Origin of the sequence: Streptomyces sp. CAU 1734 (genome assembly GCF_039888735.1) — a bacterium.
Lineage (GTDB): Bacteria > Actinomycetota > Actinomycetes > Streptomycetales > Streptomycetaceae > Streptomyces.
Genome location: NZ_JBDQQP010000001.1, coordinates 687,248 through 802,590, shown reverse-complemented (window position 1 = coordinate 802,590; position 115,343 = coordinate 687,248). Strand labels below are relative to the sequence as shown.

Genomic DNA, 115,343 nt, shown 5'->3' with positions numbered 1-115,343 from the left:
CTTGACCCGCTCGGTCTCGTCGAAGATCTGCATGATGACGGCGAGGATCGTGGTCATCAGCAGCGCACCGCCGACACCCATGCCGGCCCGGGCGGCGATCAGCTGCCCGGAGGTCTCGGCGAGCGCGGCGGCCAGCGAGCCGATGCCGAACAGCGCCAGACCGGCGACGAGCAGCTTCTTGCGGCCATAGCGGTCCGCGGCGTTGCCCGCGGTGAGCAGCAGCCCGGACTGGACCAGCGAGTAGGCGTTGATCATCCACTGGATGTCGGTGGCCGAGGCGCCCAGTTCCCGGTTGAGGGAGGGGATGGCCACGCTGAGGATCGTGTTGTCGAGCAGCACGGTGAGCTGGGCGAGACAGATGACCCCGAGGATCAGCCAGCGCTGCGGATGGCGGCCCACGGGGGCTTGCAGGGATTCGGCCGCGGCCGTCATACGGCACTCCTTGTACGGTGTACGGGAAATTCCTCGTACACCGTACAGGGCTTTCTTCTACGCCGTATAGGGAGTTGTTCGGGGGCCCGGTGATATCACGCGGGGGTACCCGGGGACGGGGGCTCTCGCGGCTGCGGCGACGGGTCAGATACCGGGCTCGCCCGGCTTGATCAGATACCCGGCACCCCGCCGGGTGTGGATCATCGGCGGCCGGCCGGCGTCGATCTTCTTCCGCAGATAGGACACATACAGCTCGACCACATTGGCCTGGCCGCCGAAGTCGTACGACCAGACACGGTCCAGGATCTGCGCCTTGCTGAGCACCCGCCGGGGGTTGCGCATCAGATAGCGCAGCAGCTCGAACTCGGTGGCCGTCAGATGGATCGACTGCCCGCCCCGGCTCACCTCGCGGCTGTCCTCGTCGAGCAGCAGATCACCGACCGAGAGCAGCGACTCGCCGCGCGCGGCGGCGGTCCCGGCGCGGCGGATCAGACCGCGCAGCCGGGCCACCACGTCCTCCAGCGAGAACGGTTTGGTGACGCACTCGTCGCCGCCGGCGGTGAGCCCGGCGATCCGGTCCCCGGCGCTGTCCCGGCCGCCGTCCCGGCCACCGGTGAGGAAGAGCACCGGCAGCTCCGGCACCTCCCGCCGCAGCCGTCCGAGCAGGGCGAGTCCGTCCATCCCCGGCACCATCACATCGAGGACGACGGCATCGGGCCGGAACTCCCGCACCGCGCGGACCGCAGCCGCGCAGTCGCCGGCACCGCGCACTTCCCACCCCTCGTAGCGCAGCGCCATCGACAGCAGTTCGCTCAGCGCCGCCTCGTCGTCCACGACGAGCACCCGGACGGGGCTCCCGTCCGGCCTGAGCATCTCGGTGCGCGCGTGGCGCGAGGTGACGGTCATGACCCCACTCTCACCGGCAACCGTGAAAGCGGGCTTGACCGTTGCTGTGAATTCCCTGAGAAAGGTCAGGATCCGGCCGGCGGGCCGAAGAGACGCAGCGCGTTCCCGTGACAGACCGCGCGCAGCCAGTCGTCCCCCAGCCCGAGCGCTTCGAGGGAGTGGAGCTGATGGGCGTACGGGTAGGGGATGTTGGGGAAGTCGCTGCCGAGCAGGATCCGGTCCCCGAGGGCGGCGAGCCGGCTCAGCTCGGCCCGGGGGAAGGGCGCGAGGCGCTCGCCGAAGCCGGTGAAGGCCATGGTGGTGTCGAGGCGGAGCTCCGGGTACCGCTCGGCCAGATCCAGGAACGGGGTGTACTCGGGCATGCCCATGTGCGCCACGACGACCCGCAGCCGGGGGTGGCGGGCGAGCACCCGGCCGATGGGTCCGGGGCCGGTGTGGCGGCCGGGGACGGGGCCGGAACCGCAGTGGGTGACCACGGGGACGCCGCTCTCGGCCAGCAGTCCCCAGACGGGTTCGAGCAGGGGATCGCCGGGGTCGTAACCGCCCACCTGGAGATGCGCCTTGAAGACCCGCGCACCGCGCTCGACGGCCTCGCGCACATAGCGGTGGACGCCCTCCTCGGGGAAGAAGGTGGCGGTGTGCAGGCAGTCGGGGGTGCGGGCGGCGAAGCCGGCGGACCAGTCGTTCAGCCACTCCGCCATGCCGGGTCTGTGCGGGTAGAGCATGGCGGTGAAGCGGACCACCCCGAGGGCGCGGAGGAGCGCGAGGCGCTTCTCCTCCTCGTATCGGTAGGTGATGGGCCACTCCAGCCCGGTGAGCGGTCTGGCGGAGTCGAAGTGGGCCCATACCTTGTCGAGGACGCGCCGGGGCATGAAGTGCGTGTGGATGTCCTGGAGTCCGGGCAGCCCGAGCCTCCGGACGAACTCCCTCACATCGCGGGTCTCCGGCTCGCCGGCGCGCGTTCCCGACTCCGGTCCGGGTCCGGGTCCGGGTGCGGGTGCGGGTGCAGGTGGGGGTCCCGGTGGGGGCTCCGCCATCCGTTCACTCCCGCCGCTCGAAGGAGTAGCCGCGCTCGACCCGCCCGATGTGCACGGAGTAGTACTGATACCACTCGGCCCGGCCGCGCCGCTGGGCCTCTTGGTGCTCCGGATCGCGCTGCCAGCCGGCGATGGCCTCCAGGTCGCGGAAGTATCCGACGGTGATGCCGAGCCCGCCCGGCACATGGGCCGACTCCATCCCGAGGAATCCGGGCACCTGGCGCACGAGCTCGGCCATGCGGCGGGCGGCCTCCTCGTACCCGTCGGGATTCGCGGTCCGCTTACTGGTGAAGACGACGGTGTAGTAGGGCGGTTCGGGGGCGGATACGGGTCTGGAATTTTCCTCGGTCATGATGCCTGCCTGGTGATCGCCGGTTCGGGTGTCGTGTGGTGTCGCGTCGTATCGTCCGTGCATGCGCGTGGCCGGGCGAGGGCGGGGTGGCGAAAGCGCCCGCCCCGCGAACCGGAACAGGGCCGTCCGCCGATCGGGGGCCCGCGGTCCGGAACAGTCCGGGAACAGCCGGCGCAGTCCGGCCCGCGCACCCGCGGACCGGCCGTCCATCCCCCTCGGATCAGAACAGACCGTCCTGCACACCCGCCCCGGCCCCGCCCGCGCCACCCGCCCCGACACCGGCCTCGGCGAGCGGCACGGAGACCCCGGCGGCCGGATCGGCGCCGATGAGCGACCAGCCGGTGATCAGCCGGGTGTCGAGGACGACGAGCCCGTCGCGCGGGGTGAGCAGATGCAGATCGGGCCCGGCGACGGCGACCAGGGTGCCGCCCACGGCCCCGCCGGTCACCAGTTCGCGCACGACGGCCGTGCCGCCGGCCGCGGCGGTCACCTCCGCCAGCCCGGCCAGCCCGAACCGGTCGGAGTGATCGACCGGCTCGTACTCCAGCGGCTGGAGCGTCTCGGCCCAGCTGCCGACGGCGAGGGCGCTCCGGTGCAGCTCCGCCATCTCCAGGGCACGCTCGTCCGGGCCGGGCAGGGCCGCCCGGACGGCGCGCTTGTCGGCGTAGGGGATCCGGTCGGGGATGCCGAGGGCGGAACGGAGCACTTCCTCGGTCCGTCTGGCCGCCATCAGCGGCCCGCGCCCGAGCCAGCTGAAGACCACCGCCCCCTGCTCCAGCAGCCGGGCCGCCCCGCGCTCCTCGCCCGTGATCCCGACCTTCACCATGCCCGGCCCGAACCAGGCCAGATAGACCCGGTAGGTGCGCGAATCGTCGGCGATGGTGTCGGCGGCCACCGAGTGCGCCCGGTCCAGCCGCGCGCACTCGGGACACCGCGCCCGCCCGGAACGGCCGGACACCGGGGCGCGCAGTGGGCAGGCATTGCCCCTGGCCCCGACGCACAGCCGGATGCCCTCGGCGCGGAACCCGAGCGTCCTGCCGGGAAGGAGCGGACTGATCCGCCCGCCCTCCCAGCGCAGGACGGCCATCCGCGCCTCTTGCGGCCACCCGAGCCCGGAGCACCGCCACGTCATACGCACCTCCGGGCGCACAGTTGTGACCGAAAACCGGGACAGTACCGGAGCGGAGTGACTGTGCCGGGATCGATACGCCGACTTCAAGCCGTATCGGGCGCCCATCCCCGTCCCCTCAGCCGCACGCCAGAGCCCAGATCCGCATGTGGCAGCCGTGTCCGAATCCATTCGCCCGCGGCCAGTCATGGCCCGGGGAGTGCCAGGTAGCGCGCCAGTACCTCCAGTGAATCGCCGACAAACGGCCACCGCCGGACGGCGGCGGACAGCTCCTCCTCGGTGAGCCGGCCGCACCAGGCGATTTCGTCCGGATCGGGCCGGATCTCCTCGCCGAGCACCGCCTCGTGCACCCCGATCCAGTACGGCCCGAGCTCCCCCCGGCACAGAAACGAGAAGCGGAACCGCGCCTCGATCCGTACCCCCAGCTCCTCCCCGGCCTCCCGCTCCGCCGCCTGCCGATAGCTCTCGCCCACCTCCACGGCACCGCCCACGAGCCAGTTGTACCGACCCGGGAACCGGGAGACGCCGCCCGGCCGCCGGTGCACCAGAATCCGCCCCTCCGTATCCCGGCAGACCACCACGGCCACCCGGTGCGGCCACCCCCGCCGGATGGCCTCCCCCCGCTCCACCACCCCGATCACCCGGTCCCGCTCGTCCACCCGCTCCACCAGCTCGGCCGGTCCGCCCCGGCCGTCCCCCTCCGGCATCCCCATGCCCTCCACCATGCCACCCGGGTCCGACAACGCCCCTCGCGCACACCACCGGGCCCGGCCGCGCGAGTGCGCGCGACCGGGCCCGGATGGCTGCGGAGGGAGGGTGTCAGCGGGACTTGACGAGTCCGTGCTGGGGGACGGTGACCGTACGGGCCCCCGGCTTGCCGCCGAGAACGACCTTGCGGAGCGAGGTGTTGTTCTTCAGATCCGTCTCGTGCAGCTTCTTGGACGGGTTGGCGACCACCTGGATCCAGTAGGTTCCGTTCGGCACGGTCGTGATGTCGAAGGACTGACCGGGCAGCGAGCCCCCGTAGGTGTCGCCGTTGCCGACCCCGAGCGCCTGCCGCACGGAGAGCGCGCTGCGCTGGCCGCACTCGCCGGTCGGGCTGGTCTTCTGGGTGAGCCAGTTGGCGTTCTTCACCGTGAAGTCGACATCATCGGTGTTGACCAGGCAGAACGCCTCCTTGTCGCTGCGCACGACCTCCTTCTTGTCCGCCTTGAGCAGGCGGTACGCGGCGAAGTCGGTGAAGTGCCAGTGCAGATGCCCCTCACGCGGGTCCCACTCCATGGTGCCGGCCGGCGCGGAGCCGACCTGCTTGCCCTTGGTGTCGTAGAAGTACTGGTACGCCTTCATCAGCTCGTCACCGGGCTTGCGGAAACCGTCCACGATCAGTTCCGCAGGGCCCGCGTTCCAGGTGGTGCTGCTGAAGGCCAGGTGATCCCCGGCCCTGCCCTCGCCGGCCGGGTCGGTGTCGGTGTAGATGTCCCAGGCGGGCAGCGTGCGCAGATCGGGCTTGGGCACCCCCTTCGGCACGACGGCCCGGCCGGCCGGACGCTTCGCGGCGGGCTTGAGCGCGGACATGTTCCGCGACCCGTCCGTACGCCCCGGCCCGTCACCGGTCAGGGCGGCCGCCGCCGTGCGGCCCTTCGTCTTCGTGAGCGCATGCGGCACCGCCGGCGACTGGAGCGTCATGACCTCGTGCCCCTTGAGGTGAGCCAGCCCCAGACCGACGGGACTCTCCTCTCCCGCGGCCCGCCCATGCGCCCCGTGCCCGGAGTGCCCCGCCCCGTGGCCGGCATGCGCGCCCTTGGCGGATGCCCGCTCGCCCCCCTCCGCCGGCGGCTTCAGGGTGCGTACGATCACCTTGACCGTCTGCGGCTTGTCGGCCATCCCGAAGGCGTCGCGGTACTTCTTGGCCACGGAGATCTTCGCCGTGTACGTACCGTCCCCGACCGTGGCCGGGACGTTCTCCTGATAGTCCGGATGGGTCGTGTTCGTGCCCCAGCCGTTCTGGATCCCCCACACCGAACCGAGGGTGAACGGGTTGGTGGGGCAGCCTTCCGGATACTTGGCGTGGACGGGCGAGCCGGGGCTGATCCGCGCGGACGCGTTGTTCGGACAGAAGGACTCCGACCTGGACAGCGCCGTCCTCCCCGCCGAGTCGGTGAGGGTGACCTGGACAAAGCCCGGCAGCCCGGAGAAGTCCTTCACCATCCCCTGGGGCAGGGTCTTGGTGACGGTCTTCTTGCCGTCCTTGATGATCTGCTGTGCGACCAGCGGGTCGTTGTACGACTTGCGCGTGGTCCTGATCTCGAAGGGCGCGCCCTCCACACCGACATACGTCCCGAGGTCGAGCTCAAAGGATTTCGGCACCCCGTTCTCATCCGTGTCGCGCTCGACCACCACGCTCTTGGAGGCGGCGATGAGGCTGAGCTTCGACTTCGGCGCCGGGGCGGGCGCCGCCTCGGAGGCCGGCGCGGCGGCGACGACCCCCGCGACCACGGCGATCGCGGAAGCGGTGGCGATGCCGGGCAGCCATAGACGCTGAACAGGCTTTTTGATCATTTTTCCCCCACAGATGAATGTCGCTGAGCACGGAATCAAACGTCCGGTACGCGGCCGGTCGCCCCGGGCCGAGAGCCCCAGCCCGGGAACCGCTTCCCATGGTTGAGAGCGCTCGCGATCGTCTGTGGGTTGTCTGTGAGCGCGTCAATGCCCTCATCGTTGTCCGGAAACGGGTCACAAGAAACGAATCCGGTCGTAATGCCGCCCATTCGCGCCCATGGAGCAACCAGGGGCGTCCCGCGGACATGAGGACTGCCCGCCGGGACCTCACCGACCCCGCCGGGTTCCCGCCCGCCCCCCTTCGACCAGCAGTTTTATCGCGATCGTTCCATCGCGGTCATACCGTAGGCTCCCCCTGATCGATCAAGGACTCCATGGGGGACATACATGCGCGCAACCACGCGCCTCGCCCTGCTCGGCACCGGCATGGCACTGCTCACCACGGCCGTGAGCGCCGGCACCGCCCAGGCGGCTGACGGCGGCAGTGGCGACATCAGGATCGACAAGGTCGTCGTCAACGGCGGCAAGCCGGTCGTGCTCGGTACCACCAAGATGGTCTCCGCCAAGGTCTCCGTGACCGCGTCGGACGACTCGGGCATCGCGGAGACGACGTACATCAGCGGCGACGGCCCCGGTTCGAGCTACGGCCAGATCTGGGACGACGAGATCAGGTGCGTCGCGGCGAGCGCCACGAGGTCGACCTGCACGGGCACGCTGGTCTTCGACCCGGAGGGATTCGGCGGCTCCGGCATCCTCCTCGGCAACAGCGGGGCAGGCACCTGGAAGCTCGCCACCCTGGTCTCCGCCCATGACCACGACTACATCCACCGGAACGCGGCCACCACCTTCAAGGTCCAGCGCCACTCCCGCCTCACCGCGAACGCCGCGCCCGAGCCCGTGAAGAAGGGCAGGACCATCACGGTCACCGGTCTGCTCTCACGGGCCGACTGGAACATCCAGAAGTACACGGGCCACGGCAAGCAGAAGGTGACCCTTCAGTTCCGCAAGAAGAACTCCACGACGTACACCAACGTCAAGACGGTCACGTCATCCTCGTCGGGCGCCCTGAAGACAACGGTCAAGGCCGCCTCGGACGGCTACTTCCGCTTCACCTTCGCCGGCACCCCGACCACCGCGGCCGTGTCGTCGCCCGGCGACCTCGTGGACGTCCGCTAGCCCCACCCCGAAGGCCGTCCGCCGACACCCCGCGCGGGCGGTTGTACGGGTACGGGCGCCATCCCTGTGCGGATGGCGCCCGTACCCGTACACCGGTGTTTTCCCGAAGGCGCGGCCCGGCTCAGCGCCGACAACGCGAAAGACCCCCGGATGATCTCCGGGGGTCTTTCGTGAATGTGCACTCGGCAGGATTCGAACCTGCAACCTTCTGATCCGTAGCTCTAGCCGGATCGGTCAGCGATAGCCATCCCGGGCACTTCAAAGCCTCGGAGGAACTCTACCGGGCGGGGCCGGTTGCTGTGGTTGCGGTACTTCGCTGCTGTACCGCCAGCCCTACGGCCCCGACCCGCGCCGGGTCCCGGGAGCAGTCAGCCCGCGCGGCTCCTGCTGTAGGAGGCTTGGTTGCACTAGGCGCATGTGTCGTGCTGAAAGCGACTTGCCCTTGCATCGCGCGCTGACACGACCAGAGGTCTGGGCGCGTGAGTCCGTCGCCGGGGGCTCAGCCTGCCTCAGCTCGCGAAGGTGAGAACCACCTCTTCCTTCATACGCTTATCGAGCGAGTTGGTGCCGCCGCGAGGCGGCGGGAGGTAGCGTCGGCTCTCTGGCAATTCTCGGGCATGCCGATCGCGAAGCTCGAACTCATGGCGCCGACCGAGGCCTTGCAGTATTCGGTCGATGGAGACATCGAAGCCGTTGATCTTGGCGTCGGCAATTACGAATGCCGCCGTGCCCCCCGGTTTAAGAACCCTCGAGATCTCTGAGAACACGGAGTCCATGTCTGAGACATATTTGTAGACGATTCCGGCAGCTCGAGAAGAGATGCCTGGGGGCGTGGAAGATTTGGCGATTTCCTCGATCTCCGAGGCCGCCCTCATACCCACCTCAGATCCCACGTTTGTGGAGCGCAGGCCACGCAAATAGGAAATCGAATAACCCATCCATACAAGGCTCATTCGATGACCCCTGAGATAGTCAATCGCCACCAGGTATGGCGGACTGGTCATAACTGCATCAACACTGCTACTACACAGAGGCAAGGAGCGGGCGTCTGCCCGCAGCATTGTCAGCTTTGCTTTACTTGACGCGGCCGAGTAACTGTCTCGGAGCGTTCGAACGCGAGTAGCAACAGTCTCTGCCGATACACAGAATCTATCAATCGGATCAAAAGAGGCTGCATCTCGTACACGGTGAGGACGAGAATGGGAGACATCGCGAGCTTTCGAGGCGCCAGAATCCTTTGTGATGATGAGCCGGGAAAAGGCACACCAAAGCGGAGCTTTGAGTTTCTCTGGCGCAAGCGTAATCTCTGCCGCAAGCGCAGACAGGCGTGATCGCGTCTCCGAGTCAAACCAAAAGTCGATGAATTTGGAAGTTTCCGAATCCACCTGAATGTTCGCGTTCTTTAGCTTGCTTGCTCGGACCGCTATTTCCCTGGCGTGTTCAGTAAAAGAAGAGAGATCGTAATCCGTGCCCACTGTCTGCGTGATCATAAGGGCTAGGGGGTCGGTATCACAGCCAAAAGCGGTGTGACCTGACAGGTTCGCCGCGAGCGGGAATGTTCCTGAACCCATCATTGGGTCTAGCACGACTGCATTAGAAGAAAGGGTGGCGATTTTCCGCTCGACCAATTCTGGCGCCATGCGCGCAGGGAACGGATGCACCGCCGCTCGGGTCTGAATTTTCACGGCGCTGCCGGCCCTTCCGTTTGTAGATCAGTTGGCACCGCAGCCTTGTAGGCATCGGCGAGGCTCGCAGGGTAGTCCCTCAGGGTACTGTTGAGTTCCTGTAAGAGGGCTTTTGGCGTCGCATTAAGCGCGATCAATTGCCCATCAAAGAAGATACTCGAGGGTGCCAATGCTGCTAGGCCTCGGATAATGGCCGTCAATTCCTCAGGAGTCAGATCAACGGCTCCATCGGTGCGTTCGTAGATGGCAGTCATGATCGTGTCGACTCTTACGGGCGTTTTCCGCTCAGAGTAGCGAACCAGAAGGTTGATTACCTCGGTTACCGGCGGCGCCTGAGGGGCGGGTTGCGCCTCAATAGCGTCCACGAATGCACGTGAGCCCTCGGGAGTGTGATGTTGGAACAGGCCTCGGAGGATTAGGGGCGAGAGTCGCCTCAATGGGAACAGCTCGACGAGTCGAGCAAGATCAGTGATTGTGATCGGTGTTACCCCGTCGTTTTTACAGATGGCACCGATCAACGCGTCCTCGTTACCGTCACCCTGGAATCCCGGTGCGACAACCAGAGTGTAGGAAGGCTTGACATCCAGATTGAAAGTCTCGGTGGCCTTCTCGCGATGAACACGAAGGATGGAAGTGCGGGCTGTTCCGGCTTGGATCTTGGGTGGCTTCGGCGAGGCCCCACCCATGACCTGCCTTGCCTCTTTTCCGCTGGACTTTGCATCGTAGGTCAGCGCGTAGCTCTCACTGCCGTTCCCGCGCCTTCCTAGCCGTACTGTAGCAATCCCGTCAGGGCGCCCATTTCCTCCGATCCTTTGCACGCTATATCCCATGATTTCCAGGGAGTCGGCGACAGCGTCTTCGAGCTCCGTCTCACTGCTACTTGAATCGCGAAGTTGACGAGCAACGACCGGGGCTGAGTTCGGGTGTCGCTTTACCAGGTCCCGAAGAAATGCATCCCTCCGCCTCATGATGCGATTCACCACCTCCGCATCAACATTTTCATCGATCATGTACGCCTGCGTGAGAAGCTCTGTCAACCCAAGGAGTTGCAGCGCCTCTTGCATACCAGGTTGATCGATATAGTTACTCACAAAGGGGTGCGTCTGATTGAGAATTGCGGCCCGACGGTTAACGTCGTACTTGACGAGACGCCGATCATCACCAACGGGTTCTACGATCAGCTTTTCCAGTAGGTCATCGTTGTCGGCGATGAGCGTCTGCGCCTCTGGCTCATCCGAGAGATCCATGCCGAGGACTTCTCGAACTGCTGCGTCACCTTGTGATGCTCGCCGGACCATGCGCCTCAGCGGGCCTTGGGTGAGTCCGGGAGGTGGGTTAGAGATCCTCCCTTGCTTCGTCAGGACCGGCATGGTATCGGCGTCATCCGACGTCTTGGTGACTGATCTTGCCTTGTTGAAGACCGCAAGCATGTACTGTCGGAGTTCTAAAACTTCCGGGGAATCCTGCAAGCTCTCGCGTGGGCTCGCCACCAATCCATCAAGGTCATCGGCATTAATAACCATATGGAAGCGGGTAAGGGTTCCGTGATGGAGTTCCGGACCGACATTGAAAGAGGCGTCGTCCAGATTGATAAGCCGCTGCCGGACTCGCACAAAGAATCCGTGACTGCGGGCAATCAGCTCACTCTTGCCCTTCTGTAGTCCGTCTTCAAATAGCTGGGCATATCCCCAAACCGCTCCGGCCGTCGGCAGTTGGTACGCTGGAACCATTTCTCCGTCGATCTCCACCTGGGTGGGTTTTCCTACTTGGCGATCGCGAGGGAGTTGAGATTCAGACTCACCTATGGTGAAACGCCACCGCTCTTTCCCTTGCGCCTTCGATGCTTCAATTTCGTCGCCGTTGTAGTACAGCTTGAATGAAGGGTTGAGGGGAATCGAAGTCGACAAAACCCAGCGAAGTCGGCCCTGCCGGATATTGTGAGCAGACTTCTTGAGACGTGTCATCACGGCGGCGGTCCAGTGCTCCGGACCTTCCTCGGATGCAGGGAATAGAGCTTCAATGACCGGGCGCATATTAGCCCCGTAGTCGCGTAGGTTCGCCAAGAGAGCTTCCTTGGCTTCCTCCTTCGTGAGCTCCATGACTAGCAGACTGAGATTATGCGGGTCGCTCATGTCGCCCTGGACTTTCTTGTAGTCCATGGTGACAGCCCTGTAAGCGCCGTCCTTGAGCGTGATGTAAGTTAGCTCTTCGGCGAGAACGTATGTTGCAAGTTTCCCAATACCAAACTTACCAATAGGGACGCGGGGTGATGTTTTGTCTGTCTCCCTCTTGCGCGACTTGCCGATGCGCCAGAGATCTTTGAGCCCCGAGATATCCATGGAAAGGCCATCGTCGATGACTAGAATGGACGCGTGGGGCGCTTCGAGGTCGGCGGGCATGTGGACCCACACCCTATTCGCACCGGCATCGTAGGAGTTTGAAACCAACTCCTCGAATGTCTTATTTGGCGAGCTGTAGAGACCCTCGGAGAAGCGCTCAATGATTTCGAGGGATATGCGAACTGGCACGACGGCAGAAGCGTCGCGCCTTACTCCTACGAAATCGGCCACGGCAACGTGAGGCCCCGACTCTACGGTGTCCGTGCTGCCGAGGGTCAGTTGCTCGGCGCCCTCGTCGCTAGCTGCTTCGAATCCCACTACGTCCCCCTATGGACTCGACGGTACCCAGGCCGTCAGACGTGACGCTCCGTCACTAATTACTGCGCATTTTATGGGGTGTCGAGTCTCTAGCGATAGATGGACTGTCTGAACGTGTGTCGCATCGAGTCACAGGCGGGTGGCCGCTGGTCCGGTCGAGTCTCCGTGAGGAGTCAAGCGGCCGCGCGACCGTCAGGCACCGGTCCGGAGATCCTGGATATGCTCTCTGGCTGATCTGGACATGCGACGTGCTTTGGTGAATGAGACCCGGGCTGAGTGCGACGGCATACCCGCACCCACCACTCACTCCAACTCCCATCCCGTCTGCCGTCGACCCACACGTACGTGGAGCGGGCGCGGTGCCGGGCGTCCAGGTGGAGCGCCCAACTGGACGAACGACCTGGACGCCCGGTGCCGTGTCTGCTCGGCTTGTCCTGGGTCGAGGGTAGATGGGATGGGAGTTCCCCGCCCCAGGCACATACAGCCAGCACCCACGTACGGCGCCCTCGCCATCCCAGAGCCAGAGCGCCCCCGCCGGAGGCATCGTCTTAACGTGGGCTGAGCAGCAGTCCCAAACCCCCGAGGCCCTTCCCCCATTAACCCGTGCCGTAGGCGTGCGGCCGGCGGCCGGGCTGGAGCGGGGCGAAGACAGGAGCGCAGGCCCGGGCGACGGGCCGCACGCGCCGCGCGTGCGCGGCAGGTGCCTTGAAACAGTAGAGAAAGTTGTAACTCACCTCTGGGTGTCTGGGTTGGGGCTGGTCCGGCACTTGGTGATGCTGGTGGTTCGGTGGGTTGCCTGGGGGAGGTAGAGGACCGGGTGGATGGTCCAGGTGATGCGGGTTGTCGCGTGGGTGATCGTGACGAGGTAGGGATCGCCTCGCTGGAGTGTCAGCCGGCACGCGTCGCGGCCTTCGTGGAGCCAAGCTGAGGCTGCCTCGGTGGCGGGCTGGTCCAGGGCGCCCCGGATGGTGTGGAGGGTGACCGCTATCCAGTTCAGTGCCTGGGTGGCGTCGTGGGCGTCGAAGGTTGCCAGCAGGGCCGGCGGTTCCGGCGGGTTGGTCAAGTGCTCGGTCCGGCATTCGCACCAGTACCCGGGTAAGGGCTGGTCGTTCAGCATGGGTGGCTTCTGCCGCTGATGTCCGGGGCGGCAAGAAGTTCGGCCGTGACCGTGTGGCCGCCGTACGTACCGTGGACGACCACGCGGTGGGCCAGCTCGCTGACCATCCCGAGGCCCCGGCCGTGTTCGGACTCGTCGTCCGGGGGCTCCAGGCGGGGTGCGCTTCCCGTGCCGCCCTCGTCCGTGACGGATAGAGCTACCACCTGGGGCGATACCGCGAGGGCCAGATGGAAGCTGCCCGTCCCGCTGCCGCTGGCGGTGTGCAGGATCGCGTTCGTGCCCAGCTCGGCGACGATCACCGCCGCGTCATCCGCGAAGGGGGAATCCCTCAGGATGTCCTGCGCCCATCGGCGGGCCCTGCTGACCTCTTCCGGAAATCCTGGGCAAGTGAGGCCCCAGACTCGCGCAGTGCTCGTATACTCGTGCATACAAGTTCCTTTATGCAGGTAGGCCGCATGTGCAGCGGGTTCGGACTAGACGAGTTTCACGCCGTCGTGAGCGCGGATGGCCGGCGGGGATGTTGCGTCGAGCGCGTCCAGGACGCGAATCGCGTACGCCTCGTCGGCGAGTTCGATCACTTCTTCGCGGGTGGCCCACCGCAGTGCGAAGGTCTCGCTTCCGGTGGTGGGCGTGCCGTCGGCGGCCTCGCAGCGGAAGACCATGGAAACGATCAGGCCGTTCATATTCTTGTAGATGCCGGTGAGGGTCGCAGATGGCGCGATCTTGATGCCGGTTTCTTCGAGAACCTCGCGCTGAAGCGCTTCGGGAATGGTTTCCTCAGGTTCGAGAACGCCACCCGGGGGCTCCCAGTGGCCGTTGTCACGGCGCTGGATCAAGAGGGCCCGGCTGTGATCGTCGACGATCACTCCGGCGACGCTCACGGAGTGCGGGCGTTCAATGCTCACGTTCCCGGGACCTCTCGGATGGCTAGGCTCTCCACGGTAGCAACAGAAGTCACCCACTCGTCTAGACACCTAAAGGAGTAAGACGTGCCTTCACTCTCCTCCGGCCTGCTCGGAGACCTCGATCCGACAAGTGATCGAGCTGTGTTCCGGCAGATCGCCGATCAATTGCGTGAGGCCATCGACCGGGGCCGGTTCAAGGAAGGGGCGAAACTGCCCTCGGAGGCTGAGCTGGTCGAGCACTACGGGGTGTCCCGGATGACCGTCCGGAACTCCTTCTCCGTACTCCAGGGTGAGGGCTTGGTCCATGCCGAACACGGCAAGGGTGTCTTCGTCCGGCCCCGGCCGCCCGTGCGGCGGCTCGCCTCGGACCGGTTCGCCCGGCGCCACCGCGATCAGGGGAAGTCGGCCTTCATCGTGGAAGCCGACGCGGCCGGCAGCCATCCACAGGTCGACGGCCTGGAGGTGAAAGAGGAGAAGGCGAGCCAAGACATTTCCGCCCGGCTCGGCTCGGTACGCCGAGTGTTGGCCCGGCGGCGCCGGTATCTGCTGGATGGCCGGCCGGTGGAGTTCGCCACCTCGTATCTTCCGCTCGACATCGCCCGGGGTACCCGGATCGCCGAACCCAACCCCGGCCCCGGCGGCATCTACGCCCGGCTGGAAGAGCTCGGCCACCGCCTGGACCACTTCGAGGAGGAGATCCGGGCCCGGATGCCCTCGCCCACCGAAGTGAAGACGCTCCGCCTGGCGTCCGGCGTGCCGGTGATCCATCTGATCCGTACCGCGTTCGACACCGATGGCCGGGCCGTGGAGGTCTGCGACACCGTGATGGCGGCGGACGCGTACGTCCTCAACTACCAGCTTCCGGCTACCTGATGGGATGAAGCCGTGGTCAACGGTGGTGCGCGGGGCCGTCTTTCCCCACTCGTACACCCCAACAGACGTACTCGTATAGACGAGTGGGCAAGTTGTGTGGCAGGGTGATCGTCACGACCTCGGGAGATCCCTCCCGTAGGGCACATCTTGTCTAGACGAGTAGATAGGGATACCGCTGTGCGCACCATCCGTGTTGAGACCTCGGCCGCCACGATCCTGCTCACCGAAGCGCCTGAACCGAAGATCCGGGACCGGCAGACCGGAGAGATCGCCAAGGACGCCATCAGCGGCGAGTCCTTGATGACCATCGGCGTCGTCTACATCGAGGACGGCGAATCCTCGCTGTTCAAGGTCACGGTCCCGGAGAGCGGGGTGGGGGAGGGGCTGGCGCTCGGCTCGCCCGTCGCGCTGCCGGGGCTGCTGGCCCGCCCGTGGGAGAGCGTGTTCAACGGGCAGCAGCGGCACGGCATCGCCTACCGTGCCGCCGCCGTCACCCCGGCCGCGTTCCCCTCCGCTCTCGGGGCCATCGCCTGATGACCGACCCGACCACCCTGCTGATGGTGGGTGGCCCCCTCGCCGTGCTGGCCGGCGGGGCCGCCTACACCCGGGCCCGGCATCCCGCCGTCCACTGGGCGGTGTTCGGCCTGCTGATATCCGTGGTCCGGCTGATCGGTTCGTACGCCTCGGTCATGGAGGCGTGCGGGCTGACCGTGCCGCCGTCCCGGCTGCGGATCCTGATCACCCGGGCCACCAGTCGCCGTGAGATACGGCCGGTTCCGCCCCGCCGGGGAATCCTGCGGCCCACAGCGACCGGGTTACGGCTCCGGCTCCGCCTCGCACCCGGCCAGGAACCCGCCGACGTCGCCGCCTCGGCGGAACGGCTGAGGCACGCCTGGGGAGTCCACGCCGTCTACGTCTCGACGGTCAAGCCGGGCGTGGTCGAACTCCGGCTCGTCGGCTTCGACGTACTGCGGCGCGTACGGATGCCCGGCAAGCTCGACGCCGCTCTCCTCAAGGTCCCCGTGGCGCTGCGGGAGGACGCCACCCCATACGTACGGGACTATCGCGCCGTGCCGCACGGGCTCATCCTCGGCGCCACCCTGTCCGGCAAGTCCATGTTCCTGCGGCATCTGATCAGTGGCTTGGCCCGCCAGCCGGTCGCCCTGGTGGGCATCGACTGCAAGCGCGGCGTGGAACTGGCGCCCTTCGCGCCCCGGCTCTCCGCGCTGGCGACCGATCCGGACCAGGCTGCCGCGCTGCTACCCGTACTCGTTCAGGAAATGGAGCACCGATACGACCTGATCAAGGCCCGTCAGGGCATCGACCCGGACACCCCGGACGAGGAGATCACCTCCGACATCTGGGGACTCCCGGAACCCGAACGCCCCGTACCGCTCGTGCTCTTCGTGGACGAGGTGGCGGAGCTCTTCTTCGTCGCCACCCGCAAGGACGAGGAACGGCGGGACGAGATGGTCACCCAGCTCATCCGGCTCGCCCAGCTCGGCCGCGCCGCCGGCATCCACCTGGAGGTGTGCGGGCAGCGCTTCGGCGCCGAACTCGGCAAGGGCGCGACCATGCTCCGGGCCCAGCTCACCGGCCGGATCTGCCATCGGGTGAACGACGAGGGCTCCGCCAAGATGGCGGTCGGCGACATCGCGCCCGACGCGGTCATGGCTGCCTGCACCATCGCCCCCGAACGGCCCGGCCTCGCCGTCGCTGGTGACACCTCCGGCGGCTGGTCCCGCATCCGCACCCCGTATCTCTCCCTCGGCGACGCTGCCCGCACCTGCCGGGAGTACGCGCACCTGGTGCCAGACCTGCCCGCGCTGAAACCGTTCCGCCCCACCGCCTGATCACGGAAGGAGCCGCGCCATGCGCGCTCATCTCGCCCGGGTCGACGCGGTACTCGTCCAAGCCGTCATCGCCGCCGCGCTCTCCTTCGCCCACATCCACGATGTCGCCCTCGCGGCCGGACAGGACGGATGGAAAGCATGGGCCTACCCGATCAGCGTCGATCTGCTGCTCGTCGCGGCCTGGCGGCGGCTGCGGACCGGGCCGTCCAAGGCAACGGGCTGGTGCTGGTTCGTCATCGCGCTCGCCGCCTCCCTCGGGGCGAACATCGCCACCGCCGGACTCCTCGACCTGGACGACGTACCCGCCTGGCTTCGGATCCTCGTCGCGGGCTGGCCCGCCGTCGCCTTCCTCGGCGGAACCCTCCTCGTCCACTCCGCACCACAGCCAGAAGAAGAGGACCCCGTGGTCCTGGAGGACGAACCCGAACCGCCCGCGCCGGTCCCGCCCGCTCTGATCGAACATGCCCGCAAGATCGCCACCGAACACCGCACCCGCACCGGACGGCCCATCGAAACGGCGACACTCCGCGCCCGCCTCGGCGTACCCACACCCATGGCCGAAGCCATCGCCGGCCACCTCTGAGAAGGAGATCCCCCGATGACCCGCCGGCGCTTCCGCGACCTCGTCCGCCTCGGCCCCGTACAGGTCGGCACCTCGTACGACCAGCGGGGACGCGAACAGCACACTGCCGCCTGCACCGCCCCACGCTGCGGCTTCTCGGCCGACTACACCAGCCGCGCCGCCGCCGAACTCGCCGCCCGTACCCACCGCTGCCCAGTCCGCTGAAAGGACCCGTCCCGTGAACGTGAACCTGCCGCTCGTCGTCGTCCTCGGAGTCTTCGCCTGGGGAGCGGTCAAGTTCCTCGGCGTCCGCACCTGGGTCGTCGTCCTCATCGCCCTCTTCGGCTTCTGGCTCTCGGACACCTTCCTCGCCCCCGCCATTCATTCCGGTACGGAGTCCGGAGTCTCCGTCATCAACGGCACACATGACTAGACGAGTAGACAGCTAGAGACCCGGGGCGGCTCGATCCCGCCAAGAATCCACCGCCCCGGGCCCTCCCTCCCGACCAAACAGTCAGAAGGAGAACGCCATCTTCACCCGCACCACACCGCCCCCGCTCTCCGAACTCCTCGATCTGGCCAACACCGGCACCCTGCCCGGCATCCTCCGTCAGCTCTCCGGACTCGGCGGCTGCACCCACCCGATCCGCCTCGACGGCCACCGCACCGAGTACGCCGTCGACACCCGCACTGGCGAGATCGGCTCCGTCCTTCACCACCTCGAATCGTCCGCGCTCCCGGCGGGGCATCTGCTCGTCCGCTGCAACAACCGCCGCACGACCCGTTGCCCGGCCTGCGCGGAGCTCTACCGCCGCGACACCTTCCAGCTCATCGCCACCGGCCTGCGCGGCGGCAAGGGCACCCCGGACACCGTCACGACCCACCCCCGCGTCTTCGCCACCTTCACCGCCCCCGGCTTCGGCCCGGTCCACAACCGGCCCACCGGCACGAACCGCCCCTGCCGCTGCGGCACCCGCCACGACCAGGACGACGCCGTCCTCGGTACCCCGCTCGACCCCGACCGGTACGACTATGAATCGGCCGTCCTCTGGAACGCCCATGCCGGACTCCTGTGGCGGCGCTTCTCCATCCACCTGCGCCGGGAGATCGCCAAGCTCGCCGGACTCTCCCAGCGGGAACTCCCCGCGCACATACGCGTGGCCTTCGCCAAAGTCGCCGAATACCAGCGGCGCGGCGCTGTCCACTTCCATGCCGTCATCCGCCTCGACGGCCCCGATGGCGGCCACACCCCGCCTCCGGCCTGGGCCACCGCCGGACTCCTCACCGACGCCATCCGCACCGCCACCACCAAAGCGCGCATCGACGGCCTCACCCTCGACGGCCGGGCCCACTCCTTCGCCTTCGGCCGGCAACTCGACGTCCGCACCATCCGCAGTACCGACTTCACCGACCGCGCCGCGCTGACCGACCGGGCCGTCGCCGCCTACATCGCCAAGTACGCCACCAAGGGCGCCGAAACCGCGACCGGAGCGCTCGACCGCCCGTTGAAGTTCGCCGCCGAACTCGCCCAGCTCGACATCTCCGACCACGCCCGCCGCCTCATCCGCACCGCCTGGACCCTCGGCGCCTGCAAAGACCTCGAACACCTCCGCCTCCGCGCCTGGGCCCACATGCTCGGCTTCCGGGGCCACTTCTCCACCAAATCCCGTACGTACTCGACCACCCTCGGCGCCCTCCGCACCGCCCGCGCCGACTGGCGCCGCGCCCAGACCCCCACCGAACACCCGACCGGCACGACACACGTCCTCGCGCACTGGGTCTTCGCCGGAACCGGCCTCACCGCCACAGAGGAATGGCTCGCCGCATCCATCACCCCCGCCCCCGGCACGGAAGGAGAACCGGCCCGATGACAACGACCGTGATCACCCGCAAGTGGCACACGACCGCCGAGGTCGCCGTAATGCTCGGCTTCGGACTGTCCAAGACCAAGATGCTCGTGCTGACCGGGGAGATCCGCTCCGTCAAGGTGGGCCGCAACCGGCGCATCCTGCCCGCCTGGGTGGATGAGTACGTCCAGCGGGTCGCTGCCGACGCCGAGGGGTGGGCGGCATGAGCGGGAAGCGCGGCAACGGCGAAGGCTCCATCTACCCGTACAAGAACGGCTGCGCCGCATACGTCTGGGTCACCAAACCGGACGGCAAGCGTGCCCGGAAGTACGTCTACGGCAAGACCCGCGACGAAGTCCACGACAAGTGGATCAAGCTCCACACTGAAGCGAAGAAAGGACCGGTCGCCACCGCGCACCGGACACTCTCCGCCTTCCTCGCGTACTGGCTCGACTCGATCGTCAAGCCCCATCTCGCCCCGCTGTCATACGTCTCGTACGAGGGCTATGTGCGGCTCTACATCGCTCCTCACCTCGGTACGAAGCGACTGGACAAGCTCACCGTGCGGGACGTGCGGGAGTGGCTGACCAAGCTGGCCGGCATCTGCCAGTGCTGTGCTCAGGGGAAGGACTCCACAAGGGCCCGTCAGCGGTGCTGCGCGGTCGGGGAGTGCTGCGAGGCGTACCCGTCGCGGCGGGTGATCCAGGGGGCTCGCGACGCACTCCGGGCGGCACTCACCCACGCGGTCACGGAAGAGGAGATCGGCAAGAACGTCGCTTCGCTGGTGAAGGTGCCCAAGCCTCGCCGTCGCCGGATCAAGCCCTGGTCCGTCGCGGAGGCGGGCCGCTTCCTCGCGGACGGGGCCGCACGTGATGATCACCTTCTCGCGGCCTGGGTCCTGGTGCTCTGCCTCGGGCTCCGGCGCGGAGAGGTACTGGGCCTGACGTGGAAGTCCGTCGACTTCGACACGGGAGAGCTGTATGTGGATCACCAGATCCAGCGGGCCGGACGGCAACTGCTCCACCGGGAGACCAAGACGGAGGAGTCGGACGACTTCCTGCCGCTGCCGGCGCTCTGTCTCAAGGCGCTCCGGATGCGCCGCGCTCAGCAGCAGGGCGACCGGAAAGCGGTGGGTGATCTCTGGCAGGACCGGCACGATCTGATCTTCACGACCAAGTACGGGACCCCGATCGAGCCGGGAAACCTGACGCGGATGTTCGCCCTCCGGGCCCGCCGGGCCGGCCTTCGGGTGATCCCGCTGCGGAACACCCGGCACACCTGTAGCTCGCTCCTGGTCGCGCTCAAGGTCCATCCGAAAGTGGCGCAGCGCATCCTTCGCCATTCACAGATCGCCATGACGATGGAGGTCTACGCGGAGGCGAGCGAAGAAGAGGTGCGGAAGGCGATCGGCAAGCTGTCCGACGCCATGGGCGGCGCCACCGGCTGAGGCGGTTGCTGTACTTCGCTGCTGTACGGCAACGAAAAAGCCCCGCTGGAATAATCCAGCGGGGCTCTCACCTGTGTGCACTCGGCAGGATTCGAACCTGCAACCTTCTGATCCGTAGTCAGATGCTCTATCCGTTAAGCTACGAGTGCCTGGCTTCCCGGGCTTTTCTTCCCGGTCGGCGTTGCGAGAACAACATTACATGACCTGCGCCGCCTGGCGAAATCCATTGCTGAGACCCGGCCCGACCTGCGGAAACGTGGTGGAGACGAGGCGGGATCCAGGGGTGGTCCGGCGCGCGTCCGGTGGTGATCACGGGGCCCCGGAGGCTCGGCCGCGGGCGGTGAGGCGGGCGGGTCGGGGATGCACGAAAGCCCCGGCCGCAGGGCCGGGGCTTTCGTGATTCAGCTGGCGGAGGCGGAGGGATTTGAACCCTCGATGGGCTTTAAGACCCAAACCGCATTAGCAGTGCGGCGCCATAGACCGGACTAGGCGACGCCTCCAGCACACCCGCGCGGGCGCGTGGTGTGTGCAGATGATGACACAGACGAGCACCGCGCCACCAATCGCTGACCACGGTACTAGGCCCGGCGGCCCCAGGGCAAAGCACTTGGACCGGTCCGCACCGGGGCCCGGGGAAGCCGGGCGGCGGGTGGGAGCGCAACGCGGACGCGTGCGGAGCGTTAGACGCGGTGGGGACGGCGGCCGGAGCGGCCGTTCCCGCCGTTCGGCCGGGCGCCGGGACGGGGCCGGATCACGATTCGGGGCCCGTACCGCGCCGGACCGCGACGCCGGACGCGCAGAGAAGACAGAAGAAGACGCACAGAAGAAACAAGACGCAAGGAGCACTCCATGCTGCGCCGCATCGCTCTCACCGCGACCGCCTCCGTCGCCGTACTCGCCGCCGCCGCGCCCACGGCCGCGGCCGGCGGCGGGCTGGCCGGGCTGCCCCTTCCGTTGCCGCTGCCCCTGCTCGGCGGGCCGGCGCAGGTGTCGGAGCAGGACCGGCTGACCATCGACGTGTCCGAGACAGGGAACACCCGGACCGACGGCCGGTACGAACTTCAGTGCGACCCGGCCGGCGGGACACACCCGGCCGCGGAACGAGCCTGCGCCCGGCTGGAGGAGCTCGCGCGGGGGAATCGCGACCCCTTCGCGCCGGTTCCCGAGGGACAGATCTGCACCCAGCAGTACGGCGGCGACGCCACCGCCCGAGTCACCGGAACCTGGCACGGACAGCGGGTCGACGCGGTTTTCTCCCGTACCGACGGGTGCGAGATCTCCCGGTGGCGGAATCTGGAACCGGTGCTTCCCAGCAACCGGTCCTGACCCTTCCGGTCACCTCACGGGCACACAACCTCGGTATGAGCTCCCCCTCATCTGCCGCACCAGGCGGAGCGGGTGCCCTTAGACTCCCTCCAGAGACAGGGTGAATCCCCGCGGGCAGGATGGGGATCAGCTGTCGGCACTTGCAGTAGGTCAGGGAGGAACCGACGTTGTGAGCAGCAGGCCATCCCGAGGCGCTGCTCGCCTCGCAGCAATACTGGACGCACTCCCCGACGGCCTCGTGCTCGTCAATTGCAACGGCACGGTCGTCAACGCCAACACCATCGCCCTCGAACTCTTCGAGACGCCCGGCACCGCACTGGTCGGACGGGGACTGCTCGATCTGCTCCCCGGCTTCGACTCCCGGCTGATCCCGGGTTCCATGCGGCGTCCCGAGGCGGCCGACGAGCGGGGCCGTACGAAGCCGACGCGGATGGTCGCGCGGCGCACGGACGGCACCGAGTTCCCGGTGGAGGTCACCAGCGCCGGGCTGGAGGACGGGCGCGAGGCGTACGACTCCCACAACGCCTTCACCGGCGACGAACTGCTGATGCTCGTGGTGCGGGATCTGTCGGGGACGATGGACACCGAGGCCGAGCTGGCGCGTTCGCGGCGGCAGACCGAGATGATTCTGCGGGCCGCCGCCGAGGGTGTCGTCGGTACGGACACCGAGGGGCGGGTGGTGCTGGTCAATCCGGCCGCCGCGCAGATCCTCGGCTTCCGGGCCAGTGACCTCGGCGGGCAGGAGCTGCACCCGCTGATCCTGCACTCGCGGGCGGACGGTGAGCCGTTCCCGTACGCCGAGTCGCCGCTCGCGGACACCCTGCGGTCCGGACGGAAGCACCGGGTCCGGGGGCAGGTGCTGTGGGCGAAGGACGGTTCCCGGGTGCCGGTGGATCTGACCACCGCGCCGGTACGGGACGGGGATCAGCTGGTCGGCGCGGTGATGACCTTCACCGACCGGCGGCCTTTCGAGGCGGTGGCCGAGAGGCACGAGGCCGAGCTGGCCCAGACCTCGGAGCGGCTGCGCACCGAACTGGCCGAGACCACCGAACGGCTGACCGCGGAGCTCGCCGACGCCGAGGAGCGGTTCGCGGCCGAGCTCGCCGACCGGTCGGAGCGGCACAGTCTGGAGATCGAGCACCGGGACGAGGACCTCCTCGAACTCTCCGGGCGCCATGAGCAGCTGACGGCCGTGCTCGGGGAATCCCTGCGCGGACCGCTGGAGGAGCTGCGCACCGAGCTGAGCACCCTCGCCGCCGATCCGGCCGGGCAGCTCTGGCCCGAGGCCAATCAGATCCTGCACCATCTGGCCGCCGGTTATGCCCGGATGACGACCCTTATCGACAATGTTCTCGGCTTCCAGCGGCTCAACTCCGGGCAGGAACGGCTCACCAAGTCGAACTCCCTGCTGGACGCGGTGGTGGCGACCGGGATCGAGGGCGCGATCGAGCTCATCGGCCCGGGACGGGTGCAGTTCGCGGTGCACGCGCCGTCGATCGAGGCCGAGGTGGACGCGGGCAGGCTGGCGACGGCGCTGGCCCATCTGGCCGCCGATGTCGCCGGGGTGGACTCCACCGGCAAGACCCGGCTGCTGCCGGACGGCGGATATGTGGACTCGACGGTCGTGGTCGCCGCCGCGCAGCGCGGTGAGGTGGTGCGCATCGAGGTGCGCGGGCCCTTCGCCGGGGGCGACCCGGTGCACGAGCCGATTGTGCGCGGGATCGTGGAGGCGCACGGCGGGGTCCTCCAGACACATGAAGTGCCCGGGATGAGCGGAAGCGCGTACGTCCTGGAGGTGCCGATCGGGGAAGGCGCGGGGGCTTCCGGGCCCGCTCCGGCCGGTGCGGGCCCGGAGGTTTCCGGTGTCGCGGCCGGCCCGGCGGGGCAGCCGGAGGTTCCGGTTCAGGCTGGGGGCGTCGGGGTTCCGGCCGGGGACATCGCGGTCTCGGCCGGGGGCGTCGCGCTTCCGGCGGGGCAGCAGCCGGTGGCCCCGGTTCCGGTCCCGCCGGCGGCCCCTGTGGCGGCGGTGGACGGCGGGACGCTCGGGGACGGGATTCCCTCGGGTGCGACCCTTCCCGGCGAGGCCCCCGGCAGCGGCCGGCGTCGGGCCCGGCGCGGGTCCACGGACGCCTTCCTGGAGAGCGCCGTACCGATGGAGAGCGCGGCGCCGGCGGAGGGCACGGGCGGCGACGCGGGCGGTACGGGTGACTCCGGCGCGGAGGCCGAGCGGCCGACCGGACGGCGCCGGGCGGCCCATTCCGGGCCTGCCGCCGCCGAGCCGGGTGCCGAACGCGCCGAGCGCGCCGACGGTGTCCCGGGTGAGGACGAGTGGGCGGGCGCGGCGGAGGCGGAAGCCGGCGCCGTACCGCTGATTCCCGGGCAGGACACGGGCAGGGACACCGGCAGCGGCGGAACCGGACGGCGGCGCGGGCGGCCGAGCCCCGCCGAGGAATCCGTGCCGGACGCCGCGGGCACGCTCCGCCCGAGCGGGGGTTCCGTGGTGACGGCGGCGGAGGGCGCGGCCGGGCGGCCGGCGTTCGGTCAGGCCGTGCCGCCGCAGGGCGTACCCGTACCGGCTCAGCACCAGCACGGCGCGGGCGCACCGCACGGCGGACGGCCCGAGCTGGCCGCCGCGACCTCTCCGGCACCGGCGTCGGCATCCGCACCGGGTGCGCAGGCCGCGCTGCCGGAAGGAAAGAACCAGAGCGGGCGGCGGGCCCGCCGGGCGCTGGCGCCCGCGCCCACCGAGACGGCGGCGGAGGCAGGCACTCCGCGTTCCGCTTTCGCGCTGCCGCCGGCCGAAGCCGATCGGCCGGCACCGGCCGGTGCCACGGCCGGCGGCGCGCTGCCCGGCGGGCACGACCAGGCGGCGGACGCCCGGACCGGGACCGACCGCACCCCGCCGCAGCCGCATCCGGTGCCGACCGGCCGCAGGCGGGCCGGGCCCGGGCCGGACGAGACCGGCGGGTACGCGGGACAGCGGTACGAGACGGCCGGTGCCGAGGGTCCGGGCGCCGTGCCCGGACAGGGTGCAGTGCCCGGGGGTCCGGGAGCCGTGCCCCATGGGCCCGGAGCCGTTCCCGAGACGCCGGGCGGCGTGCCCGGGATGCCGGGCGCCGTTGCCGAGGGGCCGGGCGCCGTACCCGCTCCCATGCCCGCGCCCGTGCCGGGTGAGGGCGGTCCGGCCACCGGTTCCCTCTCGCTGCCGCTGCCCGAGCTCCAGCCGATGGACGAGGCACCGGCGGACGGGGGCACCGGTTCCGTATCGCTGCCGCTACCCGCCGAGACGCCCGTACCGGCGCCGCTGCCGGCCGACGCGTCGCACGGGCGGGCCTTCAGCGTCCGTACGCTCGGACAGGGCGCGCCCTTCGCCCAGCAGATCGCCGACAAGCAGTCCCAGCAGGTTCAGCAGATTCAGGGTCAGAGCGGTCAGGGCGGTCAGAGCGGTCAGAGCGGTCAGGGGCAGGCGTCGCTCGGCTCCGGGCGGCGGCGCAAGCTGGCCACCCCGCCGGAGGCCGAGCGGACCGAGCCCTCGTCGTCATCGTCGTCCTCGTCCTCCCCCGCCTCGGCTTCGGCCTCGCCCTCCGCCCGGCCTCAGCCGCAGGGGGCGCCGGTGCCGTCGCAGGGTGTTCCCCGGCTGCCCGTCGACCGTGCCGAGGGGCGTTCGTACGCCATCGGCGCACCCGAGCGGGGCGCGGCGGAGGGCCCGGAGCCGCTGGACGGTCCCGGCGGGGCGGTCGAGGTGGCCAACCGGCCGCAGCCGCACCCCGTCGACGACGAGCTGCCCCCCGAGCCGCTGGACAATCCGCGCCGGCTGCTGGTCTGGCCCGCGCCCGACGTCTCGACCCAGCAGGCGCTGAGCGAGCGGGGTTACCGCCCGGTCGTCGTGCACTCCCGTGAGGAGGTCGACGCGCAGATCGCGGCCTTCCCGGCGGCACTCTTCGTCGACCCGCTGACCGGCCCGATCACCCGTACCGCGCTCCAGTCGCTGCGCCAGGCCGCGGTGGCGGCGGAGGTTCCGGTTCTGGTGACGGCCGGGCTGGGGCAGGCGACCCGGGAGGCGGCGTACGGCGCGGATCCGGCCGTACTGCTCAAGGCGCTGGCGCCGCGCGACAGTGAGCAGCATCCGCCCCGGGTGCTGCTGATCGAGGAGCACGAGGAGATCGCCCTGGCGCTCACCGCGACGCTGGAGCGGCGCGGAATGCAGGTCGCCCGGGCGACCGCGGACGCCGACGCGGTGACGCTCGCCTCGCAGATGCGGCCGAATCTCGTCGTCATGGATCTGATGCAGGTACGCCGCCGCCGGGCCGGGATCATCGACTGGCTGCGGGCCAACGGGCAGCTGAACCGCACCCCGCTGGTCGTCTACACCTCGGCCGGGCTCAACCGGGCCGAGCTGCCCCGGCTGGCCTCGGGCGAGACCGTGCTCTTCCTCGCGGAACGCTCCACCAGTGGTGAGGTGCAGGCCCGGATCGTGGATCTGCTGGCGAAGATCGGGACGAACTGACCCGGGCGGCGGCACCTCGGGCCGGGGCGGTGCCGCCCCGGCCCGAGGTGCCGCCGCGGGGTGGTCCTACAGCAGGGTGACGTCGAGCTCGCCGTCCGCGTACTGCTTCCGGATCACCTTCTTGTCGAACTTCCCGACGCTCGTTTTCGGCACCGCCGGTATCACCGTCCACCGCTCCGGGAGCTGCCAGCGGGCGATCCGTTCGGCGAGGAAGGCGCGGAGGGCCGCGTAGTCGGCGGTCGCGCCCTCCCTGAGCACCACGGTCGCCAGCGGGCGCTCGCCCCACTTCTCGTCGGGGACCGCCACCACGGCGGCCTCGGCCACTTCCGGGTGTGCCATCAGGGCGTTCTCCAGCTCCACACTGCTGATCCACTCGCCGCCGGACTTGATGACGTCCTTGGCGCGGTCGGTGAGGGTGAGGAAACCGTCCGGGCTGATGACGCCGACATCGCCGGTGCGCAGCCAGCCGTCCGGGCTGAACCTGTCCTCCGGGCGGAAGTTCTCGCCGTCCGTGCCGCCGTAGTACGCGCTCGCGATCCAGGGGCCGCGCACCTCCAGCTCACCGGCGGACTCGCCGTCCCAGGCCAGGAATTGTCCGGACGGGCCCACCAGCCTGGCCTCCACCCCGGCCGGGAAACGGCCCTGGGTGATCCGGTACGGCCACTCCTCCTCGGGGCTCAGGCCGGCCGGGGGGTGGGCCATCGTGCCGAGCGGCGAGGTCTCCGTCATGCCCCAGGCGTGACAGAGCCGTACGCCGAGCCGGTCGTACGCCTCCATCAGCGCGGGCGGACAGGCGGAACCGCCGATGGTGACCTGCCGCATGGAGGAGAGGTCACGGGGGTTGGCGGTGACCTCGGCCAGCAGGCCCTGCCAGATGGTCGGCACGGCCGCCGCGTGGCTGGGCTTCTCGCGCTCTATCATCTCGGCGAGCGGGCCGGGCTGGAGGAAACGATCCGGCATGAGCAGATTCACGCCGGTCATGAAGGTGCCGTGCGGCAGGCCCCACGCGTTCACATGGAACTGGGGCACGACGAGGAGTGAGGTGTCCTTGTCGGTGAGGCCCATCGACTCGGCCATGTTCACCTGCATGGAGTGCAGATAGATCGAACGGTGGGAGAAGACCACGCCCTTGGGGTCGCCGGTGGTGCCCGAGGTGTAGCACATGGCGGCGGCGGAGCGTTCGTCCGGCTCGGGCCAGTCGAAGACCGCGGGACGGTCCGCGATCAGCTCCTCGTACTCGTGCACCCGCGGGCGGACTCCGTCGAGCGGGGCGCGGTCGCCGGGGCCGGTGACGACGATGTGCTCGACGGCCGGCAGGTGCGGGAGCAGCGGTGCGAGCAGGGGTATCAGGGTGCCGTTGACGATGACGACACGGTCGTCGGCGTGGTTGGCGATCCACACCAGCTGCCGCGGCGGGAGACGGAGGTTGAGCGTGTGCAGCACGGCCCCCATGGAGGGGATCGCGAGATACGCCTCCAGGTGCTCGGCGTTGTTCCACATCAGGGTCGCCACCCGCTGATCGCCGTCGATGCCCAGCTCATCGCGGAGGGCGGCGGCGAGGCGGGTCGCCCGCTCGCCGATCTCGGCGAAGGTGCGGCGGCGCGGCTCGGGCTCTCCGGTCCAGGTGGTGACCGTGGAGCCGCTGTGGATCGTCATCCCGTGCCTCAGGATGCGGGTCACGGTCAGCGGTACATCCTGCATGGTGCTCAGCACGGCGTCCTCCCGGTGGGCGCTGGCGCTACATGGCGGTAGAGGTGTGCAGATTCTGCGCACATACCGAGCGGTATGTCACTAGCCGCGGGTAGAGCGATTCGGTGCGCCGGGGCGGGGCACTCGCGGGCGGGGCTCGGGGAGCCGGGGCCGGGTGCGGGGAGGCTGGAGCAGCAGGCGCGGGAGGGCCGGGTGCAGGAGTGCCGGACCGGGAGCGGCCGGTGCGGACGGGGCGTGGAGCGCGCGTGCGGAGTCCTGGGGTGACGGAGCACGGGCGTCGCGGGGTCATGGCATGACGCGGGCCGGTCCATGGGGGGTGCGGGTCCACGGAATGATGCCCACGAGTACGAGGCGGGAGTACGGTACGGGCGCCACGAGGCGGGAGTACGGATACGAGTACAGGTACAGGTACGGGTACGGGCGCTGGTACCGGCGGGTCAGCGGACCGGGGCCAGCTCCGGGTCCTCGCGGAGCTTGCCGAGCGCGCGGGAGACCGCGCTCTTGACCGTGCCCACCGACACTCCGAGCACCTCGGCGGTCTGGGCCTCGCTGAGATCCTCGTAGTAGCGGAGGACGACCATGGCCCGCTGCCGGTCCGGAAGCTTCATGACCGCCCGCCACATCGCGTCGTGCAGCACCTGCTGCTCGGCCGGGTCGGGCGCCGGCACGGTCTCCGGCTCGGGCAGCTCGTCGCAGGCGAACTCGTCCACCTTGCGCTTGCGCCACTGCGAGGTCCGGGTGTTGAGCAGAGCCCGGCGGACATAGCCGTCGAGAGCCCGGTGGTCCTCTATCCGCTCCCAGGCGACATAGGTCTTGGTGAGCGCGGTCTGGAGCAGATCCTCCGCGTCACACGGATTCGCGGTGAGCGACCGGGCGGTGCGCAGCAGCACGGGCCCCCGCGCCCGTACATACGACGAGAAGGACGCATAGGGGGCGTAAGCCCCGTACCGTGATTCGATCCCGTGGGACGGAGACGACAGCAGGGCGGCCTTCGAAGCGTTTGTGCAGACAGGCGTGGTCATGGCTCCCACGCTAGGAGCGAGTGCCGCATGAGCGGATCGGCCACAGGTCCTGAAGCCATGTCCGCCTCAGGTTGTACGGGTGGTGGTGCCCCCACCTCCTGAAGGTGGAGGAGACCCTCAGAGACTCCACCCGGCGGTCAGGGGCGGACGGTGGCGGTGGAGCGGCTTGCCGGCGGCGGAAACGGCCCGCGCCGAGGACGGTTCAGGGGCGGAAACGCGCCACCGGGGCATCCACCAGATTCCGCCCGACGGTCAGGGCGTGGCCCCCGTACTCCTCGCGCGCCTCGCCCTCGTACTGATGGATCCGGCGCTTCACCCGCCAGGCGTAGGGGTGCACCGCCTCCTCGTCCAGCAGCGATGGCCTGCCGTTCCAGCGGGCGAACCAGAGGGCGGACGGCAGATCGCCCGTACCCTCCCGGCGGGCCCGCTCCATGTGGAGCACCCCCGCGTCGGCGTCGCTGCGGAGGCCGGGAACATATCCGAGGCGCCGGACCTCGCGGTTCCAGGCACGGATGAAGTCGAGGGTGGTCCGGGCGCAGGAAGGGTCGCTCAGGGCATACGACTTCAGGCTGACATAGAGCGCGCTGCCCCTGATCATCCCGAGGGCCCGCGCCCGCGCGACCGCCTCGCTTCCCTCACGCTCCCCCTGCGCACCGGGGAAACGTCCCATGGGCACCTCGCGCTTGTTCTTCTCCTCCTCGTTTCCCTCCCGCTCCCCGGACGGATTCTCCGCCCGGCCGGCGGGCAGGCTCGCGGACGGCTCCGCTGTGCGGTCCGTGCGGTCCGTGCCGTTCGTGCGGTCCGTGCCGGCGGGCGCCTCCGGGGCCGCGGCCCTCGGCTGTTCGTCCCTGGCGCACGGTGGCTGGGAACCGACGAAGACGGGCAGCACCCGCCAGCCCATCCGGTGCACCTTCTCCACCCAGGCCCGGGTGAGGTGCTGCTGCCCGGGGCAGTCCCTGCCCCGGCCCCCGTAGGGGATGCCCACGGCGCCGTAGGGGGACGACGTCCGCCAGGCACGCATCACGGCGAGGGGCGGCACCCGGCAGATGTCGAACGCCAGGCCCTGGTAGGTCACCGCGGTGTCGGCGGTGGTGTCCGGGGTGATGGCGGTGCCGGCGGCGTATCCGGTGCGGTCGCGGGCGGGGTCGGGGTCGGCGGCCGGTGCCAGCAGCAGCTCGGGCAGCCCGAACAGCGCGGTGACGACCAGTGCCGCCACGGCGGGTGCCCAGGACCCCCTCCTCTTCCCCTTCCTTTGCCACGGGGCGGTGGCGGGCACCGTCCCCGGCCGCGTACGGCCGCCCGCCGCCGCGTTCCTCCGGGCGCGCGTCTCCCGGGCCGGGGGCCGCAGACCCGCGCGTCCTCCCCTGGACCGGCCGGCCGCTCCGCCGGCCCGCGCGGCCCCTCGCCGTACTCCGGCGGCCCACTGCCGCACGCCCCGGACCGGCCGGGGGACTCCCGGGGGCCGCGGCCGTCTCCTCATGCGCATGCACCCGAGTCAACGGCGGCCGGGGCCGGGAGGCCACTCCCGGAGCCGTTCGCTCAGCCGTCCGTGCCGAGGATCAACCCGGATGTGGGAACGCCCGTACCCGCGGTGACCAGCACTCGGACCGCGCCCGCCGGCTGCTTCACCGAGGCGCCCCGGATCCGGCGCGCGACCTCGGTGACGGCGGCCCGTCCGCCGGGCGTCTCCCCGCGGCGCATGCTCACCGTTCGCCTCGTTCCATCGGGTCGTTGAGACCTTTCTCCCCCGGTCCGGGGGCGGTGGCGGCGGAGTGGGGCGCCTTCACTCAGCGCCGCGCCCCGGCGCGATGTCGGCCGATCTCCCACCCTTCCTCTAATCGAACAAATGTACGAGAATGGTGCCCATGGCCATCACCGACCGGCAGACCGCCTCCCTGGCCCTCACCCACGCCCTGGCCGCCGCCAGGCGCGGGCTTCCCGTCATCCCGCTGTCCGCGAGCAAGCTCCCCGCCCTGCGCTCACCCCACCGAAGCGGCCCCGAACCGGTTCACTGCCAGGGCGAATGCGGGCTGGTGGGGCACGGCATCCACGACGCCACCACCGACCCGGCCGGGGTACGCGCCCTCTTCGCCGCCGCGCCCTGGGCCACCGCGTACGGCATCGCCTGCGGCCGTCCTCCGCACCATCTGATCGGTATCGATCTCGACATCGGGAAGCCGCACCCTCCCGGGCCGGGCGGGGGCGCAGGCCCCGGCTCGGGCACAGACCCCGGGCCCGGCGCGGGCCACGCCGGCGACTCGCTCTCCGCGCTCCGGCATCTGGCGCTGCGGCATCTCTTCACCATCCCGGAGACGGCCACCGTCCTCACCCCGAGCGGCGGCCGGCATCTGTGGCTGACCGGCCCGCCCGGTGTCGTCGTACCGAACTCCGCGAGCCGGCTCGCCCCCGGCATCGACATCCGGGGTGCCGGGGGATATCTGATCGGGCCCGGCTCGGTCACCGCCCACGGCCGCTACCGCCCGGCACCCGACACCGGCGGGCTGCCGCCCGCGCCCTGCCCGCGCGCCCTGCTGCGCCTGATCACACCCCCCGCGCGCCCGCACCACCCCTCCCCTTCCGGATCCCGGCCCGCTCATGGGCAGGGCCTGGTCCAGTTCGTTCTGGCGGCACGCGAGGGCGAGCGCAACACCCGCCTCTTCTGGGCGGCCTGCCGGGCCCATGAGAACGGCATCGGCGCGAGCCTCGCCGACGCCCTCACCAGAGCGGCGGTCCATGCCGGACTGACCGAACGGGAAGCGCGCGCGACCATCGCGTCGGCGGGCCGGGTCGCATCCGTACGCATCCGCTGACCCCGGCCCCCGGCCGTACCCCTCCCCTCCCCTCCCCTCCTTTGTCACGCCGAAGAGGAGGGCCGTTCAGCGGGGAGCCGCATCCCGGCGAGCGCGGCGGACCGGACCGCCCCGGGTCCGAAGCGGTCGCGGGCCCGGTCCGCCGAGTGTTCGATACGGCGGTCCCGCTCATCGGCGGGATCGAGGCTGAGCTGGGTGGTGGCGTGTTCCGCGGGCTGAAGCTCCTCGGCCCGCAGCGCGATCCCCCGGACCCGGGCGCGCTGGAGTCCCAGGCTGTCGTACAGCTCATGGGCGGTACGGATCAGGGCGCCACCGTGATGGGACGGCTCGGGCAGCGCGCGCGCCCGGGTGGTGGTCGTGCGATCGGCGTAGCGGATGGTCAGCTGGAGCCGGCGGGTGATCCGCCGCTCCGACCGCAGCCGTACACCGAGCTGTTCGGCGAGGGCGAGCACCGCCCGCCGGTGGCGGGACGGGTCGAGTTCATCGTGGCCGAACGCGTGGTCGGCACCGCACGAACGGGCGGGTTCCCGCGGGGTGACCGGGCGTTCGTCCAGGCCGTGGGCGCGCTCGTGGAGCAGACGGCCCTGTGCCCTGCCGAGCAGGCGCTGGAGGGTGCCGAGCGGGGTGTCGGCGAGGGCGCCGATGGTGTGCAGACCGTGCCGGACCAGGAGTCCGGCCGTCGAGGGGCCGACACCGGGAAGCGCACCGACGGGCCGAGGGCGCAGAAAGGCCGGGACCGCGTCCGGGGCGAGATGGGTGATCCCGGCCGGCGGGGTGGCGTCGGCCGCCATGGCCGCCAGCAGCCGGTTGTCCGCGGACCCGATGCTGGTGTCCACTCCGTACAGCGCGAGCGCGCGCATGCTGATCACCCGGGCCAGTTCCCGGGGTTCCCGGCGGAAGTAGCGGAGCGCTCCGGTGACATCGCAGTCGGCCGCCATGGGCGGAAGGGCCTGGACGCGGGGGCTGAAGGTGTGGAGCTGCTCGATCAGACGCTCGTACAGGTCGGGGTCGTATCCCTCCCCCGGGTAATGGCCCAGGTGGTAGTGGATGTGCAGGATGTGCCTGCGGCGCCCTGACGCACCCCCGCCGCGGATCCCGGGGGAGGTCTCCGAGGCCGGAAACCTCCCCGGGTCAGGGGGAGTTGAAGAGGGCGCAGGCGGAAGAGCGACCGAAGCGACCGTGTACGGAAAGGACATCGCGGGTCACCCGGCGCTTCCGGGGCTGGTGTATCCCAAGGACTTCAGATCCACGGCCTTCGGGTCGGCGAATCCCGCTCTTCCCGGCCCCAGTTCCTGTCCCGAATGCGAATGCGGATACGGATCGGGATACCGGTGCCCGGTCCGGGCCGCCGGGCCCGCGCCGCCCGGCTCCCTCCCGGCGCCCGGCTCCCTCCCGCCGCCCGGCTCCCTCCCGCCGCCCGGCTCAACGGAGACAGCGCCCAGCGCCCTCGGATCAGCCGCCCGGTCACCGGCGGGCTGAAGATCCGCCCAGGGATGCAGACTCGCCCCGGTCTCCCGGGGAATCACCCGGCGCGGGCGGGCCGGGCCCGCCGCCGGACCGCGCCGGCCGGCCGCCGGACCGGAGCGCTGGTGCGCCGTCGCCGGCCCCAGCAGCCGGTGCACGGCCTCGGGCCCGCCGTCGCGGCGGGCCACCGCCAGCGCCTCCAGATCCCACACCATCGTCCCCACGACCGTGGCCCGCTCCCCGCGCCGCTGCACGGTTCCGCGCACCAGCAGCAGTCCGGAGTGGAAGACGGTGTGCGCACAGGCGTCGTGACTGTCCTCGAAGAAGGCGAGATCGACCAGGCCCGAGCCGTCGTCGAGGGTGACGAAGATGATCCGCCGCCCCGAGGCGATGGGCGGGGTCTGCGTGGCGGCGCGCACCCCGGCGACCAGTACGGTGCGCCCTGCCCGTACCCCGTTCAGATGTCCGGCGTCGGTGGCCCCGAGTTCGCGCAGCAGCTGATGGTGGTGGTCCATCAGATGCCGGCTCACATCGATGCCGAGCACCTGGAGTTCCGCGCTGAGCGCTTCCCGGCCGGTCATTTCCGGCAGCCCGGTACGGGACATTCCGGCGAGTTCGCCGGTGTGCAGCGGAAGCTGCCCGTCGCCGAGCGGGCGGCCCCGGTACTGCCGGTGGAGTTCGGCGATCCGGAGCAGCAGATCCCGGCGGGTGAGATCGCCGCGCACCGGATCCAGGGCACCGATATCGGCGAGGCGTTCGGCGGTCGGCCGGTGGGGCCGGGCCCGCTGCCAGAAATCGGGAAGGGAGCTGTAGGGCCGGCCGGCCGCGATACGGGTGACCTCGTCCTCGCCGATACCGCGCACCCCGGAGAGCGCCAGCCGCACCCCCCAGATGCCGTCCGGGGTCCGCTCGATGGTGTGCGTGGGGCGGGAGCGGTTGATGTCGACGGGGAGTACGGGGATGCCATGGCGCCGCGCGTCGGCCACGATGACCCGTTTCGGCCACATTCCGGGGTCGTGCTCCAGCAGCCCCGCGTACAGGGCGGCCGGATGGTGCGCCTTCAGCCAGGCGGACTGGAGGGCGGGGACGGCGAAGGCGACGGCGTGGGCGCGGCAGAATCCGTACGCGCCGAACGCCTCGACGGTCTTCCAGACCTCGGCCACCACGGCGGGCGGGTAGCCCCGGGCGGCGGCCAGCTGGCGGAACCAGGAGCGGACGCGCGGCAGCCGTTCCCGGTCGCTGAGCGCGCGGCGGGCGTAATCGCCCATCTCCGGGTCGCAGCCGGTCATGGTGGCGATGATCTGGATGATCTGCTCGTGCCAGATCACCACCCCGTAGGTGTCGGAGAGCACGGGTTCGAGGTCGGGGTGCGGGTGGACGGGGGCGCCGCCGTGCCGGGCGGCGATGTACTGCTCCGGCATCCCGCCGGCCACCGGACCCGGCCGGAAGAGGCTGATGTCGGCGATGACATCCTGCGGATCGCGGGGCTGGAGCCGGCTGAGCAGATCCATCTGGCCGGGCGACTCCAGCTGGAACATGCCCAGGGTGTCCGACGCCTGGATGAGCTTGAAGGCGAAGTGGTCGTCCAGAGGCACCTGCCGCGCGTCGTCGAGATCGATCCGGCGGCCGGTGGCCCGTTCGATCTCGGCGGTGGCATGGGCCATCGCCGACTGCATCCGGACCCCGAGGATGTCCAGCTTGATCATTCCGAGGTGCTCGACGTCCTCCTTGTCCGCCTGGACCATCGGATAGCCGCCGGTCGGCGTCGGCTGGACCGGAAGCCGGCCCAGCAGGGAGGCGTCGGTCAGGATCACTCCGCAGGGGTGCATGGCGATGCCCCGGGGCAGTGCGTCCAGCCCTTCGGCGAGTTCGAACAGCAGCCGGTAGGGGGCGGCGCCGGCGGCCAGCCGCTTCAGCTCGGGCAGTTCGGCGAGAGCGGCGGTGATGTCCGACGCGCGGATATGAGGAAACGATTTTGCAATCCGGTCGACCTCGGCTGGGGCGATCCCGAGGGCGAGACCGGTGTCGCGGAGCGCATGCCGGGCGCGGTAGGTCTCGGGCATCCCGGTGATGGCCACCCGGTCCCGTCCGAAGCGTTCGATGACCCGGTCATAGACATCCAGCCGGCGGGCGGACTCCACATCCAGGTCGATATCGGGCAGACCGCCACGGCGCCGGGAGATGAAACGCTCAAACAGCAGCCGGTGGTCCAGCGGGTTCGCGGTGGCGATGTGGAGGACGTGATTGACCATGCTCCCGGCACCGGAGCCGCGCGCGGCGACCCGTACGCCCATGTCCCGTACATCGGCGACCACCTGAGCGACGGTCAGGAAATATGTATCGAACTCCAGTTCGGTTATAAGGGCGAGTTCCTGCTCAAGACGGGCCCGGGCGGCGGGGTCCCGGTCGAGACCCCGGCGGACCAGACCCGCCTCGCAGCGCTCGCGCAGCACCCGGGCGGCGTCCGAGGCGTCCGCCGCCCCGACGGTGTGCGGCTCGGGGAAGTGGTGCCGCCCCATTCCGAGATCGATGTCCGGATCGACCCGGCAGGACTCGCCGGTCTCCACCGTCTCGGCGAGAAGCCGCAGCGCCCGGCGGCTGCCGGATCCGGCGGCAGCCGCGATCCGCTCGGCGGCCTCCCGCATGGCGGCGGGGCCCTTGAGCCAGCGCTGGCCCGAGTCGAGACGGCGGCGGTCGATGGGCCGGAGCAGCCGGGCCGCGTCCAGGACATCGGCGAGGCGGTGCCGGCCGGGGTCGGCGTACCGGACGGCATTGGTGAGGACGGCGGGCACCCCGGCCCGGTCGGCGAAGGCGAGCGTCCGCGCGGCGAGCCACAGCGAGCCGGGGCCGGTGGGGGGAGCGGCCCGGAACCCTGTCCGGGACACGGGGCCCGCCCCCTCGGCACCGGGGGCGGAGCGGTCGTGCCACACCGTCTCCAGCCGCAGCGAGCTCCCGAAGATCTCCCGCCAGGGCGCGAGCAGCCGTCCGGCGATGTCGGGGCGCCCGGCGGCCAGGGCGCGGACGGGCTCGGAGAGCGGCCCGAGCAGCGCGACCAGCCCCACGGATCCGGCCGAACCGGCGGTGCCGGCCGGGCGCTGTCCGGCGAAGCGCCGCAGGGCGTCCCAGGACAGCACCGGGTATCCGCCGACGGGCCGGGCATGCGCGGCCGAGGTCAGCCGGCACAGCGCGGCCCACCCCTGCCCGTCCCGGGCGAGCAGGGTGACCCGCAGCGGCGGCTCCACCACATGGGCGCCGCCGCGCACGGGGGTACGCCGCCGGGGCGCGCCGGCCCCTTCCCGTACGGGAGAGACCGGGTCGACGGCGAGATCCACACCGAACACCGGCCGCACTCCCTGCGCCCGGGCGGCCCTGGCGAACCGCACAACGCCGGTGACCGCGTCCCGGTCGGTCACCGCGAGCGCGCTCATGCCGCGCTCGGCCGCCCGCCGGACCAGGTCATGGGGGTGGGAGGCGCCATAGCGGGTCGAGTAGCCGGACGAGACATGCAGATGCGTAAAACCCTCCATGCCGCACCTCCAGCCAGGACCCCCTCTGTCCGTCTCGTACGAATCACCCCGAAAAGCTCTTCGAATCTCTGTTCGATAAGCGTAACGCGCGGGACCAAAGGAGGCGAACGGGATCACTGGGGCGATCACGACGCCGGGCCGGCGCCGTGATCGCGGCTCGTGCTTCTCCCGGCTCGGAGGGGCTCGCGGCTCGTACTTCTCCGGGGGGGGGCGGCCGGGGTCTTGTGGAGTTCAGCCCCGCCCGGCGGTCCGCCGGAGGACCAGCTCCCGCTCCTCCTCCGGCAGCGCGTCGGCCGCCAGCAGCCTCGGCAACAGATCCGGCTCCAGGGTCATCGCCCGGAAGGCCAGCGCGACCGTCACGTCATGGCCGGGCCGGTGCACGATGCCGACCGGATCGCCGGCCCGGATCTCACCGGGCTCCACCACCCGCAGATACGCACCCGGCCGCGCCGCCCGGGTGAATCTCTTGATCCAGCCGGCCTGGTCCAGCCAGCCCTGGAAGGTGCCGCACGGAACCCGCGGACACGACACCTCCAGGATGACGTCCGGCCCGACCAGCCAGCGCTCACCGATCAGCGCGCCATTGACATCGATCCCCAGGGTCGTGAGGTTCTCGCCGAAGGCGCCGTTCGTGAGGGAAGTGCCCAACTCGGCGTCCCAGAGATCGAGACCCTCCCGGGCGTAGGCGTAAACAGCCTGGTCGGAGCCGCCGTGGTTCTTGATGTCATAGACCCGGTCACCGGCCAGGCCGACCTCTCCGGTGCCTCTGGGACCGGGAGCGGTGACGGCCACCGGGCCCTCCACGGGCCGCTTGTCGATGCCCGTCAGGCCGAGGTTCTTCCATGGATTGGGGCGCGGTCTGCCGATATTGACGGAGAGCAGCTTCATACCGGCGACGGTACGGACCACGGCCCGCGGCGGCGAGCAGATTTCCGCACCGCTTCCGGCCGCTCGGCAGCGCCGGGGGCGGTGCCGGGGCTCATCTCCTCAGTACTGCCCGAAACCACCAGTACCCGCATAAGTACCCGTACTCATGTCCGAACGCATCCCCCGGTCCACTGTGGAAACACCCACCCCACGGACCGACCCGATTGGATCCGCGATGCCGGACGCCTCCCGCCCCCGCCGTCTGCCGCGCCTGCGCCGGCTCCTCGCGCTCGCCACGGACAACTGGCTCTCCCGGGGTTATCTGGCTCTCTTCGCCGTCTCCCTCCCGGTCGCGTTCCTCGCCCCGGAGAGCAGCTACGCCCTGGTCCATCTGCTGCTCACGGCCCCTCTGTCCACCATGGCGATGGCCTTCCCCTTCGGCGCCGGGGGCGGCACGCTCACCGGGGCGCTCACCCTCGCCCTCTCCACCGGCTGGCTCCTGCTGGGCGCCCTCGTCAACGCCGCTGTCCTCGGCGCCCTGACCGACCACGTCCGCCGCACCGCCCGGCCGGCCTGACCCCTCTCCCCCGCACGCCGCACAGAAAGACCACAGACATGACGCGTTCCGCGACCCCCCGCCGGGGAAGGATCCGTGCCCTGCCGGCACCCGCAGTGGACAACTGGCTCTCCCGCGCATACCTGGCGGTGGTGGCGGCCTCCCTGGTGTTCCTCCTGTACGCCGTGTACGTGGCACCGGACCCGGGATTCGCCGCGATCTGGCCGGCCATGACCACGGCACCGCTCAGCGCCCTCGTCCTCATGGTGCCGACACCCGATGCGGACTCCTCGCTCGCCTGGCTGAGCCCCGTGATCCTCTCCACCGGCATGGCCCTGGCCGGCCTGCTCAACGCCACCCTCCTCGGCCTCCTGGCCCGCAGCCTGCGGACACGGAGCCCCCGCCCTTCGGTCTGACGGTGACGGCGCTCGGGGCCAGGACGGTTCAGCGCTCCAGGGCCCGGTACCTCTTGAGCAGAGCCGTGACCCTCGCGTGGCCGGCCCCGCCGTTCAGCGCCGCGAGCAGTTCATCGGGACAGACCTCGCAGTGATCGCCCCACCACCGGCGCCTCTTGTTGTCCCGCACGCGATACCCGCCGGAAACCCCTCTGGCCGCATACCGCCTCCGGTTCATCCCGTGTCCCCCAGACCGCCGCCTTGCGGGCACCGCACGCGAGCGGGTAGGCGGAGGGCATGGTCCCGAAACAGGGCCGCGCCGGTCTTGCGAGTGCGGGGTGTGAACCCACGGTGGCATCGCCGCCGCCACGGCGGTTTCCAAGAGGGTGCTACGAGAAGCGCCTTCACCATGGCTGACCTGCTGATCCCCGTCCCCGGGGTCCCTCGCCGCCGACGGCGGTCCACAGCTGGTCCGCTGGGCCCGAATGTGGCCCCTTTCTACCGGCCCGGTCCCTGGCAGACGAGTATGCCGCCCAGGCAGGCGACCCGGAAGGCGCCCTCTGCCCGGATGATCTCGTTGACCCGCTCCCGCGCGCGCTCGATCGTCTCCCGGAACGGGACGCCCATCTTGTCCGCCCAGGCTTCGTACGAGGCCAAGTGCGCGACGACTGGTTCAGCGTCGGTCACCTTGATCACTCCTGGCAGAGGGATCGTACGGATCTCGCTGAAGACCGTACCGAGGATCGCGGGCGCGTCCTCCAGGGTGAAGCGAGCAGAGAGCTGCACTCGTGCCGGGCCCTCCTGGATGCCCAGGACATCGCCCGCGGCCTGGCGCCAAAGGTGCTCCAGTTCCCGCTTGTCGGTCCTGCTGTTGGTGGAGACGATCGCGATTCCGCCGGGCGCCAGTACACGGCCCAGCTCCCGCACGGCCTGGGCCTGGTCCTCGACGTGGTACAGCATGTGGAGCGCAAGAACCGCACCAAGGACTCCATCGATGATGGGGAGCTGTTGGACGTCCGCCACAAGAGCCCCCGGAATGGCACCGAGGATGCCGTGCGACACGTCCATGGGAAGCACCACCAAGTCGGGACGGTCCTCCCGCACCCGGGCGACGAACTTCCCGTTTCCGCACCCCACGTCCGCGACCGCACCGCGTACGCCTGCCAGTTCGTTCACAACGATGCCCGGCAGGTCGTGGCTGGGGGTCTGCCACTGGTAGAGGGATTGGCGGGCGGCCAGGTGCTGACCCGTGCCGTACGCCTTGGTGGAAAGGAGGCTGCGGTCGGTGACCAACTGATCAGGCGTGGGTTGGACGGTCATCGGGGCTCCGTGGGGTTGCCGGCGAGAGCGGGCCGGACGGTCACCTCGTGGATGTGCGCGCGGAGATCGACTGCCGACTGTGCGCCACGGTACGGCTCGCTTCCGAGGAGCGCGGCCAGATTGCGGAGCCTGATGGTGATGCTCGCCGTGAACACCTCGGCGGTGAACACCTCCGAGAGCGTCGCACCGGCTCTCTCAACCTGGCCGCTCGCAAGGTAGGCCGTGGCCAGGTCCAGGTGGGCGGCTTGCAGATCGCCGGGGGAGCGGTCGCCCTCCGGCCCGGCGTGGTACTGCTCCACGGCACGATTGGAAGCGCCTATGGCTTGCCGCGTGTGCTCGTCGCCCCCGACGGCCAACAGGGTGGTACCGGCGTAGGCCCACTGCTTGGCCTCGGGAAACGAGAAGACCCCGGGCAACTCGTCGGGTCCCGCAGCGCTCCGTGCCTCATGTGCCAACGCGAGTACCCGCAGCGCGCTGCGATTGTCCCCCTCGGCCGCACGGGCTCGGGCCTCCAAGCTCAGCAGCCGGGCCTTGATCGTGCCCGTGCCGGGGCCTCGCCCCTCGCTGTGTCCGGCCTGTGCAAGGTCTCCCGCTCGCCGGTAGTCCCCCGCCCAGTAAGCGGCCAGGGACTGGAAGGACCGTGCCCATGCGCGTAGCGGTGAGTGCTCCGAGATCTCCGCGCACTGCACCACGGTGCGGGCATGAGTAGCCGCGGCGGAGCGGTCCCCCAGGTCCAGCGACACATGCGCCGCGAGACCGGATAACCACCCGGCGACCACGTAGAGATGACGGGTCTGGCTGGGGTGCTGGCGCCCCTCCAGCAACCGGAACACCGCACCCCGAGCCGTGCGAATCTCGGGGATCAGGCGAGGCAGAGGGCGGCTGACGAAGTCCCGGGCGAGTCGTTCGACATCAGCGTCGAACTGCTCCAGTACGAGCGCGTTGACGTTGGTCTCCGCCACGTGGCGAGCCAGCAGGGCTGACAGCTCCGTGTCGGCCGCCAGGGATCGGACATCATCGGACGGAGCCTCTTCGGCCGGCCTTTCATCCGATGCGGCGGACCCCTTCGGGTACAGGCCCAGCTCCTCTTCGCCGGCGACTTGGAACACCGCGCACAAGGCGGCCCTGTAGTCACCGGAAGGCCACGTGATGGCTCCTCGCTCAAGGCGGGAGACCCAGTTCGCGTCAAGCTCCGGATCGCGGCCGGTGGCTGCCCGGACCTGAACGCACACGCGCTCCGCGACCTGGGTCTGAGTCCATCGCTGGGATTTTCTGTGTCTGCGAAGAGCGTCGTTCGCCATCATCCCGCCGTCCGCTGGTCGAGCCGGGCGCCGAAATCGTAGCCGGAATCTGCCTTCCGAGTGCCTACAACGTGCCTAGTGGAATGCCCTGTTGAGGGCTTGGCCAGCGGAGTTGACTGGTCTCAGCCGCCCGGAGAGACGGCCTCCCCTTCGCAGCGGGTCTCAGGACCGTCCTCAACGTCACACCTTCGGCCCGCTGCGTCCCCGGAGTGCAGTTCCCGACACCTGGACCGAGGAGAGGCGCAGTGTCCACCAGAGCCGTTTTCGTCAGCGTCAGACCGCGCCCGGTTGGGTCAGCGAGGGCACCCGCATCCGCGACCCGCTGAACGGCCGCACCGGCATCGTCCAGTTCATCGGCGAATTCGAGGACCCCACATCCCGCGTCGTCATGCAGAACGCCGTCTTCGTCCGGCCGGAGGGCGGTCGGGTGGAGTGGGTCGCCGAGGCCCCTTCCACCCTGGAACACGGCTGACCGCACGCGTCCCCTGGGGCTGGCGTCAGCAGTTCGCCGTCCTCCCGTACGTCGTCGCCGTCAGCGTCCTGGTGGTCACCAGGGCCGTAGCCGGAAGCCCCGGGAGCCGGCTCACAGATTTCCCTCCGGGACCCCGGCGGGATCCATCGAGATCAGAAAGGAGTACGGAATGGACGAGAACGCTCCCGCCGAGCAGAACAGTGGCCTGCTGATCGGTGTTCGCCGCATCGCGGCGGCCCGCTCGCGTGCCGAGGAAGCCTCGGACAACACCGGCGGCAAGTCGGACATGAACGACACCTGATCGACAGAGGAGACCCACGGTGATTGATTCCGCATCGTGGGCCGAGCGTCTGGGCGGGGACGTGTTCCTCGCCCAGACGTGCTTCCGGGCCCACAAAGTGATCCGCTCCGACGGCACCACATCCCCCTCACCACTGACCTGGGGCGACCTCAACGAGATCGTGGCCGCTCACCGGCTCGAACCGCCCCGGATGCGGCTCTCGCGTGCCGGGGAGGCTGTCCCGGCCACCGCGTATTCCATCCTCCGCACGAACCGGCGCGGGGTGTCCTGGTACCAGCCCCGGCCTGCCGACTTCCACGCCCGGCTCGCCGAGGGCGCGTCCCTCGTCATCGACGCGATCGACCAGATCCACCCGCCCGTCCGCGAAGCCGCGGCCGGCCTCGAACGGTTCTTCCGCACCCCCGTGCAGGTCAACGCGTACGCCTCGTGGACCGCCGAGGAAGGCTTCGGCACCCACTGGGACGACCACGACGTAGTGGTGCTCCAACTCGAAGGCTCCAAGCGGTGGAAGATCTACGGCCCCACCCGGCAGGCCCCCGCCTGGCGCGACGTGGAGGTCCCGGAGGCCCCGACGGGCGATCCGATCGCGGACATCGTGCTGACGCCCGGCGACGTGCTCTATCTGCCGCGCGGTTGGTGGCACGCCGTGAGCGCCGACCAGGGCACCACCTCACTGCACCTCACCTTCGGACTCGCCACGCAGACCGGCGCCGAATTCCTGGGCTGGTTGTGCGACGGCCTGCGGGCCAGCCTGACCGTACGGGCGGACGTACCGCGTTTCGGCACCCCGGAGGAGCGGGCGGACTACCTGGCTGCCGTGCGGAAGGACGTACTGGCCGCCTTGGACGACCCTGCGGTTCTCGATCGCTGGGAAGGGAACCTGGACGCGACGCACCCCGGGCGCCCGCGCTTGTCGCTGCCCCACCTGACCTCCATTCCTCCCGAACCGGGCATCACCGTGCAGGCCACGGTGCCCCGCGCCCGGATCGATCAGGACGACGAGGCCGTAACCTTCGCCGGGGCAGGGAACGAGTGGACCTTCGCCCTCCCCGTCGCCCCGGTCCTCCACCTCCTCGCTGGTGGGCCGCCGGCCACCCTGGCGGAGCTGGCCGCCGCCTCCGATCTCACCCTCGTACAGGTGGCGGAAGTCGTCTCCGCGCTGATTGCCGGTCAAGCCGCCGCCGTGGTCGGGGCCCCCTTGTGACCGCTTCCCTGGGACTGGGGACGTACCGGGTGCGCGCCGTCGAACAGGCGGCCCGCACCGCGTGCGCCGACGGGCTCGTGTGGATCGACACCGCCCCCAGCTACGGTCGTGCCCACCAGGTGCTCGGCCCCGTCATCGCCGAACACCCACGCGCCATGGTGGCGACGAAGACGGGCTTCTTCACCCCCGATGAGGGCTCGGCTGCTCTTCGGGCCGGGCTCCTCACTGCCGCCCATGTCCGGGACGGGCACAGCCTCGACCCCGGATTCGTCCGCTGGCAGACGGAAAGGTCCCTGGCCGCTCTCGGCCGGATCGACCTCGTGTTCGTCCACAACCCGGAGCACACCGGCCTCAGTCCGACGGAGCTGCATCCGGCACTGCGTGACGTGTTCGCGGTGCTGGAGGAGTTCGCTGCCGCAGGAAGGATTGGCGGGTACGGCGTGGCCACCTGGTCAGGCTTCCAGCACGACGCCTTCTCGGTGCCCGAACTCCTTGGCCTGGCCGTCGAGGCCGCTGGTTCGGGTGGATGTCATCTGCGGGCCGTCCAACAGCCGGTCAGCCTCGTCATGGCAGAGCCCATCACCCTCGCCCTCGACGGCAGAGGCCCCCTCGTCGAGGCCCGCGCGGCGGGCCTGATCACCTTCGGCTCCTCGCCTCTGCACGGAGGCGAGCTGCCCGGCCTCGTCACGCCCGAACTCGCAGAGTTCATCCGCCCGGGAGCCTCGCCGGGCACCGCCTGCCTTCTCGCTGCGGCCTCCTGCCCGAGCCTGGACGTGGTACTGCTGTCTGCCGGCACCGCCCACCATTGGGCGGCCGCGAAGGCCACCACTGCCGCCCCGCTCGATCCGGGCCACCTCAGGAAGGTCACCGATGTACTCGCCCAAGGATGAGACCACCAGGGCACGCATGGCGGACGCCCTGGCCCACGCCGCTGCCCGTCTGTCCACCACGACGGCGGGGGCGCCGGCCTGGGGATGGCTCGGCCGCACCATCGGCAGTCGCACCACAGGCGGTCGCTGGCTCCGCGTCCACTGCGGCGAGGCAGCGAAGACCCCCGCCACCCGGAACGAGGGGATCGCCCTCGCCGAGGAACGGGTGTCCGACAAGGTGTCCCGCCCTCACCTCCACGACCTGTACCGCTGGGACGGCGGCGAGTACGTCTTCGAGGCAGAGCTGATCGACTACATCGCCCAGCCCGTCATCTCTCCGGAAACGCCCGACCTCACTGCGGATCCGGGCCTGCCGGACTCCTGGTGGACGACCCTGCGGGAGAGCCTGGACGCTCTCCGTACCGCGGAACCACCCCGCGAGACCATCCGCCAATCCTGGGCCGACCGGGTATTCCCCGAGTTCCTGGGGATCCCCGCCCCGGCCATCACCGAACGCGTCACCGGGCACGCCGACCTCCAGTGGGCCAATCTCACCCACGAACCCCTCGTCATCCTGGACTGGGAGCGCTGGGGCGCCGTTCCCGTCGGCTACGACCCCGCGATGCTCTATGTGAACAGTCTCCGTGTCCCCGCCGTCGCCGACCGCGTCCGTGCCGAGTTCGCCGACGTTCTCGACACCCCCGCCGGCCGGATCGGCGAACAGATCGCCCTCGCCGAGATGCTCCAAGCCGTCGGTCGCGGCTGGTACGGCGAGCTGGCTCCGCTCCTGCGCCGCCGAGCAGAAGAGCTGACGGGGGTCCGTCCCCCGGCCCCCATCCACCCGACCGCCTGATCGACACCGCTTTGGCGAAGCCGGATCCTGGCCGCAGGTTGGCCACACGTGCTGGTCAACACCGGGATACGGCCGGATCAGAGTGAGACGAGGTGAACCGAGAAGGGGCGCCCCGGAATCCGGGGCGCCCCTTCTGATCTGCTACTTCTCTCATCCGGCGGTGGGTGTGGGATTTGAACCCACGGTGACATCGCTGCCACGACGGTTTTCAAGACCGTTCCCTTAGGCCGCTCGGGCAACCCACCCTCGCCCCGTCGATCAGCTACGGAGCGGCCTACAGCGTACCGGCTGTCGAGTTCCGCCGGGGCGCTCCGGGTGGGGGAGTGCGGGGGATGGGGTCAGCTGTCGCCCTTGCGTTCGCCGAGGGTGACGCCGGCCGTGGACTGCTTGCCGTTGCGCTCGTAGGTCAGTTTCACCGTGTCGCCGGGCTTGTGGTTCCAGATCTCGCCGATCAGGGCCGGGCCGCTGTCGATCGGCTTGCCGTTGAACTCGGTGATCACATCGCCGGCCTTCAGGCCCGCCTTGTCCGCGGGACCGTTCGGCTTGACCGCCGCGGTGCCGCCGGCGCCCTCGGAGGCGATGCGGGCGCCCTCGCCGCGGCCCGCCATGTCGACGGTGGCCTCGATCACCGGGTAGACCGGGTCGCCCGTCTTGATCAGCTGCTCGGCGACGTTCTTCGCCTGGTTGATCGGGATCGCGAAGCCCAGGCCGATCGAGCCGGCCTGCGACTGGCCGAAGCCGCCGCCGGACGACTGGATCGCCGAGTTGATGCCGATCACCGCGCCGCGTGAATCGAGCAGCGGGCCGCCGGAATTGCCCGGGTTGATCGAGGCGTCCGTCTGGAGAGCGCTCATGTAGGAGTTTCTGTTGGAGGAGCCGTCACCCGAGGCCACCGGGCGGTTCTTGGCGCTGATGATGCCCGTGGTGACCGTGTTGGAGAGGCCGAAGGGGGCGCCGATCGCGATCGTCGAGTCGCCGACCGCGACCTTCTCCGAGTCGCCGAGCGGCAGCGGGGCCAGCTTGGGCGGCGGGCTCTTGAGCTTCAGTACGGCCACGTCGTAGCCCTGGGCACGGCCGACCACCTCGGCGTCGTACTCCTTGCCGTTGGAGAAGGTCACCGACAGAGTGCCGCTGTCCGCGGCGGAGGCCACCACATGGTTGTTGGTGAGGATGTGGCCCTGCTGGTCGTAGACGAAACCGGTGCCGGTGCCGCCCTCCTGCTCACCGCCGCCACCGCCGATGTCTCCGCCGTCACCGCCGCCGCCCCGGCTCGCGTTCGCCTCGATCGTGACCACGCTCGGGAGGGCGTTCGCCGCGACGGCCGAGATCGTGCCCGGCGCCCGCTTCAGGTCCTTCGGGGTGTCGGCGGCCGACACCGTCGTCGAATTGACCTGGTCGTCGTTGTTCTCGGCCACCACGTATCCGATGGCGCCGCCGACGCCGCCGGCCACCAGCGCGGCGACCAGTACCGCCGCGATCAGTCCGCCCGAGCGCTTGCGGCGGGGGGCGTCGCCCACCTGGACGGGGGCTCCCCAGGCCGGGCCCACCCCGGCGGCGTTCGGCTGGGCGCTGTCGTACGCGGCGTGCTGCGGGGTGCCGTAGGCGGTGCCATAAGAGGGGAGGGCGGGCGGAGCGGGCGGCCAGCCCTCCTGCTGCCGGGCGGGGTGGGAGGGCGGGGCGGACGGCGGAACCGGGCCGCCCGGCAGCGGCGCGGTGGCCGGCTCGGCCGACTGCGCACCATGGCCCTCGACCGAAGCGGAAGCCGGAGCCGAGGCCGGAGCCGAAACAGGAGCGGGAGCAGGAGTGGGAGTGGGAGCAGGCCCCGGGGCAGGAGCGGCCCCCGGCGCGTCCTGGGGAGCCGCCGGCGGCGCAGGAGGTGGCGGCACGGGAGGTACGGACGGGGCGGCCTGCTGCGCAGTGCCCTCGTTGCCCTCGTTCTCGGTGCTCACAGCTCTCTCCTCAAGGTCCATCGTTCGCTTCGGCGGAATCCGCTCGGTGCCGCTGCTCCGGGCCCTCCCGGATTGTCCCGGGGACAGCATTTCCCACCGCTCGTCAGGCCACTGTAAACAGGACCTGTGCATGTTCCGGCCATCCTTTACTCCCGGCAAAACGGACGCACCTCCGGAGTGCGGCCCCTTTGGCCGTGTCCCGCACTCCACGCCTTCCCCCGCGCGGTGGCACCATGACGCGGTGACCCAAGCACGGCAGCACAACATTCAGGTCGTCGCCCACCGCGGGGCCTCCGAGGACGCCCCCGAGCACACCCTCGCCGCCTATATGAAGGCGATCGACGACGGTGCCGACGCTCTTGAGTGCGATGTGCGTCTCACCGCCGACGGCCATCTCGTCTGTGTCCACGACCGCCGGGTCAATCGGACCTCCAACGGGCGCGGCGCCGTCTCCGCGCTGGAGCTGGCGGACCTCGCCGCTCTCGACTTCGGTACGTGGAAGGGGCACGAGGACTCCGCCGAGAGCCCCGACTGGGGCGATCCGTCCCTCACCTCCGTACTCACCCTGGAACGGCTGCTCGAACTGGTCGCGGACTCCGGACGCCGGATCGAGCTCGCCATCGAGACCAAGCACCCCACTCGCTGGGCGGGCCAGGTGGAGGAGCGGCTGCTCCACCTCCTCGGCCGTTTCGGGCTGGACTCACCGGCATCGGCCGCCGAGTCCTCCGTACGGATCATGAGCTTCTCCGCGCGTTCGCTGCACCGGGTCGCGGCGGCGGCCCCCACCCTGCCCACCGTGTATCTGATGCAGTTCGTGAGTCCGCGGCTGCGGGACGGGCGGCTGCCCGCCGGGGCGCGGATCGCCGGGCCCGGGATCCGGATCGTCCGCGCCCACCCCGGCTACATCGCCCGGCTGCACCGGGCCGGCCACCGTGTACACGTCTGGACGGTCAATGAACCGGAGGATGTGGAGCTCTGCGCCGAGCTCGGGGTGGAGGCGATCATCACCAACCGGCCGCGGCAGGTGCTCGCCCAGCTCGGGCGCCTGTAGCCCGCCGCCGGCCCCGGCCCGCCCATGACAGGGAGTGCTCCGGCGCGTTCGTTCCGTACTCGGGCGTCGTACGCGCGTCACTGGCACGTTGCCGAACGGTTTCCGGTCCAGTCCATTGGGGCATTCACACGGTGGCGTGGGGCAAAGGAGGTCTCGGGGGTGGCGTTGGTGGTGGCACAGGAAGTGCCCACGTCGTCGAGCATGGCCGTACCCCATGGTCCTGCGGGCGTGGGCGAGGCGAGGCGTCGCATGCGGAAGGATTTGCGCCGCAGCGGAATGCCGGAATCAGTCGTCGACGATGCGGTTCTGATCCTTTCCGAACTGCTCAGCAATGCCTGCCGGCACGGCAGGCCGCTGGACCACGCGGAGGTGGGAGAGGGAAATATTCGCGCCGCATGGCGTGTGGACATGACAGGTCGGCTGACGGTCGAGGTGACGGACGGAGGCGGTCCGACCAGGCCCGTTCCGGCCACGCCCTCGGTCACGGCCCGGGGCGGTCGCGGGCTGAACATCATCACGGCCCTGGCACAGGACTGGGGCGTACGCGACAGCACGACCGGCGAGGTGACCGTCTGGGCGATCGTCAATGAGGGGCATCCTCACGGCAATTTCGCTACGCGCGTCACTGGCCCCGGGTTCAACTTCGCGGAGGCGTACGACGATCGCGGCTGAGGCGCTCGGACGAGCGGACGCGGCAGCCGGACCGACAGCGTCCCGTACCGGGGAGCGTACGGGACAGGGCCCCGCGGGCGTACGGGCACGGAGTGCCCGGGTCCAGGGGTCACGGGCTCATGCCTTACGGACACATGCCGTACGGGCACGGGCCGCACAGTGCCGGACCACACGGGCCGGGTGAGCGCGACGGGCAGACGCGCCACCGGCCTCGGGCACGGCACGGAGGCGGGGTACGAGTACGGAGAACGGCCCGGCCCCGGACACAGGCCCGGCCCCGGCCCTGGACCCGGCCCCGAATACCGGCACAGGCGCTGGCACGGGCGCGGCCGGTTGCCCGCGCACAGCCAATGCATCGGGTCGGGTGCATCAGGCGCATCGCCCGCCGGACACGCCTCATACCTTGATATATCTGTACACACCCCGGCCGCCGGACGCCATGGCGGGCGGCGCGGAGCGGACGACTAGGCTCGCGCCCAGACACCGCACCGCCGCGGCAGCCGGCAGGACCCGCTGCGCGCGGCATCGCCGCACATCGGGAGAAGCCGGATCATGGCCAAGAAGCGCCCCCAGACCAAGGCATCGAAGCCTCAGCCCAACCAGGCCCGCGGTGCCCATGAGCCCGTGCCCGTGGTGGGAGCCCGCGAGCCCTGCCCGTGCGGGTCGGGGCGTCGCTACAAGGCATGCCACGGCCGGGCCGCCGCCCACTCCGTGACCGAGCTGGTCCAGCGCCCCTTCGAGGGACTGGCCGGCGAGTGCGACTGGGTCGCCCTGCGGGAGCTGGTCCCCGCCGCCACCGTGCCGCTCACCCTGCGGGACGGGCTGCCGGACGGGGTGCCGTCCGTGACCCTCGCGACCGTGCTGCCGATGGCCTGGCCCGCGCTCCGCCGCGACGACGGCTCCGTACTGCTCGGCCTCCAGAACGACACCTCCTCCGGCGACCTCAGCCGCGACCTCGCCGACACCCTGCGCCGCGCGCTCACCACCGAGCCGGGCAATCCGGTCAGCGGGGAGCGGACGGGCAGCGATGGGCCCCGGCTCCAGGATCTGCTCGACCCGGACGCCGCATTCGAACCGGAAGTGCATTCCGGTTTCGAATTCTGGGTACCGGAGACGGCCGAGAACTCGACCCCCGAGGTGGCCGCTTCGCTGGAGCGGGCGAACTCCGCCGCGATTCCGACCGTGAAGCTCTCCGGTGTCGACTCCGCCTACTGGTGCGAGACCCCGGAGAAGAACCACCTCCGCTGGGTCATGCCCCACGCCGAGGAGAAGCTGCTGGACGCCTTGGCCCGGCTGCATGTCGCCGGTGCCACCTCGCTCGGCGACGGGACCCGGCTGGTCGGCTCCTTCCGGGCGCACGGACTGGTCGTCCCGGTCTGGGACCTGCCGAGCGCCATGGGTGCCGAGGAGTGCGAGAAGCCCGCCGCGGAGTTCGCCGAGCGGCTGGCGAAGGCGCTGGCCACGGATGTTCCGCTTTCGGCCGATGAGCGGCGGGCCCGGGGCGGGCTCACCAACCGCCAGGTCACCCTGAGCTGAGCCGGTGGGCGGGCCGGCCGGAACCTCCCGGCGGGCCCGCCCGTCCCCGCCCGAACCCCGAACCCCGAACCCCGCCCCTGTCGGGCCGACCGGTTTCACGGCCCCGGCCGGATTCCCGTTCACCCGGAATATCCACTTCCACAATGATCGGGCAGGAAAAAGCAGCATATGAACCGGCAGGGCGCTCCGGGAGACCGTACGGCGGCCCGGAGCGGAAGACTGTCCGGAAGGACAGTGCGGCCGAACCCGGACCGGATGTGCGAGTCGATTAGCGGGCTCTTGAGCTTCAAGCCTCAACAGAATCGCTGGAATAGGCGAGTGACTCCAGTCACAACTCACTCTATGAGTCGCTGATTCTCTGTCCGAATACCCGAGATCGAATTTGCGAACCGCAGATCTCTTGTTACCGTTCTAGAAGCCCGGTCGCTGGTGCATCCCCCGTCGCCAGCGATCGGGCGCATCCATTTCCACGGCGCCCTCCCGGCCGGCCACTCAGTGACCCGCTCCGGTGACAGCCCGTCAGCGCATGCCGCATGCACGGCAGTTGGCGAGGAGACGCGTGGCCACGGCGGGCCCCGGCTCGCCGGCCCACCGCCGTGAAGTCGGCGAACTCACCGAACTCCCGCAGCGCCGAATAGCCTCCCCGCCTCCCCGCACGACCCCCGAGCCCGACTCCGGGAAAACCCTTGCGGCGCCCGGGAAGTCCCACCCTCACCGGCCCCATCACCCGCCCCGGCCGGGCAAGGAGAAGGAGCCGGGCAGTTGCTCGCTCCGGCGGCCAGGACCGGCCCATCGGTGAGTCCATCGGTGACCTCATCGGTGACAGCGCGGAACTCAATTTCATGGCTGAGTCATTCATTCCGGTAGTCATGAGAACCAGAACATCCGGGCATCACGCCCCCTCCCCCACCCCGCCGCGCAGCCTCGTCGCGGGCGGAAAAGCAGGTGGAGCGGGCCGCGGCAGCGGCGAGTTCCGGCCCATATCGCCAGAGCGGAACAGCCCTGGACCGGGAGGTATGGCTGTCACCGGGGAGGGACGGCCCCGGCACGGCGGTCCGGACCGCCCCGCGCCCCCGGCGTCATGCGCGCCCCCGTGTCCCTTGTGCGCCGCTCCAGCCGGAGGCCCTGTTTCGGCCTTCCCTGCCGCTCTTGACGCGTCGCCGTTCCGGACTCCCGGCTGGTGCCGCCGCACCACGACGGGCCCGGGCCGCTCATGGCAAGAGCCGGCCCTCCCACCCGGATGAGTGAGAGGGCCGGCCCGAGGGACTGACCTGAAGATGCGGCGGAGCATTCCGCCGGGCGTACGGTGCCGGCCGCCGGGTTCAGGCCCGGCGGGGCCGTTCAGTACGCGAGGCGGCTCCCGCCGTCCGGTGCGCTGGTGCTCGCCTCGACCAGCGCGTCCACCACCGCTTCGACCCGAGGCAGCCATGGCGTGGCCGATCCGGGCAGGGGTGCCCGCTCCCAGCGGATCTGCCCCGCCCCCGTCTCCGACGGCGGCAGCACCAGATAGCCGCCCTCGCCGTGGAAGCGCAGCGAACTGGGCACGCAGTCCTTGGCGAAGAGGAGCTCACCGAGCTCTTCGAGGCTGTACGGGGCGACCAGCAGCGACCAGCGAGTGGGCGATGCGATCACCGGGCCGATCCGCCGGTCCAGGTCGTCGAGGACCGCCAGGGCACGGGCCCCGGCCACCGCCGGCAGGCTCACCGCGCAGGGCGCGGCCCCGCCGGTGGCCAGGACGACCGGAGCCGTCGGGCGATTGCTCCACCACCAGCGCACCATTCGTTCATCAGTGCTGGCCGCGAGGAGTCCGGGGTCGAAGGGGTGCGCGCCGGGAACGGCGCATTCGGGGTCCGGGCAGCCGCAGCCCCGGTCCCGGTCGCCCCGGCCGCCCGCCGCTTTCAGCCCGACGCCGGGAAGTACGGGCCACTGCCACTCGGTGGCGCAGGTGAGCGCGGCTTCCAGCTGTGCGGGCTGTGCAGGGCCCTTCCGCCGCAGAAACCCGAGCCTGCGTCGCCTTCCGAGGATCTCGCGCATGAGCGCTCGTTCCTTTCCGTTGAACGCCGAGGTCCACATCACACCATGTGGGTAGCTCTTCACTGTGCGTACAAATAAGTACCAGGTGTACGAGTACGTTCCGATCGGCGTGTCCGCCCTTGCCAGCGACATGGGCGCCCCCGATTCGCCTGCGACAGGATCGCCGCCGAGGGCCGAACGTGGGCTCTGCTCAGTCAAACGCGCGGCCATGGGTGGCGCGCGCCCGGCGCTGCTGTACGCGCCTGCTGGGATCATCCTCGCCTGCGCAAGGATCTGGCTGAGGTTCTGGCGCGGCTTTCGGCTAGTAGGACGCCGGAGCCGATCGTCAGGTTCCGGGGCGGTCCCAATTGCCCCTGGCCATCACTGTTTACGTACCCACCACGTTTGGTATGACGCTTGCCGCCGAGGGGCCTTCCGGGGTCCCGCCCCGGAGAGATCCACCGGGGATCCACTACCGAACTTCTTCAGTCGACCTCAATTGACCTTCATCATGGCCATTTTTCAGCCAAGTTCAAGATTGGTTCAAGAGCGGTTCAAGGTCCCACAGACACCATCAATCCCACTGGTCCAATGCTGGACATCCCCTTCCATCTGCGTGTAGATGTGGATCCATGGTCAGTCGCGCAGAATGACACGAATGGCATGGGGTTTGCGATGCTATTGAGCGGAACACGCCAGGCGGAAAGCCGATCGCGATGAGCACACCTCCTCCGCCGAAAGTGGCTGGAATCGATTCATCGGTCCTTCATCCCCCGCAGACTGCCGCCGCACTTCCGGGTCTCCCGATCTCGCCGCCCGCCTCCGACGAAGCGCCCGGCGGGATCGGTGGCGGGGCGGCCGGCGGCCCCGCGGACAGCGGTGGCGGCGGGAGCGCCGACGGGTTGGCCGGAGCGGCGGCCGGCGCGGTGCCGGAAGCGGCGCCCGGCGGTCCCCCCGCCGGGATCCGGACAGGAGTACGAACCGGTCCGCGGTCCGGGAACGGGCCGGGAACAGAGCTCGGGACCATGCCCAGGACCACACCGCGGGCCGGGCCCGAAGCGGCGGCCGGCGCCGGAACCGAGTGCCGGGCCGCATGCGGAACGGCAACCGGAACCGGAACGGCGCCGGAGCCCGGAACGGACTCCGCGACCGGCACCGCCCCGGAGCCCGGAGCCGATACGGAAACAGAGCCCCGCACCGGCGCCCCGGGCAGCGGCACCCCTCCCCGGGCGGCCCTCCAGCACCGGCTCGCCGACTGGGTCACCGCGCTCTCCGTCCTCCAGGAGATGACCGAGCGGCTGGCCGGAACCCGCTCCCTCGACGCCGCCCTCCGGGAAGTGCTGGAAGCCGGTGCCGCCCTGCTCGGCGCGCGGCGCGGGATGGTGGCGCTCGAACCCGTACCGGACTCCCCGTCCACCGGGCACGACCGCTTCGTCCGGGACCACGGACCCGCTCTGACCAGGGCACTCGGCTTCACCCACGCGGAGGTGGGACTGCTCTCCACCGTGCCGCGCGCCACCACCGCGTACGGCCGGATTCTGGACCTCCGCACCCTCGGCGAGGAGACGGACCTCCATCCCGATCTGCCCGGTGATCCGGCCCTGGACCCCCGGCACCGCGAGGTCGCCGGGCGGCTGGGCTACGCCGCGACCTGTACGGCGCCGCTGGCGTCCGCGGCGGCGGGCGTCCTCGGCGCGGCGGTCTGGATGTTCGACGAACCGGCGGTTCCGCCCGAGCGCCGCCGCCGGCTGGTGGGCCGCTACATGCGGTACGCGGCCGACCATCTGGCCCGGCTGCTGGAGCTGGAGCACGCCCGGGAGACGGTGGCGATCGTCGCCGGGGAACTGCTGCCCAGCAGGCTGCCCCGGATCCCCGGGGTCCGGCTCGCCGTCCGGCACCGCACCGGCCCGTACGGCGGGGGCGACTGGTACGACGCGCTGCCGCTGCCGGAGAGCTCGCTGGGGCTCGCCATCGGATCGGTCAGCGGCTCCGGGCCGAGCGCGCTGGCCGCGATGGGGCGGCTGCGGGCCTCCCTGCGGGCGTACGCGGTGATGGAGGGAGAGGATCCGGTCGCCGTGCTCTCCGATCTGGAGCTGCTGCTGCGGCTGACGGAACCGGCCAGGACCGCCACCGCGCTCTTCGCCTACGCGGAACCGGCGGCCGGACGGATGGTGCTGGCCGGGGCGGGGCATGCGCCGCCGCTGGTGATCGGCGAGCGGCGCACCGAGTTCGTCGAGACCTCGCTCTCCGCCCCGCTGGGGATGCTGGCCTGCTGGGAGGCGCCGAGCGTGGAGCTCCGTCCCGAGCCCGGAGAAACGGTGCTTCTCTACACCGACGGCCTGCTGCGGCGTACCGGCGAGCCCATGGACCGGGCCTTCGCACGGCTGCACTCGGCCGCCGCGAGCGTGCCGAGGGCCGCCCGGGAGGATCCGGGGGCGGTCGCCGATCATGTGCTGCGGGTGATGCTTCCCGGGTGGCCGGACGGGAAGACATCCGACTGGACGACGACGACAGCCGCGGCCACCGCCACGGCCTCCGTCATGGCGGAGACGAGGGAGAAGGGGGCGGGCGCCGGGCCGGACGATGACGATGAGGTGTCACTCGGTGACGACGGCGGCCGGGCCGGCTCCTTCCGTACCGGTGCCTCCCGTACCGGGCCCGTGTCCCGGCAGGTGCCGGACGGGGATGTGGTTCTGCTCGCGGCCCGTTTCGACTGAGATCGCACACATTCCTCCGGGATCGCACACGTTTCATACGCCCGGACGGTCCGTCCTGTTATGTCTCACTCCTCACATCTCGTGGGGTCGTCCTCGCTCCACACATACGATGGAAACCGGTCCAGTGTTGTATCGAGGAGGCAGACGTGACCGAGGAACTCAACCCGAGTACCCCGGAAGAAGAAGAGCAGCCGATCAAGCCGCGCAAGAACGGCCTGTACGCGGATGTGTCCGACGAGCTCGCCGAGAACATGGCGGGCGGCTGGGCCGACACCGAACTGCACGACCTCCAGCCGATAGCGCAGGCGGCACACACCGCCGCCCGGCGCGCCGCGCTCTCCGCCCGTTTCCCGGGTGAGCGGCTGGTCATCCCCGCCGGAAAGCTGAAGACCCGGTCGAATGACACGGAGTACTCCTTCCGTGCCTCGACCGAGTACGCCTACCTCACCGGTGACCAGACCGAGGACGGCGTCCTGGTCTTGGAGCCCACCGCCGACGGGCACCGGGCCACGATCCATCTGCTGCCGCGCTCCAACCGGGAGAACGGCGAGTTCTGGCTCTCCGGCCAGGGCGAGCTCTGGGTCGGCCGGCGCCACTCCCTCACCGAGGCCGAGCGGCTGCTGGGCATTCCGGCCGAGGATGTGCGCGAGCTCGCCGACCGGCTCCGCGAGGCCACCGGCCCGGTGCGGAACGTGCGCGGGCACGACGCGGGCATCGAGGCGGCACTGACCGACAAGGTCACCGCCGAGCGGGACGAGGAGCTGCGCGTCTACCTCTCCGAGGCCCGCGCGGTGAAGGACGAGTTCGAGATCGGCGAGCTCCAGAAGGCCTGCGACTCCACGGCGCGCGGCTTCGAGGATGTCGTGAAGGTCCTGGACAAGGCCGAGGCCACCAGCGAGCGGTATATCGAAGGAACGTTCTTCCTTCGGGCCCGTGTCGAGGGCAACGACGTCGGCTACGGCTCCATCTGCGCGGCCGGTCCGCACGCCACCACCCTGCACTGGGTGCGCAATGACGGCGCGGTCCGCTCGGGCGATCTGCTGCTGCTCGACGCCGGTGTGGAGACCACCACTCTCTACACCGCCGACATCACCCGCACCCTGCCGATCAACGGCCGGTACAGCGAGCTCCAGCGCAAGATCTACGACGCCGTGTACGACGCGCAGGAGGCCGGTATCGCGGCCGTGAAGCCGGGCGCGAAGTTCCGGGACTTCCACGACGCCTCGCAGCGGGTGCTCGCCGAGCGGCTCGTCGAGTGGGGTCTGCTCGAAGGTCCGGTGGAGCGGGTGCTGGAGCTCGGTCTCCAGCGCCGCTGGACGCTGCACGGCACCGGTCACATGCTCGGCATGGACGTCCACGACTGCGCCGCGGCGCGGACCGAGGCGTATGTCGACGGCACCCTGGAGCCGGGCATGTGCCTGACCGTGGAGCCGGGGCTCTACTTCCAGGCCGACGACCTGACCGTGCCGGAGGAGTACCGGGGCATCGGCGTCCGGATCGAGGACGACATCCTCGTCACCGCGGACGGGAACCGGAATCTCTCGGCGAATCTGCCGCGGCAGGCCGACGAGGTCGAGGCGTGGATGGCCTCGCTCACCTCCTGAACCGCTGAGCGCCTGAGGGCATGAGCGCACGAACGCACGAACCGGCGCCGCCCGGCCTGATGGCCGGGCGGCGCCGGTCGCTGTGCGCACGGGAGGAACACCGGCTCACCGGTCTCACGAGACCTTGAGCAGTGAGTCCTCCCGCCATTTGAGAATCTTGTCGAAACTGACCACCGCTCCGTGTCCCGGCCGGTTGCCGAAGTGGACATGATCGGCCAGCTGCTCGATGAGACAGAGCCCCCGGCCGCTCTCGGCGGTCAGCGAGATCTGTTTCCTGGTGGGGGCGCGGCCACCCTGCCGGGCGGGAAAGCCGGGGCCCGAATCGGCCACCTCGATACGGCATTTCTCGCTGTCCAGATACGCGGTGACCCGGTACGCCCCCGGGGCCTCCCCCGGCCCGTGATCACCGCCGTGCTCCACTGCGTTCGCACATGCCTCGCTGAGCGCGACGGAGAGATCGAACGAGATGTCGGGATCGACCCCCGCGGTCTCCATCGTGCCGAGCAGCAGACGCCGCGCGAGCGGGATGCTCGCAGCTTCGCGCCGCAAGTGGAGAGACCACCAGATGCTCATGCTCCAGCCTCCTGGCTGCGGCTCGACATACCGTTACGTATTGCCCCGAGGCATGGGTCGTAAGCACATGGCGGCTGTGATTGCGCTCATTCGGCCGACTCGGGTGGCGCGCGAGCGCGGCGTACCGGAGCCCGTCCGGGGTTTGCGGAAGCACCGGGTTCGGAGCGGTTCGTGTTCCGCGGAGGCACCGGGCTCGGAGCCGTTCGTGTTCCGCGGAGGCACCGCGTCCGGAGCCGGGCCCGTATCCGCGTCCCGAGCTCGGCCCGCACTCGCGTCCCGAGCCGTCCCGACGGCCGGGCCCGCACCGCGCCCGCCCCACGTCCGTACCGCGTCCGCCCCACGTCCGCCCCCGTCCGTACCGCGTCCCGGTGCCCCCGTCATCCGGCTTCCGCCATCCGCGCAGGCAGAGGGGGCCTTCCGGACCTGCCGTCCGGCGCCCGGGGCCGCAGTGGGATGATGACCCGGCCATGTCGCCCCTGCCGTCTCCGTCGTCTCCGTCGCGGTCATCGGCGCCGCAGCGCCCACCGGGCATCCCCGGTCCGCGCGCCGCCGCCGGTCCGCGACTGCTGAGGGCCGCGGTGTTCACCGCGGTCTGCGTCGTGCTGTCCGCGACGGGCCACGCGCTGGCGGCATGTGCGGCGGTCCCCTGGTGGACCATGGCCGCCGGTTTCCTCGGGATTCTCGCTCTGGTGCTGCCCTTCACGGGCCGGAGCCGTTCCCTTCCGGCGGTCACCCTGGCGCTCGGCGCCGGTCAGCTCGCCCTGCACACGCTCTTCGGCCTCGGGCAGCGGCATCAGACGGGCGCCACCCCGCCGGCGGGACAGGACGCGCTGATCACCATGGCGGCGAATCTGGTCTGCGGCGCGGGACCCGCCTCGCTGACCCCGTCCGACGCCCATCGCATCGTGACCATGGCGGGACTCACCCCGCCCTCGCACGAGGCCATGGCCCCGGTCGCACCGCCCGGACCGCTCCCCTCCCTGCCCATGCTGCTCGGCCATCTGCTGGCCGCGCTGGCCACGGGCTGGCTGCTGCGCCACGGCGATCTGGCCCTGGCACGGCTGAGCGCCCTCGCCTCGGGATCCGCGCAGGAGGCCGCCCGGTCGGCCGCCCGGTCGGCCGCCCGGCTGCGGCCCCTGCGCGCCGCCCTCGCGCTGGTACGGGCGCTGCGCGCCGGTCTCGTACGGAATCCGCACCCCGGAACAGCGCCTCCCCGGCCCTCGGACGATCCCTCGCCCACACTCGCGGGCGAGGCACTTGAGCACGCGGTGATCAGGCGCGGGCCGCCCGCGCGGTTCGCCCTCGCAGCCTGAGACGGCCCCGCTCAACAGGAGTGCGGCCGTCCGTGCCCGCGCAGCCGTGCGCCCCGGCACATCCCTGTCTCCCCGCCTCTCCTCACTGTGGAGTGTCCTCACCATGAGCGTTTCGCACCGCTTCACCCGTACCGCCGCCCGCGCGACCGCCGTCGCGACCGTCGTCGCCGCGGGTTCCCTGCTGCTCTCCGGCACCGCTCTGGCCCATGTCAGCGTCCAGCCGCAGGGCGAGGCCGCCAAGGGCGGTTACGCCACCGTCAACTTCCGGGTCCCCAATGAGCGCGACGACGCGTCGACGGTGAAGCTGGAGGTCAGCCTGCCGACAGAGCACCCGATGGCGATCGTGATGCCGCAGCCCGTGCCCGGCTGGAAGGTCGTCGTCACCAAGACGAAGCCGGCGAAGCCGCTGGAGTCGCACGGCCGGAAGATCACCGAGGTGGTCTCCAAGGTCACCTGGACCGCGGACGGCTCCAAGGTCGGGCCGGGCCAGTTCCAGCAGTTCCCCCTGGTCATGGGCTCCCTCCCCGAGAACACCGACCAGGTGGTCTTCAAGGCGCTCCAGACGTACGACAACAAGGAGGTCGTGCGCTGGATCGAGGAGCCCGCCAAGGCCGGCGGCACGGAGCCGGAGCTGCCCGCCCCCGTACTGGAGCTGTCGGCACCCGCCGCTGACCACCACGGATCCGGCGAGAAGGCGGACGGCAAGGGCGCCGGGGAGAAGGACGCCGGGGAGAAGAACGGCGGGCACGGCGACAAGAAGGAGTCGGCGTCGGCATCGGACGACTCCGACACCACGGCCCGTGTCCTGGCGGTCGTCGGCATCCTCACCGGTGTCGCCGGAATCGCCTTCGGTGTGCTGGCCGGCCGCCGCCGCACCGCCGCCTGATCCGCCGCAACCGCCCACCACACCCGGGACACACTTCCATGCGCAACAAGACCGCCGTGGTGGCCGCTTTCGTCGCGGCCGCCGCTCTCTCCCTCTCCGCCTGTTCGACCGGCGACTCCGGGAACTCAAAGGACTCGGTCCTCGAAGTCTCCAAGATGGAGGAGCAGAAGCCGGGCACCGTACTGGACAACCCGTACGTCAAGCCCGACCTCGTCCTCACCGACACCAAGGGCGAGAAGTACGACCTGCGGGCCGAGACCAGGGGCAAGCCGACGATGATCTTCTTCGGCTACACCAACTGCCCGGACGTCTGCCCGCTGACGATGAGCAATATCGCCATCGCCAAGAAGAAGCTCCCCAAGGCCGACCAGGAGAAGCTCCAAGTCGTCTTCGTGACCACGGACCCCGACCGGGACACCCCCGCCGAGCTGGCCAAATGGCTGCCCAGCGCGGGTGACCCCTCCTTTGTCGGGCTGAGCGGGGACTTCTCCACCATCAAGGCGGGCGCCCGTCAGATGGGCATCGGCATCGACCCGGCGACCAAGGAGAAGGACGGCGGCGTCGTCTCCATGCACGGTGCCCAGGTCGTCGCCTTCTCGCCGAAGACGGACCGCGGCTATGTCGTGTACGGCGAGAGCACCACGGCGGACGACTACGCCAAGGATCTGCCGAAGCTCATCCTCGGGGAGAAGCCGTGAGCCGCGGCATCGCGCCGGTCCGGGGCGCGTCCCCGCTCAGGGGCGCGTCCCGGAGCCGGGCCGCGGTGCTCGGCAGCGGGCTGCTCTGCGCCGGGCTGGTGCTCACGGGCTGCTCGTCCGGGAGCGGTTCGGACCGGCCCGAGCTGAAGGTGGACGGCGCCTTCATGCCCCAGCCGGTCAGTGACATGGCGGCGGCGTTCCTGACGGTGAGCAACACCGGCGGAGCCGACAAGCTCACCTCCGTCACGAGCACGCTGTCGGACGATGTGACGATCCACGAATCCAAGGACCAGCGGATGCGGAAGGTGTCGGGCTTCGACATCCCCGCGAAGGGCCGGCTGGACCTTGAACGCGGCGGCAATCACATCATGCTGATGGGGCTGAAGAAGCAGCCGAAGGACGGCGAGCGGATCTCGCTGCGGCTGCACTTCGAGAAGTCCGACCCGATCAAGGTCGAACTCCCGGTGAAGCCACCGACGTACAACCCGGCGAAGCACTGAGTACGGAGGGGACTGACACACCATGACGGCCACCACCGCCCCGCACCTCGGCACCGCCCCCGGCGGGCACCCCGGTTCGAGCCCGGTCCGTTTCGCGAGCCCACTGGCGCGGGCGCTGCTCACCGTGATCGTGCTCATCGGCACGGCTCTCGGCACCCTGCTCGCCGCCGCCGGGCCGGCCTCGGCCCATGCCGCCCTGACCGGGAGCACTCCGAAGGACGGGGCGGTGGTCGCCACCGCTCCCCAGGAGGTCGCCCTCACCTTCTCCGAGCAGATCTCGATGGGGAAGGACTCCATACGGGTCCTGGATCCCAGCGGCGAACGCGCGGACCGGGCCGAGGTCGCCGACCTCTCCGAGAAGGGACAGGTCGGCTACTCCGTCGCTCTGCGATCGGGCCTGCCCAACGGCACCTACACCGTGGCGTGGCAGGCCGTGTCGGCCGACAGCCACCCGATCACGGGCGCGTTCACCTTCTCCATCGGCGCGCCCTCGGAGACGCGGGTCGCCCTCCCGTCCCAGGAGGCCGGCGGCGGGGCCGTCGGGCTGCTGTACGACATCTCGCGGTATGCCGCGTACACCGGTTTCGTGCTGCTCACCGGCGGCTCGGCCTTTGTCCTGCTCTGCTGGCGGCGGGGCGGGGCGGCCCGGCCGGTGCAGCGGCTGATCGCCCTGGGATGGGTGACACTCACGGCGTCGACCATCGCGACGCTGCTGCTCCGCGGCCCGTACACGGCCTCGGGGAGCCTCGCCGATGTCTTCGACCTCAGCGGTCTGCCGGCCGTTCTGGAGACCAAGACCGGAGCGGCGCTCGTCTCCCGACTGCTGCTGCTCGGCGCGGCGGCGCTCTTCATCTCGGTCCTCTTCGGCGCGTACGCGAAACGGGGACGGACCGGCAGCGGCGACGAGGGCGGTGCCGAGAGCGGCGGCGGGGCATCCCCGGAGGCGGGTTCGGAGGCGGGCGGCAGCGCCCGGGAGAAGGATCTGACCTTCGGTCTCGCCATCGGCGGCAGCGTCGTGGCGGCCGGGATCGCGGCCACCTGGGCGCTCTCCGAGCATGCCTCGACCGGCATTCAGACCGGTATCGCGATGCCGGTCGACATCCTGCATCTGCTGGGCGTGGCGTGCTGGCTGGGCGGTCTCGCGACCCTGCTGACGGCGCTGCACCGGGTGCCGTCGATCGAGGCCGCGGCGGTACGGCGGTTCTCCCGTGTCGCCTTTGTGAGCGTGGCCGTGGTCGCGGCGACCGGGATCTACCAGTCCTGGCGCCAGGTCGGCTCCTGGTCCGCGCTGACCGGCACGGCGTACGGGGATCTGCTGCTGATCAAGATCGCGCTGGTGGTGCTGATGCTGGGGGTCGCCTGGATCTCCCGCAAGTGGACGGCACGGCTGTCGGACGGCGCGGAGACGGCGGTCGCCGAACCCGCCGACAGCACCGACAGCACCGACAGCACCGACAGCGAGACCACCGGAAGCGGGGACGCGGACGGGGAAGCCGAGACTGCCGAGACCGAGGCCGAGACCGCCGAAGCCGGTGCCCCGTCCGGCACCACCGCCACCGCCTCCGCCGTGGTGGCGCCGGAGCGGGCCGCTCAGCTCGCCCGGCAGCGGGTCGCCGTGGCCACCGCCGGCAAGCGGAAGGAGCGGGCCGCCGATCCCGTACGGGGAGGTCTGCGCCGTACGGTACTGGCCGAGGCGGCCATCGCCGCGGTGCTGCTCGCCGTCACCACGGCGCTGACGACCACCGAGCCGGGCCGTACGGAGGAGACCGCGGCGGCCGGAGCGGCCCCCGGCAGCGGTGCCGGCACCTCCGGCGCCGGCGCGCAGGGCCCCACGGAGCTGAAGCTGCCCTTCGACACGGGCGGCGTCAATGGCAAGGGCACCGTGCGGCTCACGCTCGATCCCGCGAGTCCCGGCGCCAATGAGATGCATGTCTGGATCGACAATCCGGCGGGCAAGCCCATGGACGTGCCCGAGCTGAAGGTGTCCTTCACCCTCAAGGCCAAGCAGATCGGTCCGCTGCCGATCGTGCCCGCCCGTCTGGCGTCCGGTCACTGGAGTACGAGCGCGGTGCAGATCCCGATGCCGGGTGACTGGCTGGTCCAGGTGACCGTACGAACCTCCGATATCGACCAGACCACGATCGACAAGAACGTCAAGGTCCGATGATTCACGTGAAACATAAGAACGAAAGCGACACCGAGAACAAAAGCAGCATTTCACGGAGAAGGCTGCTCGGCACCGCAGGAGCAGCGGGCGCGATCGGGCTGCCGCTGGGAGCGGGCATCGGCGCCATGGTCCGTGCGGGCGAGGCGGAGGACAAGCCCACCGCACTGACCTCGGTCGGATTGACCCGGGCCGCCTTTCACGGCAGGCATCAGGCCGGAATCACCACCCCGCTCCAGGCCCATGGCCATCTGATCGCCTTCGACCTGGCTCCGGGGAAGGGGCGCAAGGAGGCGGCGGCTCTGATGCGCCGCTGGTCCGCGCTGGCGGCGGAGCTGATGGCGGGGCGTCCGGCCGAGGAGGGCGACACGGGCATCGCTCTCGACGCCGGCCCGTCCTCGCTGACGCTCACCTTCGGGTTCGGCCGGACGTTCTTCGACCGGGCGGGGCTGGTGGCGCTCCGCCCGGCGGGGCTGGACCCGCTGCCCCCGTTCTCGGCGGACCAGCTGGACCCCGGACGGTCGAACGGCGATCTCTGGGTCCAGATCGGCTCCGATGACGGGCTGGTCGCCTTTCACGCCCTGCGCGCCGTCCAGAAGACGGCGGGGAGCACAGCACGGGTGCGATGGCAGATGAACGGCTTCAACCGCTCGCCGGGAGCGACGAAGCAGCCGATGACGACCCGGAATCTGATGGGCCAGGTGGACGGCACCAACAATCCGAAGCCGTCCGACACCGACTTCGACCGGCGGATCTTCGTGCCCTCCGACGGTGAGCCCGCCTGGCTGGCCGGGGGCTCGTACGCCGTCGTCCGGCGCATCCGGATGCTCCTGGACGACTGGGAGGGACTCTCGGCGCGGAAGCAGGGGGAGATCATAGGGCGGCGGAAGTCGGACGGCGCCCCGCTCACCGGCGGGAGCGAGACGACCGAGCTCGACCTGGACAGACTGGGTGCGGACGGGAAGCCGGTCATCCCGGCCAACGCCCACGCCCGGATCTCCGCACCCGAGCAGAACGGCGGCGCGGCCATGCTGCGGCGGCCGTTCTCCTTCCACGACGGCATCGGCCCGGACGGGACACCCGACGCGGGACTGCTCTTCATCTGCTGGCAGGCGGATCCGCTGCGCGGCTTCGTGCCCGTGCAGCGGAAGCTGGACCGGGGGGACGCGCTCTCCCCCTTCCTGCGCCACGAGGCCAGTGGTCTCTTCGCGGTGCCGGGCGGGCCGGCGGAGGGCGAGTACGTCGGCCAGCGGCTGCTGGAGTCCTGAGCGCCCGGGGGCCGGGTGCCCCCGGGCCGCCCGGGTCCGCGGCCCGGGTGATCCCGGCCCGTACGGCTCCGGAAGCCGGAACCCCGACCGTCCCGGGCCCATTAGGGTGACCGTATGTCAGCCACGCGCTACACGTATCTGGGCCCTGAAGGCACTTTCACGGAGGCCGCGCTCCGTACCCTCCCCGAAGCCGCCACCCGGGAGCTGATCCCGATGGTGTCCGTGCCCGCCGCGCTCGACGCGGTGCGCAACGGTGACGCCGCCGCGGCCCTCGTACCGATCGAGAACTCCGTGGAGGGCGGTGTCACCGCCACTCTCGACGAGCTGGCCTCGGGCGCGCCGCTGATGATCTACCGCGAGGTGGTGCTGCCGATCGCCTTCGCGCTGCTGGTGCGGCCCGGCACCGAGCTCTCCGCGGTGAAGACCGTGACCGGCCACCCGGTCGCCCAGCCACAGGTCCGCAAGTGGCTGCGGGCGAATCTGCCGGACGCGCTGTGGGAGTCGGCCGCGTCGAACGCGGACGGCGCCCGGCTGGTGCAGGAGGGCAAGTACGACGCGGCCTTCGCGGGCGAGTTCGCGGCGGCGACCTACGGCCTGGAGCCCCTGGTCACCGACATCCACGACGCGCAGAACGCGGAGACCCGGTTCGTCCTGGTCGGCAGGCCCGCCAGGCCCGCCTCGCCGACCGGCGCGGACAAGACGTCGGTGGTCATCTGGATGGGTGAGGACCACCCGGGAGCGCTGCTCCAACTGCTTCAGGAGTTCACCGTGCGCGGGGTCAACCTGATGCTGATCCAGTCCCGGCCCACCGGTGCCGGAATCGGGAATTACTGCTTCGCCGTGGACGCGGAGGGCCATATCTCCGACCGCCGGGTGGGTGAGGCCCTGATGGGGCTGAAGCGCATCTGCCCGAAGGTGCGGTTCCTGGGCTCCTACCCCCGGGCCGGAGTGGCCGTGGAGGACGTACCGGAGCCGCGGCCGGGCACCTCGGACGGGGACTTCACCGATGCGTCCGACTGGCTGGCCCGTTCCCAGGACGGCAGAGCCTGACGCCGGGCCCCGCCGCCGGACCCTCGCCGGGCTCTGGCGCCGAGCCGCTGACGCCGGGACGCATCAGGCACCGCCCGGCCGGCTCGCGGCCCCCTGACCCGATCTCTGCGTAACTACTGATTTTCACCATCCACAGAGTTATCCACAGGTCTGGTGCTCCACCTGGGGACAAGTCGACAACGCGGGATCTCATCGTCGATACATCGGCCCATCAGCCCCATCCCCCTCCACAGGAGGGCGGGTTGACCACGCCATCCCCGCGTCACCCTCCCTTCATCAGTCAACTCTTTGGGGCGAGCAATTCCCACCTTAATGAGTACCTGAGGTGGGTTTGGGGGGTGATTTCCGTGCCCCTCACACCGTCCTGCGGCTGATCACTTCCATAATCCACAAGTTTTCCGCACAGCCTGTGGATAACTTTTCCATTCCGGCCGCACCTGTGGACAAGCCCTGGCCAAGTGCCCCGGCGAGCAAGGGATATGGGTCAATCCCGGCCACCTCCCGATGCCCCGTTCCGGCGACCGGCAGGGTGTCCCGTTGACGGAACCCCCGAGACCCCCGGGGCACGCCGACAGCCCCGCCGGCGGCCCGCCGGAGCCGCCCGGGCGCGACAAATAATGACAAAAGGGGCTTGCGATCATAACGAGTGGCCTGGCCGGGACACCGCACCGGTAGCCTGGTGGGGTGATTGACCTTCGCCTGCTCCGTGAGGACCCCGACCGTGTCCGCGCCTCCCAGCGCGCCCGTGGAGAGGACGTCGCGCTCGTCGACGCCCTGCTCTCCGCCGATGAGCGGCGCAGGTCCTCCGGCCTCCGCTTCGACGAGCTGCGCTCCGAGCAGAAGCAGCTCGGCAAGCTCGTCTCCAGGGCCACCCCCGAGGAGCGCGTGGAACTGCTCAAGCGGGGCGAGCAGCTGAAGGCCGACGTCAAGGCGGCCGAAGCGGTGCAGAACGACGCGGACGAGGAGACCCGGCGCCTGCTGCTCCGGCTCGGCAACATCGTCCACACCGATGTCCCGGTCGGCGGCGAGGAGGACTTCGTCGTCCTGGAGACGCACGGCACCATCCGGGACTTCGCCGCCGAGGGCTTCGAGCCCCGGGACCACCTCGAACTCGGCGAGGCGCTCGGCGCCATCGACGTCGAGCGCGGTGCCAAGGTCTCCGGCTCGCGCTTCTACTACCTCACCGGTGTGGGCGCCCTGCTGGAGCTCGCGCTGGTCAACGCCGCCATCGCCCAGGCGACCGAGGCCGGTTTCATCCCGATGCTCACCCCCGCGCTGGTCCGTCCGCGCGCCATGGAGGGCACCGGTTTCCTCGGCCAGGCCGCGGAGAACGTCTACCACCTGGAGAAGGACGACTACTACCTCGTCGGCACCTCCGAGGTCCCGCTCGCCGCGTACCACATGGACGAGATCATCGAGGCCGACAAGCTTCCGCTGCGGTACGCCGGCTTCTCGCCGTGCTTCCGCCGCGAGGCCGGGACCTACGGCAAGGACACCCGGGGCATCTTCCGGGTGCACCAGTTCGACAAGGTCGAGATGTTCTCGTACGTCACACCCGAGGACGCCGAGGCCGAGCACCAGCGCCTGCTGGAGTGGGAGAAGCAGTGGCTGACCGGCCTGGAGCTGCCGTTCCAGGTGATCGACGTGGCCACCGGTGACCTCGGCGCCTCCGCCTCCCGCAAGTACGACTGCGAGGCGTGGATCCCGACCCAGGGCAAGTACCGCGAGCTGACCTCGGCGTCGAACTGCAACAGCTTCCAGGCCCGCCGGCTCTCCATCCGCCAGCGCGACGGCAAGAAGGTGCAGCCGCTGGCGACGCTGAACGGCACGCTCTGCGCCGTGCCGCGCACCATCGTGGCACTGCTGGAGAATCACCAGAAGGCCGACGGCTCCGTCCACGTACCGCCGGTGCTGCGGCCCTATCTCGGCGGCCGGGAAGTGCTGGAGCCGATCGCCAAGTGAGCCCGAGCCCCTTCCCGTACCGGCTGATCGCCACGGATCTCGACGGCACCCTGCTGCGCGACGACGAGAGTGTCTCGCAGCGCACCCGTGACGCGCTCGCGGCGGCCACCGCCGCGGGGGCGGCGCACATCGTCGTCACCGGCCGGTCCGTTCCCTGGACCCGCCACATACTGGACGATCTCGGCTATCAGGGGCTCGCGGTCTGCGGGCAGGGCGCTCAGGTCTACCACGCGGGCGAACACCGGCTGCTGACCTCCCTCACGCTCGACCGGCAGATCGCGCGGATCGCCCTCGCGAAGCTGGAGACGGAGGTCGGCCCGCTGGCCCTCGCGGCAAGCCGGGACGGCCTCGACGGCCAGGTGCTGGTCAGCGCGGACTACACGCTTCAGGACGGCCCGCTGCCGGTGATTCCGCTGACGGACGCCGCCGAGCTCTGGGAAGCCCCGCTGAACAAGCTCTACATCCAGCGCCCCGGCCTCGACGACGACACCCTCACCGCGATCGCGAAGGAGACCATCGGCGGTCTCGTCGATGTGGTGATGGCGGGCGCGGGGATAGTGGAGATCATTCCGCTGGGCCTCACCAAGGCCACCGGTCTCTCCCTGGCCGCGCGCCGGCTGGGCCTGCGGGCCGCCGACACGATCGCCTTCGGCGACATGCCCAACGACATTCCGATGTTCGGGTGGGCGGCGCACGGAGTGGCCATGGCCAACGCGCACACCGATCTGAAGGCGGTCGCGGCGGAGATCACCGCGTCCAATGCCGAGGACGGCATCGCGGTCACCCTGGAAGCCATGCTGGCGGCCTGATTTCCCGCACCCGCGACCGCGGCACGCGCCCTCACCCGCGGCACGCACCCTCACACCCACAGCACGCGCCCTCACCCGCACCACACACTCGTGCCCGCCGCCCGGACGGGCCGGGAACGGACCCGTCCGTGCCGGTACCGGCGGTCCGTACGGCGCCGGCCGGCACCGCCGCGGGAAGATCACCCCGCGGGGCGGAGATGCGGCGGACGGGCCGGTCCGCCGGGAAGGGGCGACCCGCGCTCGCGCGCGCTCGAAGCGGTCGCCCCCCGGGCAGCGGCCCACGGGCGGCTTCGCGGAGCCGTCGACGGCTGCCGCGCGCACTGCCCTTCGCTGCCCTGTCCGGAGCACGGAGAACCCTGATCTCGGGCGCTCCGCGGTGCTCCGCTCCCGGTGGGTGGTACCGCCGTACCCCTTGCTGTACGCCGGTTCCACCACTCTGCCCGGGCCGCATGGCTCACCGCCACCGGGTTTCGGCAGGTGGATCCGCCCCGGAGCCGGAGCCGCGCTCCAGGCTCCACACGGCCGGCGGGAATCGCCCCGGCCCCCGCCCCGCCGTCGCGGAACAGGGGCCGGATGGGCCCTGGGGAGTGTCCCCTTTTCGGGGACACTCCCCAGCGGACCGGTCACCGCCGGGGCGCGGGGCGGGCGGTCACTCGTCGCCCGCGAGCTTCAGCACCCGCAGCTTCTGTCCGGCGTACCAGGTCGCCGCCACGGTGACCCCCGCCAGCAGCGCGAGCGCCAGCGGCAGACCGACATCCGATCCGATCAGTCCCTCCCCGGCTATCCGCTCGGCGAGTGCGAGCGACCACTGCTGCACGCTGAGGGTGCGGGCGCCGGGCACCACGCTGCCGAACAGGGTCTCCCAGAGCAGGGCGTAGATGAGCCCGATGACGACCGCGTTCCTGCTGACGGTGCCGAGCAGCAGGAACATCGCGCTGTAGGCGATGGAGGCGACGAGCGCCGCCACCGTGTAGGCGATGGCGACCTGCTGGCCGTTGCCGTTGAGGATGAGGCCGGCGATGAAGGTGGGTATCGCGGAGAAGGCCATGGTCACGGCGATGGCGACGATCAGCTTGGTGAAGATGATCTCCGACCGCTTCACCGGCTTGGCCAGCAGATAGACGATCGAGCCGTCGTCGATCTCGGGACCGATCGAGCCGGTGCCCGCGATGACACCGATCAGCGGCACCATCGCGGCGATGGCGAATCCGCCGAGCACATCGGCGGCGATCCGGTCGTCGACACCGTTGAAGGAACGGACCGCGACCGCGATGGCCAGCAGCACCGCGGGGAGGACGAACAGGATCGCCGCGCGGCGCCTGCCCAGGACGGCCCGATAGGTGAGCCGGGCGACTGTGGGGTTGTACATGGACGTCACAGCTCCTTTCAGGCCGTTACGAGGTAGGAGAAGACCGACTCGAGGGACTCGTCCGAGGGCGAGACCGTGAGCAGCCGGATGGAGTGTTCCCGCGCCACCCTGGGGAGGAGCTGGGTGAAGCGGCCGAAGTCGACGGCCTGGACCCGGAGTGCCCCCTCGGCGAGATCCACCTCGATACCGGCCGTGGACGGGTCGGCGATCAGGGCGGCGGCGAGCGTGCGGTCGTCACTGGAGCGCACCACATAGCGGTGCGGCCGGTCCGTCATCAGCCTGCGGATCCTGCGGAAGTCGCCGGACGCGGCATGCCGCCCGGCCACGATCACCTCGATGTGCGAGGCGAGCTGCTCGACCTCCTCCAGGATGTGCGAGGAGAAAAGCACGGTCCGGCCCATGGAACCCATGCGCCGCAGCAGATCCATGAGCTGCATCCGCTGCCGCGGGTCCATGCCGTTGAAGGGCTCGTCGAGCAGGAGCACGGCGGGGTCGTGGACCAGCGCGGAGGCCATCTTCACCCGCTGGCGCATGCCCTTGCTGTACGTCGCGATCTTGCGGTCCTGCGCGTACTCCATCTCGACCGTGGCGAGCGCGTGCTGGGCCTCCTTGGCACCCAACCCGTGCAGCTCGGCGTTGGCGACGACGAAATCGCGGCCGGTGAGGAAGTCGTACATGGCCTCCCGCTCCGGCACCACACCGATGTCGCGGTAGACGGACTCATTCCGCCAGATCGGCCGTCCGTCGATGGTGACGGTGCCCGTCGAGGGAGCGAGGAATCCGCCCATCATGTTGATGAGGGTGGACTTCCCCGCGCCGTTGGGGCCGAGCAGTCCGGTGACACCCGGGCCGATCGTCATGGTGATGTCGTTGACGGCGACGACGTTTCCGAACCACCGCGAGGTGCGGTCGATGTTGATGGTGGTCACAGCCCGGCCTTTCCGTAGCGGCGCATCAGGACGGCGTACGAACCGGCGATGAGCGCGGCGACGACGAGCAGATAGATCACTCCGACCCCGGTGTCGGGACCGATCTGGCCCGGGAAGCCGGAGTCGGCGCCGAGGAAGGTGCTCTGCACACCGTCGATCAGGCTGGACGGCGAGAACAGGCCGAACCACTGGATCACACCGGTGGAGTCGGACTCCCGGGCGATCTCCTGGATCACCGTGACGGCGACCGAGGTGATCGTCAGGGTGCCGATGATGGCCGCGACGCCGAAGCCGCGGCGCGGGGTGAGGGCGGCCAGCACCAGGCCGATTCCGCCGAAGAGCAGCGACAGCAGGATCACGGAGACGAGCGCCTGGCCGAACCCGGCCGTCTGGTCGGCGAAGTCCAGCTCGGCCAGGAGCGCGCCGACATAGAGGATCACCAGCGGCAGCACGGTGAGAATGAAGAGGGCGGAGGCCATCGCGCCGTACTTGGCGAGGACGTAGTCGACCCGCTCGATCGGCCGCGAGAAGTACAGCGGCACGGTCTTGAACCGCAGGTCCCGGGAGACGGACTGGGGTGCCTGCGAGGCCAGATAGAGGCTGATCACCGGCTGGAGGAAGATCGCGTACTCGGTGTAGTCCAGCGGGAGCTGCTTGAGCTTGGTGGTGACGGCGACCGCGACGATGATCAGCGCCGGCAGGCACATCACCGCGAGCAGGATCATCGGCATGATCTTGGACTTGGCGGAGCGGCCGAGGCCGTAGGCGCCGCGCAGCGACTGGACGAAGAGGGAGCGGCGCGCATAGGCGCGGCCGAGCCGTGCGCCGTCGTAGTTGCGGTAGCCGATGTTGTGGATACGGGTGGTCTCGGGGGCCGCCCCGGGGGTCTGCGCGCTCATCGGGCCTGCACCTCTGTCGGCTGATCAGTGCCCCGGGAGGGCTGCTGCGGGGGAGCACCGGGGGTCGCCCCGGCGCCGGCGCCGGTCTGGAAGACCTCCGCTATCTGGTGGCGGCGCTGTTCCATGCGGACGAGGCCGAGGCCGAGGCCGGCGACGGTGTCGCGGACCACGTCGTAGATCTCCTCGCCCGCCGCCTCGACCAGCAGGATGTGACCGGCACCGGGCAGCCCGTCCTCGGCGCTGGCGCGGAGGGTGAGTCCGGCGGCGGTGAGCCGCTCGTGCAGTACGGCGGTGCCGTCGGGGTGCTCGTCGGTGTCGGTGACCTCCACCGCGAGGGTGGTGGTGGTCTGGGTGAATTCCTTGGTGGAGCTGGAGCGCAGCAGCGCGCCGCCGTCGATGACGACGACATGGTCACAGGTGCGTTCGAGCTCACCGAGGAGATGGGAGGTGACCAGGACCGAGATGCCGAAGTCGGTGTGGATGCGGCGGATCAGGCCGAGCATCTCATCGCGGCCGACCGGGTCGAGACCGTTGGTGGGCTCGTCGAGAAGGACGAGCTTGGGGTCGTGGACCAGGGCCTGGGCGAGCTTCACCCGCTGCTTCATGCCGGTCGAGTAACCGCCGATGGGACGGTACCGCTCCTCGTAGAGGCCGACATGCCGCAGAGTGTCCGCGGTGCGCTCCCGGGCCGCGGTCGGCGGCAGCCCCGACATGCGCGCCATGTGGACGACGAACTCGGTGGCCGAGACATCGGGCGGCAGACAGTCGTGTTCGGGCATATAGCCCACTTGCTCCCGGATCGCCCCGCCGCTCGTGGCGACATCGAGCCCGAGCACCGCGGCCCGGCCCTCGGTGGCGGGGGAGAGACCCAGAAGGATCTTGATCAACGTCGACTTGCCGGCCCCATTGGAACCCACCAGTCCGGTCACACCCGGTCCGATGTCCAAAGAGAGCCGGTCAAGAGCGGTCACCTTGGGGTACCGCTTGCTCAGGCTTTCGGTCACGATCACAGTCACACTCCGACGGTAGTGGTGTACGGCACAGCGGGCGTCAGCCTGGATGGTGGGATCGGTGTCCGACTCCAGGCGTAGGAGCCTGTAGGGGCTCGCGACCAAAGTGGACAAGTCGCACCAGGGTCGCGAGCCCTTCGGGCGGCCCGCGAGGCCCCCGGACCGGCGCGCGGGCGCCGCCGGACCGCCCCGGGGCTGCTTCCCGGGCGGTACGGGGGTGACACCCCGGGAGGTACGGGGAGGCTCCCCCGGGGTGTGTGTCGGGGGCACATTCCGGCGCGCGGGGGTCGGCCGGCGGGGCACGGCGCCCGGGCGGCGGAGTTTTCCACAGGGCGGCGCCGGCCCTTGACGCAGCCGCCGGGCATTGTCACATTCATCGGTGTCATGAAGTGAGCGCGGGGCCAAGGGGGTTCGGCACGACGGCGGTCCCGCGGAGGGGCCCCGGCCGGATCGGCACCGGTACCGGGACAGGGATCGAGAGCGGGACCGGGAGCAGGCGGAGTACCGGACGAAAGGGATAAGCGTGACATTGCCGGGCGCGCGGGAGCGCTGGGTCCGTACGGGCGGAATCGAGCTGTGCGTGGCCGAGCTGGGGGACAGCTCCCACCCCACGGTCGTGCTGGTGCACGGCTATCCGGACAGCAAGGAGGTGTGGTCGGAGGTCGCCGGACGGCTGGCCGAGCGGTTCCATGTGGTGCTGTACGACGTCCGGGGACACGGCGGATCCTCCGCCCCGAAGCCGCTGCGCGGCGGCTTCACCCTGGAGAAGCTGACCGATGACTTCCTCGCGGTCGCCGACGCGGTGAGCCCGGACCGGCCGGTGCATCTGGTGGGCCACGACTGGGGATCGGTGCAGTCCTGGGAGTTTGTGACGGTCGGGCGCACGGAGGGCCGGATCGCCTCCTTCACCTCGATCTCGGGGCCGTCCCTCGACCACTTCGGCCACTGGATCAAGAAGCGGATCAGCCGTCCGACACCCGGCCGGGTGGGACAGCTCCTCGGCCAGGGTGCCCGGTCCTGGTACGTCTTCCTGCTGCACACCCCCCGGCTTCCGGAGCTGGCCTGGCACGGGCCGCTGGGCAGATGGTGGCCGGGGATGCTGGAGCGGACGGAGCGGGTGCCGCGCGGCGGGTATCCGACACCGACCCTGGCCCGGGACGCGGCCCACGGCGCCTGGCTCTACCGGGACAATGTCCGGGCGCGGATGAGCCGCCCCCGGCCCGACGCGCGCGCCCATGTGCCGGTGCAGCTGATCACCCCGACGGGAGATGTCTTCCTCTCCGAGCACCTCTATGACGATCTGGGCGACTGGGCTCCGCGGCTGACCCGCCGCTCCCTGGCGGGCCGGCACTGGGTGCCCCGTACCCGGCCCGACCAGGTGTCCGCGTGGATCGCCGGTTTCGTCACCGCCCATGAGGACGGCCCCGCGGGCTCCGCGCCGGTGGCCCCGACGGCGGCCGGCACGGCACCGGCGAGTGCGGAGTCCGGGAGCACGGAGCCGCTGGGTACGGAGCCGCCGGGCAGCGCACCCGCGAGTACGGCACCGGGGAGTACGCCGCCGGCGAGGACCGCCGTGCCGGACCGTGCCGCCGGGGGCGTGGCACCGGCGATACGGGCAGGGGGGCGGCGGGCGGCGGCGCGGAGAGCCCGGGCCGAGCGGTTCGGCGGGCGGCTCGTTCTGGTGACCGGCGCCGCCTCCGGCATCGGCCGGGCCACCGCCTTGGCGTTCGCCGAGGCGGGCGCGCGGATCGTGGCGGTGGATCTGGACGGCGGGGGAGCGGCGCGGACCGCCGATACGGCACGGCTGATCGGCGCCCCCGAGGCATGGGGCGAGCAGGTGGACGTCGGCGACGCGGAGGCCATGGAGAAGCTCTCCGAGAAGGTGGCCGGCGCCCAGGGGGTGGTGGATGTCCTGGTCAACAACGCGGGCATCGGCCTCTCCGGCCCCTTCATGGCCACCACCGCCGAGGAGTGGCAGCGGGTCCTGGACGTCAATCTGTGGGGAGTCATCCACGGCTGCCGGCTCTTCGGCCGGCAGATGGCCGAGCGCGGCCAGGGCGGCCATATCGTCAACACGGCTTCCGGTGCGGCCTATCAGCCCACGAAGGTGCTGCCCGCGTACAGCACGTCGAAGGCCGCGGTGCTGATGCTCAGCGAGTGCCTGCGGGCCGAACTGGCGGGCCAGGAGATCGGGGTGTCGGCGATCTGCCCCGGAATCGTCAGGACGAACATCACGGCGACGACCCGGTTCGCGGGGACCGACGAGGCCGAGGAGCGGCGGCTGCGGCAGCGGGCCGGCCGGCTCTACGGACTGCGCAACTACCCGCCGGAGAAGGTGGCGGACGCGATCCTGGACGCCGTGCTGCACAACCGGGCGGTGGTTCCGGTGACACCGGAGGCCCGGGGCGCGCTGCTGCTCTCCCGGTTCGCTCCCCGGGCGCTGCGGGCCTTCGCGAGGCTGGATCCGCCGATGTGAACAAAGGGGGAGCGGGGAGCGGTGTGTGAACGGACGGAGGACAGCCGGCCGGAGGAGGTGAGTGCCATAGAGGGGGAGAGCGTGTCCGAGCAGTCGGTCGCGGAGTACCGGATAGAGGGCCTGGCGCACCACAGCGGCGCCACGGTCCGGACGATCCGTGCCTACCAGGATCGCGGTCTGCTCCCGAAACCGGAGCGCCGCGGCAGATCGAATGTCTACGGGCCCGGGCATCTCGCCCGGCTCCGGCAGATCGCCGGTCTGCTGGACCGGGGCTACACCCTTGCCTCGATAAGGGAGTTGCTGGAGGCGTGGGACACGGGCCGGGGGCTCGCGGGGGTGCTGGAGCCGGGTGTGCCGGAGCCGGAGCATGTCCGCGCGCGTCCTCCGGAAAACCGCGTTCCGGAGGACGCGGAACAACCCGCGGCGGCCGGGCCGGCGCGGCGGCCCCGGCCGCTCATCGGCCGGGCCGCGGATATCGAACCGGCTGGTGCGATAGGTGTCTTCGCGGACCTGAATGCCCATCGGATTCCAGCCGTGGAAACTCCGTCACAGAAGCGCGGCCGAACCCTTTCCGTGTCCCTTCCGGCGGAGACAATCCGGGCGGTGGAAGGACTCGTTGGCCCGGGGGGCACCGCCGCTTTCATCGCGGCGGCGGCCGAACGCGAAGTGCGGGCGCGGGTCTTGGACGGTCTTGCCGCACGGGCCCTCCGGGACAGCCCTCTTGATCAAGAGAACTGAATCGCCTGTGAGTTGTCCACAGAATCGCCAAATCGCCTGTGGACAACCCACGTTGGCTGTGGATCAAACCTGTGGGGCGGAAATTATCAGTGGCGATGGCCACAGCGGGAAGGTCATTCTGGCCGGTATGAGCAGAGGAAAAGATTCCCGGAGGCGATCGACCGCATCCGCACAAGTCAGACAAAACATTACCGAAGAATATGAAACCGATGGGGGATCATCGGCCGGGAGCGGCGACGGCCGGCCGGCGCTCCCCGGTTCGCCGGCCGGCGAACGACGCACGGTCAAGGTCTCCAAGTACCTCGCGAGGCATCTGCGCCACCGGCCCGAGCGCATCGGCATCGCTCTCGACGAGAACGGCTGGGTCCCGGTGGAGGAGCTGCTGCGGGCCACCGCCGCCCACGGCTTCCGGATCAGCCGTGCCGAGCTGGACCATGTCGTGGCCGTCAACGACAAGCGGCGTTTCACCATCGACGGCGCCCGGATCCGCGCCAACCAGGGCCACACCGTGCAGGTCGATCTCGGTCTCCCCCCGGCCGAGCCGCCCGGCTTTCTCCACCACGGCACCCACCCCGCCGCCCTGCCGTCGATACGTGCCGAGGGGCTGCTCCCGATGGACCGCCATCATGTCCACCTCTCCCCCGACCGCGAGACGGCGGCCCGGGTCGGGGCCCGCCGGGGCCGTCCGGTCGTCCTCTCCGTGGACGCTGGGGCGATGCACCGGGCGGGCCATGTCCTGCGGGTCAGTGCCAACGGCGTCTGGCTCGCCGACTCCGTGCCGCCGGAGTTTCTGCGCTTCCCCGGCTCCTGAGCCCATTCGGCCGTCTCCCGCGCCCCGTACCGGACACCGGACAGACACCGGACACCGGACACCGGACAGGCGCCGGGCCCGGCGCGCACACCCACGACCCGGCACGCCCGCGTGGACGGATGCCCGCTCGGGCCAGGAGTGTTTCCGGCCAACCGTAGGCTCATGGTCATGAGCCTGCGTCTGAGCACCGTGATCCTCCCCATCCACCGCTGGCACGAAGGCGGCCGTGAGCGCTGGCAGCGCGCCGAGGAGCTGGGCTTCCACACCGCGTACACCTATGACCACCTGACCTGGCGCACCTTCCGCGACGGTCCCTGGTTCGGGGCCCTGCCCACCCTGACCGCCGCCGCCGGCGCCACCGGCCGCATGCGGCTGGGCACCCTGGTGACCTCCCCGAACTTCCGGCACCCGGTGACCCTGGCCAAGGAGCTGATGTCCCTCGACGACATCTCCGGCGGCCGGATCACCCTGGGTATCGGCGCGGGCGGCACCGGCTTCGACGCGACCGCGCTCGGGCAGGACCCCTGGACCCCCCGCGAGCGGGCGGACCGCTTCGACGAATTCCTGCCGCTGCTCGACCGGCTGCTCACCGAGCGCGAGACCACCCAGCGGGGCACCCACTACTCCGCCGTCGACGCCCGCGCCCTGCCCGGCTGCGTCCAGCGCCCCCGCCTTCCCTTCGCCGTGGCGGCCACCGGCCCGCGCGGACTGCGGCTCGCCGCCCGCCACGGACAGGCGTGGGTGACGACCGGGGACCCGAAGATTTTCGCCGAGGGCACCCCTGAGGATTCCCTGAAGGCCATCGGCGATCAGATCGACCGGCTCGGCCGGGCCTGCGCCGACATCGGCCGCGACCCCGCCGAGCTGGACAAGATCCTGCTCACCGGCTTCACCCCGGAAGCCAACAGCCCCCTGGAATCCCTCGGCGCCTTCACCGATTTCGCGGGCCGCCACGAGGAGCTCGGCTTCACCGAGATCGTCGTCCACTGGCCGATCCCGGACTCCGAATTCGCCTCCGACCAGAGGGTGTTCGAACAGATCGCCACCGAGTTCAAAGGCTAGGGATCTCCTTCGGACCCCCGGCGAACCGCTCCGCGGACGACCGGCCGCTCACGCCCTGTCCGTATCCGGGAGACCACCCGGATACGGACAGCGGCCCGGCGCGGAAGCGCCCCCGCCGCCCGAACCACTCACCTGTGCACCTTCCCGCACGCCCGTGCGACTCCGTACGGGAGAATGGAACGGTGACCTCAGCTACCGGCCCCACCCCGCCGCCCATCGCCCCCCGGCTGATCGCCACCGATCTGGACGGCACCCTGCTCCGGGACGACAAGACCGTCTCGGACCGCACCGTGGCGGCCCTCGCCGCCGCCGAGGCCGCGGGCATCGAGGTCTTCTTCGTCACCGGCCGCCCGGCCCGCTGGATGCAGGTCGTCAGCGATCATGTCCAGGGCCATGGGCTGGCGATCTGCGCCAATGGCGCCGCCGTCGTGGATCTGCACGCGGGCGGGGAGCTGCTGAAGGTGCATGCGCTGGACCGGGTGACCGCCCTCGATGTCGTCCACGCGCTCCGCGTCGCCGCCCCCGGCACCACCTTCGGGGTCGAGACCGCCGGCGGGTTCCACCACGAGCCCGAGTACCCGCAGCTTTTCTCCCACGACGCCGGCACGATCGTCGCGGCTGCCGAGAAGCTGCTCCGGGTGGAGAATCCCGCGTCCGACGCACCGGTGATCAAGGTGCTCGCCCACCACCGCGAGCTGGAGCCCGACGCCTTCCTCGCACTGGCCCGCGCCGCGGTCGGCGACCTCGCGTCGCTCACCCGGTCCAGCCCGTCATCCCTGCTGGAGATCAGCCGCGCCGGCATCAGCAAGGCCAGCACCCTGGCGCTCTGCTGTGCCGAACGCGGCATCTCGGCCGATGAGGTCGTCGCCTTCGGGGACATGCCCAACGACATCGAGATGCTGACCTGGGCCGGCACCTCGTACGCGATGGGCAACGCCCACCCCGATGTGATCGCCGCGGCATCCGGGCGGACGGCCTCCAACACCGAGGACGGTGTCGCCGTCGTCATCGAGGAGATCCTGCGGAGGCTCAACGGCGGCCGCTGACCCGGCCCCCCGCGCCACCGGCTCCGCCCCCGAGCCGGGGCGCGGCGTGAACCGGGGTACGGCGGCGCGGCGTGAACCGGGGTACGGCGGTGCGGAGCAACCGCCCCGGCCCTGTCCGCGGCAGTCCCTAGAGCGGGGCCTCCCAGTACACCGTGGTGCCCCGGCCGTCCTCGCCGATCCCGGGCCGGCAGTCGCTGGACCCGCCGAGCGATTCGGCGCGCCGGGCGAGATTCCGCAGCCCGCTGCGGCGTCCGCCCGCCGGGATGCCCACCCCGTCGTCGGCCACCGTCAGCCGCACGCCGCCGGAGCCGTCGGGCAGTCTCACCGTGGCGTCCACCACCACATCGATCCTGGACGCCTCCGCATGCCGGAAGGCGTTGGAGAGCGCCTCCCGCAGGGCCGCGATCAGGTTCTTGCCGGTGAGCTCGCCCACCGCGGAGTCCACCGCCCCGATGAACCGGTGGCCCGGCTTGAAGCCCAGCGGCACAGCGGCCATGTTGATCTCCCGGAGCACCCGGGTCCGCAGCCCGGACGGAGCCTCGGCCGGTCCCTGCTGGAGCGCGAAGATCGCCGTACGGATCTCCTGGATGGTCACATCCAGCTCATCGACGGCCTTGCCGACACCGTCCTGGACCGCTGGCACGGCCGATCTGCGCTGGGCGCCCTCCAGCATCATCCCGGTGGCGAAGAGCCGCTGGATCACCAGATCGTGCAGATCGCGCGCGATCCGGTCGCGGTCCTCGTACACCGCGAGCCGCTCCCGGTCGCGCTGGGCCTCCGCCATGATCAGCGCCAGGGCCGCCTGGGTGGCGAACTGCGTGGCCAGTGTCCGCTCCGCCTCGCTGAACTGCCGCGCGCCCCGGGTTCGCGGGGTGGCGAGCGCACCGAGGACGCGTCCGCCGCTCTGCAGCGGAAGCATCATGCTCGGCCCGTACCGCTCGGAGAGTCTGGTGACCATCCGGTCGTCGGTGGCCGCGTCCGTGACGAACACGGGCTCCCCGGCCAGCAGCTTGGCGACCACCCGGCTCTCCGGCCCGATGACCGACCCGAGCGGGCTGTCGGGCAGATCCGAGGCGACGGCGACGATTTCGAGGCCGCCCTCCTCGGCGGGCAGCATCACGATCCCGGCGGCGGCGTCGGCCAGTCTGCGGGCCTGCTCGGCGACGACCGCCAGCGCGTCATCGGCGTCGCCGCCGGAGAGCAGCGCCGTGGTGACGGCGACCGAACCGTCGATCCAGCGCTCCCGCTGGCGGGCCGCCTCGTACAGCCGGGCATTGCCGATGGCGATCCCGGCCTCGGTGGCGAGGACCCGCACCATGTGGAGGTCGTAGTCGTTGAATTCGCCCCCGCCGTGCTTCTCCGCGAGATAGAGATTGCCGAAGATCTCGCCCTGGACGCGGATCGGGACACCGAGGAAGCTGCGCATCGCCGGATGGCCCGGAGGGAATCCGGCGAACCGGGGGTCCGAGGTGAGATCGGCGAGTCTGACCGGGGCGGGGTCGTGGATGAGCGCGCCGAGAAGACCGCGATGACCGTCCGGGCGGCGGCCGATCCGCCGGGCGACGTCCTCACCGACGCCATGGGTCACGAAGTCGGAGAGTCCCTTGCCCTCCTCGTCGACGACCCCGATGGCGGCATAGCGGGCCGTGGCGAGTTCGGCGGCGGTCTCGCAGATCCGGTCGAGGGTGGAGTGCAGTTCGAGGCCGGTGCCGACCGACCGCATGGCCTCAAGCAGTTGGGGGACGCGGGCGGTGAGTTCCGTGGAGAGCCCCTGGAGGCTGCGGGTGGCCTCGGTCGCGGCGTCCAGCGCGTCCCCCCGCCCGTGCGCCTCGCCGTCCGGCCCGGACGGGTCCTGCCGGGCGGGCTCCGCCGAGCCGGACGGTCCGTTCGCATCCTCTGATTCGGGCACGGTCATGAGCTTGAGCCTAGTAACACCCGTTTAGCGACGAAAGTCGGCTGTGAGGCCGATCGGATGGAGCCCCTGGCCGCGAGGCCGTTCCGGGACCGGTGTCCACCGCCCCCGGCGCGGCTACGCGCCCACCGCGTCCACCACTCCGAGAAGGTCGGCCGCCCGCTCCCGTTCCACCATCCGCCGCAGTGGTCCGTCGACCAGGGCCAGTTCCGCGTACGCACCGCGCTGCACCACCGCCCCGTCCTCCAGTACGACGATCTCGTCCACCGTGTCGAGCCCCTGAAGCCGGTGGGTGATCAGCACGGTCGCCGCGCCCCGGGCCGTCCGGCCCTCCCCGGCCGACAGCAGATCCGCCGTCAGCGCGTCGGCGGTCGCCAGATCGAGGTGTTCGGCCGGCTCGTCCAGCACCAGTACGGGGAAGTCGGCGAGGAGCGCCCGCGCCAGCGCGAGCCGCTGCCGCTGGCCGCCGGAGAGCCGGGCCCCGTGCTCGCCCACCAGGGTGTCGAGCCCGTCGGGCAGCGTCTCGGCCCACTCCAGCAGCCGGGCGTCGGCGAGAGCCCGGCGCAGTTCCTCCTCGGTGGCCCCGGGGCGCGCGAGCCGCAGATTCTCCCGTACGGAACTGTCGAAGACATGGGCGTCCTGCGCGCAGAGACCGACGAACTCCCGGACCGTCTCCCCCGCCAGCGTGTCCGCCGGCACACCGCCCAGGGTGTACGTCCCGTCCCGGGCGTCCAGGAATCGGACCAGCACCTGGGCGAGCGTGGTCTTCCCGGAGCCCGAGGCGCCGACGACCGCGATCCGCCGGCCCGCCGTGACGGTGAGATCGATTCCGCCGAGCGCGTCCCGTCCGGCGCCCGCGTACCGGGCCCGCAGCCCGCGCACCCGGAGCGGGAAGGCGCTCTCGGGCGCGGCGGCCGGCTGCTCCGGTTCGTGTACGGGCACGGGCGCGTCGAGGACTTCGTACACCCGCTCGGCGCTCCGTCCGATCCGCTGCCGGTACTGCACGGCCAGGGGGAGTGCGGTGACCGCCTCGAAGGCGGCGAGCGGGGTGAGTACGACAACGGCGAGCAGCAGCCCGTCGAGCCGGCCGTCGCCCACCGCCCGTACTCCGGCGAGGGCGGCGGCCACCACGGTGAGGCCGCAGACGAGGGTGGAGAGTCCGCTGCCGAGCGCGGCGGCGGCGGCGCCGCGCGAGGCGATCCCGGTGAGCTTCCGGTCGGCCTCCCGGGCTCCCGCCATCCGGTCCGGGAGCGCGCCGGCGACGGTCAGTTCGGCGGTTCCGCGCAGCAGGTCGACCAGCCGGGTGGCGAGCGCCCCCCGGGCGGGGGCGAGCTGCCGCTCGGCCCGGCGGGCGATGGCACCGCTGATCAGCGGCACACCGACACCGGCGGTGAGCAGTCCGGCGGCGAGTACGGCGCCGGCCTCGGGCAGCAGCCAGGCGGTGAAGCCGACGGACGCCGCGCTCACGACGAGGGCGGCGCCGGCGGGCATCAGCCAGCGGAGCCAGTAGTCCTGGAGGGCGTCGACATCGGCGACGAGCCGGGAGAGCAGATCGCCGCGCCGGGTCCGGCGCAGGCCCGCGGGGGCGATCAGCTCCAGCCGCCGGTACACCGCGACCCGCAGTTCGGCGAGCATCCGCAGCACGGCGTCGTGGGAGACGAGCCGTTCGGCATAGCGGAAGACGGCGCGGCCGATGCCGAAGGCCCGGGTGGCCGTCACGGCCATCATCAGATAGAGGACCGGGGGCTGTTCGGACGCGCGGGAGATCAGATAGCCGGAGACGGCCATGAGTCCGACGGCGGATCCCAGGGCGAGGCTGCCCAGCAGCAGTGCGAGCCGGAACCGGGCCCGCTGCCGCCCGGCCGCCTGCCGGACCCTGGTGAGGACGGAGCTCCCGGCCCTGTCATCGGGGCCGGTGAAGCGGTACGGGTCCCCGTCGGGGAGCCCGTCCGGCCGCCCGTCGGCGCTCCCGCTCCCGCTCCCCGCGATCCGGTCCGCGCGCTCCGGTCCGGCAGGTGACACCGCCGTGGCGGTGTCGTCCCGGCGGGTGAGGGTGACCACCCGGTCGGCCACGGCGAGCAGCGCGGGGCGGTGCACCACCAGCAGCACGGTCCGGCCGGCCGCCAGACGGCGCACCGCGTCGACAATGCCCTCCTCGGTCTCCCCGTCGAGGGCCGCCGTCGGCTCGTCGAGCAGCAGCAGCGGCCGGTCGGCGAGGAACGCCCGGGCCAGTGCGAGCCGCTGCCGCTGACCGGCCGACAGCCCGCCGCCGTCCTCGCCGAGCACCGTTTCGGCGCCCCGCGGGAGCGCGGCCACGAATTCCGCCGCCCCGGCCTGCCGGAGCGCTTCCCGTACGGCCTCGTCATCGGCGCCGGGACGGGCCAGGCGTACGTTCTCGGCGACCGTCCCCGCGAAGAGGCAGGGCCGCTGGGGAACCCAGGCGATCCGCTCGTGCCAGCGGGCGAGGTCGAGCTCCGCGAGATCCCGCCCGTCGACCCGTACCCGGCCCTCGGACGGTTCGGTGAAGCCGAGCACCACATCGAGCAGGGTGGACTTGCCGATACCGCTCGGCCCGACCAGGGCGACGGTCTCCCCCGGCCGCACCGTCAGCGAGGCCGCGTCCAGGGAGGGTTCGGCGCGGCCGGGGTGGCGTACGGTCACCCCGTCCAGCTCCAGCCGGAGGGTGTCGGGCACCTCTCCCGTGCCGTTCTCGCGAGGCTCGGTCTCCAGGATGGTGAAGATCTCCTCGGCGGCCGAGAGCCCCTCGGCCGCCGCGTGGTACTGCGTACCGACCATCCGCAGCGGCAGATACGCCTCGGGCGCCAGGATCAGGATGACCAGCCCGGTATAGAGGTCCATGCCGCCGTGGACCAGCCGCATTCCGATGGTGACGGCCACCAGGGCCAAGGAGAGGGTGGAGAGCAGTTCCAGGGCGAAGGACGAGATGAAGGCGATCCGCAGGGTGCGCATGGTGGCGCGCCGGTACTCGCCGGTGATCGAGCGGATCGACTCGGCCTGCGCCTTGGAACGGCCGAAGATCTTGAGGGTGGGCAGTCCGGCGACCACATCGAGGAAGTGACCGGAGAGCCGGGAGAGCAGCCGCCACTGGCGGTCCATCCGGTTCTGGGTGGCCCAGCCGATGAGCACCATGAAGACCGGGATCAGCGGCAGGGTGCCCACGATGATGGCGGCGGAGACCCAGTCCTCGGTGACGACCCGGGCCAGTACCGCCACCGGGACCACCACGGCGAGGCCGAGCTGTGGCAGATAGCGGGCGAAGTAGTCGTCGAGCGCGTCGATGCCCCGGGTGGCGAGCGCGACCAGCGAACCGGTGCGCTGCGCGCTGAGGAATCCCGGCCCCATGGCGGCGATATGGGCCAGCAGCCGTCCCCTGAGCTCCGACTTCACCGCGGCACCGGCACGGTGGGCGGCGAGCTCGGTGAGCCAGGAGACGACCGCCCGGCCGGCCGCGACGGCGGCCAGCAGACCCAGGGCGCCGGCGAGGTCGCCGGCGGAGTGTCCCTGCTCGAAGGCGCCCACCACCACTTCGGCGATGAGCATCGCCTGGGCGACGACCAGCGCCGCCCCGAGAAGTCCGAGGAGTACCACCGCGAGCAGAAAGCGGCGGGTGGCCCGGGCGTACCGGAGCAGACGCGGGTCGATCGGTTTCACGTGAAACATCCCCTGCCGATGGGACCGGCCCGTCCGGGCCGGTGATCATCTCTGTTCGAACGAGGCGCCCGCCCACCGGTTGGGCGCCCGCTCAGCGGGTTCGGACTCAGCGAGTACCCACCCGGCGGGCTCCCGCTCAGTGGGCGTCGGCGATGTGCTGGGTGCCGATGCGCTTGCGGAAGACCCAGTACGTCCAGCCCTGGTAGAGCAGGACGACCGGGGTGGCGATGCCCGCACACCAGGTCATGATCTTCAGGGTGTAGGGCGTCGAGGACGCGTTGGTGACGGTCAGATTCCAGGCGTCGTTGAGCGAGGACGGCATGACATTCGGGAAGAGGGTGAGGAAGAGCATCGCCACCGCCGCCACGATCGTCACTCCGGAGAAGGCGAACGACCAGCCCTCCCGGCCCGCCTGATTCGCCCCGATCGCGGCCACCAGGGACACCACCGCGATGACCATCGCGATCAGGCTGGTGCCGTCGCCGTGGGCCGCCTGGGTCCAGAGCAGGAAGCCCAGTGCGAGCACGGCGGTGGCCAGTCCCAGCTTCAGCGCCAGCGCACGCGCCCGCCCCCGGATGTCCCCCACCGTCTTCAGCGCCACGAAGACCGCGCCGTGGAAGGTGAAGAGGGAGAGTGTCACCAGTCCGCCGAGGATGGAGTAGCCGTTGAGCAGGTCGAAGACATTGCCCACGTACTCCATCTCGCCGTTGATCTTCACCCCGCGCACGATGTTGCCGAAGGCCACACCCCAGAGGAAGGCCGGCAGCAGGGAGGTCCAGAAGATGGCGTTCTCCCAGTTGGTCTGCCAGCGGTCCTCGGGCCGCTTGTGGCGGTACTCGAAGGAGACTCCGCGCACGATCAGACAGATCAGGATGAGCAGCAGCGGCAGATAGAAGCCGGAGAAGAGAGTGGCGTACCACTCGGGGAAGGCGGCGAAGGTCGCCCCTCCGGCGGAGAGCAGCCAGACCTCGTTCCCGTCCCACACGGGCCCGATGGTGTTGATCAGAACACGGCGTTCCTTGCGGTTCCGGGCGAGCAGTTTGGTCAGAACACCGACCCCGAAGTCGAATCCCTCGAGGAAGAAGTATCCGATCCACAGGACGGCGATCAGGACGAACCAGACGTCGTGAAGTTCCATGCCTCAGCAGCTCCTCAGGGCCTCAGTAGGAGAAGGCCATGGGCCGGTCGGCGTCACGGTCGTCGCCGCCGATCTTGGTTGGCGGATTGAGGTCGGCCTCGGTGAGTTCGGGCGGTCCGGCCTTGGCGTACTTGACCATCAGCTTGAACTCGATCACCGCGAGCACCGCGTAGAGCGAGGTGAAGATGATCATCGAGGTGAGCACCTCGCCCTGGGAGACACCGGGGGAGACCGCGTCCTTGGTGCGCAGCACTCCGTAGACGACCCAGGGCTGCCGGCCCATCTCGGTGAAGATCCAGCCCCAGGAGGTGGCGATCAGCGGGAAGGTCATCGTCCAGAGGGCGACGATCCAGTACCAGCGGCTGAACCGGGCACCCAGCGGCTTCTTGAGAAGCACCAGATGCGGCACCTCGTCCTCCCCGGTCCGCAGCGCCCGCGGGAGCAGGAACCGCTTGCGGGTGAGCCAGAGACCGATCAGCCCGATAGTGACGGAGGCCATACCGAAGCCGATCATCCACCGGAAGCCCCAGTAGGCGACCGGGATGTTGGGGCGGTAGTCGCCGGGGCCGTACTTCTCCTGCTCGGCCTTGTTGATGTCGTTGATGCCGGGGACATACGAGTCGAAGTCGCCGTTGGCCAGGAAGGAGAGCAGTCCGGGGATCTCTATGGCGACCTTGTTGTGCCCCTCGTCGACATCTCCGTAGGCGAAGATCGAGAAGGGTGCGGGGGCCTCGCCGTCCCACAGGGCCTCGGCGGCGGCCATCTTCATCGGCTGCTGCCGGAACATGACCTTGCCGAGTACATCGCCGCTGATGGCGGTGAAGAGCCCGGCGACGATCACGGTGACCAGACCGAGCCGGAGCGAGGTCCGCATCACCGGGATGTGCTTCCCGCGCGCCAGATGGTAGGCGGCGATCCCGACCATGAAGGCGCCGCCCACCAGGAAGGCGGCCGTGATGGTGTGGAAGAACTGCGCCAGCGCGGTGTCCTGGCTGAGCACCCGCCAGAAGTCGGTCAGCTCGGCCCGGCCGCGCTCCTCGTTGATGCGGTAGCCGACGGGGTGCTGCATCCAGGAGTTGGCGGCCAGGATGAAGTACGCGGAGAGGATGGTGCCGATGGAGACCATCCAGATACAGGCGAGGTGGATCCGCTTCGGCAGCTTGTCCCAGCCGAAGATCCACAGCCCGATGAAGGTGGACTCGAAGAAGAACGCGATCAGCGCCTCGAAGGCGAGCGGCGCACCGAAGATGTCGCCGACGAAGCGGGAGTAGTCCGACCAGTTCATACCGAACTGGAACTCCTGCACGATGCCGGTGACCACACCCATGGCGATGTTGATCAGGAAGAGCTTGCCCCAGAACTTCGTCGCCCTGAGGTACTTCTCCTTCTCCGTCCGGACCCATGCGGTCTGGAGGCCCGCGGTGAGCGCGGCGAGGGAGATCGTCAGGGGGACGAAGAGAAAGTGGTAGACGGTGGTGATACCGAACTGCCATCGCGCCAGGGTCTCCGGCGCCAGAGCCAAGTCCACAGCCTCATCTCCTTACATCGGCGTGGTCGAGCGGCAGTTTGCCCGATTAATCCCAACTATCGAGGGATGAACGGGACACGCTTGTGAACGCGTTCACATTCACAAGCAATTATGGACCATACGAAAACCACACTGATGAGCGGGGTACCCCTTCGCGACAATCCGTCCGGAGCGGACATCCCCGCCCCCGCCGGCCGGCGCGGCGGCCCCGGCGGCAGGGCGGGTGCGGCGGTGCCCGGACATGGCTCCGCCCCGGTCCTCACGGCGGAGAGCCGGGGGAACCGGGGCGGAAAAACCGGATCACGGGAACCGAGCCGCGGGCTCCCGGGGCCGGGGCAGCGGGGCCCGGGGCAGGGGCAGGGCAGCGGCGGCGGCGGCGGAAAGCCTTCCGGACCGGACGCGATCAGCCCGGAAACCGGAGAGCGCGGCGGGCTCCGGCGTCAGAGCTCCTTGCGGAAGCCGTTCGCCGTGTGCAGCAGGAGGTCATTGGCCTCCTCCTCCCCGATGGTGATCCGCACACCCTCCCCGGGGAACGGCCGCACCATCACCCCCGCCTTCTCGCACACGGCCGCGAAATCGGCGGTGCGCTCGCCGAGCCGCAGCCAGACGAAGTTCGCCTGCGTCTCCGGCACCGTCCAGCCCTGGGCGACCAGGGCCTCGTACACCCTGCCCCGCTCGGCGACGAGCGAGCCGACCCGGCCCAGCAGCTCGTCCTCGGCACGGAGCGAGGCGACCGCCGCGTCCTGTGCGAGCTGGCTCACCCCGAACGGCACCGCGGTCTTGCGCAGCGCCGCCGCCACCGGCTCGTGCGCGATGGCGAAGCCGACCCGCAGCCCCGCCAGCCCGTACGCCTTGGAGAAGGTCCGCAGCACCGCCACATTGGGCCGGTCCCGGTAGATCTCGATACCGTCCGGCACCTCGGCGTCCCGGATGAACTCGCGGTACGCCTCGTCCAGCACCACCAGGACATCCGACGGCACCCGGTCGAGGAACCGTTCCAGCTCGGCCCGGCGCACCACGGTCCCGGTCGGATTATTGGGGTTGCAGACGAAAATCAGCCGGGTCCGGTCGGTGATCGCCGCGGCCATCGCGTCCAGGTCGTGCACCTCACCGGCGGTCAGCGGCACCCGTACCGACGCGGCCCCGCTGATCTGGGTGATGATCGGGTACGCCTCGAAGGAGCGCCAGGCGTAGATGACCTCGTCACCCGGCCCCGAGGTGGACTGCACCAGCGACTGGGCGACGCCGACCGATCCCGTACCGGTCGCCAGATGCTCCAGGGGCACACCGAACCGGTCCGCCAGCTCCGCCATCAGAGCGGTGCAGGCCATGTCCGGGTAGCGGTTGAAGCCGCCGGCCGCCGCGACCGCAGCCTCCATCACCCCGGGGAGCGGCGGGTAGGGGTTCTCATTGGACGACAGCTTGAAGGCGGCCGGGCCACCGGCGACCGCCGGCCGGCCCGGCTTGTACACGGGAATGCCGTCCAGCTCGGCTCGCAGCTTGGGGCTCGTCTCGCTCACCGCAGGGTCCTCCTCGACCGTTGTACACCGCTGAACCAGTACCAATACTGCTCACCTTATGAGGATTCCCGCCCGCTGCGAATGGCCGGAGCGGGAAAGGGGGAGCGCTCGATTCCCTGGCGCACGCCGGTGGCTCACTCCGTGGCGCGCATCCCCCGTAGAGGTGAGTTGAGACCTCTTCGAAACATCGACCATTCAGCAGGTCAGCGCGACTGGACGCCCGATTCAAGATAGGCGAAACGTTCAACTCCCTTACTTTTGAAGGGAGTTAATGCGTTATGATCATGCAGAAACGTGCCTGTCAACGAGTGAATATGCGACCGGCCCAACCGCCCATGCGAGCCCTACTATCGGCTCGCCATGACAGCAGCAGGGAAGCACCAGGTGAGCCGGACGGACACATCCCGCCGGGGGAACCGGCAAGGTCGGGCGGGCATCCGAGACGTCGCCGCCGCAGCCGGTGTCTCCATCACGACTGTCTCCGACGCGCTCAACGGGAAAGGCCGGCTCCCGGACGCCACCCGCCGGCATGTCCGCGAGGTCGCCGACCGACTGGGCTACCGCCCATCGGCGGCGGCCCGCACCCTCCGCACCGGCAAGTCGGGGCTCATCGGCCTGACCGTGACCACCTACGGAGACGAACCGTTCACCTTCACCGAGTTCGCGTACTTCGCCGAAATGGCGAGAGCCGCGACCTCGGCCGCGCTCGCCCGCGGCTACGCACTGGTGATCCTCCCGGCCACCTCACGCCATGACGTCTGGTCCAATGTCGCCCTCGACGGCACGGTCGTCATCGATCCGTCCGACCACGACCCGGTCGTCACCGAACTGGTCCGCCAAGGGCTCCCCGTCGTCTCCGACGGCCGCCCGGCCGGCACCCTTCCGGTCACCGCCTGGGTCGACAACGACCACGAAGCAGCCGTACTCGATCTGCTCGACCACCTCGCCGACGCCGGCGCCCGCCGGATCGGCCTCCTCACCGGCACCACCACCGACACCTACACCCGCCTCTCCACCACCGCGTATCTCCGCTGGTGCGAAAGGGTGGGCCAGGACCCGGTCTACGAGTCCTACCCCGCCCACGACCCGTGCGCCGGGGCGGTGGCCGCCGACCGGCTGCTCGCCCGCCCCGACCGGCCCGACGCCGTGTACGGGCTCTTCGACCCCAACGGCACCGACCTCCTCGCCGCCGCCCGGCGGTACGGGCTCCGCGTCCCCGACGATCTGCTGCTGGTCTGCTGCAGTGAGTCAACCGTCTACGCCGCGACCGATCCCCCCATCACCACCCTCTCCCTCAAGCCGCGCCGCATCGGCACGGCCGTCGTCCAGCTCCTCATCGACGCGATCGAGGGAGTCAATGACGACCGGCCGGTCGAGCAGGTGATACCAACCGAATTGATCATCCGGACGTCCTCGCAGCGCCGCTCCCCGAGGACAACGGTCAGCGCGCCACGCTCACCGTCATCGGATTAGAACTCCCCAATCAGGACGAAACCGCCGACGCGTCACGGGTGCGGCACGGATTCACCACCCCTGGTGCGTCACAGAGCACGCGCCGCATTCCTATGATGGGCGGACGACACCGCGGACCACCCCGACCAGGCTGGGCCGAGAGGTGAACGGCGGCGCGACGGTGGTGGAGGGGTCGATGACTCAGGGGGCCGGTCAGGGACCCGTGGTGCGGACGGCGACGTTGCGCGATTTCCGCGTCCCGCCCTATGCGCAGGTGCCCGTTCAGTCACAGGCGCCCGGGGCGGAGACGGAGCCGCGGACGGCCCCCGAGCCGCCCGCCGCACCCCCGGTCCGGGCGCCGGAGCCCATTCCGGCACCCCCGGTCCAGCCACCGCCCGCAGCACCCCCGGTCCAGCCACCGCCCGCAGCGCCTCCGGTGCAGGCGCCGGAGCCCGTTGCGGCGCCCCCGCGCCCCGATGAGCCCGCACCCCCCGCCCAGCCGCCGTACGCCCCCTCCGCCCACCCCGGGAACGCCGTACCGGAAGGAGAGCTGCCGGACGGCTACACCCCGACCGAACGCGACCTTCCGGTCATCGGCCGCACCGCTCCCGGCGACACGGTCACCCTCCAGATCACCCCCGCCGAGACAGGCACCTCCGAGGGACCGGGCCCGCTCTATGTCGTCGGCGACGTCCACGGATATCTCGACGAACTCACCGACGCGCTCGCCGCGCAGGGCCTCATCGACGCCGAGGGCAACTGGGCCGCGGGCAATGCCCGCCTCTGGTTCCTCGGCGACTTCACCGACCGCGGGCCCGACGGGATCGGCGTCATCGACCTGGTGATGCGCCTCTCCGCCGAGGCCGCGGCCGCCGGGGGCTACTGCAAGGCCCTGATGGGCAACCATGAGCTGCTCCTGCTCGGCGCCAGGCGCTTCGGCGACACGCCGGTCAACTCCGGCGCCGGAACCGCCACTTTCCAGGCCGCCTGGCTGCTCAACGGCGGCCAGAAGTCCGACATGGACCGCCTCCAGGACGTGCACATCCAGTGGATGGCCCGGCTCGACGCGGTGGTCGAGGAGGACCGGCACCTGCTGCTGCACTCCGACACCACGGCCTATCTCGAATACGGATCGACCATCGAGGACGTCAACGAGACGGTTCACGAGATCCTCACCCGCAATGACGCCGACGAATGCTGGGATCTCTTCCGCAAACTGACCAAGCGCTTCGCCTTCCGCGACGAGGACGCGGGGCCGCAGGCCGTGCGCGAACTGCTCGACACCTACGGCGGCGACCGCATCGTGCACGGACACAGCCCCATCCCCTATCTCCTGGGCGAGGTCGGCACCGAGGACGGCGGCGAGGAGACCCGTCCGGCGGTCGAGGGACCGCATGTGTACGCGGACGGCCTGGCCATCGCCATGGACGGCGGAGTGACCATGGCCGGAAAACTGCTGGTCGTCCAACTCCCGCTGCCCGATTGAGCAAAGATCGGCTCACGTTTTCCCGAAACCCTCTGTCACCCCGCGCCGGAACGGCTCTACCATCGGCCTATCCGTAGCAGGCTCTCCTCCGTTTCCGCCCAACCGCCCGTATGCAAACGGGCGAACCGGCCCTACGGAGCATCGGGGGATGCAGATGACAAGCGCTCCGCACCTGCTGACCGAGGATCGCGCCGAATTCGAGCGACTCCTCGACGAGGTACTGCGCGACGCCCATGACCGGCCTGATCTCTCCGCCATCGGACAGCGGCTGAACGCGGCACAGCTGCGCACCATGGCCCTGAACAGAACGGCGCTGATCAGCACGGCCGCCGCGGCCGAGTACGAGCACTACACCGCCATCCGCGCGGAGATGCGCTCCTCGGCGGGTGGGCGCGACGGCTCCGCGGCCTCCTCCGGCGGCCCCGTCCAGGACGGCGGCGCGGGGCTCTCCGCCGTGGTGACCGTCCTCGCGCCGGTGCTCGCCGGCACGGCAGCGCTGATCTTCCTGCTCATCGGCTATCTGCTGGGCATGCTCGATCCCGCTCCCTCCTTCGCCAGGACCATGGTGGCCGCGGGGTGGTTCTTCGCCGGGGCGATGGCGGTCGCCATCCTCTTCGCGGCGGTGGCGCTGCTGATCACCGCCATGCGCAACAGCTCCACCCAGCTGCCGGCCGGGGAGCGCCCGGGAGAGCTCCCCGACGAGGTGGCCCGCGCCAAGGACGCCTGGCGGCATGCGCTGCTGGAGCGCGGCATTCTGCCGTTCCTCCAGGCCGCCCTCGCGGACCCCAGCGCCGTCCCCGAGTCCGGCGCGGCGCCGCACAGGGCGAGCCGGCTCCCCAAGGTCGGCTACAGCGGCCCGGACTTCACCGGGCCCAATGAGAGCCCGTCCCCGGCGCAGCGGCCCACCTTCACCAGTCCCGACTTCACCGGCCCCGATTTCGGGGGCCCCGAGCACCGGCCGGAGTGAGCCCCCGGCCGGAAGCGCACCCCGCCGGGAGCGACCCCCGGCCCCCGGCCGGGAGTGGTCACCCGGGCCGGGTGACCACTCCCGATGAGCCGGCGCCCTCGCCCGGCACCGGACCACGGCCTCGGGGTCGTGGTCGGGGCACGGCCTCCGGGTGCCGCGTCGCTCAATCCGCCAGCGGCAGATAGACCCGGTTCCCCGTCTCCGCGAACTCCCTGGACTTCTCCGCCATCCCCTCCTCGATCTCCTGTTCCGTCTGCCCGTGCCGGCGCCGGATGTCCTGCGAGATCTTCATGCTGCAGAACTTCGGCCCGCACATGGAGCAGAAATGCGCGGTCTTCGCGGGCTCGGCCGGCAGCGTCTCGTCGTGGAACTCCCGCGCGGTGTCCGGATCGAGGGCCAGATTGAACTGGTCCTCCCACCGGAACTCGAACCGCGCGTCCGACAGCGCGTCGTCCCACTCCTGGGCGCCCGGATGCCCCTTGGCCAGATCGGCCGCGTGAGCGGCGATCTTGTAGGTGATGACCCCGGTCTTCACATCGTCCCGGTTCGGCAGGCCGAGGTGCTCCTTGGGCGTGACGTAGCAGAGCATCGCCGTGCCCCACCAGGCGATCATGGCTGCCCCGATACCGGAGGTGATGTGGTCGTACGCGGGCGCCACATCAGTGGTGAGCGGACCGAGGGTGTAGAAAGGAGCCTCTTCGCAGATCTCCTGCTGAAGGTCGATGTTCTCTTTGATCTTGTGCATCGGGACGTGACCGGGGCCCTCGATCATCGTCTGCACCTGAAAACGCTTGGCGATGCGGTTGAGTTCCCCGAGCGTGTTCAACTCGGCGAACTGCGCCTCGTCATTGGCGTCCGCGATCGAGCCCGGCCGCAGCCCGTCCCCGAGCGAGTAGGTCACGTCGTACGCCGCGAGGATCTCGCACAGTTCCTCGAAGTTCTCGTACAGGAACGATTCCTTGTGGTGGGCCAGACACCACGCGGCCATGATGGAACCGCCGCGCGAGACGATTCCGGTCTTGCGGCGCGCGGTGAGCGGGACGTACCGCAGGAGCACCCCGGCGTGGACGGTCATATAGTCCACACCCTGCTCGGCCTGCTCGATCACGGTGTCCTTGTAGATCTCCCAGGTGAGCTCCTCGGCCTTCCCGTCGACCTTCTCCAGCGCCTGGTAGAGCGGCACGGTGCCGATCGGGACGGGGGAGTTGCGCAGCACCCACTCCCGTGTGGTGTGGATGTTGCGGCCGGTCGAGAGGTCCATGACGGTGTCCGCGCCCCAGCGCGTGGCCCAGGTCATCTTCTCGACCTCCTCCTCGATCGAGGAGGTGACGGCGGAGTTCCCGATGTTGGCGTTGACCTTCACCAGGAACCGCTTGCCGATGATCATCGGCTCGATCTCGGGGTGGTTCACATTGGCGGGCAGCACCGCCCGGCCGGCCGCGATCTCCTCGCGGACCACCTCGGGGGAGACGTTCTCCCTGATGGCCACGTACTCCATCTCCGGGGTGATCTCGCCCCGGCGGGCGTAGGCAAGCTGGGTCACCGCCCGCCCGTCCCGGCCCCGGCGGGGCTGTCGCGGGCGGCCCGGGAAGACCGCGTCGAGGTTCTTCAGCCCGCCGCGCGGCGAGGTGTGCTTGAGCCCGTCGTCCTCGGGGCGGACCGGGCGGCCCGCGTACTCCTCGGTGTCGCCCCGGGCGATGATCCAGCCCTCCCGAAGCGGTGCCAGGCCCCGGCGGACATCCGTCGGGACCGACGGGTCGGTGTATGGGCCGGATGTGTCGTACAGCGTCACATCCGTGCCATTGGTGAGGTGCACCTGGCGGACCGGCACCCGGAGGTCGGGGCGTGAGCCCTCGACATACCCCTTGTGCCAGCCCGGCTCGCGCGTGCCGTCCGCGACGACTGGTACGACGGCAGGCGTGCGTGCATCCTGAACGGTCATCAGACCTACTCCCTACGCCGGCATTACCCGGTAACAGGTTCGGCGGTCGGCGCAGCGATGTCCGAAGCCGTCGTGCCGGCGTCGCCGGAACGGCTTGTACGGAGGTCAGCGCCCTCTCAGCCCGGTGCTCCGAGCTCCCGCGTGTGCAAAAGGTGTCACCACGCTAGCGTCATTTCTGGCGCGCTGAACAGAGGCCCCCCGCCGTTCTTGCGATGATCGGTCGGTGACCTCTTCGCCGCCCGGCCCGCCGCAAGGGCCCGACCACCAGCAGCCACCCGGCCCGCCACGGCAGCGGCCGTGGCCCGGGACGGCACCCGAAGCACCCGGCCGGGAGCCGGAACACGGCCATCCGCCCGGGTACGAGTACGGGGCCGGGCACCATCCGGCACCGGAGCACGGGCAGGCGTACGACCAGGACTTCGAGCCGGCGCGCGAGCCCCTGAGGGCCGCCCCCGGGGCGGACTCCGGACGCTCCTTCGCGCCCGCCGGCGGTGTCGTGCCCGAACCCGCCCCGGCACCCGCCGGCGGAACCGGCCCGCCCCCGGGTCACGGGCACGGCGGACATGGGCACGGCAGCCACGGCGGGCATGGGCACAGTCACAGCCATGGCCCGGCCGCTCCGGTCTCCCGCCATCTGCGGAGGGTGATCGCCGCCGTGCTGATTCCTTTCGCCACGGCGGTCGTGGTCGGCCTCATGGTGCTCTGGCCGAGCAGCGCACCCGGCCATGAACGCACCGGAGTGGGCTTCGACCGGCAGACCGAGCAGGCCGAGGTGGTCCGGGTCGACAAGGTCGACTGCGACTCGGTGAACGCCGGCGTGCCGCCGGCCGAGAAACCCGCCACGCCCCAGGCCCGCGCCGCGGCCGAGGCCCGCAAGGGCACATGCGGCAAGGCGACCATCAAGATCACCACCGGGGAGAACAAGGGCCGCACCTTCACCGAGATCGTGCAGCCCGCTTCGTCACGGAAGCTGGAGAAGGGCCAGGGGGTGGTGGCGGGTTACGCCCCCGACGCCCCCAAGGGGCTCCAGTACTCGGTGATCGATGTGGACCGCACGATTCCGATGGCGCTGCTGGCCGGGATCTTCGCCCTGGCGGTGGTTCTGGTGGGGCGGATGCGGGGGGTGATGGCGCTGATCGCGCTCGCCGTCTCCTTCGGGGTGCTGACGTTCTTCATCCTTCCCGCGATTCTGGCGGGCTCCAATCCGCTGATCGTCGCGGTGGTGGGGGCCAGCGCGATCATGCTGATCGCGCTCTACATGTGCCATGGGCTGACGGCCCGCACCTCGGTGGCGGTGCTCGGCACCCTGATCTCCCTGCTGCTGATCGGGGTGCTGGGTTCGCTCTTCATCGGCTGGGCGCATCTGACCGGCAACACCGACGACAACACCGGGCTGATCCACGGCCTCTACCCCCAGATCGACATGAGCGGTCTGCTGCTCGCGGGGGTGATCATCGGCTCGCTCGGCGTGCTCGACGATGTGACCGTGACCCAGACCTCGGCGGTGTGGGAACTGCACCAGGCCGACCCGGCCATGGGCCCCCGGGGGCTGTACCGGGCCGGTATCCGGATCGGACGCGACCACATCGCGTCGGTGGTCAACACCCTGGTCCTGGCGTACGCGGGCGCGGCCCTGCCACTGCTGCTGCTCTTCTCCATCGCACAGAGCAGTGTGGGGACGGTGGCCAACAGCGAACTGGTCGCGGAGGAGATCGTCCGCACTCTCGTCGGGTCGATCGGCCTGGTCGCCTCGGTGCCGGTGACGACGGTGCTCGCGGCCCTGGTGGTCTCCGCCGACCGTCCGTCCGGCGGTGCCGCGGAGCGCGGTGCGCCGGTAACCGTGCGTGGCGGGGGTACGGGCCGGTCCGTACCCCCCGAGCAGTCCGGCGGGACGCCGGGGCGCGGCGCGCTGCCGGGGCTCGGTGGCAGGGGCCGGCGCCGGAAGAAGTAGGCGCGGCCGGTCCCCGTGCGGGGTCCTTCGCCGGTGCCGGCACCCTCGGGCGCCGGTGGCCGTACCGCTGTCGCATGCGCTCCGGCTTCAGCCCGCGTTCTCCCCCGCTTCGGCGAGGATGCCCTTGAGCGCCTTGTCGAGATCGGCCTCGAAATCGCCGAAGGCCCGCTCCTCGCCCAGGGGCACCAGCTTGTCGGTCCGGTCGAGGAAGGCCACGATCGGTGCCGCGCTCACCAGGAACAACGCACTGTCACCGCCCACCTGGAGCTGGATCCCGATGTCGGACAGCTCCTCCGGCTCGGTCGGGGCAATGTGGACATCGCCGTCCCCGCTGGGCGAGAGGATCCCGTCCAGCAGCAGATCCCGGCTGAACGCCCAGGTAACGGGAGCGTCCCCGGGCAAATGAAAGGTCATCCGCACGGCGTACGGATCTCCCGTCTCGTATCGGAGCTCCACCGGGATCCGGAACGAGAGCTCCTCGGATACAAGGAAACTCATCAAGACCTCGGCCTGGACCGACTCGCGCATCGTGTACCCCGCAGTGGATGAAGCCCGCTGAAAGTATGCCGAAAACGGCCAGGAATGATCCCCCTGGCCCTCTTGCCGTAATCGTGCTGTACGCGCTAGAGGACTACAAGGAGTGATTTTTCAGATACTGATAGAGAACGCGAGCGAGTTCAGCAGCCCGCCCACTCCGGTGCGTAGTTGCTCGATCGCTGGGAGCAGTCGTTCCTCCTGGTGGAGAGGTAGAGAAATGGCCATCGCGGCGGCGGTGGATCCGGCGGTGATGGGGATGGCGGCGCAGACAGTGCCGAGGGCGTATTCCTGGCGCTCCACGACGGGCTGCATCCGCCCGGTGGCGGTGAGCCGCTCGCTCAGCGCATGCCGGTCCCGCACGGAGTAGGGCGTCACCGGCTGGACGGGGTGGCGGTCGAGATGGTCGCCCCGGGCCCGGTCGTCGAGCTGGCTGAGCAGACACTGGCCGAGCGCGTGGGCGTGGCCGGTCTCGCGGAAGTTGGCCCACTCCGCGACGGCGGGCGCATAGGGGGTGTCGGCGATGGCGACGAGGTCGATCTCGCCCTCGCGGTAGAGCGCGAAGTAGACCGGTACGCCGAGAGCGTCCCGCCAGTGCTTCAGGGTCTCCTCAAGTCTGCTGCGACGATTCTGCACCGACCCGCCGACAGCGAGCCGGCCGACCGCGCCGCCGAGGACGAACACCCCTCTCTCCCGGCGCAGATAGTCCTCATGGGTCAGTGTGCGCAGCAGATGGTAGGCCGTGGGGAGTTGAATCCCCGCTTCCCTGGCCAGCTGTTTGGCCGGAGCCCCGTCCGCGTGGGAGGCGGCGGCCTCCAGCAGTCGCAGGGCTCGCTGCACCGAGCCGATCAGGGTTGGGCCAGTGGCGCTCGGACCTGTGGCCAAAGGTCACCCCCAGGCATGGTGACGGGCGACGCGCCCGCCCGCGGGGGCCGCCCCCGCGTGCCCGCAGCCCGGGATCTCCCGAGAGCCCGGGGCCCTGGCGGCGGCTTGTCACTGTAATGGCCGCCCATGGGGTGCCCGGCGGGGTTGGCCGGGGGTTCCCCCGCCCGGGTTAACAGCCGTACCGGCAGTGGCTACCAGTCGCCCCGCGAGGAGGACGAGGAGGTGAACTTCCGTACGAGGAAGACGAGTCCGGCGATGAGGGCGACAGCGGCCAAGAGCTTGAAGAGCACCCCGATCACAAAGGTGACGACGCTGGCGATCACACCACCGAACACCGCCAGGGCGATGACGGGAAGCACGATCCACTTCACCCACCACGGCATAACGGTGAATATCTTGCGCACGGACATCGTCCTGCCTCGATTCGCTCAACCGCCGGCTTCCGCCGGCTCCGGCCCGGTCCCACCGGCTCCCGGACGGTTCCGGTGCCGTGCCTTCGATGCTAGGCGGGCGGGATCGTGAAAAGGGGGCCGTGATCCCTTGGTCTCCCCTGATCGAACCCCTAGGGAGTGCCGGCGGGGAGACCGGTACGGCAGGTGGAGAAGCGGGCCGCCCGCTCAGCCCTCGGGCGGAGAGAAGACCACCATCACCCGCAGGTCCTCGGTGATGTGGTGGAACTTGTGCGGCACCCCGGCCGGTACATAGACGACGCTGCCCCGGCCGACCTGGGTGGTCTCCATGCCGACCGTGATCGCGGCCCGGCCGCTGACGACGAAGTAGATCTCGTCCTGGCTGTGCGGCAGCTGCGGATCCAGCTCTCCCGCGTCGAGCGCGTAGAGACCCGCGGACATGTTCCGCTCGCGCAGGAACTGCAGATACGCACCGTCGTTCGCGATCCGCTCCGCCTCCAGCTCATCCAGCCGGAATGCCTTCATTGTCTGTCCGCCCCTGCCGTAGCCCGGATCATGTCTGTCACGATCAGACCCATGATGAATTTTCTGGTCAAGACGCTTGCCAACGCGGGGGCCCTGGCGGTGGCCATCTGGCTGATCGCGGGCATCACCCTCACCGGTGACAGTACCGGCGGGAAAGCTCTGGCCCTAGTGGTGGTCGCCCTGCTCTTCGGCCTGGTCAACTTTGTCGTCAAGCCCGTGGTCCAGCTGGTGACCCTGCCACTGTTCATCCTCACCCTGGGGCTGATCACGCTGGTCGTCAACGCACTGATGCTGTTGCTGACGTCCTGGCTCGCCGACCGGCTCGGTCTGGACTTCCATGTCGACGGATTCTGGACCGCCGTACTCGGCGGCCTGGTCATCTCCGTCGTCTCCTGGGCGCTGAATGTCGCCCTGCCCGACAAGAACTGAGCACACTCCATGAACAGCACGACAGCCATGGGGGACGGCACCCGCGCGGTACGGGCGGGGCTCCCCGAGCCGGTGAAGTACGAGCCGACCCTGCCGGGCCCGGTCTTCGCGGCCCATTTCCATCTGCCGGGCGAGCCGACCGGCCCGTACACCTACGGCCGGGACTCCAACCCGACCTGGACCGGGCTGGAGCGGGCCATCGGGGAGCTGGAGGCTCCGGGCGAGGAGGTGGAGACCCTGGTCTTCGCCTCCGGCATGGCGGCGATCTCCGCGGTGCTCTTCTCGCAGCTGCGCACGGGCGACGCGGTGGTGCTGCCGAGCGACGGCTATCAGGCGCTGCCGCTGGTCCGGGCGCAGCTGGAGTCCTATGGCATCGAGGTCAGAACGGCTCCGACCGGCGGTGACGCGCAGCTCTCCGTACTGGCCGGCGCGCGGCTGCTGTGGATCGAGACACCGTCCAATCCGGGGCTCGACGTGGCCGATGTCCGGCGGCTGGTGGCCGCCGCCCATGCGGCGGGCGCGCTGGTCGCCGTGGACAACACCCTGGCGACACCGCTCGGGCAGCGCCCGCTGGAGCTGGGGGCGGACTTCTCGGTGGCCAGTGACACCAAGGGCATGACGGGTCATGGGGATCTGCTGCTGGGGCATGTGACCTGCCGCGACGCGGAGCTCGCCGCGGGAGTCCGGCAGTGGCGCAAGATCGTCGGGGCTATCCCGGGCCCCATGGAGGCATGGCTCGCGCACCGTTCGCTGGCCACTCTCCAGCTGCGGATCGACCGGCAGTGCGCCAACGCGCTGGCGGTGGCGCGGGCGCTGGGCGAACGCCGGGAGGTGTCGGGGGTGCGCTATCCGGGCCTGGCGTCGGATCCCTCGCATACCGTCGCCACTCGGCAGATGCGCCGTTACGGAGGGGTGGTCTCCTTCACCCTGCCGGACCGGGAGCACGCCGAGCGGTTCCTGGACGCACTGCGGCTGGTGGACGACGCCACGAGTTTCGGCGGGGTCCGCTCCTCAGCGGAGCGGCGCGGGCGCTGGGGCGGGGACGCGGTGCCGGAGGGTTTCATCCGCTTCTCCGCGGGCGCGGAGGACACGGACGACCTGGTCGCGGATGTCCTGCGGGCACTGGACGAATCAGCCGGATAGCACCGGCCGGCGGACGCATGCACTGGTGAGCGGCCCGAGCCTCCCCCCTCATGGCTCGGACCGCCCCGGTTCATCCCCCCGGAGAACCGCGCGACCCAGGCTAGTTGACTCTGCGTCAGTGTCCAATCACAGTAGCGACAGCAACCTATCGACTTATTTATAGTTGTCCGGTCCGTGGACATATTCGGCTCGGAAGGGGCTCGGCATGGATCTGGCCCTGTTGCGCACATTCGTCACCGTGCACCGAGCCGGCTCCTTCACCCGGGCCGCGGCCCTGCTCGGGCTCTCCCAGCCCGCGGTCACCGGGCAGATACGCACCCTGGAGCGACAGCTGGGGCGGCCCCTGTTCCTGCGACAGGCCCGCGGTGTCACACCGACCACCATCGGAGACGAGCTGGCGCACCGGGCGGCACCGCATCTGGATGCCCTGGTCGAGATCGCCGAGTCGGGTCTCGACGACGAATCGGGGGTACGCACCCTCCATCTCGCCGGACTCCCCGAATTCACCGCTCTCCGCGCGCTGCCCGCCCTCACCCCGCTGATCTCACAGGGGCTGGCGCTGCGGGCCTCGTTCGGCAATGCCGAGGAGACCCTGGAGGGGCTGGCCGCGGGGCACCATGATCTGGCCATCACCACCGCCCGCCCGCGCGGCGGCCTGCTGACCTCGACTCCGCTCTGCGACGAGGAACACGTCCTGGTCGCCTCCCCGCGCTGGGCCGCCCGGCTGGGCCCCGATGTGCTGCGCGGCGGCCATGTGCTGCTGGAACAGCTTCCCGTGGTCGAGGTCCATGAATCCCTGCCCCTGGTCTCGCGCTACTGGTCCGCCGTCTTCGATTCCCGGCCGGCCGCCACCGGTGCCGTTATCGCCCCCGACCTGCGGGCGGTACTGGAATCCGCGGCCTCGGGAGCGGGGCTGGCCGTCCTTCCCCGTTATCTCTGCGCCGACGCGCTCGAACGCGGAGACCTGGTGGCCCTGCTCGACCCCCCGGTCCCCCCGCTGCGCACCTATTTCCTGGTCGTCAGGACCGGCACTCTCTCCCTGCCGCATATCGCCCGGGCCCATGAGTGGCTGCTGCGAGCGGCGGCCGACTGGTGACCCCAGGAACATCGGGAGTTTCAGAACGCGCGGTACGGGCCATTTTCTAGCCATGACCGAACGTCCCGTGGTCAAGCGCACCGCACGTGCCATCCTGCTCGATGGCGACGATCTCATCCTGATCAAGCGCACCAAACCGGGTGTCGACCCCTACTGGCTGACACCGGGAGGCGGTGTCGAGCCGGAGGACACCACGGTCATCGACGCCCTGCACCGCGAGGTGGACGAGGAACTCGGCGCCAAGATCCTCGATGTGGTCCCCTGCTTCGTCGACACCGTCGAGCACATCGCGGAGCACGGCGTGACCGGCGTGAAGGTGCAGCACTTCTTCGTCTGCCGGCTGGAGTCCATGGACCCCCGCCGCCGGCACGGCCCCGAAATCGACGAGCCGTGCGGTGAGTACGAGATCGTTCGCGTCCCCTTCAGCCGGATGGGCATCGCGGCGGTACATCTCGTACCGCTCTCACTGCGGCACTATCTGGACGGCAATATCGAGGGCATCCGCGCCCTGCACGCACCCGACCTCGGCTGACCGCGGCTCGCTCCCGGACCTGCGGTGTTTCACGTGAAACCACGCCGTTTCACGTGAAACCGGACCAGTGGACTCACCAGCCGGATTCCACAAAGCACTGGACGGACGATCACCGCGTCGGCAAGCCTGATCCCCATGCCCACACCACTCCCCGAACTGCCCATTCGCCTCCTCACCAGGGATGACCTCAGCGCGTGCGCCGATCTCTCGGAGAGCCGGGGGTGGCATCGGGAGGAACACAAGTGGGGCCTGCTGCTGGCGGCGGGCACCGGATACGGCATCGACAGCCCGGCGGGCAAAGGACTGGCGGCCGTCTGCGTGGTGACCTCGTACGGCCGCGAGCTCGCCGCCCTCGGCATGATGCTGGTGGCCGAGGAGTACGCCCGCCGGGGCCTCGGACGGCGGATGATGCGCCAGGTCCTGACCGAGGCCGGGGACACCCCGATGTCGCTGTACGCCACCCGCTTCGGCCGGCCGCTCTACGAAGGGCTCGGCTTCACCTCGACAGGCCGGGCCGAGATGGTCCGCGGCAGCCTCCGGCCACCGGATCCGGGAGCCGGTACATCGGCGATCCGACCGGCCACCGCGGAGGACCTTCCGGCGATCATCCGGCTGGACACCGAGGTCTTCGGCGCCGACCGGACACATGTCCTCACCCGGCTGCCCGCCTTCGCGGACCACATCCGCGTGGCGGAGGAGAACGGCGAACTCACCGGGTACGCGGCAGCCTGGCCCAATACGGACAGCCAGGTGATCGGGCCGCTCATCGCACGGGACTCCGGGACCGCCCAGGCACTGATCACCGCACTGGCGGCGGGCACGGACCGCCCGCTCCGGACCGATATCGACATCCGGCACCGGGAGTTGCTGGCCTGGGTCAAGGAACACGGCATGGAGACCATCGCCGTCACGGAGATGATGATTCACTCCGCCGACGATTTCCCGGGCGACTGGCGGCGCCGCTTCGCCCCGCTCACCGTCGCCGCCGGCTGACCCGCGCGAAGTGCTTGCACACGCGGGATATCGCGGATGTCGCCTACCCTGAGGGCGCGCCATCGAGACCGAGGGAGAACACCGGATGACCGCGCCCGATCCCGCATTCACCACCCTCTCCCACGGCTGGTGCGCCCTCTCCCTGCTGCACGGGAGGACCGAGACGCACATCGGGCGCGCCCTGGAGACCGGGCACGGGCTGAGCGTCCGGGAGTTCTCCCTGCTGGAGGTTCTCTCCCACCAGCACAACGGCCCCGGCGGTCATCTCCAGATGAAGCAGGTCGCCGAGGCCGTGGCCCTCAGCCAGAGCGCGACCACCCGACTGGTCACCCGGCTGGAGGATCGCGGCCTGCTCCGCCGCCATCTCTGCGACACCGACCGCCGGGGCATCTACACGGATGTGACCGAGAGCGGCACGGCTCTTCTCGCCGAGGCGCGGCCCACTCATGACACGGCACTGCGCGAAGCTCTCGACGACGCCGCGCTCAACCCCGCTCTCGCGCCCCTGGTCCGTACGGTCGAGAAGCTCCGGGTACCCGCGGCCTCCTGAAGCCGTGCCGCAGGCCGACCTGGCCGCCACGGATCCCGTTTCACGTGAAACATCCCCGGGATCAGCCCGGCAGCCCGCGCCACCCCTGCGGGTCGACGCCTCCGGGCACTCCCGCATCCGGCTCATAGGGCTCCCGGGTGAACACGAACGACGCCAGATCCAGATGCAGGACAGAACCGTCCGCCCGGCGCACCACCCGCAGGGTCTCCCCCGCGTAGTAGCCGTCCAGCCCGGTCCAGGTCCCGTCCTCCTCGGCGACGAAACGCGCACCCCGGCCGGCACCCCGCAATGGCTGAAGCTCCAGCCCACGCTCGGGCAGCAGTCGCACCCCGAAGGCGTACGTTCCCCAGTACCAGGGCCCGGTGAGCGCCAAGAGCTCCTGATCGACCGCTGAAAGCGGCTTCCAGGGCTCCGGAATGCGTGGCTCGGCCTCCGCCACGATTCCCACGAGTTCGGCCGCCACGACGGCGCTGAGCGGCCCCGACGTGGCATTGGCCAGCGCGGCGGCGGCGATGCCGTCCTCCACACTCACCCAGAGCCCGGCGAGAAAGCCGGGAAGTGAGCCTCCGTGGCCCACAAGGGTGCGGCCGTTCACCCGCAGGATCTGCATCCCCAGCCCATAGGTGCTCTCCGACTCGCCGTTCTCGGCGGGAGCGGCCGGCGTGCGCATCTCCCGCAGGGACGAGACGCTCAGCACGCGGTTGTCCCCTGTGGCGAGAAAGGCGCCGAACCGGCAGAGATCGGCGACGGTGGACCACAGCTGTCCGGCCGGGGCCATCAGCCCGAGATCCTCCATGGGCTCCGGCAGCAGCGCATCGGCCCACGGGTGAACCGCCCACCCATCGGCATACGGGGCCTCCGGGCGGGCACTCGTGCGGTTCAGCGAGAGCGGCTCAAGGATCTCCTGCCGCAGCACCTCCTCCCAGGAGGCTCCGCGCACCGCCGCGACCAGCGAACCGAGCAGGGTGTAACCGGTGTTGGAGTAGTGGTGGCGCCGCCCGGGAGGGTGCATCCGCGTCTGCCCGCCGAGCACATCGGCGAGCTCCGGGCGGAGTGACCCGGGCGTGCGCTCCCACCAGGGAGCCGGACTCTCGGCGCTCAGCCCCGCGCTGTGAGCGAGCAGCTGAGCGATGGTCGCGTGCCCCGCGTCCGTCCCCGGAAGATGCTTCTCCAGCGGGTCCTGGAGATCGAGCAGTCCTTCGTCCCGCAGCCGCATCACCAGGACCGCCGTGAAGGTCTTGGTGATCGACCCGATCCGGTACTGCGTGTCGGCGGACTCTCCCCGCCCGCCGGCGGCGGAGCGGACAGCCGTCCACACCGGATACCCGTCCCGCGCCACCCCCGCGGCGAATGACGGCGCCCGCCCGTCCGACTGAGCGACGGCGATGCGATGAAGCAGGGCCCGCTCCGTGGCGGGAAGAAGGGGAATCAGAGCTGAGGTCATGATCCCAGTCCTATCGGCCCAGCCTCCCCCGGTCGACCGAGTAACCCGGCATTACGCCCCTCGCGGAACCATCTCTCCGGCCCTTCACCCCGGACGGCGGGGCCGAGCCGCACCGCGGCCGGCGGCCGACACAGCAGGGCCCGGACCGCGTGTCGCGGTCCGGGCCCTGCGCCGTCCGGTGCCGCCTGCGGCGGCTGTGTGTCAGTCCTGTGCGGAGTCGTCGTCCGCCTGCGCGGTGTCCCCGGCGGCGCCCGCCTTCTCGCGCATCTTGCGTACCAGCTCCGCCTTCTGGTCGGCCGCGCCCTGGCGGTCGAGGTTGCGGTGCGGGCCGTTGTTCTGCCGCTCGGCGCGGGACAGCTTCTTGCGCTGGCCGCCGCCCATGCCCACGGGGTTGTTGATGTTCTTGCTCACGGTCACGGGCTCTCCCGGTAGTGATGTGAAGTGGTCTGCGGATTCTTCGGTGGGGACGGGCGGCGGCGTCGAAGGACGCCGTCAGGAGCCCATCAGGCTCTCACTCGTGAATCGGCACCTGGAAGAACATGACAAAGACGTTACCCGGTCCGGCCGGCCCCGCACACCAGCCCTTTCGCCGGCCCGGCGCCGGGCCGGCCCTCGGCGGGCGCCCCCGGCCGGCCGATTTCCCGCGCGAACGGCTCAGGTCTGGGCCATGTCCACAAAGCGCGAGTAGTGGCCCTGGAAGGCCACGGTGATCGTCGCCGTGGGGCCGTTTCGGTGCTTGGCGACGATCAGGTCGGCCTCACCGGCACGGGGGGACTCCTTCTCATAGGCGTCCTCGCGGTGGAGCAGAATCACCATGTCGGCGTCCTGCTCGATCGATCCGGATTCACGCAGGTCGGAGACCATCGGCTTCTTGTCGGTGCGCTGCTCGGGGCCACGGTTCAGCTGCGAGAGCGCGATGACCGGGAGCTCCAGCTCCTTCGCCAGAAGCTTCAGGTTTCGCGACATGTCCGATACCTCCTGCTGACGGCTCTCGGCGCGCTTCGAGCCGCCGGACTGCATCAGCTGGAGATAGTCGATCACGACGAGCTTCAGATTGTTGCGCTGCTTCAGCCGCCGGCACTTGGCCCGGATCTCCATCATCGAGAGGTTCGGGGAGTCGTCGATGTAGAGCGGCGCCTGGGACACATCCGGCATCCTGCGCGCCAGCCGGGTCCAGTCCTCGTCCGTCATCGTGCCGGAGCGCATGTGGTGCAGCGCCACCCGCGCCTCGGCGGAGAGCAGACGCATCGCGATCTCGTTCCGCCCCATTTCGAGGGAGAAGATCACACTGGGCAGATTGTTCTTGATGGAGCAGGCCCGGGCGAAGTCCAGGGCGAGGGTGGACTTGCCCATCGCGGGACGGGCCGCGATGACGATCATCTGACCCGGATGGAGACCGTTGGTCAGGGAGTCGAAGTCGGTGAAGCCGGTGGGCACTCCGGTCATCTCGCCGCTGCGCGAGCCGATCGCCTCGATCTCGTCGAGCGCGCCCTCCATGATGTCGCCGAGCGGGAGGTAGTCCTCGCTGGTGCGCTGCTCGGTGACCGCGTAGATCTCGGCCTGGGCGGAGTTGACGATCTCGTCGACATCGCCGTCCGCCGCGTATCCCATCTGTGTGATCTTGGTCCCGGCCTCGACCAGCCGGCGCAGCACCGCGCGCTCGTGGACGATTTCCGCGTAGTACGAGGCATTGGCCGCGGTGGGTACCGACTGGACCAGGGTGTGGAGATAGGGAGCCCCGCCGACCCGGGTGATCTCGCCGCGCTTGACCAGTTCGGCGGCGACGGTGATGGGGTCGGCCGGCTCACCCTTGGCGTACAGGTCGAGAATGGCCGTATAGACCGTCTCATGGGCGGGCCGGTAGAAATCGTGGCCCTTGATGATCTCCACGACATCGGCGATGGCGTCCTTGGAGAGGAGCATGCCGCCGAGTACGGACTGTTCGGCGTCGAGATCCTGCGGTGGGACCCGCTCGAAACCGGTGCCGCCGTCCCAGCCGTCCGAGTCCCTGCCGCGCTCGTGCTGGTCCTCGCGGCCGGAGCCCCGGTGATCACTGCGCCGGCGGGAGGCGGGGAGGCGATCCCCAGGGCCGCTTTCGGCCGCCCACGGGTCGTCCAAGGGCTCGGAAATACTCACCCGGGCCACCTCCTCCCGTCCGCTCAGCGGACCTCGCCGTGCGCTCTCTTTCTACGTCACGGCACCGACAAATCGAGTGGCCCGACTCCACTTCCGGCGCGTCGGGCGACGGTCCACGGTAGGCCCCTCCGCACCGTCAGCCAATCTGGTTATCCACAGGCCATGTGGATGAGTGACCAGATGCTGTGGAGAACCCGGCAGAACCTGTGCACGGACCGGGGGACAGCACTGTGGACAAAGTCGCATTTCTGCGCACACCCATGTCCTGACCTGCACCTTTTCCATCCACCGGCTGTGGGGGAGAAAAACTTTCCCAACCGGCTCAAGATCAGGACGAACAGCCTGCGGCCGAGTCGTCACAGAGCAGAAATGTAAGAGGCCCTGCTGCATTGCATCTCTTACCTGTGGAAGATTACATTTGAGCCCATGACTCAGGCCCCGGAGACACCGAAGGCAGTGCGGCGACGCCACGACCGCGAGATCATCGCGCTCGCCGTACCCGCGTTCGGAGCACTGGTCGCCGAGCCGCTCTTCGTGATGGTCGACAGTGCGGTTGTCGGCCATCTCGGCACCGCCCAGCTGGCCGGGCTCGCCATCGCCGCGGCCCTGCTGATGACGGCCGTGAGCGTCTTCGTCTTCCTCGCCTATGCCACCACAGCCGCCGTCGCCCGCGCTGTCGGCGCGGGCGATCTCGCCGCCGCGATCCGCCAGGGAATGGACGGAATCTGGCTGGCGATTTTCCTCGGCGCCCTCGTGGTCGCCGGCACCCTGCCCGGCGCTCCCTGGCTGGTGGATCTCTTCGGGGGCTCCGAGACCGCCGCCCCGTACGCCATCACCTATCTGCGCATCTCCAGTATCGGCATCCCCGCGATGCTGGTGGTGCTCGCCGCGACCGGAGTGCTCCGCGGACTCCAGGACACCCGGACCCCGCTCTATGTCGCCATCGGGGGATTCACCGCGAACGCCGGGCTCAATGTGGGGCTGGTCTATGGCGCCGGGTGGGGAATCGCGGGCTCCGCCTGGGGCACCGTGATCGCTCAGTACGGTATGGCCGCCGTCTATCTCTTCGTGGTGGTGCGCGGGGCCCGCCAGCACAGAGCCTCACTGCGTCCGGACGCCGCCGGCATCCGGGCCAGCGCACGGGCCGGTGTCCCGCTGCTGGTCCGCACTCTCTCCCTGCGGGCCGTACTCATGATCGCGACCGCTGTCGCGGCCCGGCTGGGCGACACCAATGTCGCCGCCCACCAGGTGGCGCTCTCCCTGTGGAGCCTGATGGCCTTCGCCCTCGACGCCATCGCCATCGCCGGACAGGCGATCATCGGCCGCCATCTGGGTGCCGGCGACGCCCGGGGTGCCCGCCAGGTGTGCCGCCGCATGGTGCAGTGGGGCATCGTTTCCGGGATCGTGCTCGGCGCTCTCATCATCCTTCTGCGCCCGCTCTACATTCCGCTCTTCAGCAGCGATCCGGCGGTCCACGACACCCTGCTCCCCGCGCTGCTGGTGATCGCCGTCTCCCAGCCCATCGCCGGTGTGGTCTTCGTCCTCGACGGTGTACTCATGGGGGCGGGCGACGGCACCTATCTGGCCTGGGCCATGCTGGCGACGCTGGCGGTCTTCGCCCCGGTCGCGCTGCTGATCCCCCACTTCGGCGGCGGACTCACCGCTCTGTGGTGGGCGATGACGCTGATGATGACCGTCCGCCTGGTGACTCTGTGGTGGCGCACCCGTTCCGGCCGCTGGATCGTCCTCGGCGCCGCCCACTGAGCCCGTCCCCGTACAGTCACCGTTTCACGTGAAACATCGGACGGAGAAAGCACGGAGAAAGCTCGGACGGAGAAAGCGAAGACGGCAGCGAAAAGGGCCGCACCCCAGGGTGCGGCCCTCTCCACAGTCAGTCGATTCGCTGCACTCAGGCGGCGATGACCTCAACGCCGAACTTCGCGGCAACCTCGGGGTGCAGACGCACGGACACCTGGTGCGAGCCCAGGGTCTTGATCGGCGAACCGAGCTCCACGCGGCGCTTGTCGACCTCCGGGCCACCGGCAGCCTTGATCGCCGTGGCGATGTCGGCCTGGGTGACGGAGCCGAAGAGGCGGCCGGCGTCGCCGGAGCGAACGGCCAGGCGCACCTTCACGGCCTCGAGCTTGGCCTTGACCTCATTGGCCTGCTCGATGGTCGCGATCTCGTGGATCTTGCGGGCGCGGCGGATCTGCGCCACGTCCTTCTCGCCACCCTTGGTCCAGCGAATGGCGAAGCCACGCGGAACCAGGTAGTTGCGAGCGTAGCCGTCCTTGACGTCAACGACGTCTCCGGCCGTACCGAGGCCGGTGACCTCGTGGGTGAGGATGATCTTCATGATGTGGTCCCCTCCCTTAGCGCGCGGTGGACGTGTAGGGCAGCAGCGCCATCTCACGGCTGTTCTTCACGGCCGTGGCGACGTCACGCTGGTGCTGCGTGCAGTTGCCGGTAACGCGGCGGGCACGGATCTTGCCGCGGTCGGAAATGAACTTCCGCAGCATGTTCGTGTCCTTGTAGTCCACGTACACGGTCTTGTCCTTGCAGAATGCGCAGACCTTTTTCTTGGGCTTGCGCACAGGCGGCTTCGCCATGGTGTTTCTCCTGTGTGATCAAGAAGTGGGGGTACGAGCTTCCCCGGGGGAGTGATCCCTAGAAGGGGGGCTCGTCCGAGTAGCCGCCGCCGCCGGAACCGCCGGAGCTTCCGCCCCAGCTCCCGCCGACCTGCTGCGGCTGACCGCCGCCGGACGGAGCACTGGTGGCCCACGGGTCGTCGGCGGGAGCACCGCCGCCGCCCGGCTGGCCGCCACCGGGGCCGCCGCCCCAGTTGCCGCCGCCACCCTGCTGCTGACCGCCGCCGCCGTAGCCGCCCTGGCCACCGCGACCGGTGGTCTTGGTGACCTTGGCCGTGGCGTTCTTGAGACTGGGGCCGACTTCCTCGACGTCCAGCTCGTAGACCGTGCGCTTGACGCCCTCGCGGTCGTCGTAGGACCGCTGCTTCAAACGGCCCTGCACGACGACGCGCATACCGCGCGTCAGCGACTCTGCGACGTTCTCCGCCGCCTGACGCCAGACCGAGCAGGTCAGGAAGAGGCTTTCGCCGTCCTTCCACTCATTGGTCTGACGGTCGAAGGTGCGGGGAGTGGACGCGACACGGAACTTCGCGACCGCCGCACCGGACGGGGTGAAGCGCAGCTCGGGGTCGTCGACCAAGTTGCCGACGACCGTGATGACGGTCTCGCCTGCCATGGGTGAACCTCTCGGCGGGATTGCTTCTGGCTGCTTGCTGCTACTCGAACCCGATGACCTCTGAGCGGGAAGCTCAGTGGGTCTCGGGACGGAGGACCTTGGTCCGGAGGACCGACTCGTTCAGGTTCATCTGGCGGTCGAGCTCCTTGACAACCGCAGGCTCGGCCTGCAGGTCGATGACCGAGTAGATGCCCTCGGGCTTCTTCTTGATCTCGTAAGAGAGACGACGGCGTCCCCAGGTGTCGACCTTCTCCACCTTTCCGTTGCCCTCACGGACGACGGAGAGGAAGTTCTCGATCAGGGGGGAGACAGCGCGCTCCTCCAGATCGGGGTCGAGGATGACCATCACTTCGTAGTGACGCATGTGGAACCCACCTCCTTTGGACTCAGCGGCCACGGTCGTTCCGTGGCAGGAGGGTCGTGATGCGTGAGCAGCGGTGTCCGGAACCCGTGGCCCGCGGCCGATCCCGACAATCGTCGATGATCGGCTTTCTGGCCTGGGCAGACACCGGTGCAGACCGTCCAGAGTACCTGTTCAGGTGCGTCCGGTTGAAATCCGGTGGCCAGGGGCCGCAATCTGTATGCATCGGGTGCGCGCGGAGCCGCCGGGCGCCGCGCTCCGGCAACGCCAGGAGGTGCCAGATGGCACAGGCAGCGCGACGTCAGACCTCCCTCTTCGCCACGGACGGCAAGCCTCACCCCCTCCAGGACACCCTGGTCGCGGTGACGCTGGTACTGGGCCTTCTCGCCTTTGTCTCGTCGATGTTCCACAATCTGCATCTGCTCAGCTCGTGGGCGGGCCTCGTGGGGATCCTCACCGGTGGATACGGACAGTTCATCTCCGTCACCACCCGCGAGCGAACCGCGCTGATCGTCGGGCTCGGCGCCTCCGCCATCGGCTTCTTCCTGGGGATGGCGCACGGCGGACTCTTCGGCGGCGTCATCGGCTGACGGCCGCGAACCGGCTCCCCGGCCGCCCGCCCCGAGTGCCTCCGGCGGGCGGCCGGAGGCCGCCCGGACGGCCTCCGGGGCCGGTCCGGGGACCTGCGGCCATGTGGGGTGCTCCAGCTGTTCAGTAGGCTTCGGCGCGAGAGCCGGAGCCCCTGACCCATGGGGACACACCTGCCGAGGAGCGCCCCGCATGAGCCTGACCCTGAGGACCATCAGCCGAGAGCAGCATCTGGCTTACCTCCAGTCCCTGCCATCGGCAAGCCACTGCCAGGTCCCGGCGTGGGCTGATGTGAAGACGGAATGGCGCTCCGAGAACCTCGGCTGGTTCGACAGAGAGGGCCGGCTGGTCGGCGTCGGGCTGGTGCTGTACCGGCAGTTGCCCAAGATCAAGCGGTATCTCGCCTATCTTCCCGAGGGCCCGGTCATCAACTGGTACGCCCCCAATCTGGACGACTGGCTCCAGCCGATGCTCGCCCATCTCAAGCAGCAGGGCGCGTTCTCCGTGAAGATGGGCCCGCCGGTGGTCATCCGCCGCTGGGACGCCCCCGCGATCAAGTCCGGCATCCAGGACCCGGATGTGAAGCGGCTGCGGGATGTCGAGGCCAGCCACATCGAGCCGCGCGCCTTCGAGGTGGCCGACCGGCTGCGGAAGATGGGCTGGCAGCAGGGCGAGGACGGCGGTGCCGGCTTCGGCGACGTCCAGCCGCGGTACGTCTACCAGGTGCCGCTGGCCAACCGCTCGCTCGACGATGTCCTCAAGGGCTTCAACCAGCTCTGGCGGCGGAACATCAAGAAGGCCGAGAAGGCCGGCGTCGAGGTCGTCCAGGGCGGCTACCACGATCTGGAGGAGTGGCAGCGGCTCTACGAGATCACCGCGATCCGGGACCGTTTCCGGCCGCGCCCGCTCTCGTACTTCCAGCGCATGTGGACGGTGCTCAACACCGAGGACCCCAACCGGATGCGGCTGTACTTCGCCCGGCACAACGGTGTGAACCTGTCCGCGGCGACCATGCTCGTCGTCGGCGGACACGTCTGGTACTCCTACGGCGCCTCCGACAACATCGGCCGGGAGGTCCGGCCGTCGAACGCGATGCAGTGGCGGATGCTGCGCGACGCCTACGCGATGGGCGCCACCGTCTACGACCTGCGCGGCATCAGCGACTCCCTGGACGAGACGGACCACCTCTTCGGTCTGATCCAGTTCAAGGTGGGCACGGGCGGCGAGGCGGTCGAGTACGTCGGCGAGTGGGACTTCCCGCTGAACAAGCTGCTGCACAAGGCGCTCGACATGTATATGTCGCGCCGCTGACCGGGGCCGCGCCCGCTGGGGCGGGGCGGGCGCTTCCGGCGCCGTCCGCGCCCACGACGTAACCTCGTAGATCCCGCCGGGTCCCGACTCTCGCCGGTCCCGCGGGCACGCGCACCAATCTGACACCTCGCAGCCACCAGAAAGGTCCCGGGCCGGCCATGGCGCTCTCCCTGTACGTCGACACCACGCGCTGGCGGGCGCACCAGAAATCCGTGATCGACCAGTTCCCCGGACTCGTACCGGTCTGCAAGGGGAACGGCTACGGCTTCGGCCACGAGCGGCTGTCCGACGAGGCGTCCCGCTTCGGCTCCGACATGCTGGCCGTGGGCACCACCTACGAGGCCGCCCGGATCAAGGACTGGTTCAGCGGCGATCTTCTGGTCCTCACCCCCTTCCGCCGGGGCGAGGAGCCCGTGCCGCTGCCCGACCGGGTCATCCGGTCCGTCTCCTCCGTCGACGGGGTGCATGCGCTGGTCGGCGCCCGTGTCGTCATCGAGTGCATGAGCTCGATGAAGCGCCACGGTGTTCTGGAGCAGGAGCTGCCGCAGCTGACCGGGGCCATCGAGGACGTCCGGCTGGAGGGGTTCGCGCTGCATCTGCCGCTGGACCGCACGGACGGCTCCGACGCGGTCGAGGAGGTCATAGGGTGGATGGACCGGCTGCGGGCCGCCCGGCTGCCCCTGCACACGATGTTCGTCAGCCATCTGAAGGCCGCTGAACAGGCCCGGCTCCAGCAGCAGTTCCCGCAGACCCGGTTCCGGGCCCGGATCGGGACCCGGCTGTGGCTGGGCGACCACGACTCGACCGAGTACCGGGGCTCCGTCCTCGATGTGACCAGGGTGGCCAAGGGCGACCGCTTCGGCTACCGCCAGCAGAAGGCCGCCTCGGACGGCTGGCTGGTCGTGGTCGCCGGCGGCACCTCGCACGGAGTGGGCCTGGAGGCCCCGAAGGCGCTGCACGGAGTCATGCCGCGGGCCAAGGGGGTCGCGCGCGCGGGGCTGGCGACCGTGAACCGGAATCTCTCGCCGTTCGTCTGGGCCGGCAAGCAGCGCTGGTTCGCCGAGCCGCCGCACATGCAGGTGTCGATCCTCTTCGTGCCGTCGGACGCGCAGGAGCCCCGGGTGGGGGATGAGCTGGTGGCACATCTGCGCCACACCACGACGCAGTTCGACCGCCTGGTCGACCGCTAGAGAGCCCGGACCCGAATCGGCGGAACCCGGTGGCGCATGGCGCGCCACCGGGTTCCGCCGTTCACACTCCCGCCGCCGCTCCGCCGGTTACCGCTCCGCCGGTCCCCGCGCCCCGCTGTCGGCGGCCTCCCGGGGCGGCTTCCCCCAGTCCACCCGGGTCCGCCCGTCCGGTTCGCGGTCCTCCGGCTCCCAGGCGGACTCCCCCGCGCGCCCGAGCGCGAAGATGTCCGGAGCGCCGTCGAGAACTCCGCCCGAGGGGTCGTCCGAGCCGTCCTTGCGCACCTCGTCGCGTTCCGGTTTGAGGATGTCCCGCACCACCATCGCGCACAGGTACAGCGTGCCGAGCACATGGAGCACCACGGCCGCCTGATAGCCCTCCACGGGCAGCCCCTGCTGCTTTCCGCCGGTGGTGTACGCGAGGTACATCCAGATCCCGAGGAAGTACATGACCTCGCATGCCTGCCAGATCAGGAAGTCACGCCAGCGCGGCCGGGCCAGCGCGGCGAGCGGGATGAGCCAGAGCACGTACTGCGGTGAGTAGACCTTGTTGGTGAGGATGAACGCCGCGATCACCAGAAAGGCGAGCTGCGCGAAGCGCGGCCTGCGCGGGGCGGAGAGGGCGAGGACGGCCAGCGCGGCGCAGAGCAGCAGCATCAGCGCCATGGCGAGGTTGTTCACCATGTCGGCGCTGATCCGTGCCCCGGTGCGCTGGGTGATGACCAGCCAGAAGGAGCCGAAGTCGATCTCGCGTTCCCGGCTGAAGGAGTAGAACTTCTTCCACCCCTCGGGCGCTCCGATCATCACCGGCAGGTTCACCGCGAGCCAGGCCGCTCCGGAGCCCAGCATCGCGGCACCGAACTCCCGCCATTTCCCGGCCCGCCAGCAGAGCAGGAAGAGCGGTCCGAGGAGAAAGACCGGATAGAACTTGGCGGCGGTCGCCAGGCCCAGCAGTACGCCGAAGGCCAGCGGCCGGCCCCGGGACCACATCAGCATCGCGGCAGCGGTGAGGGCCACCGCCAGCAGATCCCAGTTGATCGTCGCGGTGAGAGCGAACGCGGGGGCGAGCGCGATCAGCAGCGCGTCCCAGGGGCGCCGGCGGTGGGTGCGGGCGGCGCACACGGCCATGACCGCGGCGCAGATCATCAGCGTGCCGGCGTTGACGATCCAGTACGCCTGCTCCTGGTCCCGCAGCGGTCCGCCGACGGGGTTGAGCCAGGACGCCACCTGCATGAAGAGCCCGGTCAGTACGGGGTACTCCAGATACTCCATGTCCCCGGAGAGCCGGTCGAAGTACGGAATGAGCCCTTCGGCGAAGCCCCGGCCGGGATAGAGATGCGGGATGTCGGAGTAACAGGCGTGGGTGTACTGGGAGGCGGCACCCCGGAACCAGGCCCAGTTGTAGCAGGGCATCTTCTGCACCATGCCGAGCGCGAACATGCCGATGGCCACCAGGGCCACGATCCGGACGGGATTCTGTCCGCTGTGGCCGCGGAGCGCCCACCGGCCGGCCGGCCCGCCGATCAGCTCGCTGCCGGACACCGCGACGGGGTCCCGCCGGGTTGGCCGCACTTCCGGCCGCTCCTGGTGCACGCTCGTCTCTTCTGCGCTGGGCATGGTGCTCATCCTGCCGTACGGAGCCGGATACGCCGGGAGGGCCGCCGATTCCGGTGGCCACGGAATGCGCGTCGTGCGCGTACCGTGACCGCCGGAATCGGCGGCCCTCACAGAGCGGTGGATTCCCCGGGTCCCGTGCTCCGGGCAGGGGACCCGGGAGAGGCCGGGGCGCTAGCCCCCGGAGCCCCCGGAGCCCCCGAAGAAGCCTCCGGAGCCGTCGGCCCCCTCGTCACCGCCGTTCGCGTTGCCACCGTTGGCGTTGCCTCCATTGGCATTGCCGCCGTTCGCATTGCCGCCGTTGGCGTTTCCGCCGTTGCTGGTGCCCGGGGGCCGGGTGGAGGGGGACTGGCTGGGGCCCCCCGTGCCGGGCTGCCCGCCGTCGGAGCCGCCCGGATCGCCGCAGGACCAGTCCTCCCACGGGTTGCAGGACTCGGAGGGGCTCTCGGACGGGCTCTCGGACGGAGCCTCCGTGGACGGGCTCTCCTCCGGCTCCTCGGACGGGCTCTCCTCGGCCTCCTTGGTCGGGGTCGGCTCCGGGCTCTCGGCGCCGCCGCCCCAGAACGCCTCGCCGATCGGCTCCGGCTTCGGGAACTTCTCCACCGGGGCGCCCTTGAGCGCATCCGA

The 115,343-nt window shown here is 70.3% G+C and carries 101 protein-coding genes, 3 tRNA genes and 1 riboswitch (2 of these 105 running past the window's edge); of the genes, 53 read left to right on the top strand and 51 right to left on the bottom strand.

The features are described 5' to 3' along the window. The 7 genes from AAFN69_RS03365 to AAFN69_RS03335 form a co-directional block, all read right to left on the bottom strand. Positions 1 to 432, bottom strand: partial view of an MFS transporter gene (locus AAFN69_RS03365; protein ID WP_347726689.1) — the 5' end (the start) only. 1,179 nt of this gene lie to the left of the window's left edge; the window shows 432 of its 1,611 coding nt (coding positions 1–432); its start codon is at positions 430 to 432; the stop codon falls past the left edge of the window. A 144-nt stretch (positions 433 to 576) separates the two neighbouring features. Beyond that, entirely contained in the window at positions 577 to 1,338 is a 762-nt protein-coding gene (locus tag AAFN69_RS03360) for a response regulator transcription factor (RefSeq protein WP_347726688.1), read from the bottom strand. Positions 1,339 to 1,403: 65 nt separating this feature from the next. Continuing rightward, positions 1,404 to 2,270, bottom strand: a complete 867-nt coding sequence (locus AAFN69_RS03355; protein WP_347726687.1) for an amidohydrolase family protein — start codon at positions 2,268 to 2,270, stop codon at positions 1,404 to 1,406. Between the two features lie 109 nt (positions 2,271 to 2,379). Beyond that, the gene (locus AAFN69_RS03350; protein WP_347726686.1) at positions 2,380 to 2,727 is read right to left on the bottom strand and encodes an antibiotic biosynthesis monooxygenase; all 348 of its coding nucleotides are present in this window, start codon (positions 2,725 to 2,727) and stop codon (positions 2,380 to 2,382) included. Positions 2,728 to 2,947: 220 nt separating this feature from the next. Next, positions 2,948 to 3,814 (bottom strand): DUF2797 domain-containing protein, encoded by an 867-nt coding sequence (locus AAFN69_RS03345; protein ID WP_347726685.1) that lies wholly within the window; start codon positions 3,812 to 3,814, stop codon positions 2,948 to 2,950. Positions 3,815 to 4,041: 227 nt separating this feature from the next. Continuing rightward, positions 4,042 to 4,563 (bottom strand): NUDIX domain-containing protein, encoded by a 522-nt coding sequence (locus AAFN69_RS03340; RefSeq protein ID WP_347726787.1) that lies wholly within the window; start codon positions 4,561 to 4,563, stop codon positions 4,042 to 4,044. Positions 4,564 to 4,675: 112 nt separating this feature from the next. Beyond that, a complete protein-coding gene (locus AAFN69_RS03335) occupies positions 4,676 to 6,415 on the bottom strand; it encodes a lysyl oxidase family protein (RefSeq protein ID WP_347726684.1) in 1,740 nt (579 codons plus the stop codon). Between the two features lie 387 nt (positions 6,416 to 6,802). Here AAFN69_RS03335 and AAFN69_RS03330 point away from each other — a divergent pair, with 387 nt between their 5' ends. Beyond that, complete coding sequence (locus tag AAFN69_RS03330) at positions 6,803 to 7,591, top strand: calcium-binding protein (protein ID WP_347726683.1); 789 nt, start codon at positions 6,803 to 6,805, stop codon at positions 7,589 to 7,591. Positions 7,592 to 8,100: 509 nt separating this feature from the next. Here AAFN69_RS03330 and AAFN69_RS03325 read toward each other — a convergent pair. The 5 genes from AAFN69_RS03325 to AAFN69_RS03305 form a co-directional block, all read right to left on the bottom strand. Next, positions 8,101 to 9,276, bottom strand: a complete 1,176-nt coding sequence (locus AAFN69_RS03325) for a hypothetical protein (protein ID WP_347726682.1) — start codon at positions 9,274 to 9,276, stop codon at positions 8,101 to 8,103. Next, entirely contained in the window at positions 9,273 to 11,933 is a 2,661-nt protein-coding gene (locus tag AAFN69_RS03320) for an ATP-binding protein (RefSeq protein ID WP_347726681.1), read from the bottom strand. Before AAFN69_RS03320 ends, AAFN69_RS03325 begins: the two co-directional genes overlap by 4 nt. Before the next feature lie 730 nt (positions 11,934 to 12,663). Beyond that, positions 12,664 to 12,996, bottom strand: coding sequence for a hypothetical protein (locus AAFN69_RS03315; protein WP_347726680.1), 333 nt, complete (start codon positions 12,994 to 12,996; stop codon positions 12,664 to 12,666). Between the two features lie 47 nt (positions 12,997 to 13,043). Beyond that, positions 13,044 to 13,478, bottom strand: a complete 435-nt coding sequence (locus AAFN69_RS03310; protein WP_347726679.1) for an ATP-binding protein — start codon at positions 13,476 to 13,478, stop codon at positions 13,044 to 13,046. Positions 13,479 to 13,523: 45 nt separating this feature from the next. Then, positions 13,524 to 13,931, bottom strand: coding sequence for an NUDIX hydrolase (locus AAFN69_RS03305; protein ID WP_347726786.1), 408 nt, complete (start codon positions 13,929 to 13,931; stop codon positions 13,524 to 13,526). A 108-nt stretch (positions 13,932 to 14,039) separates the two neighbouring features. On the opposite strand from AAFN69_RS03305, the gene AAFN69_RS03300 reads away from it, so the two are divergent. The 9 genes from AAFN69_RS03300 to AAFN69_RS03260 all read left to right on the top strand — a co-directional run bounded on the left by AAFN69_RS03300 (position 14,040) and on the right by AAFN69_RS03260 (position 20,537). Then, positions 14,040 to 14,828 carry a GntR family transcriptional regulator gene (locus AAFN69_RS03300; RefSeq protein WP_347726678.1) on the top strand — a complete coding sequence of 263 codons (789 nt, stop codon included), beginning with the start codon at positions 14,040 to 14,042 and terminating at the stop codon, positions 14,826 to 14,828. A 177-nt stretch (positions 14,829 to 15,005) separates the two neighbouring features. After that, positions 15,006 to 15,362, top strand: a complete 357-nt coding sequence (locus AAFN69_RS03295) for a hypothetical protein (RefSeq protein WP_347726677.1) — start codon at positions 15,006 to 15,008, stop codon at positions 15,360 to 15,362. Then, positions 15,362 to 16,681: an FtsK/SpoIIIE domain-containing protein gene (locus tag AAFN69_RS03290; protein WP_347726676.1), complete on the top strand. Its 1,320-nt coding sequence runs from the start codon at positions 15,362 to 15,364 to the stop codon at positions 16,679 to 16,681. Before AAFN69_RS03295 ends, AAFN69_RS03290 begins: the two co-directional genes overlap by 1 nt. 19 nt (positions 16,682 to 16,700) lie before the next feature. Further along, positions 16,701 to 17,264: a DUF2637 domain-containing protein gene (locus AAFN69_RS03285; RefSeq protein ID WP_347726675.1), complete on the top strand. Its 564-nt coding sequence runs from the start codon at positions 16,701 to 16,703 to the stop codon at positions 17,262 to 17,264. A gap of 15 nt (positions 17,265 to 17,279) precedes the next feature. Next, a complete protein-coding gene (locus tag AAFN69_RS03280; protein WP_347726674.1) occupies positions 17,280 to 17,468 on the top strand; it encodes a mobile element transfer protein in 189 nt (62 codons plus the stop codon). Between the two features lie 13 nt (positions 17,469 to 17,481). Then, positions 17,482 to 17,676 (top strand): hypothetical protein, encoded by a 195-nt coding sequence (locus AAFN69_RS03275; protein ID WP_347726673.1) that lies wholly within the window; start codon positions 17,482 to 17,484, stop codon positions 17,674 to 17,676. 142 nt (positions 17,677 to 17,818) lie between these two features. Then, positions 17,819 to 19,114 carry a replication initiator gene (locus tag AAFN69_RS03270; RefSeq protein WP_347726785.1) on the top strand — a complete coding sequence of 432 codons (1,296 nt, stop codon included), beginning with the start codon at positions 17,819 to 17,821 and terminating at the stop codon, positions 19,112 to 19,114. Then, the gene (locus tag AAFN69_RS03265; protein ID WP_347726672.1) at positions 19,111 to 19,317 is read left to right on the top strand and encodes an excisionase family DNA-binding protein; all 207 of its coding nucleotides are present in this window, start codon (positions 19,111 to 19,113) and stop codon (positions 19,315 to 19,317) included. The genes AAFN69_RS03270 and AAFN69_RS03265 overlap by 4 nt, the downstream gene beginning before the upstream one ends. Beyond that, on the top strand, positions 19,305 to 20,537 hold the full coding sequence (locus tag AAFN69_RS03260) for a tyrosine-type recombinase/integrase (RefSeq protein WP_347726671.1): 1,233 nt from the start codon (positions 19,305 to 19,307) through the stop codon (positions 20,535 to 20,537). Before AAFN69_RS03265 ends, AAFN69_RS03260 begins: the two co-directional genes overlap by 13 nt. 76 nt (positions 20,538 to 20,613) lie before the next feature. Here the strand turns inward: AAFN69_RS03260 and AAFN69_RS03255 are convergent. Further along, a tRNA-Arg gene (locus AAFN69_RS03255) sits at positions 20,614 to 20,686 on the bottom strand. Positions 20,687 to 20,943: 257 nt separating this feature from the next. Continuing rightward, positions 20,944 to 21,037: transfer RNA gene (locus AAFN69_RS03250), tRNA-Ser, on the bottom strand. A gap of 349 nt (positions 21,038 to 21,386) precedes the next feature. Between AAFN69_RS03250 and AAFN69_RS03245 the strand changes: the two genes are divergently transcribed. Together AAFN69_RS03245 and AAFN69_RS03240 are read left to right on the top strand one after the other, a co-directional pair. Then, positions 21,387 to 21,863: an SSI family serine proteinase inhibitor gene (locus AAFN69_RS03245; protein WP_347726670.1), complete on the top strand. Its 477-nt coding sequence runs from the start codon at positions 21,387 to 21,389 to the stop codon at positions 21,861 to 21,863. Between the two features lie 169 nt (positions 21,864 to 22,032). Beyond that, positions 22,033 to 26,370 (top strand): PAS domain-containing protein, encoded by a 4,338-nt coding sequence (locus AAFN69_RS03240; RefSeq protein WP_347726669.1) that lies wholly within the window; start codon positions 22,033 to 22,035, stop codon positions 26,368 to 26,370. 66 nt (positions 26,371 to 26,436) lie between these two features. Here AAFN69_RS03240 and AAFN69_RS03235 read toward each other — a convergent pair whose 3' ends face one another. From AAFN69_RS03235 to AAFN69_RS03220, 4 genes are all read right to left on the bottom strand, one after another. Further along, positions 26,437 to 28,083: a long-chain fatty acid--CoA ligase gene (locus tag AAFN69_RS03235; protein WP_347726668.1), complete on the bottom strand. Its 1,647-nt coding sequence runs from the start codon at positions 28,081 to 28,083 to the stop codon at positions 26,437 to 26,439. Between the two features lie 434 nt (positions 28,084 to 28,517). After that, the gene (locus AAFN69_RS03230) at positions 28,518 to 29,102 is read right to left on the bottom strand and encodes a SigE family RNA polymerase sigma factor (protein ID WP_347726667.1); all 585 of its coding nucleotides are present in this window, start codon (positions 29,100 to 29,102) and stop codon (positions 28,518 to 28,520) included. Between the two features lie 202 nt (positions 29,103 to 29,304). Then, complete coding sequence (locus AAFN69_RS03225; RefSeq protein WP_347726666.1) at positions 29,305 to 30,318, bottom strand: DUF1906 domain-containing protein; 1,014 nt, start codon at positions 30,316 to 30,318, stop codon at positions 29,305 to 29,307. Between the two features lie 323 nt (positions 30,319 to 30,641). Further along, on the bottom strand, positions 30,642 to 30,809 hold the full coding sequence (locus AAFN69_RS03220; RefSeq protein WP_347726797.1) for a hypothetical protein: 168 nt from the start codon (positions 30,807 to 30,809) through the stop codon (positions 30,642 to 30,644). A gap of 158 nt (positions 30,810 to 30,967) precedes the next feature. Between AAFN69_RS03220 and AAFN69_RS03215 the strand changes: the two genes are divergently transcribed. Then, positions 30,968 to 31,912, top strand: coding sequence for a bifunctional DNA primase/polymerase (locus tag AAFN69_RS03215; protein ID WP_347726665.1), 945 nt, complete (start codon positions 30,968 to 30,970; stop codon positions 31,910 to 31,912). A gap of 44 nt (positions 31,913 to 31,956) precedes the next feature. Here AAFN69_RS03215 and AAFN69_RS03210 read toward each other — a convergent pair whose 3' ends face one another. From AAFN69_RS03210 to AAFN69_RS03200, 3 genes are all read right to left on the bottom strand, one after another. Continuing rightward, positions 31,957 to 33,108 (bottom strand): hypothetical protein, encoded by a 1,152-nt coding sequence (locus tag AAFN69_RS03210; protein ID WP_347726664.1) that lies wholly within the window; start codon positions 33,106 to 33,108, stop codon positions 31,957 to 31,959. Between the two features lie 6 nt (positions 33,109 to 33,114). Beyond that, positions 33,115 to 36,903: a DNA polymerase III subunit alpha gene (locus AAFN69_RS03205; RefSeq protein WP_347726663.1), complete on the bottom strand. Its 3,789-nt coding sequence runs from the start codon at positions 36,901 to 36,903 to the stop codon at positions 33,115 to 33,117. A 231-nt stretch (positions 36,904 to 37,134) separates the two neighbouring features. Further along, positions 37,135 to 37,791 (bottom strand): MOSC domain-containing protein, encoded by a 657-nt coding sequence (locus AAFN69_RS03200; protein WP_347726662.1) that lies wholly within the window; start codon positions 37,789 to 37,791, stop codon positions 37,135 to 37,137. Between the two features lie 214 nt (positions 37,792 to 38,005). On the opposite strand from AAFN69_RS03200, the gene AAFN69_RS03195 reads away from it, so the two are divergent. Both AAFN69_RS03195 and AAFN69_RS03190 read left to right on the top strand, forming a co-directional pair. Beyond that, complete coding sequence (locus AAFN69_RS03195) at positions 38,006 to 38,347, top strand: hypothetical protein (protein WP_347726661.1); 342 nt, start codon at positions 38,006 to 38,008, stop codon at positions 38,345 to 38,347. Positions 38,348 to 38,385: 38 nt separating this feature from the next. Then, entirely contained in the window at positions 38,386 to 38,742 is a 357-nt protein-coding gene (locus AAFN69_RS03190) for a hypothetical protein (RefSeq protein ID WP_347726660.1), read from the top strand. A gap of 28 nt (positions 38,743 to 38,770) precedes the next feature. On the opposite strand, the gene AAFN69_RS03185 is transcribed toward AAFN69_RS03190, so the two are convergent. From AAFN69_RS03185 to AAFN69_RS03175, 3 genes are all read right to left on the bottom strand, one after another. Then, a complete protein-coding gene (locus AAFN69_RS03185) occupies positions 38,771 to 38,959 on the bottom strand; it encodes a hypothetical protein (RefSeq protein WP_347726659.1) in 189 nt (62 codons plus the stop codon). Positions 38,960 to 39,219: 260 nt separating this feature from the next. Next, on the bottom strand, positions 39,220 to 40,041 hold the full coding sequence (locus AAFN69_RS03180) for a class I SAM-dependent methyltransferase (protein ID WP_347726658.1): 822 nt from the start codon (positions 40,039 to 40,041) through the stop codon (positions 39,220 to 39,222). Continuing rightward, on the bottom strand, positions 40,038 to 41,345 hold the full coding sequence (locus AAFN69_RS03175) for a helix-turn-helix transcriptional regulator (RefSeq protein WP_347726657.1): 1,308 nt from the start codon (positions 41,343 to 41,345) through the stop codon (positions 40,038 to 40,040). The genes AAFN69_RS03180 and AAFN69_RS03175 overlap by 4 nt, the downstream gene beginning before the upstream one ends. A gap of 109 nt (positions 41,346 to 41,454) precedes the next feature. Here AAFN69_RS03175 and AAFN69_RS03170 point away from each other — a divergent pair, with 109 nt between their 5' ends. The 5 genes from AAFN69_RS03170 (at position 41,455) to AAFN69_RS03150 (ending at position 45,041) form a co-directional block, all read left to right on the top strand. After that, positions 41,455 to 41,814 carry a hypothetical protein gene (locus AAFN69_RS03170; protein WP_347726656.1) on the top strand — a complete coding sequence of 120 codons (360 nt, stop codon included), beginning with the start codon at positions 41,455 to 41,457 and terminating at the stop codon, positions 41,812 to 41,814. 169 nt (positions 41,815 to 41,983) lie between these two features. Continuing rightward, entirely contained in the window at positions 41,984 to 42,115 is a 132-nt protein-coding gene (locus AAFN69_RS03165) for a hypothetical protein (RefSeq protein WP_347726655.1), read from the top strand. Between the two features lie 19 nt (positions 42,116 to 42,134). After that, positions 42,135 to 43,319, top strand: coding sequence for a cupin domain-containing protein (locus AAFN69_RS03160; RefSeq protein WP_347726654.1), 1,185 nt, complete (start codon positions 42,135 to 42,137; stop codon positions 43,317 to 43,319). Further along, positions 43,316 to 44,209 carry an aldo/keto reductase gene (locus tag AAFN69_RS03155; RefSeq protein WP_347726653.1) on the top strand — a complete coding sequence of 298 codons (894 nt, stop codon included), beginning with the start codon at positions 43,316 to 43,318 and terminating at the stop codon, positions 44,207 to 44,209. The genes AAFN69_RS03160 and AAFN69_RS03155 overlap by 4 nt, the downstream gene beginning before the upstream one ends. Further along, positions 44,190 to 45,041 (top strand): hypothetical protein, encoded by an 852-nt coding sequence (locus AAFN69_RS03150; RefSeq protein ID WP_347726652.1) that lies wholly within the window; start codon positions 44,190 to 44,192, stop codon positions 45,039 to 45,041. Before AAFN69_RS03155 ends, AAFN69_RS03150 begins: the two co-directional genes overlap by 20 nt. A gap of 158 nt (positions 45,042 to 45,199) precedes the next feature. Here the strand turns inward: AAFN69_RS03150 and AAFN69_RS03145 are convergent. Together AAFN69_RS03145 and AAFN69_RS03140 are read right to left on the bottom strand one after the other, a co-directional pair. Beyond that, positions 45,200 to 45,286 (bottom strand) — tRNA-Ser (locus AAFN69_RS03145). A 93-nt stretch (positions 45,287 to 45,379) separates the two neighbouring features. Then, entirely contained in the window at positions 45,380 to 46,990 is a 1,611-nt protein-coding gene (locus AAFN69_RS03140; protein WP_347726651.1) for a trypsin-like peptidase domain-containing protein, read from the bottom strand. Between the two features lie 241 nt (positions 46,991 to 47,231). Between AAFN69_RS03140 and AAFN69_RS03135 the strand changes: the two genes are divergently transcribed. From AAFN69_RS03135 to AAFN69_RS03125, 3 genes are all read left to right on the top strand, one after another. Beyond that, positions 47,232 to 48,041: a glycerophosphodiester phosphodiesterase gene (locus AAFN69_RS03135; protein WP_347726650.1), complete on the top strand. Its 810-nt coding sequence runs from the start codon at positions 47,232 to 47,234 to the stop codon at positions 48,039 to 48,041. 159 nt (positions 48,042 to 48,200) lie between these two features. Continuing rightward, entirely contained in the window at positions 48,201 to 48,713 is a 513-nt protein-coding gene (locus AAFN69_RS03130) for an ATP-binding protein (RefSeq protein WP_347726649.1), read from the top strand. A gap of 552 nt (positions 48,714 to 49,265) precedes the next feature. After that, complete coding sequence (locus AAFN69_RS03125; protein ID WP_347726648.1) at positions 49,266 to 50,249, top strand: DUF5926 family protein; 984 nt, start codon at positions 49,266 to 49,268, stop codon at positions 50,247 to 50,249. Between the two features lie 1,341 nt (positions 50,250 to 51,590). Here the strand turns inward: AAFN69_RS03125 and AAFN69_RS03120 are convergent. Then, positions 51,591 to 52,283, bottom strand: coding sequence for a bifunctional DNA primase/polymerase (locus tag AAFN69_RS03120; RefSeq protein ID WP_347726647.1), 693 nt, complete (start codon positions 52,281 to 52,283; stop codon positions 51,591 to 51,593). A 1,004-nt stretch (positions 52,284 to 53,287) separates the two neighbouring features. On the opposite strand from AAFN69_RS03120, the gene AAFN69_RS03115 reads away from it, so the two are divergent. Both AAFN69_RS03115 and AAFN69_RS03110 read left to right on the top strand, forming a co-directional pair. Further along, positions 53,288 to 54,979: a PP2C family protein-serine/threonine phosphatase gene (locus AAFN69_RS03115; protein WP_347726646.1), complete on the top strand. Its 1,692-nt coding sequence runs from the start codon at positions 53,288 to 53,290 to the stop codon at positions 54,977 to 54,979. Positions 54,980 to 55,125: 146 nt separating this feature from the next. Beyond that, positions 55,126 to 56,583: an aminopeptidase P family protein gene (locus AAFN69_RS03110; protein WP_347726645.1), complete on the top strand. Its 1,458-nt coding sequence runs from the start codon at positions 55,126 to 55,128 to the stop codon at positions 56,581 to 56,583. Positions 56,584 to 56,697: 114 nt separating this feature from the next. On the opposite strand, the gene AAFN69_RS03105 is transcribed toward AAFN69_RS03110, so the two are convergent. Further along, a complete protein-coding gene (locus AAFN69_RS03105) occupies positions 56,698 to 57,156 on the bottom strand; it encodes an ATP-binding protein (protein WP_347726644.1) in 459 nt (152 codons plus the stop codon). Positions 57,157 to 57,734: 578 nt separating this feature from the next. Between AAFN69_RS03105 and AAFN69_RS03100 the strand changes: the two genes are divergently transcribed. The 9 genes from AAFN69_RS03100 to AAFN69_RS03060 all read left to right on the top strand — a co-directional run bounded on the left by AAFN69_RS03100 (position 57,735) and on the right by AAFN69_RS03060 (position 67,806). Continuing rightward, entirely contained in the window at positions 57,735 to 58,469 is a 735-nt protein-coding gene (locus AAFN69_RS03100; protein WP_347726643.1) for a hypothetical protein, read from the top strand. 103 nt (positions 58,470 to 58,572) lie between these two features. After that, a complete protein-coding gene (locus AAFN69_RS03095) occupies positions 58,573 to 59,355 on the top strand; it encodes a YcnI family protein (RefSeq protein ID WP_347726642.1) in 783 nt (260 codons plus the stop codon). A gap of 38 nt (positions 59,356 to 59,393) precedes the next feature. After that, positions 59,394 to 60,053, top strand: a complete 660-nt coding sequence (locus tag AAFN69_RS03090; protein WP_347726641.1) for an SCO family protein — start codon at positions 59,394 to 59,396, stop codon at positions 60,051 to 60,053. Between the two features lie 65 nt (positions 60,054 to 60,118). Next, positions 60,119 to 60,553 carry a copper chaperone PCu(A)C gene (locus AAFN69_RS03085; protein WP_347726784.1) on the top strand — a complete coding sequence of 145 codons (435 nt, stop codon included), beginning with the start codon at positions 60,119 to 60,121 and terminating at the stop codon, positions 60,551 to 60,553. Between the two features lie 22 nt (positions 60,554 to 60,575). Further along, positions 60,576 to 62,720 carry a copper resistance protein CopC gene (locus AAFN69_RS03080; RefSeq protein ID WP_347726640.1) on the top strand — a complete coding sequence of 715 codons (2,145 nt, stop codon included), beginning with the start codon at positions 60,576 to 60,578 and terminating at the stop codon, positions 62,718 to 62,720. Next, on the top strand, positions 62,717 to 63,985 hold the full coding sequence (gene efeB / locus AAFN69_RS03075) for an iron uptake transporter deferrochelatase/peroxidase subunit (protein ID WP_347726639.1): 1,269 nt from the start codon (positions 62,717 to 62,719) through the stop codon (positions 63,983 to 63,985). Before AAFN69_RS03080 ends, efeB begins: the two co-directional genes overlap by 4 nt. A gap of 114 nt (positions 63,986 to 64,099) precedes the next feature. Next, positions 64,100 to 65,035, top strand: coding sequence for a prephenate dehydratase (gene pheA / locus AAFN69_RS03070; protein WP_347726638.1), 936 nt, complete (start codon positions 64,100 to 64,102; stop codon positions 65,033 to 65,035). 684 nt (positions 65,036 to 65,719) lie between these two features. Then, the gene (serS, locus tag AAFN69_RS03065; RefSeq protein WP_347726637.1) at positions 65,720 to 66,997 is read left to right on the top strand and encodes a serine--tRNA ligase; all 1,278 of its coding nucleotides are present in this window, start codon (positions 65,720 to 65,722) and stop codon (positions 66,995 to 66,997) included. Beyond that, complete coding sequence (locus AAFN69_RS03060) at positions 66,994 to 67,806, top strand: HAD family hydrolase (RefSeq protein WP_347726636.1); 813 nt, start codon at positions 66,994 to 66,996, stop codon at positions 67,804 to 67,806. Before serS ends, AAFN69_RS03060 begins: the two co-directional genes overlap by 4 nt. 649 nt (positions 67,807 to 68,455) lie before the next feature. On the opposite strand, the gene AAFN69_RS03055 is transcribed toward AAFN69_RS03060, so the two are convergent. From AAFN69_RS03055 to AAFN69_RS03040, 4 genes are read right to left on the bottom strand one after another with little or no spacing between them, the layout of a single operon-like run. Then, a complete protein-coding gene (locus tag AAFN69_RS03055; RefSeq protein ID WP_347726635.1) occupies positions 68,456 to 69,175 on the bottom strand; it encodes an ABC transporter permease in 720 nt (239 codons plus the stop codon). Between the two features lie 17 nt (positions 69,176 to 69,192). Further along, the gene (locus AAFN69_RS03050) at positions 69,193 to 70,104 is read right to left on the bottom strand and encodes an ABC transporter ATP-binding protein (RefSeq protein ID WP_347726634.1); all 912 of its coding nucleotides are present in this window, start codon (positions 70,102 to 70,104) and stop codon (positions 69,193 to 69,195) included. Further along, positions 70,101 to 71,003 (bottom strand): ABC transporter permease subunit, encoded by a 903-nt coding sequence (locus AAFN69_RS03045; protein WP_347726633.1) that lies wholly within the window; start codon positions 71,001 to 71,003, stop codon positions 70,101 to 70,103. Before AAFN69_RS03045 ends, AAFN69_RS03050 begins: the two co-directional genes overlap by 4 nt. After that, positions 71,000 to 72,013: an ABC transporter ATP-binding protein gene (locus AAFN69_RS03040; protein WP_347726783.1), complete on the bottom strand. Its 1,014-nt coding sequence runs from the start codon at positions 72,011 to 72,013 to the stop codon at positions 71,000 to 71,002. The genes AAFN69_RS03045 and AAFN69_RS03040 overlap by 4 nt, the downstream gene beginning before the upstream one ends. A 517-nt stretch (positions 72,014 to 72,530) precedes the next feature. Here AAFN69_RS03040 and AAFN69_RS03035 point away from each other — a divergent pair. From AAFN69_RS03035 to AAFN69_RS03015, 5 genes are all read left to right on the top strand, one after another. After that, positions 72,531 to 74,489 (top strand): SDR family oxidoreductase, encoded by a 1,959-nt coding sequence (locus AAFN69_RS03035; protein WP_347726782.1) that lies wholly within the window; start codon positions 72,531 to 72,533, stop codon positions 74,487 to 74,489. An 81-nt stretch (positions 74,490 to 74,570) separates the two neighbouring features. After that, positions 74,571 to 75,227 (top strand): MerR family transcriptional regulator, encoded by a 657-nt coding sequence (locus tag AAFN69_RS03030; RefSeq protein WP_347726632.1) that lies wholly within the window; start codon positions 74,571 to 74,573, stop codon positions 75,225 to 75,227. 127 nt (positions 75,228 to 75,354) lie between these two features. After that, positions 75,355 to 76,038, top strand: a complete 684-nt coding sequence (locus AAFN69_RS03025; RefSeq protein WP_347726631.1) for an RNA 2'-phosphotransferase — start codon at positions 75,355 to 75,357, stop codon at positions 76,036 to 76,038. 168 nt (positions 76,039 to 76,206) lie between these two features. Next, entirely contained in the window at positions 76,207 to 77,100 is an 894-nt protein-coding gene (locus AAFN69_RS03020) for an LLM class flavin-dependent oxidoreductase (RefSeq protein ID WP_347726630.1), read from the top strand. Positions 77,101 to 77,282: 182 nt separating this feature from the next. Then, complete coding sequence (locus AAFN69_RS03015) at positions 77,283 to 78,146, top strand: Cof-type HAD-IIB family hydrolase (protein WP_347726629.1); 864 nt, start codon at positions 77,283 to 77,285, stop codon at positions 78,144 to 78,146. Between the two features lie 127 nt (positions 78,147 to 78,273). Here the strand turns inward: AAFN69_RS03015 and AAFN69_RS03010 are convergent, their stop codons facing one another. From AAFN69_RS03010 to hisC, 5 genes are all read right to left on the bottom strand, one after another. Beyond that, positions 78,274 to 80,061, bottom strand: coding sequence for a GAF domain-containing protein (locus tag AAFN69_RS03010; RefSeq protein ID WP_347726628.1), 1,788 nt, complete (start codon positions 80,059 to 80,061; stop codon positions 78,274 to 78,276). 114 nt (positions 80,062 to 80,175) lie between these two features. Continuing rightward, a complete protein-coding gene (cydD, locus tag AAFN69_RS03005) occupies positions 80,176 to 83,730 on the bottom strand; it encodes a thiol reductant ABC exporter subunit CydD (RefSeq protein WP_347726627.1) in 3,555 nt (1,184 codons plus the stop codon). A gap of 136 nt (positions 83,731 to 83,866) precedes the next feature. Continuing rightward, positions 83,867 to 84,868 carry a cytochrome d ubiquinol oxidase subunit II gene (cydB, locus tag AAFN69_RS03000; protein WP_347726626.1) on the bottom strand — a complete coding sequence of 334 codons (1,002 nt, stop codon included), beginning with the start codon at positions 84,866 to 84,868 and terminating at the stop codon, positions 83,867 to 83,869. Between the two features lie 22 nt (positions 84,869 to 84,890). Further along, entirely contained in the window at positions 84,891 to 86,396 is a 1,506-nt protein-coding gene (locus tag AAFN69_RS02995; RefSeq protein WP_347726625.1) for a cytochrome ubiquinol oxidase subunit I, read from the bottom strand. Between the two features lie 440 nt (positions 86,397 to 86,836). Beyond that, on the bottom strand, positions 86,837 to 87,916 hold the full coding sequence (hisC, locus tag AAFN69_RS02990) for a histidinol-phosphate transaminase (RefSeq protein ID WP_347726624.1): 1,080 nt from the start codon (positions 87,914 to 87,916) through the stop codon (positions 86,837 to 86,839). A gap of 360 nt (positions 87,917 to 88,276) precedes the next feature. Between hisC and AAFN69_RS02985 the strand changes: the two genes are divergently transcribed. From AAFN69_RS02985 to AAFN69_RS02975, 3 genes are all read left to right on the top strand, one after another. After that, positions 88,277 to 89,389 carry a LacI family DNA-binding transcriptional regulator gene (locus tag AAFN69_RS02985; RefSeq protein ID WP_347726623.1) on the top strand — a complete coding sequence of 371 codons (1,113 nt, stop codon included), beginning with the start codon at positions 88,277 to 88,279 and terminating at the stop codon, positions 89,387 to 89,389. A gap of 175 nt (positions 89,390 to 89,564) precedes the next feature. Continuing rightward, a complete protein-coding gene (locus AAFN69_RS02980; protein ID WP_347726622.1) occupies positions 89,565 to 90,854 on the top strand; it encodes a metallophosphoesterase in 1,290 nt (429 codons plus the stop codon). A 148-nt stretch (positions 90,855 to 91,002) separates the two neighbouring features. Beyond that, positions 91,003 to 91,821, top strand: a complete 819-nt coding sequence (locus AAFN69_RS02975) for a hypothetical protein (protein WP_347726621.1) — start codon at positions 91,003 to 91,005, stop codon at positions 91,819 to 91,821. A gap of 163 nt (positions 91,822 to 91,984) precedes the next feature. Here AAFN69_RS02975 and thiC read toward each other — a convergent pair whose 3' ends face one another. Then, positions 91,985 to 93,763 carry a phosphomethylpyrimidine synthase ThiC gene (gene thiC, locus AAFN69_RS02970; protein ID WP_347726620.1) on the bottom strand — a complete coding sequence of 593 codons (1,779 nt, stop codon included), beginning with the start codon at positions 93,761 to 93,763 and terminating at the stop codon, positions 91,985 to 91,987. Next, a riboswitch (TPP riboswitch) is annotated at positions 93,756 to 93,914 on the bottom strand. (Overlaps the previous gene by 8 nt.) A gap of 345 nt (positions 93,915 to 94,259) precedes the next feature. Between thiC and AAFN69_RS02965 the strand changes: the two genes are divergently transcribed. Continuing rightward, positions 94,260 to 95,714: a YibE/F family protein gene (locus AAFN69_RS02965; RefSeq protein ID WP_347726781.1), complete on the top strand. Its 1,455-nt coding sequence runs from the start codon at positions 94,260 to 94,262 to the stop codon at positions 95,712 to 95,714. Between the two features lie 87 nt (positions 95,715 to 95,801). Here AAFN69_RS02965 and AAFN69_RS02960 read toward each other — a convergent pair whose 3' ends face one another. The 4 genes from AAFN69_RS02960 to AAFN69_RS02945 form a co-directional block, all read right to left on the bottom strand. Then, entirely contained in the window at positions 95,802 to 96,242 is a 441-nt protein-coding gene (locus tag AAFN69_RS02960; RefSeq protein WP_347726619.1) for an SsgA family sporulation/cell division regulator, read from the bottom strand. Between the two features lie 120 nt (positions 96,243 to 96,362). Next, positions 96,363 to 97,088 carry an IclR family transcriptional regulator C-terminal domain-containing protein gene (locus tag AAFN69_RS02955; RefSeq protein ID WP_347726618.1) on the bottom strand — a complete coding sequence of 242 codons (726 nt, stop codon included), beginning with the start codon at positions 97,086 to 97,088 and terminating at the stop codon, positions 96,363 to 96,365. Positions 97,089 to 97,324: 236 nt separating this feature from the next. After that, positions 97,325 to 97,537, bottom strand: a complete 213-nt coding sequence (locus AAFN69_RS02950; protein WP_347726617.1) for a DUF5326 family protein — start codon at positions 97,535 to 97,537, stop codon at positions 97,325 to 97,327. 213 nt (positions 97,538 to 97,750) lie between these two features. Continuing rightward, positions 97,751 to 98,068, bottom strand: a complete 318-nt coding sequence (locus AAFN69_RS02945) for a cupin domain-containing protein (RefSeq protein ID WP_347726616.1) — start codon at positions 98,066 to 98,068, stop codon at positions 97,751 to 97,753. 51 nt (positions 98,069 to 98,119) lie between these two features. On the opposite strand from AAFN69_RS02945, the gene AAFN69_RS02940 reads away from it, so the two are divergent. The 6 genes from AAFN69_RS02940 (at position 98,120) to AAFN69_RS02915 (ending at position 102,811) form a co-directional block, all read left to right on the top strand. Beyond that, positions 98,120 to 98,497 carry a phage holin family protein gene (locus AAFN69_RS02940; protein WP_347726615.1) on the top strand — a complete coding sequence of 126 codons (378 nt, stop codon included), beginning with the start codon at positions 98,120 to 98,122 and terminating at the stop codon, positions 98,495 to 98,497. A 9-nt stretch (positions 98,498 to 98,506) separates the two neighbouring features. Continuing rightward, the gene (locus AAFN69_RS02935) at positions 98,507 to 99,640 is read left to right on the top strand and encodes a cystathionine gamma-lyase (protein WP_347726614.1); all 1,134 of its coding nucleotides are present in this window, start codon (positions 98,507 to 98,509) and stop codon (positions 99,638 to 99,640) included. A gap of 205 nt (positions 99,641 to 99,845) precedes the next feature. Then, on the top strand, positions 99,846 to 100,736 hold the full coding sequence (locus tag AAFN69_RS02930) for a LysR family transcriptional regulator (RefSeq protein WP_347726613.1): 891 nt from the start codon (positions 99,846 to 99,848) through the stop codon (positions 100,734 to 100,736). A 52-nt stretch (positions 100,737 to 100,788) separates the two neighbouring features. After that, the gene (locus tag AAFN69_RS02925; protein ID WP_347726612.1) at positions 100,789 to 101,268 is read left to right on the top strand and encodes an NUDIX hydrolase; all 480 of its coding nucleotides are present in this window, start codon (positions 100,789 to 100,791) and stop codon (positions 101,266 to 101,268) included. A gap of 135 nt (positions 101,269 to 101,403) precedes the next feature. Next, on the top strand, positions 101,404 to 102,261 hold the full coding sequence (locus AAFN69_RS02920; RefSeq protein WP_347726611.1) for a GNAT family N-acetyltransferase: 858 nt from the start codon (positions 101,404 to 101,406) through the stop codon (positions 102,259 to 102,261). 85 nt (positions 102,262 to 102,346) lie between these two features. Further along, positions 102,347 to 102,811, top strand: coding sequence for a MarR family transcriptional regulator (locus AAFN69_RS02915; RefSeq protein ID WP_347726610.1), 465 nt, complete (start codon positions 102,347 to 102,349; stop codon positions 102,809 to 102,811). Between the two features lie 61 nt (positions 102,812 to 102,872). On the opposite strand, the gene AAFN69_RS02910 is transcribed toward AAFN69_RS02915, so the two are convergent. The 3 genes from AAFN69_RS02910 to dnaB all read right to left on the bottom strand — a co-directional run bounded on the left by AAFN69_RS02910 (position 102,873) and on the right by dnaB (position 106,391). After that, positions 102,873 to 104,255 carry a serine hydrolase domain-containing protein gene (locus AAFN69_RS02910; protein WP_347726609.1) on the bottom strand — a complete coding sequence of 461 codons (1,383 nt, stop codon included), beginning with the start codon at positions 104,253 to 104,255 and terminating at the stop codon, positions 102,873 to 102,875. A 201-nt stretch (positions 104,256 to 104,456) separates the two neighbouring features. Further along, positions 104,457 to 104,672, bottom strand: a complete 216-nt coding sequence (locus AAFN69_RS02905) for a DUF6243 family protein (RefSeq protein WP_347726608.1) — start codon at positions 104,670 to 104,672, stop codon at positions 104,457 to 104,459. 237 nt (positions 104,673 to 104,909) lie between these two features. After that, positions 104,910 to 106,391, bottom strand: coding sequence for a replicative DNA helicase (gene dnaB / locus AAFN69_RS02900; RefSeq protein ID WP_347726607.1), 1,482 nt, complete (start codon positions 106,389 to 106,391; stop codon positions 104,910 to 104,912). 426 nt (positions 106,392 to 106,817) lie between these two features. Between dnaB and AAFN69_RS02895 the strand changes: the two genes are divergently transcribed. Continuing rightward, positions 106,818 to 108,155, top strand: coding sequence for an MATE family efflux transporter (locus AAFN69_RS02895; RefSeq protein ID WP_347726606.1), 1,338 nt, complete (start codon positions 106,818 to 106,820; stop codon positions 108,153 to 108,155). Between the two features lie 145 nt (positions 108,156 to 108,300). Here AAFN69_RS02895 and rplI read toward each other — a convergent pair whose 3' ends face one another. The 4 genes from rplI to rpsF form a co-directional block, all read right to left on the bottom strand. Next, a complete protein-coding gene (rplI, locus tag AAFN69_RS02890; RefSeq protein WP_347726605.1) occupies positions 108,301 to 108,747 on the bottom strand; it encodes a 50S ribosomal protein L9 in 447 nt (148 codons plus the stop codon). A gap of 16 nt (positions 108,748 to 108,763) precedes the next feature. Continuing rightward, positions 108,764 to 109,000: a 30S ribosomal protein S18 gene (gene rpsR / locus AAFN69_RS02885; protein ID WP_003956534.1), complete on the bottom strand. Its 237-nt coding sequence runs from the start codon at positions 108,998 to 109,000 to the stop codon at positions 108,764 to 108,766. Positions 109,001 to 109,058: 58 nt separating this feature from the next. Further along, complete coding sequence (locus tag AAFN69_RS02880) at positions 109,059 to 109,655, bottom strand: single-stranded DNA-binding protein (protein ID WP_347726604.1); 597 nt, start codon at positions 109,653 to 109,655, stop codon at positions 109,059 to 109,061. A gap of 73 nt (positions 109,656 to 109,728) precedes the next feature. Then, the gene (rpsF, locus tag AAFN69_RS02875) at positions 109,729 to 110,019 is read right to left on the bottom strand and encodes a 30S ribosomal protein S6 (RefSeq protein WP_006604399.1); all 291 of its coding nucleotides are present in this window, start codon (positions 110,017 to 110,019) and stop codon (positions 109,729 to 109,731) included. A gap of 278 nt (positions 110,020 to 110,297) precedes the next feature. Here rpsF and AAFN69_RS02870 point away from each other — a divergent pair, with 278 nt between their 5' ends. From AAFN69_RS02870 to AAFN69_RS02860, 3 genes are all read left to right on the top strand, one after another. Further along, positions 110,298 to 110,606, top strand: coding sequence for a hypothetical protein (locus AAFN69_RS02870; protein ID WP_347726603.1), 309 nt, complete (start codon positions 110,298 to 110,300; stop codon positions 110,604 to 110,606). A 190-nt stretch (positions 110,607 to 110,796) separates the two neighbouring features. Continuing rightward, positions 110,797 to 111,915 (top strand): peptidoglycan bridge formation glycyltransferase FemA/FemB family protein, encoded by a 1,119-nt coding sequence (locus AAFN69_RS02865; RefSeq protein ID WP_347726602.1) that lies wholly within the window; start codon positions 110,797 to 110,799, stop codon positions 111,913 to 111,915. 158 nt (positions 111,916 to 112,073) lie between these two features. After that, positions 112,074 to 113,105: an alanine racemase gene (locus AAFN69_RS02860; protein ID WP_347726601.1), complete on the top strand. Its 1,032-nt coding sequence runs from the start codon at positions 112,074 to 112,076 to the stop codon at positions 113,103 to 113,105. A gap of 87 nt (positions 113,106 to 113,192) precedes the next feature. Here AAFN69_RS02860 and AAFN69_RS02855 read toward each other — a convergent pair whose 3' ends face one another. Next, positions 113,193 to 114,719 carry a glycosyltransferase 87 family protein gene (locus AAFN69_RS02855; RefSeq protein ID WP_347726600.1) on the bottom strand — a complete coding sequence of 509 codons (1,527 nt, stop codon included), beginning with the start codon at positions 114,717 to 114,719 and terminating at the stop codon, positions 113,193 to 113,195. 171 nt (positions 114,720 to 114,890) lie between these two features. Beyond that, positions 114,891 to 115,343, bottom strand: partial view of a transglycosylase domain-containing protein gene (locus AAFN69_RS02850; protein WP_347726599.1) — the 3' end only. The gene runs 2,316 nt beyond the window's last position; 453 of the gene's 2,769 nt are visible here — the last part of the coding sequence; the start codon falls outside the window, past its right edge — the gene reads right to left on this strand; its stop codon occupies positions 114,891 to 114,893.

Coding starts and splice junctions, on each gene's coding strand:
- AAFN69_RS03360 (WP_347726688.1), bottom strand. CDS start 1,338: ATGACCGTCACCTCGCGCCACGCGCGCACCGAGATGCTCAGGCCGGAC.
- AAFN69_RS03350 (WP_347726686.1), bottom strand. CDS start 2,727: ATGACCGAGGAAAATTCCAGACCCGTATCCGCCCCCGAACCGCCCTAC.
- AAFN69_RS03345 (WP_347726685.1), bottom strand. CDS start 3,814: ATGGCCGTCCTGCGCTGGGAGGGCGGGCGGATCAGTCCGCTCCTTCCC.
- AAFN69_RS03340 (WP_347726787.1), bottom strand. CDS start 4,563: ATGCCGGAGGGGGACGGCCGGGGCGGACCGGCCGAGCTGGTGGAGCGG.
- AAFN69_RS03335 (WP_347726684.1), bottom strand. CDS start 6,415: ATGATCAAAAAGCCTGTTCAGCGTCTATGGCTGCCCGGCATCGCCACC.
- AAFN69_RS03330 (WP_347726683.1), top strand. CDS start 6,803: ATGCGCGCAACCACGCGCCTCGCCCTGCTCGGCACCGGCATGGCACTG.
- AAFN69_RS03310 (WP_347726679.1), bottom strand. CDS start 13,478: ATGCACGAGTATACGAGCACTGCGCGAGTCTGGGGCCTCACTTGCCCA.
- AAFN69_RS03290 (WP_347726676.1), top strand. CDS start 15,362: ATGACCGACCCGACCACCCTGCTGATGGTGGGTGGCCCCCTCGCCGTG.
- AAFN69_RS03285 (WP_347726675.1), top strand. CDS start 16,701: ATGCGCGCTCATCTCGCCCGGGTCGACGCGGTACTCGTCCAAGCCGTC.
- AAFN69_RS03280 (WP_347726674.1), top strand. CDS start 17,280: ATGACCCGCCGGCGCTTCCGCGACCTCGTCCGCCTCGGCCCCGTACAG.
- AAFN69_RS03265 (WP_347726672.1), top strand. CDS start 19,111: ATGACAACGACCGTGATCACCCGCAAGTGGCACACGACCGCCGAGGTC.
- AAFN69_RS03245 (WP_347726670.1), top strand. CDS start 21,387: ATGCTGCGCCGCATCGCTCTCACCGCGACCGCCTCCGTCGCCGTACTC.
- AAFN69_RS03230 (WP_347726667.1), bottom strand. CDS start 29,102: ATGACCACGCCTGTCTGCACAAACGCTTCGAAGGCCGCCCTGCTGTCG.
- AAFN69_RS03215 (WP_347726665.1), top strand. CDS start 30,968: ATGGCCATCACCGACCGGCAGACCGCCTCCCTGGCCCTCACCCACGCC.
- AAFN69_RS03210 (WP_347726664.1), bottom strand. CDS start 33,108: ATGTCCTTTCCGTACACGGTCGCTTCGGTCGCTCTTCCGCCTGCGCCC.
- AAFN69_RS03205 (WP_347726663.1), bottom strand. CDS start 36,903: ATGGAGGGTTTTACGCATCTGCATGTCTCGTCCGGCTACTCGACCCGC.
- AAFN69_RS03200 (WP_347726662.1), bottom strand. CDS start 37,791: ATGAAGCTGCTCTCCGTCAATATCGGCAGACCGCGCCCCAATCCATGG.
- AAFN69_RS03195 (WP_347726661.1), top strand. CDS start 38,006: ATGCCGGACGCCTCCCGCCCCCGCCGTCTGCCGCGCCTGCGCCGGCTC.
- AAFN69_RS03190 (WP_347726660.1), top strand. CDS start 38,386: ATGACGCGTTCCGCGACCCCCCGCCGGGGAAGGATCCGTGCCCTGCCG.
- AAFN69_RS03185 (WP_347726659.1), bottom strand. CDS start 38,959: ATGAACCGGAGGCGGTATGCGGCCAGAGGGGTTTCCGGCGGGTATCGC.
- AAFN69_RS03180 (WP_347726658.1), bottom strand. CDS start 40,041: ATGACCGTCCAACCCACGCCTGATCAGTTGGTCACCGACCGCAGCCTC.
- AAFN69_RS03175 (WP_347726657.1), bottom strand. CDS start 41,345: ATGATGGCGAACGACGCTCTTCGCAGACACAGAAAATCCCAGCGATGG.
- AAFN69_RS03165 (WP_347726655.1), top strand. CDS start 41,984: ATGGACGAGAACGCTCCCGCCGAGCAGAACAGTGGCCTGCTGATCGGT.
- AAFN69_RS03150 (WP_347726652.1), top strand. CDS start 44,190: ATGTACTCGCCCAAGGATGAGACCACCAGGGCACGCATGGCGGACGCC.
- AAFN69_RS03125 (WP_347726648.1), top strand. CDS start 49,266: ATGGCCAAGAAGCGCCCCCAGACCAAGGCATCGAAGCCTCAGCCCAAC.
- AAFN69_RS03120 (WP_347726647.1), bottom strand. CDS start 52,283: ATGCGCGAGATCCTCGGAAGGCGACGCAGGCTCGGGTTTCTGCGGCGG.
- AAFN69_RS03115 (WP_347726646.1), top strand. CDS start 53,288: ATGCCCAGGACCACACCGCGGGCCGGGCCCGAAGCGGCGGCCGGCGCC.
- AAFN69_RS03105 (WP_347726644.1), bottom strand. CDS start 57,156: ATGAGCATCTGGTGGTCTCTCCACTTGCGGCGCGAAGCTGCGAGCATC.
- AAFN69_RS03095 (WP_347726642.1), top strand. CDS start 58,573: ATGAGCGTTTCGCACCGCTTCACCCGTACCGCCGCCCGCGCGACCGCC.
- AAFN69_RS03090 (WP_347726641.1), top strand. CDS start 59,394: ATGCGCAACAAGACCGCCGTGGTGGCCGCTTTCGTCGCGGCCGCCGCT.
- AAFN69_RS03080 (WP_347726640.1), top strand. CDS start 60,576: ATGACGGCCACCACCGCCCCGCACCTCGGCACCGCCCCCGGCGGGCAC.
- efeB (WP_347726639.1), top strand. CDS start 62,717: ATGATTCACGTGAAACATAAGAACGAAAGCGACACCGAGAACAAAAGC.
- pheA (WP_347726638.1), top strand. CDS start 64,100: ATGTCAGCCACGCGCTACACGTATCTGGGCCCTGAAGGCACTTTCACG.
- AAFN69_RS03055 (WP_347726635.1), bottom strand. CDS start 69,175: ATGTACAACCCCACAGTCGCCCGGCTCACCTATCGGGCCGTCCTGGGC.
- AAFN69_RS03045 (WP_347726633.1), bottom strand. CDS start 71,003: ATGAGCGCGCAGACCCCCGGGGCGGCCCCCGAGACCACCCGTATCCAC.
- AAFN69_RS03025 (WP_347726631.1), top strand. CDS start 75,355: ATGAGCAGAGGAAAAGATTCCCGGAGGCGATCGACCGCATCCGCACAA.
- AAFN69_RS03020 (WP_347726630.1), top strand. CDS start 76,207: ATGAGCCTGCGTCTGAGCACCGTGATCCTCCCCATCCACCGCTGGCAC.
- AAFN69_RS03010 (WP_347726628.1), bottom strand. CDS start 80,061: ATGACCGTGCCCGAATCAGAGGATGCGAACGGACCGTCCGGCTCGGCG.
- cydB (WP_347726626.1), bottom strand. CDS start 84,868: ATGGAACTTCACGACGTCTGGTTCGTCCTGATCGCCGTCCTGTGGATC.
- AAFN69_RS02985 (WP_347726623.1), top strand. CDS start 88,277: ATGACAGCAGCAGGGAAGCACCAGGTGAGCCGGACGGACACATCCCGC.
- AAFN69_RS02980 (WP_347726622.1), top strand. CDS start 89,565: ATGACTCAGGGGGCCGGTCAGGGACCCGTGGTGCGGACGGCGACGTTG.
- AAFN69_RS02975 (WP_347726621.1), top strand. CDS start 91,003: ATGCAGATGACAAGCGCTCCGCACCTGCTGACCGAGGATCGCGCCGAA.
- thiC (WP_347726620.1), bottom strand. CDS start 93,763: ATGACCGTTCAGGATGCACGCACGCCTGCCGTCGTACCAGTCGTCGCG.
- AAFN69_RS02960 (WP_347726619.1), bottom strand. CDS start 96,242: ATGCGCGAGTCGGTCCAGGCCGAGGTCTTGATGAGTTTCCTTGTATCC.
- AAFN69_RS02945 (WP_347726616.1), bottom strand. CDS start 98,068: ATGAAGGCATTCCGGCTGGATGAGCTGGAGGCGGAGCGGATCGCGAAC.
- AAFN69_RS02940 (WP_347726615.1), top strand. CDS start 98,120: ATGATGAATTTTCTGGTCAAGACGCTTGCCAACGCGGGGGCCCTGGCG.
- AAFN69_RS02935 (WP_347726614.1), top strand. CDS start 98,507: ATGAACAGCACGACAGCCATGGGGGACGGCACCCGCGCGGTACGGGCG.
- AAFN69_RS02930 (WP_347726613.1), top strand. CDS start 99,846: ATGGATCTGGCCCTGTTGCGCACATTCGTCACCGTGCACCGAGCCGGC.
- AAFN69_RS02925 (WP_347726612.1), top strand. CDS start 100,789: ATGACCGAACGTCCCGTGGTCAAGCGCACCGCACGTGCCATCCTGCTC.
- AAFN69_RS02920 (WP_347726611.1), top strand. CDS start 101,404: ATGCCCACACCACTCCCCGAACTGCCCATTCGCCTCCTCACCAGGGAT.
- AAFN69_RS02915 (WP_347726610.1), top strand. CDS start 102,347: ATGACCGCGCCCGATCCCGCATTCACCACCCTCTCCCACGGCTGGTGC.
- AAFN69_RS02910 (WP_347726609.1), bottom strand. CDS start 104,255: ATGACCTCAGCTCTGATTCCCCTTCTTCCCGCCACGGAGCGGGCCCTG.
- AAFN69_RS02895 (WP_347726606.1), top strand. CDS start 106,818: ATGACTCAGGCCCCGGAGACACCGAAGGCAGTGCGGCGACGCCACGAC.
- rplI (WP_347726605.1), bottom strand. CDS start 108,747: ATGAAGATCATCCTCACCCACGAGGTCACCGGCCTCGGTACGGCCGGA.
- rpsR (WP_003956534.1), bottom strand. CDS start 109,000: ATGGCGAAGCCGCCTGTGCGCAAGCCCAAGAAAAAGGTCTGCGCATTC.
- AAFN69_RS02880 (WP_347726604.1), bottom strand. CDS start 109,655: ATGGCAGGCGAGACCGTCATCACGGTCGTCGGCAACTTGGTCGACGAC.
- rpsF (WP_006604399.1), bottom strand. CDS start 110,019: ATGCGTCACTACGAAGTGATGGTCATCCTCGACCCCGATCTGGAGGAG.
- AAFN69_RS02870 (WP_347726603.1), top strand. CDS start 110,298: ATGGCACAGGCAGCGCGACGTCAGACCTCCCTCTTCGCCACGGACGGC.
- AAFN69_RS02865 (WP_347726602.1), top strand. CDS start 110,797: ATGAGCCTGACCCTGAGGACCATCAGCCGAGAGCAGCATCTGGCTTAC.
- AAFN69_RS02860 (WP_347726601.1), top strand. CDS start 112,074: ATGGCGCTCTCCCTGTACGTCGACACCACGCGCTGGCGGGCGCACCAG.
- AAFN69_RS02855 (WP_347726600.1), bottom strand. CDS start 114,719: ATGCCCAGCGCAGAAGAGACGAGCGTGCACCAGGAGCGGCCGGAAGTG.